Genomic DNA, 112,413 nt, shown 5'->3' with positions numbered 1-112,413 from the left:
ATGATGGCGTATCACGCAGTCAAGGATGACCCATGAAGCTGAAACTCTGCTGCTGGATGCTCTGTTTGCTGGCGCCGCTGGCCTCGGCAAACAGTCTGTGTCCCTCGCCCTTGCGGGTCGGTTTTGACAACTGGCCGCCTTATCACTATTACGCCGGCACGGCGGCCGGGCAGAAAGAGCTGCGCGGCTTTGCCGTCGAAGCGCTCACCGCCATGCTCAAGCGGCTCGATTGCAAGGCCAGCTACGTGGAGATGCCCTGGAAGCGGGTGCTGCATGGTCTGTCGCTGGGCTCGGTCGACATCGCCATGGAGGCCTATTTCAACGAGGATCGCGCCCGCTATGCCTGGTTCTCCGATGCCTACAATCCGGGTCGCAGCGCGCTCTGGATCCGCAAGTCATCCTCCTACCCCGAAACCGATCTGGCCAGCTGGCTGGCCAGCGGCCATACCCTGGGCATCACCAAGGACTACTACTATGGGGCCGAGATCAGCGAGTTGCTGCGCCGTTATGCCGCCCAGGTGAGCGTGGTCAATGACGAGCAAAATTATGGCAAGCTGGTGCTGGGACGCATCGACGGCTTTCTCGGCGATGTGCTGGCCACCCCCTGGGGCCTGAAGGAGGAGGGGCTGAGCGATCTGATCGTCCCCCACACCATGGCCGTATATGAAGCGCCGACCTTCTTCATGTTCAGCAAGAAGCGGCTGTCACCCGAATTTGTCAGCGCGTTCAATCGCGAGCTGGCTGAATTTAAAGCAACAAATGAGTATGACATTATCTGGCGGCGCTACGCGCCCGCCAGCTAGTAAAGTCGCGGGCATTCACGCATCATGAGCGCCTTGACCGCCGGGTCTGACAGGCTGAAGTGAACCGATCTTGAGGTAAGCATGGGGAAGAAGTATTGGCTGGCATTGGCAAACCTGATCTGGCTGGGCTGCTGGCCGGCGGCCATGGTACAGGCCAGCGAGGGCCAGGTGGTGGTGAGCAATGCTGCGATGCAGCACGACTGGTATCAGAACAGCACGGCGGAGCAGGCCAGGCGTGAGCTGGAGCTGCAGCTGCAGGAGGCCGTGCTGGCCCAGTTGCACCCGGATTATTACACGCTCTGGAAGAAGCTGCAGGCCAAGCCGGCGGATCAGCGTGGCGCCCTCTATGACGAGGCGTTCGGCAAGTTGGCCCGGTTCCAGCAGGCGTGGCGGGCCATGGATCTGGTCTCCCGTGAGCAGATGCAGACCCTCAAGCTCAACCTCAGCAAGCCGCTGGCCCACGAGCCGGCCGGCGACAACCTGCTGGAGCAGGTCAGGCAGCTCAGACCCCAGGTCGCGGAATATGACGCGGTGCGCGAGGAAGTGCGCAAGCTGCTGGCGCTGCCCATGGCCAAGAAGTGGCCGACTCTGACCATGCCGACCCTGCGGGCCGGTGAAGTCTCCCCGGAGCTGGGCCAGATCCGCTCCATCCTCAACGAGCTGGGCGACACGGCCCCGCGCCATGATGACGCCACCTACGACGCCGAGACCCTGCAGGCCGTCAAGCAGTTCCAGCGCCGCCACGGCCTGACCGCCGACGGCATAATAGGCCGGCAGACCCGCAGCTGGCTCAATACCGGGCCGGAGGTGCGCGCCAGCCTGCTGCTGCGCAACCTGTGGCGACGTGACCTGGTGGATCAGCTCTCCGGCGCCCGCTACGTGCTGGTCAACATCCCCGACTATCGGCTGAGCGTGGTGGAGTCTGGCAACGAGGTATTCACCAGCCGGGTGATCGTGGGCAAGGAGCAGCGGGCGACCCCGATCCTCGCCAGCGAGATCCGCTCCATCGTGCTGAATCCGGCCTGGCATGTGCCGCGCTCCATTCTGAGCAAGGACATTCTGCCCAAGCTGGGACGAGATCCCGCCTACCTCAATCGCGAGCAGTTCGAGGTGATCGACGGCGAGGGCAATCCGGTGCAGTTCACCGAAGAGGGCTGGCAGCAGGCGCTGGCGTCCGGCTTCCCCTACCGGCTGCGGCAAAAGCCGGGTGATCACAATGCGCTGGGTCGTTACAAGTTCTATCTGCCCAACAACGAGGCCATCTACCTCCACTCCACCCCGCGCAAGGCGCTGTTCGAGCAGGGCGCGCGCGCCTTCAGCTCAGGCTGCATCCGGGTGGAGCACGCCGACGATCTGGCCGAGCTGCTGCTGGCGGACTCCCGCTATCAGCCGGACAAGGTGGCCAGCATCCTGAAAGAGACCCAGACCAAGTGGCTGCCGCTGACTACCCCGATCCCGGTGTTCACCGTCTACTGGAGCAGCTGGATCGACGAGGATGGACGTCAGCAACTGCGCAACGACATCTATGGATTTGATCGAGTCAGCTACCAGAGTCGCTTGCTGTGATCCTCGCCACAGAGTGAAAAGCCCGGCCTGCGCCGGGCTTTTTCATGGCCCCTTGCGGTTTGACAGCGGCCGGCTCGGCGGGTAGTTTCAAGCGCCTGTATCAAATTCATTCAACGGTTTCACCTCAACATAGCGATGGACGGACAAGGGATGCTTGATCAAGAGATAAGCCGACGTCGCCTGCTGCTGGGTGCCGGTTGCCTGCTGGGGGGCTCGCTGCTGTCCTTCCCCGCCATGGCGAGCCGCAGTACGGCAGGACGTGAACTCAGTTTCTTCAATCTCAATACCGGCGAGCGGGTGCGTGCCAGCTATTGGGAAGACGGCCGCTACCTGAAAGACGGGCTGGCCGAGCTCAACCACATCTTTCGCGACTACCGTCGCAACGAAGTGTTCAACATCGACCGCAAGCTGTTCGACCAGCTCTACCTGCTGCAGCACAAGCTGGGTCGCCACGGTGAAATCCAGCTCATCTCGGGCTATCGCTCCCCCGTGACCAATCGCCAGAAGCGCAGCCGCAGCCGCGCCGTGGCCAAGCACAGCTACCATACCCTGGGGCAGGCGGTGGATGTGCGCATGCCCGGAGTACAGCTGGCGCACCTGCGCAAGGCGGCGCTCCATCTCAAGGTAGGTGGCGTCGGTTACTACCCGAGTGACAACTTCGTGCACCTCGACACCGGACCGGTGCGCAGCTGGTAACGGCTGGCTGCCGGCCACCGCTGCCCGGCGGGTGACTGGTCAGCGGGGTGGCCGAGCTGGTAGGCTCTGGACACCATGCAGAGGAGAACCAGATGAAACATATTTTGCTTGGCGGGCTGATTGCCCTGCTGCTGACCGGTTGCGGCAAGCTCAACCGTGAAAACTACGACAAGCTCAAGATGGGGATCAGCTACGCCGAGGCGAGCAGCATCCTCGGCAAGGCCGAGCGTTGTGACGATGCACTGGGAACTACCAGCTGCATCTGGGGTGACGAGGGCAAGAACATCAAGATCCGTTTCATCGCCGACAAGGCGACCTTCTTCAGCTCGGAAGGAATCAACTGAGGCTGCCACAGCCCGGTTGCCCATACAAAAAAGCGCCTGACCGGCGCTTTTTTGTTGGCTGCAATCCGTACCGGCTTGCCAGAAGCTGGCGCGCTCAGTGCGTGGCGTACTGGTAGTGGAAGGTAGGCAGCCCCCACTTGAAGCGCACTGCCAGGAGGCGCAGCACGAAACCGATGCCGATGGCGCCGAAGGCGGCCCAGTCGTTGGGCAGGCCCTGATCGAGCGCCAGGCAGTAGATGGCGGCCGTCACCAGCGAGATGGCGGCATAGAGCTCGCGGCGAAACACCAGCGGAATGCGCTGGCAGAGCAGGTCTCTGAGCACGCCGCCGAAGGCCCCCGTCACCACAGCCATGATGCAGGCGATCCCGGCGCCGTGGCCCATCTCCAGCGCCCTTGCCGCGCCGAAGATGGAGAAGACCACCAGCCCCAGGGCATCGAGCGCCATGAACAGCTTGCCAAGGTAGCGCATCAGCGGCGCCGAGATGACGCCGGCCATGGCCGCGCCGGCGACCAGCAGCACATACTCCGGGTGTTCGACCCAGAGCAGGGGGTAATGGCCCAGCAGCACGTCGCGAATGGTGCCGCCCCCGATGGCGGTCGCCGATGCGATGATCACCACGCCAAACAGATCCATCCGTCGCCGGCCCGCGGCCAGCGCGCCTGTCATCCCTTCGGCCACCAGGCCCAGCAAAAAGAGTGCATGTAACATGAGATATCCCAGGGTGCGAGAAAGCCCCGCATCCTATCAACTCGCGCTATAGGGGACAAGCAATGAAGGATATGCATTATTTTTTATAATGCAAAAATGAAGCGGGGCCCCCAAGGGAGCCCCGTTGTCACCACCAACCGGCTCAGCGTCTGAGCTGCTCGGCGCGGTAGTGATCGACCCACATGGCGGTGGCGCCGCAGATGGCCACCGGCATCACGAACAGGTTCACCACCGGGATGGCGGAAAAGAGGGTGACCAGGGCGCCGAAGCTCAGGCACTTGCCGCGCCGCTGCTTGAGGGCGTCGCGCATGGTAATGAAGTCGATCTTGTGGTTGTCGAACGGATAGTCGACGTACTGGATCGCCATCATCCAGGCGCTGAACAGGAACCAGAGCACCGGCGCCAGGGTCTGGCCCACCACCGGAATGAGGAACAGGATCAGGCAGCCGATGGCCTTGGGCAGGTAGTATTTGAGCTTGGTCCACTCGCGGCCGAAGGTGCGCGGCACGTCCTTGACGATGTCCAGCATGCCGGTATCGCTGACGGTCTCGCCGGTGAGGGCCTGTTCCACCTTCTCCGCCAGCAGGCCGTTGAAGGGGGCTGCTATCCAGTTGGCCACCGAGCTGAACAGGAAGGAGAAGACCACCAGGATGGTGATGAGGGCGATGGGCCAGAGCAGATAGTCCAGCCAGTCGAGCCAGCTCGGGATCTGCTGGTGCAGCCAGCCGAACAGGCCGTCCAGCTGCAGCAGCAGGGCGTAGAAGGCCCCGGCAAACAGCACGAAGTTGACCAGCAGGGGGATCAGCACGAAGGTGCGGATGCCGGGCTGGCGAATGAGCGAGAAGCCGCGCAGGAAGTAGTCTGCGCCGCTGATCGAGTCTTTTACCATACGGGGTGAGTGGCTCATCTGAGCTCCATCTGTTCATGGGAAACTGCCTGCATATTACAAACAAGCTTTTGATTTGGTAAAGTCGCCTGCCCGCCTCCTCTTTATTTCGTTACCCACATAGGCCGCCATGCGTCTGAAATTGATCAAACTCGCCGGTTTCAAGTCGTTTGTCGAGCCGACCCGCATCGAGCTCAACGCCGACATGACCGCCGTGGTGGGCCCCAACGGCTGCGGCAAATCCAACGTCATCGACGCCGTGCGCTGGGTGCTGGGGGAGAGCTCCGCCCGCCATCTGCGCGGCGAAAACATGACCGACGTCATCTTCAACGGCTCCGTCAACCGCAGCGCCCACGGCCGCGCCTCGGTGGAGCTGGTGTTCGACAATCCCCACAACCGGGTGCCCGGTGAGTTCGGCCGCTTTACCGAGATCTCGGTGCGCCGCGAAGTGCTGCGCGACGGCTCCAACCACTACCAGATCAACGGCCAGAAGTGCCGCCGCAAGGACGTGACCGACCTCTTCCTCGGCACCGGCCTCGGGCCCCGCAGCTACGCCATCATCGAACAGGGCACCGTCAGCCGGCTGGTGGAGTCCCGCCCCGCCGATCTCAAGCTGTTCATGGAAGAGGCCGCCGGGGTCTCCCGCTACAAGGAGCGGCGCCGCGAGACCGAGCAGCGCATCCGCCATACCCAGGAGAACCTGGAGCGCCTTGGCGACATCCGCGGCGAACTGGGCTCACGCCTCGAGCATCTCAAGACCCAGGCCGAGACCGCCGAGCGCTACAAGCAGCTCAAGAGCCGTTCGCGCGCCGCCCGCGCCGAGCTGATCGGCTCGGAACTGTGGGCGCTGGAGACGCGCCTCGGCGAGGCCAAGACCGAACTGGCCCAGACCGAGCAGGCGCTGGCGGCGCTCGATGCCAAGCGCACCGCCGATGAGGGGCGTCACGTCACCCTGTCGGTGGCCCGCCAGGAGGCGCAGGCCGAGCAGGCCAGCCGCCAGCAACAGATTTTTCTCGGCGGGCAGGCCATCGCCCGCCTCGAGCAGCAGCAACTGCATCAGAGCGAGCTGGGCCGCGACTGGCAGGCAAGGCGGCAAGCCCTCGGCGAGCGTATCGAGGGGCTCAAGGCCCAGCTGGCCGGCCAGCTGGAACAGCTGAGCGAAAGCACGTTGCAGGGCGAGGTCGCATCGGCGCGTCTCGAGCAGTGTGAGCAGTTGCTTACCGACCAGCAGAGCGTGCGGGCGGCGGCGACCGAGCGGCTCGAGCGGGCGCGCCAGCGCCAGCAGCAGTGGCAGCAGCAGCTGGGGCAGTTGCAGGGGCGGCTCAACCAGACCCGCGCCGAGGTGAACGGTCTGCAGGAGCTGCAGGCCAAGACCCGGCTGGCCCGTCTCAAGCTGGAAGATGAACAGGCCGGGCCCCTTGGCGGGGAAGGGGAGAACCTGCAACCGGCGCTTGATGCGCTGGCGGCGGAACTTGCGCTCTCCCGCGCACGCCATGAGGAGTCCGAAGCGGCGTGGCAGGCCGCCGTGGCCCGCCACGAAGCACTCAAGGCAGAGCAGGGTCACCAGCAGGGTTTGCTGCGCGAGCTGGAGGCTCGTCTCGCCACCCTGGATCAGATCCTGGGGGAACAGATGGCGGGCGCCACCCTGGCGGATCGGCTGCAGGTGCCCCCAAAGTGGGCCCGGGGGCTGGACAAGGTGCTCGGTCGCTGGCTCACCGCCACCCCGGCAGATGAGTGCAATCTGACGCAGTCCGGGCTCTGGATCGGCCCGGCCCAGCCGGCGGTTGCTGGTACCCTGGCGGCGCAGCTGGGCGGCGAGCACATTCCTTCTTTCCTCAATGCCATCTGGCTGGTGGAGAGCCGGGAGGCGGCATTGGCCCGCCAGCCGAGCCTGGCGGCCGGTGAGTCGCTGCTCACTCCTGCGGGCGACTGGTTTGGTCCCAACTGGGCGGATCTGGGGGAGGGCATGGCCCTCGGTACCCTGGCGCTGCTCGGCGAACGTGAGCGGTTGCACACCGAGCAGAGCGCAGGCCGGGAGGCGCTGCGCCGGCGCGATGAGCAGCTTGCCGCCGCCGATGCGACGCGGGCCCAGCTGCACGGCGCCCATGAGCTGGCTCAGCGCACCCTGCGCGAGCAGGAGCAGCAGTGGCAGCAACTGCGCGAAGCCTGGAGTCTGCGCGAGGGGCAACGGCAGGAGCGGTTGCAGCGCCTCGGTCAGCTGGGGGAAGAGCTGGCTCGACTGGCGCAAGAGCAGGCCGAGGAGGCCGAGCGGCTGGCGTCGGCCGGGGAGCGGCTTGAGCAGGGGGAAGCGGCCCTTGGCGAGTTGCAGGAGCAGGGCGAGGCGCTTGCCGAGGCGCTGCTGCTCGCCCAGGAGCAGGCGAGCGGGGCAGAGCGGGCGCTGGAGGAGGCGCGCCTGCGCCGGGAGCAGCAGCAGGCCGCCTGCCAGCGGCTGCAACTGGAGCAGCAGAACCTGCGCCAGCTCATCATCCTGCGCGAACAGGAGCTGGCCCGCCTCGGGCTGGAGCTGGCCGAGCTCAAGGAGCCGGGAGCTGCGCCGGGTCAGGATCTGTCGCCCCTGCTGGCCGAGCAGCGCAATCTTGAGGCGCAGCAGCTTGCCTGTCATCAGCGGCTCGCAGAGCTGGAGCGTCAGCTGACCGAGCTGGAGCAGGCCAGAAGCGCCGATCACAAGCAGCTGGTGCAAATTCAGGAGAAGCTGGCGACCTTGCGGCTGGAGCGTGAACGCAACCTGACGCGCCGGCAGGGGTTGCACGAGCAGTTCGAAGAGCTGGGTGTGCGGCTGGTGGATCTCGATCAGGCAGTGCTGATTGCCGCTGATCGCGGCAAGTTGCGCCAGGAGATCCAGACCCTGGAGGCACAGGTGGAGGCGCTTGGCGCCATCAATCTGGCGGCCCTCGAGGAGTATGAAGAGGCGAAAACCCGCTCAAGCTACCTGGAAAACCAGTGTCAGGATCTGGAACAGGCGCTGGAAACCTTGAGCCAAGCCATTAAAAGAATTGATAAAGAGACACAAATACGGTTCCGGGATACTTTCGATAAGGTCAACGAAGATTTAAAATCCCTCTTTCCGAAAGTGTTCGGGGGGGGCAGTGCCTGGCTTGAGCTCACCTCCGATGATCTTTTGGAGGCCGGAGTGAGCATCATGGCGAGACCTCCGGGTAAGAAGAATGCTACCATTGCCCTGCTTTCCGGGGGGGAGAAGGCGTTAACCGCACTTGCGCTGGTTTTTGCCATCTTCAGACTCAACCCAGCACCATTTTGTCTGCTGGATGAGGTGGATGCACCGCTCGATGAAGTGAACGTCGGTCGCTTCTGTTCTCTTGTCAAAGAGATGTCGAGCACAGTACAGTTCGTTTACATCAGTCATAATAAGGTCTCCATGGAGATGGCTGAGCAGCTGGTTGGCGTCACGATGCAAGAGCCCGGGGTTTCGCGCATAGTGTCGGTCGATATCGGTGAAGCCGTCGCTTTGGCTGAGCAAAACTAGAAAGAGAAGCAGCTAATGCAGGAATTGCGTTACATCTTGGTTGCCCTGGGCGGTATTGCCATCGCGGCATTGCTCATTCACGGGTTGTGGAGCAACAGAAAGAATCGTCAGGCACCGATCAAAGAGAAACCTCTGGGCCGGATGGAATCCAAATCACGGGATCGTGACAACGACGCCTTCGACAGCGATGGCATCGGTCAGGTGCGAGTGGTCAGCGGTGGCCGTCGTGCCGAGCCCAAACTCCACCATGATGAGCCCCGCCAGCCGGAAGTCAGCCGTCGTGCGCCTGCGCCCGCCTTCGATGATGAAGATGACGATGCCGATCTGCCGCCGCCCGTGGTACGCAAGCCTGCCGCCCGCCCCGTGCCGCCGCCCCCCGTCTATGAAGAAGACGAGGAGGAGTTCGAGGAGCCGGTCGCCGCAGCCGTCGAGGAAGTGCCTGCCGCGCCGGTGCGCAAGCCCGCCCAGGTCATTCGCCGTACCCCGGTCCACCGTTCCCGTCCCCAGCGCGAGCCGCTGCTGCAACCGCTGGACGAAGAGCCGCTGGTCGAGCCCGCCTACGCGACCGCACCCACTTTCGGTGCCCGCGAGCCGGCGCCGGTCGCCGCTCCCGAATACCAGGCGCAGCCCCGTCATGCAGCCCCCGAGCCTGCCTACGAGGAGCCCGTCTATGAAGAGCCGGTACGTGCCGCGCCGGTCGAGAAGATCTGGCAGGATGTCTATGTCATCAATCTGATGGGCCGTCCGGGTCACGATCTGCAAGGGGCCACCCTGCTCTCTTCCCTGCTGGCGCTGGGCTTCAAGTTTGGCGAGATGGATATTTTCCATCGTCACGAAGACCCGAACGGCAAGGGTGAAGTGCTCTTCTCCATGATCAACATGGTCAAGCCGGGCACCTTCAACCCGTACCGGATGGAACAGTTCGCCACCCCGGGCGTGTCGCTCTTCATGCAGCTGCCGCTGCGCAGCAATGCTGCGTTTGCCTTCGAGGACATGCTGCAGGCCGCCGATCAGCTGGCCAGCGATCTCGATGCCATGCTGACGGATATGGATCGCAGCCCGCTGAGCGACGAGACCATCGCCCGTTACCGGCATGAGCTGGCCGCCTACGAGGCCAGTCGCGACTAATACGCCATGCGGGTCAAATGAATAAAAAGTGCGGTACCCAGGTGCCGCATTTTTATTGGTCCGCTGGCCGGTTTTTCCATCACACTTCGAGACTTTTTCATGAGCGACACTATCTCCCGCCACCGTCAACTGTGTGAGCTGCTTACCGAATATGGTCATCAGTACTATGTGCTGGATAATCCGACCGTACCCGACGCTGAATACGACCGTCTGATGCGCGAGCTGCTTGATATCGAGAAGCAGCAGCCTTCGCTACGAACCCCGTCTTCACCAAGCCAACGAGTTGGAAGTACCCCTTTGCCTGAGTTTCGGCAAGTGACCCATGAAGTTCCCATGCTCAGTTTGGATAATGTCTTTAATAATGAAGACCTTGATGATTTTGTTCATCGGATTGAAGGACGCTTAAAATCTACTGACTCTTTGAAGTTTTGCTGTGAGCCAAAGTTGGATGGACTTGCAGTTAGCCTGCTTTATGAGAATGGAATATTAGTTCAAGCCGCAACTCGCGGGGATGGACGAGTTGGGGAAAATATTACTGATAACGTTAGAACTATTCGGTCTGTTCCCTTGGCTCTTCAAGGTAAAGGTTGGCCGTTACGTTTAGAGGTTCGTGGCGAAGCCTTCATGAGGAAGAAGGATTTTGTTGATCTGAACGAACGAGCTTCTGCTGCTGGCGAAAAAGTTTTTGTTAACCCACGTAATGCTGCGGCTGGCAGTTTGCGCCAGCTCGATTCGCGTATTACCGCTAACCGCCGTTTGAGTTTCTATGCCTACGGTGTCGGTGTTGGCGGCGAGCAGCTCGGTGGCTCTCACTTCGGTCGCCTCAATCAGCTCAAAGAGTGGGGGCTGCCACTTAGTCCCGAGGTGAAGCTCAAGGAGGGGGCCGCCGGTTGCCAGGCGTTCCACGACGACATCCTGGCGCGCCGTGGCGAGCTCCCCTACGAGATCGACGGTGTGGTCTACAAGGTGGATGCCATCCCCCTGCAGGAGGAGCTCGGCTTTGTGGCCCGCGCCCCGCGCTGGGCCACCGCCCACAAGTTCCCGGCTCAGGAGGAGATGACGGAGCTTGAGAACGTCGAGTTCCAGGTCGGCCGCACCGGCGCCGTGACCCCGGTGGCCAAGCTTAAACCGGTGTTCGTCGGCGGCGTCACCGTCTCCAACGCCACCCTGCACAATGCCGACGAGATTGAGCGCCTTGGCGTGATGATCGGCGACACCGTGATCGTGCGCCGGGCCGGGGACGTGATCCCGCAGATCGTGGCGGTAGTGGAGGCGCAGCGCCCGGCGGATGCCCGCGCGATCCTGTTCCCGACCGAGTGCCCGGTGTGCGGTTCGGCGGTGGAGCGGCTGGAGGGAGAGGCGGTGACCCGCTGCTCCGGCGGCCTGTTCTGCGAGGCGCAGCGCAAGGAGGCGATCAAGCACTTTGCCGCCCGCCGTGCCATGGACGTGGACGGCCTTGGCGACAAGATAGTGGAGCAGCTGGTGGACAAAGGGCTGGTGAAGACTCCGGCCGATCTGTTCAGCCTCAACGCCATTCAGCTGGCCGGGCTCGAGCGGATGGGGCAAAAGTCGGCTCTCAATCTGGTGGCGGCCATCGATGCGGCTCGCAGCACCACGCTGCCCCGCTTCCTGTTTGCGCTGGGGATCCGCGAAGTGGGGGAGGCGACCGCCTTGAACCTCGCCAACCACTTCCTGACTCTGGACGCCCTGCGCGCCGCCTCGGTGGAGCAGTTGCTGGAAGTGGCCGACGTGGGGGACATAGTGGCCAAGCATGTCTACTACTTCCTGCGCCAGCCTCACAACATCGAGGTGCTGGAGGCCCTGCTGGCCGCCGGTATCCACTGGCCGGCCATCGAGAAGAAAGAGGCCGCGGAGCAACCCTTTGCCGGCAAGACCTTCGTGCTGACCGGTACCCTCACCACCTTGTCGCGCAACGACGCCAAGGCGGCGCTGCAGGCGCTGGGGGCCAAGGTGGCGGGCTCGGTGTCGGCCAAGACCGATGTGCTGGTAGCGGGGGAGGCGGCAGGCTCCAAGCTGGTCAAGGCCCAGGAGCTCGGCATCACCGTCTGGAGTGAAGAGGAGCTGCAACAGGCGTTGCAGGGCTGAGTCGCTCACGCAGAAAGAGAAACAAAGAACCCGGCATGGCCGGGCTCTTTGTTATGGGGGCACTGATCAGCGCTCAATCACGCCAGAGGATCTTGTAGCGCCACTTGTCGGGCAGGGTGAGCTGCCAGCGGGCCAGCTCGCTCTTGCTGAACACGTACTCGCCACGCAGGGCGGCGCGCGGTGCCAGGGTTTTGGGCTGGGCACCCGCCAGGATGGCGTTGACCAGCTCGGCCGCCTTGGCACCCTGATCGCGGCCATCCAGCACCAGGCCACCGATGGCCTTGCCCTTGCCCACCGAAAACTCCCAGAAACAGAACAGCGGCACCGGGCTGTGGGCGCTGGTCCACTCCAGCAACCTGTTCTCATCCACATGGCGGCCCTGTTCGTCGCTGAGGGTGTGGTAGAGGCCGATGAAGATGGCTTCATAACCACTCTGCTTGGCATTGAGCACGGCCTCCTGCCACAGGCTGTAGTCGCCGATGAGCTGGCTGTTGACCCGGGTCTGGCCGACCCGCAGCTCGGTCTGGGTCTTGAACTCATCCTCGATGGCGGTGAGCGCCACGTTGCTCGAGTCAAACAGCACCAGTGCCTTCTTGATCCCCCCCATCAGCTGGCTCATCTCGCTGATGTTGCGTTTGAGCAGGGGGCGCTCCAGCACGCCGGTGATCTTGGGGTGGCCGACCAGCCCCTTGTGGCGCGGGTTCTCGTTCATGCCGAGAAACACCACCGGGGTGCCGAGGGAGGCGATGTCGCTGGCCAGGTAGTTGATGGCGTTGTCATCGCCGAGCACCACCAGATCCGGTTTCACCTGGCGATAGTAGGCGAGTGCCTGCTCGGCTATCTGATCAAACTCCTCGGCGGGGCGGCGTTTGGTATCCATGTAGAAGTGGCTGATGTGGTGGTCGCCCTTGAGGTTGGCGGCCAGGCTGGCGTTGTAGCTCTGATCCCACAGGTATTCGGGGTGGTAGCTGCTGATCACCAGAATCTCGGCCGCCCACAACCGCAACGGGAGGGCACACAGCAGCAGTAGCAGCAATAGCGGGTTGGTCATGTCGCTTCCCATCGAACAAGAGGAGTTGTCATTCATTATGTCCATCTTGGTGCAAACCTGTCCCGGTCAATTACTGTCGGAAGGGAAATCTTTTTCCCTCTGGCCGGTATCGGGCGCCAGCCCGCATCAGGCTTGAATTGGGTCTTGTATGGGGCCGTTTGTGACTGGTCGGGAACTGCGCCACTCGCCTCAAAACCTGTTCTGGATCAAGAAATACGGTCACGCTTTGGTGCCTAATAGACACCACATATAGGGCTGCATTCGTTTTTAATCCCTATATGTTGTGTTATTAAGCTGTGTACAAGCTGTTCCCTTCTCATCGTCAGCCCTGGCTTGTCAAGCCTCGGCTGAATTTATTTGCGCCGAGGACGAGGCGTGGAGGAGGGGGCCAAACAAGGGTAAGCCGAGGGCGAGAGCCTGGCCTTTTTAACGGGGAAAATCCATGAAACCGGTTGTGATCAAACGTGATGGATGTCGCGCACCATTCAATGCCCAGCTGATTGCCGAGGCGGTGGGCCGAGCGGCAGAAGCGGTCAATCAGGCCAGTCCGGCGCTGGCCGAGCGCATTGCCGCCGCCGTCACCCAGGAGCTGGAAGGACGAGGGGAAGTGGACATCCACGAGATCCAGAACCGGGTCGAGAACCACCTGATGGCCTCCGACGACAAGGCCATCGCCCGTGCCTACATCGAATACCGTCACGACCGGGATCAAGCCCGCGAGGCCCGCGGCCGGCTGGCCCAGGAGATCCGCGGCCTGGTGGAGCAGACCAACGCGGCCCTGCTCAACGAGAACGCCAACAAGGATTCCAAAGTGATCCCGACCCAGCGTGATCTGCTGGCCGGTATCGTCGCCAAGCACTACGCCACCAGTCACATGCTGCCCCGCGATGTGGTGCAGGCTCACGAGAGCGGCGATCTGCACTTCCACGATCTCGACTACTCCCCCTTCTTCCCCATGTTCAACTGCATGTTGATCGACCTGAAGGGGATGCTGACCCACGGCTTCAAGATGGGCAACGCGGAGATCGACACTCCCAAGTCCATCAGCACCGCCACCGCGGTCACGGCCCAGATCATCGCCCAGGTGGCGAGCCACATCTATGGCGGCACCACCATCAACCGCATCGACGAAGTGCTGGCCCCCTATGTGACCATCAGCTGGGAGAAGCACCGGGAAGTGGCGCTGGAGTGGGGCATCAGCGATGTGGATGCCTACGCCATGGCCCGCACCGAGAAGGAGTGCTACGACGCCTTCCAGTCGCTGGAATACGAGGTCAACACCCTGCACACCGCCAACGGTCAGACCCCGTTTGTCACCTTCGGCTTTGGCCTTGGCGACAGCTGGCAGTCACGCCTGATCCAGCGCGCCATCTTGAGCAACCGCATCGCCGGCCTTGGCAAGAACAAGAAGACCGCCGTGTTCCCGAAACTGGTGTTCGCCATCAAGGATGGCCTCAACCACAAGCAGGGCGATCCCAACTACGACATCAAGCAGCTGGCACTGGAGTGCGCCTCCAAGCGGATGTACCCGGACATCCTCAACTACGACCAGGTGGTCAAGGTGACCGGCTCCTTCAAGACACCCATGGGTTGCCGCTCCTTCCTCGGTGCCTACGAGGAGCACGGCGAGCTGGTCCACGAAGGGCGCAACAACTTAGGTGTGGTCAGCCTCAACCTGCCGCGCATCGCCCTGAAATCCCGCGATGAAGCGGACTTCTGGGACAAGCTGGACGCCGCTCTGCGGGTAGCCAAGACCGCACTGATGTACCGCATCAAGCGCCTCGACGGGGTCAAGGCCCGGGTCGCGCCCATCCTCTACATGGAAGGGGCCTGCGGGGTACGCCTGAAGGCCGACGACAATGTCAGCGAGATCTTCAAGCACGGTCGCGCCTCCATCTCCCTTGGCTACATCGGGGTACACGAGACCATCAACGCCCTGTTTGGCGATCAGGTGCACCTGTTTGACAGCGCCGAACTGCAGCAGAAGGCCATCGCCATCATTGCGCGGCTCAAGGCGGCCACCGACGAGTGGAAGGAGGAGACCGGCTACGGCTTCAGCCTCTACTCCACCCCGAGCGAGAACCTCTGCTCGCGCTTCTGCCGCATCGACGCCAAGGAGTTTGGCGTGGTGGCGGGGGTGACCGACAAGGGCTACTACACCAACAGCTTCCACCTCGACGTGGAGAAGCAGGTCAACCCGTACGACAAGCTGGACTTCGAGGCGCCTTATCCGCCCATCGCCAGCGGCGGCTTCATCTGCTACGGCGAGTACCCCAACATCCAGCACAATCTGGAAGCGCTGGAGAACGTCTGGGACTACAGCTATGACAAGGTGCCCTACTACGGCACCAACACCCCCATCGACGAGTGCTACGACTGCGGCTTTACCGGCGAGTTCGAGTGCACCTCCAAGGGCTTTACCTGCCCGCGCTGCGGCAACCACGACCCGGCCAAGGTGTCGGTGACCCGCCGTGTCTGCGGCTACCTCGGCAGCCCGGATGCGCGCCCCTTCAATGCGGGCAAGCAGGAAGAGGTGAAGCGCCGCGTCAAACATATGTAGGCCGAGCCCTCACCCTAGCCCTCTCCCAAAGGGAGAGGGAACCATCCTAGGTGCTGTTGGCGCCGCTTTGCACCCTTCTCCCCTCGCGGGAGAAGGGCTGGGGATGAGGGGCCCAATAGAGAGAGAAGATGCACTACCACCAATACTACCCGGTCGATGTGATCAACGGCCCCGGTACCCGCGCCACCCTGTTTGTCTCGGGCTGCGAACATCAGTGCCCAGGCTGCTACAACCAGAGCACCTGGCGGCTCGATGGCGGCAAGCCATTCGATGAGGCGATGAGCGATCGCGTCATCGCGGATCTCAACGACACGCGTATCAAGCGGCGCGGACTGTCGCTCTCCGGCGGCGATCCGCTCCACCCCGCCAACGTGCCCCAGGTGCTGGCGCTGGTGAAACGGGTGCGCGCCGAGTGCCCCGGCAAGGACATCTGGTGCTGGACCGGCTATCTGCTTGGCGAGCTCAGCCCGGCCCAGCGCGAGCTGGTGGCCTTGCTGGACGTGCTGGTGGATGGCAAGTTCGAGAAGGGGCTGGCGGATCCCGGCCTGCTCTGGCGCGGCAGCAGCAATCAGGTCATCCACGACCTCAACGCCTGGCGGGAAGGGGGTGAGCGCATTCCCTGTCTGGTTTGCAGTTGAAGCCAGGGATGTTTATGGTTAGCCCATTGTTATCCCTGTGACATCGTTGACGAGGAAATCCGAGATGAACAATCTGCTCAAGATCCTGCTGGCCATCTTTCTGCCCCCGGTCTGCGCCTTTCTTCAGGTGGGCTTCAGCCTGCATTTTCTGATCAACATAGTGCTGACCCTGCTCGGCGGTTTGCCCGGCATGGTGCATGCGCTCTGGCTGGTGGTCAGCGACAAGCGCGGCTGACGCTGAGCCGCTTTGCCAAAAGCCAACCCGATGGGGTTGGCTTTTTTTATGCTGCTCAAACGGGTTCCGATTGTTACAGTAATGGGCCGGTAACCCTGCCGGAGAGGGGTGACCCCTCTGATCTGACTCAACAAGGAGTGTTGAATGGGTTTGAAGGTCTTGCTGCTGGGCACCGTGTTCGGCCTGCTGGGGGGCTGTGCCAGCCCCAGTCCCACCGTGAAGCTGAACCAGCCGCCGCTGGAGGTAACCATGGCGGAGCTTGGCAAATATTGGGTGCAGGATGGCGAGGTGCCCCCGTTTGAACCGGTGGGTGGCGCGCCAGCCAGGCTGCCCGTCAAGGGCTATGTGGAGATCCGTTATCTCATCGACTCCAACGGCAATCTGTTCAGCCCAGAGATTGTGGCCTCGGAGCCGCCCGGCGTGCTGGACCTGATCGCCCTGTCGGGGCTGGCCAAGACCCGTTATCGAGTGTCGGAGCAGAACCCGCAGGCCATTCCGGTACGAGTGGTGGGTCGCTACGAGATTGAAGTGGAGTAATGAACAACCCCGGCCTGGCCGGGGTTGTTGTTTACTGCTGCTTGCAGTCGTTGTAGACGCTCTGCCACTCGCCATCCTTGTCGCGCATCTCGACAAAGCCTTCATCTCCCTTGTTCCACCAGACGGCCTCATGGTCGTCGGTGTAGCGGGCGCCGGAGGCGGAAACGCTCTGCGGCAGGGTGTAATCCTTGCCGTCTGGTAGCGCCAGCTTGATGAAGTTCAGGCTCTGATCGGAGAGGGCGAAGTAGCGTACCTGCACCCGTTGGCCCTGTTCACACAGATAGGTGACGGGGTCGCCACCGGTCACGCTCAGGGTGCCGGCGCCGCGTTCGCAGCCGCTCAGCAGGGTCAGGCTCGTGATGCCCAGCAGCAGAAGGTTGGCGTGCTTCATGTTGATTCTCCATCGGTGTCATCCGGGCGTGATCCTAACAGCTTGCCAAAGGGGCGCAATGCGCCTCGACCCGGCTTGCGTCGATATGCGTCCATAGGCGTCAAAAGAAGCGCTAATGAGCAGCGGCTCAATGCAGGCCGAGTCTGGCCTCGAAGGTGCGCACCAGTGCCTCGTAGGTGCCGTTGTTGCGGATCTTCTGCAGCCCCTCCTCGAAGCGCTTGGCCATTGCCTCGCCCTGGGGATGGGCGCGGGAGAAGGCGAGCCAGAAACCGTCGGTGGAGATTTTGCCCACCTTGACCACCCTCCCGCTCAGCTGTTTTTGCTGGATCTTGAGGTAGCCCGGCATCTCGTTCATCAGGATGTAGTCGACCCGGCCGCGCACCAGCATCTCGATGATCTGGGCGTCGGACTTGGCCTGGAAGCGGGTGATCCTGGGGTTTTCCATGAAGTCGGTGGGGTAGGTGTAGCCAAGGGTGATGCCCACCGTCTTCTGTTCCAGCGAGGTGAGCTTGAGATCCCGGCGCGGTTCGCGGGCCAGGGCGAAGATGGCGAGATCCTCCTCGAACATGGGGGTCTCGTGCCAGAAGTACTGGTAGCGGTTCTCCTCGGTGATGGTGGCATCGAAGCAGCCGAGCACTTTGTCGCTGCGCGCCTCGTACATGCAGCGGGCGAAGGGGATGGTGCGAAACTCGACGTCGACCCCCTCGGCGGCGAAGGCCGCCTTCACCAGCTCGGGGGCCAGCCCCTGCGGCTGGCCGCTCTGCTTGTCGAGGGCGCAGTAGGGGGCCCAGTCATCCTCGGCGGCAATGAGCACCTGCTCTGCCCGGGCACAGGTCATCCCCAGCAGCAGAGTGATTGCCAACCAGTAGATGTATGCTGCTCGTGCCATGGTCTCTCTCCTGTTGCCGACTGCCCTAGCAAGCATAGTTGCTGGGGTTGGTCGCAGGTGCTGCCAAACGGGAGACAAAAAAACGCCCCGGTAGGCATAGCGGGGCGAAAGGCAGCACATCCTTGAGCTAACAACAGGGGGTCAATAACCGAACCGAGTGGCCTCGAAGCGGTTAAGCAGTCGGTGAATGAGGTAACAGGCCAGCAGGGTGGCGACGATGGCAAACAAGATGCTGCTGACCCGGTAGAGGGCGCTGAACACCAGATCGTTGCCCGGCGTCAGGTATTGGCCGAACAGGATGCCAAGGGTGGTGAGGGCGCCGAAGCCGACCCCGGAACCGCTCGCCTCCTTCACGTGGGCATGGCTGAACAGCATGGCGCCGAGCCAGAGCATGGGGGCGACCAGCAACAGCAGTCCCGACCAGTCGTAGAGCACCAGCTGGCTGACTAGGCCGAAGCTCACCCCGAGCAGGGTGCCCATGGCCCGCTTGCGGGCATAGCTGAGGGCGCCGTCCCAATGCATGGGGAAGAGCACCAGCAGGGTGGTGGCCTGGGCCGACATGGAGTCCCGCAGATCGAAGATCTGGAACACCATGAAGGAGAGGGTGGCGATGCTGGCGCCAAGCAGCGCCTCGTGCCGCATCCGGTGTGGTGCCTTGGGGGAGGGGGCCGGTTTGGGGCGCTCCCCCACGTCCGGGATCAGTGCCGTCATCAGGTAGGCGATGAGCACCGACAGCACGCTGGCCCACAGGTTGCTGAAGATAAGGTCGTTGAGATCGGTCTGCGGATAGCTGGCAAAGTGAAGCATGATGCTGAGGCTCAACACCCCGTTGGCACCGAACAGGAACAGGCTGCCCCGCGACATGGCGGCGAAGCGGTAGAGAAACAGCAGGAAGGCGATGGGAACCATCAGGCCGGGATGGCCGCCAAACAGCCCCCCCAGCAGCCCCACTTCCAGCCCGCAGACCACGGCGGCGGCGACCAGCTGGCGGGCGGCATGGCCGTTCATCACCGGCACCATGCCCAGCAGCAGTACCGGCGTGACGGTGTAGAAGACGCCGTAGTTCCAGCCAAACAGCTTGCAGAGCAGAAAGCCGGTGGTGCTGCCAAAGGCGATGCGCAGGCATTGGCGCAGTTCGTTGGCGGTGAGGGGCCTGTGCCATAGCGTCATTGCCGTCACCTCAGTAGATGTAGTGCAGCAGGCTGAGCAGGCGGATCTGGGCGCGGGCCAGCAGTCCGATCAGGGCGTTGTCGGGCAGCAGCTGCACGGTGGCACGGGCACCGGCCGGCAGATGGGCGGGCAGCTGCTCCAGCGCCAGGTGCAGGCGCAGACGCTGGGCGTCGCGCACCCAGCGATCCGACTCGGTGGGGCTGGCCAGGAGGCCGTTGGCATCGAACTGGCCGGCGCTGACCCCGGCATCCAGGCTGGTGACCCGGGCCGGATAGAGGCGACCCGGCTCGCCATCGAAGGCGACCAGTGCCTGGCTGTCCTGATTGACGTGGCGCAGGCTCTTCTCGCGAAAATCGGCGATCACGTCCACCTGCTCGGAGACCAGTGCCAGCAGCGGTGCGCCCGCCGCGGCGAAGCTGCCCGGCTTGAGCTGCAGGTTGGTGATGATGCCGTCCTGGCTGGCGTGAACCCGGCTGTAGGCGAGGTTGAGCTCGGCCTGGGCAAGGCGGTTGCGGGCCTGGCGCAGCAGCAGGTTGTCGTCGCCGGGCAGACCGCGGTTGACTCGGGCCTGGGTCATGCGGGCCTTGCTGGCCAGCAGGTTGGCCTGGGCGGTGCGAAACGCGCTGTCGGCGTCATCCTTCTGCTGCTCGGAGACCATGTGGCGGCGATAGAGGGCGTCGATACGTTCCGCTTCCCGCAGCTTGAGGGCGGCCTGGGTCTGCAGCGAACTGAAGTCGGCGCTGGCGGCATTGAGGGTGGCATCGAGCTGGCGATTCTGCTGCTCGGCCTGGGCCAGGGCGAGGCGGGCCTGCTCCACCGCCAGCTCAAAGGGGGCGGGATCGAGCACGAACAGCAGATCGCCCTGCTTGACGTGCTGGTTGTTGCCGACGGCCACCTCGACCACCTTGCCGCTGACCTGGGGCGCCATCTTGGTCACGACGCGGGTCGCCATGGCTTGCGGGGTGAGCGGCATCTTGAGGTCGGCCAGCAGGAAGTAGGCAAAGACCAGTACGAAGGCGCCCATGGCCCATTTTATCCAGCGCTTGAATTGTTGATCCGGGGTCATTTCACTCTCTCTCTTCACTCTGTGCACCTATCTTGCCGAGGGCATTGGCACAGATGCGGTGCACGATATCTTCAAACTGTTCCAGCTCCCGCTGGCTGATGCCGGCGAGCAGCTCCCGGCGTATCTCCATGATGCGATCTTCAATCTGGTCGAGCAGCGCCTTGCCGGCCGGGGTCAGGGTGACGATGCGGGCCCGCTTGTCCTGACTGCAGCAGTGGCGCTCCACCAGCCCCTGTTCTTCCAGCTGGCCCAGGGTGCGCATCAGGGAGGGCAGTTCGATCTCCAGCGCTTCGGCCAGGGTCTTCTGGCTGAGGTGGCCACCGAGCCGGCTCAGCTTCCACAGCGCCGTCCAGCGGGGATGGGTGAGGCCGAGGGGGGCCAGTTCGAGATCGGCCACGGTGCGCCACAGCCGATGCAGCCGGCCGACCCGCTCGGCGAGGGACAGCTCGCGCAGCATTTCCAGATCCTTCATCATGAGGCTCTCCATTTACTTAGCTTGCTAAGCATTGTAATTGTTTAGCAGGCTAAGTAAATAGTGTGATCGCGATCTTGTTTATGAAAATTGGAGGTAGGTTTCTTGTGGAGCTTGCTTGCTGGGCTTGAGCACCCCGCCGGCAGCCACCCGTGTCTGCCGTGAGCCTATTTGAGTGAAGCATTCCTGCCATGGGCCGGCGAAATAACCAAATCATGTCACCAATCCGTGCTGAAAATAGCCTTGGAATAGCCATGGCCGATAATGTTGGCAGCAGAAAAATATTATCTGCATTCGGCAGGCTGTTTTTTATCCACTAATATTGATGGGTCAGCTAAACAGGGAGACGATAGCTGTGGAACGATATGAATCGGGTGACCCCCATTTCTCCATCGAGAGCCTGTTGGTGGAGGTGGAATATGTTGCCGATGGCCATTATGGGCTCAGCCTGGAAAGTACCGAAACCTGTCATGAATTTGACCCTGCCAATATTCCACTGTTATTAGCCGAATAGTTTTTCGGTTGGTGTCATGAGGCCGTCATCATCATCTGACGGTCTGTTGCAGGGCCCGTTCGTATCGGCTCAAATGCTCCCCTGAGGCAGGCACGGCCTGCCATGGGCAGATCATCCTTGCGGGCATCGGCGTGATCGCCCGCCCACAATCTTCCAGTTGTCTCTTCCGGTCTGTGGCGGTTTACCCGATAGGTATTTGCCGTTCTTGAGATCGCCAGTCAATCCTTGCCGGTGATCAGTCGAAATAGCATGGAGGGGTGCAATCATGGTTTCCCATTATTGAGAAGCATGCCGCCCATTATTTAATCGTTATTTGATGATGGCCCCATCAAGAGCCTGTTGGCATTGAGGGATGAGTGTCCACCAGTTTGATTGGCGCGGCACAATAGTGCGTCTTAATAATGCCAATGACAGGCCTGGCGGCATCCTCTGCCAGCCATAACGTTTAAGAATTTAATGTTTTTATATGCCTTTGCAGACAGGCTAACCGACAGGGGCGAGAGAGATGGCTAGAGTGGCGCCACACCACACGCTGGAGCATAACAATGAAAAACCTCTCTACCCCACAGACCCGGATCGCGCTGTTTGGCGACCGGCAGATTGCCGGCATGCCCATGATGATCTTCCTCGGGCTTGCCACCTGCGTACTCTTCTCGGGCTGGAACGGCTCCTTGCCACTCGGCATGGTCGGCGCGCTGGCCTTGATGTTCGTGCTCGGCACCCTGCTGACCGAGCTGGGGGAGCGCATCACCCCCATCCGCGAATACCTGGGCGGCGGCACCATACTCGCCATCTTCGGCGGCGCCGCCCTGTTTGAATACCGGATCCTGCCCGTCGAGGCGGGCCAGGTGATCATCGGCTTCATGAAGGAGGGAGGCTTTCTGAACTTCTTCATCGCCAGCCTGGTGACCGGCTCGGTGTTCGGCATGAGCGGCGCCCTGCTGAAGAACGCCGCCATGCGCTACCTGCCGGTGATCCTGGGGGGCGTCGCGCTGGCGTTGCTCAGCGTCGGTCTGGTGGGCGCCCTGATGGGGTATGGCTTCAAGAATGCGGTGCTGCTGATCGGTCTGCCCATCATGGGTGGCGGCATGGGAGCCGGCGCCGTGCCGCTGGTGGAGATCCTCTCCGGGCCGCTGCAGATGTCGAGCGCCGATCTGCTGTCGCGCATGGTGCCGGCGGTGGTGATCGCCAACACCCTGGCCATCCTGGTGGGGACCTTGCTGGCCCGCCTTGGTCGCCGCTACCCCTCCCTGACCGGCAACGGCAAGCTGATGATAAAGGAGAGTGCCGCTGGCGTGGCCGAAGAGAAGGTGCAGGCGCCGACGCTGGAGAGCCTGGGTCTCGGGCTCTTCATCAGCTCCAGCATGTTCGTGCTGGGCTCATTGCTCGGCAACTTCATCCCCATGCATCCCTTCGCCCTGATGATCCTGGCGGTGGCCGTCATCAAGGTGAGCGGCCTGCTGCCCCGTCGCTACGAGCAGGCGGCCGCCGACTGGTACCAGTTCGTGGTCGGCAATCTGACGCCCTCCCTGCTGGTGGGGATCGGTGTCGCCTACACCAGCATCCCCGAGCTCATCAGTGCCTTCTCGGTCAGCTACTTCGTGCTGGTGCTGGTGACCGTGGTTGGCGGTGCCCTGGGGGCGGCGCTGGTGGGGCGGCTGATCGGCTTCTACCCCATTGAGGCGGCCATCACCGGCGGTCTGTGCATGGCCAACATGGGGGGCACCGGCGACGTGGCCGTGCTCTCGGCGGCCCAGCGCATGACCCTGATGCCGTTTGCCCAGATCTCTTCTCGTCTCGGGGGCGCCGTCATGCTGATCCTGGCCACCCTGCTCATCTCGCTGCTGGCATAAGGAACAAGATAATGAACGACATCATGATGGGCACCAGCCTGCCCTATGCCGAACGCAAGCGACAGGGACTGATGGGGCGCATGCCCCACAAGGAGGAGTCGCTGGCCCAGCAGCGGCGCCGCATCTACCGGCTGGTTTCGGCCATGCAGAGCCCGTTTGATCAGCACCTGCTGCTGCGCCAGCTGCAGGAGGACAACCCGGTGCTGTTCTACGAGCTGGTGCGCCACCACCTGCCGGAGCTGTTGCCCATCATCTACACCCCGGTGGTGGGGGAGGCGTGCCAGCGCCACAGCGACCTTTATCTGCGCAGCCACGGCCTCTACCTCTCTTGGCACGACCGGGACGAGCTGGACGACATCTTCGCGGCGGTGGAGCAGGAGGTGGACGTCATCGTCATCTCCGATGGCGAGCGGGTGCTGGGGCTCGGCGATCTCGGCATCGGCGGCATGGGGATCTGCATCGGCAAGCTGGCTCTCTACTCCGCTGCTGGCGGCATCAACCCGGCGCGCACCCTGCCGCTGTGCGTGGACGTGGGCACCAACAACCCCGAGCTGCTGGAGGATGACTCCTACCTCGGCTGGCAGGCGCCGCGGGTGGATGGCGAGCCTTACTACCAGTTCATGGACAAGGTGGTGGCCGCCATTCGCAAACGCTGGCCAGAGGTGGTGCTGCAGTTTGAAGACTTTGCCGGCAAGCATGCCGCCAATCTGCTGGCCCGCTACCGCGACGAGCTTTGCATGTTCAACGACGACATCCAGGGCACGGCGGCGGTGGCGTCGGCCTGTGTGCTGGCGGGCCTGCAGCAGGCGGGCAGTGCGCTGGCCGAGACCCCGGTGCTGATCGTCGGGGCCGGCTCGGCCGGCTGCGGCATCGCCGCCATGCTGGCCCAGCTGGCAGGCAGCACGGAGCGGGTGCAGTTGTTTGATCAGGATGGCCTGGTCTGCCAGGACCGCGCCGGGCTCACCCCGGCCCAGCAGCCGTTCGCCCGTCCGGCGGCGGAGGCGTGCCACTCCTTGGCCGCGCTCATCGAGCGGCTGCGCCCCGGGGTGCTGATCGGGGTGAGCGGTCAGGGCGGCCTGTTCGACGAGGCGGTGCTGACGGCCATGGGGGAGGTGTGCGAGCGGCCGGTGATCCTGCCGCTCTCCAACCCCACCCGCAGCGCCGAGGCGACCCCGGCCCAGGTGTGGCAGGCTACCGGCGGGCGCGCCCTGCTCGCCACCGGTAGCCCCTTCCCGCCGGTGACAGTGGACGGGGCGGCGCGGGTAGTCTCCCAGTGCAACAATGTCTATGTGTTCCCGGGCATCGGCCTCGGTGCCTGCGCGGTCAAGGCGCGGCGCATCAGCGACGGCATGCTGCGGGCGGCGGTGCAGGCAGTGGGCGCCTATCCGCTGGCCGAAGGGCGGCTGCTGCCCTCCATCGAGCAGGTGGGGGAGGTGGCTCGCGCCGTGGCGAGGGCGGTGGCACTGTGTGCCCGTGCCGAGGGGCTGGCCGATTTTGCCGGCGATCCCGCACCTTTGATTGACCAGACCTGGTGGCGCCCGCACTATTGGTCCGCGTCCTGATGTTGCAAGGCTAATCGATGAAACTGCGTCACCAACTGGTCACCCTCTCCCTGGGCCTGTCACTGCTCCTGATCGTCATCCTGGGCAGCCTGCTGGCGCTCTTTATCCGTCACCTGCTGGAAATGAACCTGGAGGAGAAGGGGGGGGATCTGGCGCGGGTACTGGCGGCGGACAGCCGAGTGGTACAGGCGCTGGAGTGGGGCAGCGATCCGGGTCTGCGCGACTATGTGCAGGGGATCTGCAGCCGCACCGATGCCGCCTACATGGTGGTGACCGACGAGCACGCCCGCCGGCTGAGCCACCCTTCCCCGGAGCTGGTGGGCGGCCTGTTTCGCGGCGAGGATATCTGGCCCTCCCTCAACGAGCGCAGCAGCTACTGCTCCAAGGATGTGGGCACTCTGGGGCCGGCCATTCGCTGCTTCGCCCCGGTGATCGGGACGGACGGGCGCGCCATCGGCGCCGTGGTTGTGGGCTATCTGATGCAGACGGTGGAGGGCATCTATCTGGATCGGATCGCCCTGCTCATCAGCGCCATCGGCGCCGTGCTGGGCTGCGGCCTGCTGCTGGCGCTCTGGATCCAGCATCGGCTGCGCCGCACCCTGCTGGATCTGGAGCCGGAGACCATCGTCAACCGCTTCGTGCTGCAGGAGCTGGTGCTGGAGCACATCTCGGAGGGGGTGATCGCCCTCGACAGTCACGGCCACATCCGCATGCTCAACAGCGCCGCGTTTTACCAGCTGCGCCTGCCCGGCACCGGCCGCCACTCCCTGCTCGGCCAGCCACTGGCTGAGCTGTCGCCACCGCTCGCCCCCGCTTTGACCCAGCTCGAGACCGAGCTCGGTTTCACCGTGCACGGCGAGTCGTTCATCGGGCGCTGGCAGGCGGTGGAGGGCAAGATCCCCGGTCGGCTGCTGATCTTCAGCCGCCCCGAGGTGACCGGCAGCCTCGGCATGCAGGTGACTCACCTGCGCCAGTATGCCGAGATGCTGCGGATGCAGACCCACGAGTTCGCCAACAAGCTCAGCAGCCTCTCCGGCCTGCTGCAGCTGGGCCACGTGGAGCAGGCGGTGGAGCTCATCCAGCAGGAGAGCGAGGCGTGCCAGACCATGCTGCACGATCTGCTGCGGGCCATCGAGGACAAGCCGGTGGCCGGGCTCATCCTCGGCAAGTTCAGCCGGGCCCGCGAGCTCGGGGTGGAGCTGGTGCTGGATCCCGATTCGGCGTTGGGCGAGTACCCGGCGGCGGTGTCGGCGGATCTCATCACCCTCATCGGCAACCTGCTGGACAACGGCATCCGCGCTGCCTGGGCCCGGCGCAAGCAGTGTCCGCCACGGGTGCTCATCTCCCTCAACGACTTCGGGCGCCGGCTGGTGATCGAGGTGGAGGACAGCGGCGAGGGGGTGGACGAGGCGCTGGCGGACCATCTGTTTGATTACGGCATCAGTCGCCAGACCGGTGATCACGGTGTCGGCCTGTTCCTGGTCAAGGAGACGGTGGCCAGGCGAGGGGGTGTGATAGAATGGCGCCGCACCGCCGAACAGACGACGCTGTTCGGTATCTACTTGAATAAAAACCAATTGGTGTGATCTATGGAGCCCATTTTCACTCTGGTGATCGAGGATGACGAACGGATAGGATCCATTCTGGCCGAGCTGGTCTCCTCCACCCCCGGATTTTCCCTGCTGGGTCGGGCCGAGAGCCTGACCCAGGCCGATCTCATGATGCGCGCGGCCCAGCCACAACTGCTGCTGGTGGACATCTCGCTGCCCGATGGCTCAGGCCTGGAGTGGGTGAACCGGCTGCGCAGCCACAACCGCGAAGCCTACGTCATCATGGTGACCGCATCCTGCGACGTGGAGACCATCCAGCAGGCCCTCAATCAGGGGGTACAGGATTACATCATCAAACCGCTGCGGCTGTTTCGCATCCAGCAGAGCCTGGACGAGATCCTCACTCTGCACCGGCGCATCTGCGAGCGCGGCTCCCTCGAGCAGAGCGACCTGGACCGCTTGATGGGCAAGGTGAGACCCCAGGGGCGCGAGGTGCGCGACACCCCCAAGGGGATCGACGCCATCACCCTGCGCCAGGTGCTGGAGCTGCTGGCGGGTGAGCCGGACAGCGCCTTCTCCACCGACACGGTGGCGCTGCGCTTGTCCCTCAGCCGCACTACGGCGCGCCGCTATCTGGAGTATCTGGAGTCGGAGGACCGGGTGGACGTGGATCTCAACTACGGTCAGCGCGGCCGGCCCGAGCGCCGCTACCACTGGCGGCGGGGCAGTTGAGCCGCTGGCTGCACGCAGATCCATGCCAACAAAAAGGGAGCCTGAGCTCCCTTTTTTGTGTCTGTCGTTGGTGCAAAAACCATGTTGCCGGCCGCTCAGGACTCTTCCAGCAGGGCCGGGCGGGCCTTCGGCTTGAACTGGGAGAGCATGACCCCCGCCAGGATGAGACCGCCGCCGAGCAGGTGATAGCCGTGTATCGGCTCCCCCAGGCTGATGACGGCGATCAGCGCCGTGCACAGCGGCATCAGGTTCATGAACACCGAGGTGCGCTCCGCCCCCATGCAGGCGAGGCCGCGCATCCAGCAGTAGGCGGCGAAGAGCGAGGAGGCGATGCCGGCAAACAGCACCAGGCCCCAGCCTTCGGCGGGCACCGCCAGCGATTCGGCGCAGAGGGCCACCGGGATCAGCAGCAAGACCGCCAGCAGGATCTGCAGGTAGAGGTTGAGCCAGGGGCCGAACGGCAGCTGCCAGCGGCGGATCAAGAGGCCATAGAGGGCGTAGCTGGCGGAGCCGAGCAGCATCAGGCCGTCGCCCTGATTGATGCCGTCGTGCAGCAGTGCCAGCGGCTGGCCCAGGCTCAGCAGCCAGAACACCCCGAACAGGGAGATACTCATGCCGAGCAGCGCCTGTTTGCCCGGCCGCTGGCCGAAGAAGAGGGCGCTCTGCAGCAGGGTCAGCAGCGGGATGAGAGAGCCGATGACCCCCATGTTGGTGGCCGAAGTGGTGTGGGCGGCGTAGTAGGCGAGGCACTGGTAGAGCACCATGCCAAGGGCTGCCAGCACCAGCAGCTTGCCGAGCCAGGGGCGGATCTCGCCACGGCGGCGCCACAGCTGCGACAGGCAGAAGGGGGTCAGTGCCAGCGCGGCGATCACCCAGCGGTAGAAGGAGATGGCCGCGGGATCCAGCACATCGGCGGCGGCCTTGGACACCACGGTATTGGTGGCCCAGATCAGCACGGCGAGCAGCGGAAACATCAGCGGGTAGAAGATACGCATCAAAAACTCCTTATTATCGAGGTGACCAGTCTACCCTTGTCTTTCTGATATCAAGTAACGTAAAACTGACAAATCATCCCGCGCAAAGGACAATCCGCCCGCCATGGCCATACGTCACTACCATCCGACGGACCTGCATCTGCCAGCGCCCAATCCGCTCTATCTGCGCTACCAGCAGATCCAGGCCGAGAGCGCATGTGCGCCCCACAGCCACCCCTGGGGCCAGCTCAGCCTCATCAGTCTGGGGGTGATGGAGATAGTGCTGGACGATCACCGGCTGGTGGCGCCGGCCGACTACCTCATCTGGGTGCCGGCGGATCTGGAACACGCCTCCTACAACCAGCAGGCCCTCGACTACACCTCCATCTACGTCAATGACGCCCTGGCGGCGCGGCTGCCGGCCGAACCTAGGCTGCTGCAGATGACCCCGCTGATCCGCGCCATCCTGGCCGATTTTTGCGATCGCAAGCTGGGCCACATGGAGGATGAGTGGGACGTGCGTCAGGCCGAGCTGCTGGTGGAGAAGCTGACTCGCACCCGCTGCCAGGACAGCTACCTGCCCATGAGTCAGGACAAGCTGCTGGCCCCCATGCTGGCGGCGCTCTACAGCGACCCCGCCGACCCGCGCACCTTGGCCCAGTGGGCCGAGCAGCTGCACACCACTGAGCGTACCCTGGCCAGGCGCTGCGTGCGGGAACTGGGGATGAATTTCGGCCAGTGGCGGGCCCGGCTCAAGCTGCTCAAGGCGTTGGCCTGGCTCAAGGGGGAGCTGCCGGTGCAGGAGATTGGCTGGCGGCTCGGTTACGGCTCCACCTCGGCCTTCATCGCCATGTTCAATCGGGAGCTGGGCTGTTCGCCCCAGCGTTATCGCCAGCAGCTGGGTATCGGAGCCGGGCAGGCGGCGCTCTAGCAAGGAGCGCTCTGGCAATGAAAAGGGCGCCCGCAGGCGCCCTGGTTGATCACGGGAGGAGCTTAGAAGAAGCCGAGGGGATTGATGTCGTGGCTCACCAGCAGGTTCTTGGTGTTCTGGTAGTGGTCCAGCATCATCTTGTGGGTTTCGCGGCCGATCCCTGACTTCTTGTAGCCGCCGAAGGCCGCGTGCGCCGGGTAGGCGTGGTAGCAGTTGACCCAGACCCGGCCGGCCTGGATGCCGCGTCCCATGCGCCAGGCCAGGTTGCTGTCGCGGGTCCACAGGCCCGCTCCCAGCCCGTACTGGGTGTCGTTGGCAATCGCCAGCGCCTCCGCTTCGTCCTTGAAGGTGGTGACCCCGAGTGCCGGCCCGAAGATCTCCTCCTGGAACACCCGCATCTTGTTCTGGCCCGAGAAGATGGTGGGCTGGATGTAGAAGCCCCCCTCCAGCCCGCTCACCCTGGCCGGGCCGCCGCCGATCAGCATCTTGGCCCCTTCGCCGCGACCGATCTCCATGTAGCTCAGGATCTTGTCGAATTGCTCGCGCGACGCCTGGGCACCGACCTGGGTGGCGGTGTCGAGGGGGTTGCCCTGCACTATGGTGCGGGCGCGGGCCAGCACCTTGTCCATGAAGTCGTCATAGATGCTGGCCTGCACCAGGGCGCGGGAGGGACAGGTGCACACCTCGCCCTGGTTGAAGAAGGTCATCAGCATCCCTTCCACCGCCTTGTCGATATAGCTGCTCTCGTGCTGCATCACGTCGGCGAAGTAGATGTTGGGGGACTTGCCGCCCAGCTCCACGGTGGAGGGGATCAGCTTGTCGGCGGCGCAGCGCAGGATATGGGCGCCCACCTCGGTGGAGCCGGTAAACGCCAGCTTCTGGATCCGGTTGCTGGTGGCGAGCGCCTGGCCCGCCTCGGCGCCGAAGCCGTTGACCACGTTGACCACCCCGGCGGGCAGGATGTCCTTGATGAGATCCATCATCAGCATGATGGTGACCGGGGTCTGCTCGGCGGGCTTGAGCACGCTGCAGCAGCCGGCCGCCAGCACCGGGGCCAGCTTCCAGGCCGCCATCAGCAGCGGGAAGTTCCAGGGGATTATCTGGCCGACCACCCCGATGGGCTCCTTGAAGTGGTAGCTGACGGTGTTCTGGTCCAGCTCGGCGGCCGAGCCCTCCTGGGCGCGGATGCAGCCGGCGAAGTAGCGGAAGTGATCCACCACCAGCGGCAGGTCGGCGGCCAGGGTTTCGCGCACCGCCTTGCCGTTCTCCCAGGTCTCGGCGATGGCGAGCACTTCGATGTTCTGTTCGATGCGATCGGCGATGCGCAGCAGCAGGTTGCTGCGCTCGGTGACGCTGGTCTTGCTCCAGCTGGCGAACGCCTTGTGGGCGGCGTCCAGCGCCAGCTCGATGTCGGCGGCGTCGGAGCGGGCCACTTCGCAGAACACCTTGCCGTCCACCGGCGAGATGTTTTCAAAGTAGCGGCCGGCGCGCGGCGCCACCCACTCGCCACCGATGAAGTTGTCGTAACGGGACTTGAAGCTGACCAGGGCACCTGCCTGACCGGGAGCGGTATAAATCATCTCATCATCCTTATGTGTGTGGTCCTGACCGGGCTGGCGGGCAACCCGGTTGCTGCTGTGTATCGCAAGGGGCGTGCCAGAGGGTCTGACCAGCACAGCAAAAGTTACAAAAACGTTATCAAACGGGATGTGGCAGCGTATCTTGGTTAACCAATGACCAGGGCGAAGGTGAGGAAGCTGTGCCGATTCTGGACAGTGACCGTGACAGTCGTGCCGTTTGTGAACAGGAGGCGTGATGAGCGAATTATCTCAATCCAGTGCCAGCCCGATCGAGCGTTCCTGGCAGCGCTGCCTGCATCAGGGGCTGAGCCGCCGGCAGAGCGCCGAGCTGGACTTGCTGCCCCAGGGAGAGCTGTCGGCCCGTCAGGAGCAGCACAGGGTGCTGATCGCCAGCTTCCAGCGTTTCGTGTTGCCGCTGTTTGGCCAGTTGCTGGCAGGGCGCCCCTGTCGGTTGCTGCTGTGCGATGGCGAGGGCGCCATCCTGGCCGCCAGCGGTGACGACGGCTTCGCCCGCCACGCCGAGCGCATTTTTTTGCGCAGCGGCGCCCGCTGGGGGGAGGCGAGCAAGGGGACCAACGCCATCGGCACCGCGCTGGCCGAACAGAGCGAGGTGCAGGTGCTCGGCAATCAGCACTTCTTCGCCCAGCACAGCTTTCTCAGCTGCAGTGCCTGCCCGCTGCTCGGGCCAGACGGGCAACTGCTCGGGGTGCTCGACATCTCCACCGACGCGGCCCATCACGATGGCGATATGCTGGGCACGGTGCGGCTGTTGGCCATGACCCTGGAAAACGCGCTGCTGGCGTGCCAGCCGGGCTGGCTGGTGGATCTCGAGCCCCAGAGTCTCTGGTCTGCCCGTCTGCTGCTGGGGGAGGAGGGCGAGCTGCTCGGGGCCAACCGGGCCGGTCGGCTCTGGCTCGGCCAGCACCCCTTCGACGGCAAGCAACTGCTGCGGGATCGACGCGGGCTGCGGCTGGTGCCGGAGGCCAGCCCCGTGGCGATCCTGCCCGGCCTGCCGGCCGATGCTGGCGGCTCGCACGGCCAGCAGGTGCCGCTCAAGATGCTGGAGCGCGGCATCTCGCTGCTCATCGAGGGGGAGACCGGCAGCGGCAAGGAGCATCTGGTGCGCGAACTGCACGGGCAGTCGAGCCGGCGGGCGCAACCGCTGGTGTGCGTCAACTGCGGCGCCCTGCCGGCGGAGCTGGTGGAGGCCGAGCTGTTTGGCTACGTGGGCGGGGCCTTCAGCGGCGCTCGCAGCCAAGGCAGCCAGGGGTATCTGCGCGCCGCCCACGGCGGCATCCTGATGCTGGATGAAATCGGCGAGTTGCCGCTGCTGGCCCAGACCCGGTTGCTCAGGGTGCTGCAGGAGCGCGCCGTCACCCCGGTCGGCAGCCACAGACCTGAGGCGGTGGATTTCTGGCTGGTCAGCGCCAGCCACCGGGATCTGGCGGCCATGGTGGCGGCCGGCACCTTTCGCGAAGATCTCTACTACCGTATCTGCGGCTGGCGGCAACTGCTGGCGCCGCTGCGCGACTGGCCGACCCGCGAGCGGCAGGCGCTGGTCCAGCGGCTGCTGGCCGAGATGGATCCTGCCCTGCGCCTGACCGATGAGGCCGAGCACCACTTGCTGGCCCACCCGCTGCCCGGCAACGTGCGCCAGCTCAAGCAGGCGCTGGAGGTGGCCTGCGTGCTGGCGGAGGGGCAGGGCTGGATTGAGCCAGCCCACCTGCATCTGCCGACCGTGGCCGTGGCGCCGGCCGCCACCACGGCGGTGGCGGGCAGCACATTGCGCGAGCAGAACCGGCAACGGGTGCAGCAGACCCTGACGGAGTGCGATGGCAACGTGAGCGAGGCGGCGCGCCGCCTCGGTATCAGCCGCACCACCCTCTATCGGGCGCTGCGGGAGGCAGGCTGAGGTGTTTGTTACCCGAGCTTTTTCATGGTTAAGATGGGTCCACAAGAGACCCTTTGATGATTCTTTTGCATGGCATGGAGTGCTTTATGACGCGTACCCGATTTGATTGGCAAGACCCCTTCTTTCTCGACAGCCAGCTCGGCGAAGAGGAGCGGCTCATCCGCGACGCCGCCCGCGACTATTGTCAGGCACGGCTGATGCCCAGGGTGCTGGAGGCCAACCGCCGCGAGCAGTTTGACCGCACCATCATGAACGAGCTGGGGGAGCTGGGGCTGCTCGGCGCCACCCTGCCGGAACAGTACGGCTGCGCCGGGGTCAATCACGTGGCCTACGGCCTCATCGCCCGGGAGGTGGAGCGGGTCGACAGCGGCTACCGCTCGGCCATGAGCGTGCAGTCGTCCCTGGTGATGCACCCGATCCACGCCTATGGCGACGAGGCCCAGCGCCAGCGCTGGCTGCCGGGGCTGGCCCGGGGCGAGCTGGTGGGCTGCTTCGGCCTCACCGAGCCGGATGCGGGTTCCGACCCTGGCTCCATGAAGAGCCGCGCCGAGCGGGTCGACGGCGGCTATCTGCTGACCGGCAACAAGATGTGGATCACCAACTCCCCCATCGCCGATCTGTTCGTGGTATGGGCCAAGCTGGATGGCGAGATCACCGGCTTCGTGCTGGAGAAGGGGATGGCCGGGCTCTCAGCCCCCAAGATCGAGGGCAAGTTCTCCCTGCGCGCCTCCATCACCGGCGAGATAGTGATGGAGCGGGTCTTCGTGCCACAAGCGAACCGGCTGGCGGGGGTGAGCGGCCTCAAGGGGCCGTTCGGCTGCCTCAACAAGGCGCGCTACGGCATCGCCTGGGGGGCGCTCGGCGCCGCCGAGTTCTGCTGGCACGCCGCCCGCCAATACGGGCTGGATCGCCAGCAGTTCGGCCGCCCGCTGGCCGCCACCCAGCTGTTTCAGCTCAAGCTGGCCAACATGCAGACCGAGATTGCCCTCGGCCTGCAGGGCTGCCTGCAGGCCGGGCGCCTGATGGACGAGGGGCGCTGCCCGGTGGAGCTGGTGTCGCTCATCAAGCGCAACAGCTGTGGCAAGGCGCTGGAGATAGCCCGGGTCGCCCGCGACATGCACGGCGGCAACGGCATCAGCGACGAGTTTCACGTCATTCGCCACGTGATGAACCTGGAGGCGGTCAATACCTACGAGGGGACCCACGACATCCACGCCCTGATCCTGGGGCGGGCCCAGACCGACCTGCAGGCGTTTGAGTGATGGGGCCCCTTGCCGGCGTGCGCGTGCTGGATCTCAGCCGCGTGCTGGCCGGCCCCTGGGCCAGCCAGCTGCTTGCCGATCTCGGCGCCGATGTGGTCAAGGTGGAGGCCCCCGGGCGCGGTGACGACACTCGCCACTGGGGCCCACCCGAGCTGGTGGCGGGGGAGGCGGCCTACTTTCATGCCGCCAACCGGGGCAAGCGCTCCATCGCCCTGGATCTAGCGCGCGATCACGAAACCCTGCTGGCCCTGGTGGACCGGGCCGACGTGGTGATCGAGAACTTCAAGGTAGAGGGGCTGGCGCGCTACGGCCTCGATTACCCGAGCCTCAAGGCCCGCCGCCCGGGGCTCATCTACTGCTCCATCACCGGTTTTGGCCAGGACGGTCCCTGGGCTCAGCGACCCGGTTACGATCTGCTGATCCAGGGGCTGGGCGGATTGATGAGCATCACCGGTCAGCCGGACGAGACCCCCGGCGGCGGGCCGGTCAAGGTGGGGGTGGCGCTTGTCGACATCCTCACCGGCCTCTACGCCACCATCGGCATCCAGGCGGCCCTGCGCCACCGGGAGCGAACCGGGGAGGGGCAGCAGATCGATCTGGCCCTGCTCGACGTGTCGGTGGCGGTGCTGGCCAACCAGGCGATGAACTATCTCGCCACCGGTCAGGCGCCCGGGCGCCTTGGCAACGGCCACCCCAATATCGTCCCCTACGACGTCTATCCCACCCGGGATGGTCATCTGATCCTCGCGGTGGGCAACGACGGCCAGTTTGCCGCGCTGGCGGCCCTGCTGGGGGAACCCGGCTGGGCGACGGACCCCGACTTTGCCAGCAACAGCGCCCGGGTGCGCCACCGCCACCGGCTCAATGCCCTGATTGCCGAGCGGCTACTGGTTCGTAGCAGCGCCGAGTGGAGTGCCATGCTGGAGGCAGCCGGGGTGCCGGGCGGCCCCATCCTTACCCTGGATGCCCTGTTCGCCCTCGAGCAGGGGGTGGTGCGCGGCTGGGTGCAGCAGGTACAACGCGGCGATCAGCCCTTGCCCACCCTGGCCAATCCGCTGCATCTGTCGGCAACCCCGGTGCGCTACGGGCGCGCCTCGCCGGCGCTGGACGGGGACCGGGATAGCGTGCTGCGCGACTGGCTCGGGCAGGGCTGACCCGGTTGCTTTAGGCGGGGAGGTTGCGCCTGCCCGGCGCCATGCTCCCCTCCTCTATCCTCTGCCACCTCATCAGTCTAGGTGCTGGAGCCCGGGGCCATCCCCCGTTATGATGCGCCCCGTCCATTCATCTGTTGAGGAACTTCCCATGGCACAACACATTGGCGCCCTGGCCCTGCTGGTGGCCGATTACGACCAGGCCATCACCTTCTTTACCCGGGGACTGGGGTTCGAACTGCTGGAAGATACGCCCCTCGACGAGCCGGGCAAACCGGGCAAGCGCTGGGTGCGGGTTGCCCCCAAGGGGGCCCCCGGCTCCGCCCTGTTGCTGGCGCGGGCCGCCACCCCGGAGCAGCGGGCCGCCATCGGCCAGCAGGGGGGCGGTCGGGTCTTCCTGTTCCTCGAGACCGACGACTTCTGGGGCGATTACCAGCGCATGCAGGCGTACGGTGTCCATTTTTGTGAACAGCCGCGTATCGAGGCTTACGGCACCGTAGTGGTGTTCGAGGACATCAGTGGCAACCGCTGGGATCTGCTGCAACTCGCTGCTGCCAACTGAATCTGAAAACGTTTATCATCCCGCCTGTCATAAAGTCATAAAAGTGTCACAGAAAGTTCTAATAATTGGCGCACCCATCTTCACAGAGGAGAGAGAAGGGATATGGCTAAGCGAATTCTGGTGGTCGAGGACGAAGCACCGATCCGCGAAATGCTCTGCTTCGTGCTCGAGCAGAAGGGATATGAAACAGTAGAAGCTGAAGATTTTGCCGACGGATTGGCGAAGGTGCGCGAACCCTACCCCGAACTCATCGTGCTGGACTGGATGATGCCGGGCGGCAGCGGCATCCAGTTCATCAAGCAGCTCAAGCAGGATGAGGTGACCCGCCAGATCCCGGTGGTGATGCTGACCGCCCGCGGCGAGGAAGAGGACAAGGTGCGCGGGCTGGAGGCGGGGGCCGATGACTACATCACCAAGCCGTTCTCGCCCAAGGAGCTCACCGCCCGTCTGCATGCGGTGATGCGCCGCGTCTCTCCCACCTCGGTGGACGAGGTGATCGAGGTGCAGGGGCTCAAGCTGGACCCTGTCTCCCACCGGGTCAGCGCCGAGGAGAAGGCGCTCGACATGGGGCCGACCGAATTCAAGCTGCTGCACTTCTTCATGACTCACCCGGAGCGGGTCTACAGTCGCGAGCAGCTGCTCAACAATGTCTGGGGTACCAATGTGTACGTCGAGGACAGAACCGTGGATGTGCACATCCGTCGTCTGCGCAAGGCCATTGAAGAGACGGGGCACGATCGCTTGATCCAGACGGTGCGCGGCGCAGGCTATCGCTTCTCAACCCGTCTGTAGAGGAAGTTATGTTGCAACCTTATGCCTGGCGGCGCCAGTTGTGGCGAATGGCGTTCTTCTATGCGCCCTTCGCCTTGGTCGGCTGGTTGACGAATACCCTCGCCCTCTGCCTGCTGGCGGCCACCGTGCTGCACCTGGGCTGGCACTATCGCTTCCAGAAGCGGCTGTCGGACTGGCTGTGGCACGATCGCAGCCTGGTGCCCCCCAACGGCAGCGGCAGCTGGGAGTACATCTTCAACGGCATCTACAAGTTGCAGCAGCGCCACCGGGCCCGCCGCCGCGAGCTGGCGGGGCTGATCCGCCGCTTTCGGGAAGGGGCGGAGGCACTGCCCGATGCGGCCGTGGTGTTTCGCACCGACGGCAGCATCCTCTGGTGCAACCGGCTGGCCGAGCAGCTGCTCGGTTTTCGCTGGCCGGAAGATGCCGGTCAGCACATCGGCAATCTCATTCGCAATCCCGCCTTCGGCGCCTACCTCGGCAAGGGGCAGTATGACGAACCGTTCGAGATGACCTCGCCCATCAACGAGGAGAAGTTTCTCGAGTTTCGGATCATGCCCTACGCCGAGGATCAGGCGATGCTGGTGGTGCGGGACGTGACCCGGCTGCGCAGCCTGGAGAAGACCCGCAAGCACTTCGTCTCCAACGTCTCCCACGAGCTGCGCACACCGCTCACCGTGCTCAAGGGCTATCTGGAGATGACCGAGGAGCCACCGCCGCCCGCCATGTGGGCCAAGGCGCACAAGGTGATGATGGAGCAGACCATCCGCATGGATAACCTGGTCAATCAGCTGCTCACCCTGTCGCGCATAGAGGCGGCGCCGAGCGTGGATCTCTCCCACCTGGTGGACATGCCCGCCATGCTGGGGCTGCTGGAGCAGGAGGCGCGGGCGCTCTCCGGCGAGCGGGCCCACCAGATCGAGTTCATGGTGCAGCCCAATCTGTTGGTGCGCGGCGATCAGGATCAGCTGCGCAGCGCCGTCTCCAACCTGGTCTACAACGCCATCCACTACACCCCGGCGGGGCGCAAGATAACGGTGGAGTGGCGCAAGCAGGGGGCGATGGCACTGTTTGCGGTGCAGGACGAGGGGGAGGGGATCCCGCCCGAGCACCTGGCGCGGCTCACCGAGCGCTTCTATCGGGTCGACAAGGCCCGCTCCCGTCACACCGGCGGCTCGGGGCTCGGGCTTGCCATCGTCAAGCATGCCCTGAGTCACCACGACTGCCAGCTCGACATCGAGAGCCGGGTCGGCCTCGGCAGCCGCTTCAGCTTTCTCATCCCCGGTCGCATGGTGGTGGTGAAATAGTCTTTGCCGGCAAGGGGTTGGCATCAAAAGAGGGCGGCGATGGCGGCCCTTTTTTCATTTGTTAAACAAGCCCGCCATGTCATTAAAGTGTCACATTAAATCCATAAATTTGTCACTGCCAGGTCAGATACTGGCGCCGTCTTGAGAACGGACCTGTCGCCGGTTTGGCGCAGGGAGAGTACGAAACGCGACCGGCCGATCGCAGTGCTCGGGATGTGACCACTTTCGGCCTCAGATTGACGCTTGCCTTCTGCCACCACAGGACTGGGGGAAGAGGGCAGGAAATGACACTCAGCGCATCGTCCGGCGTGGCCGGCGGTGAGCCAAGTTAACCCGTGTTTTGATGGACTGCGTTCTGCAACCTTGGAGAGATTGGATGAAACTCAACAAACTGGCTGGTGTAATCGGATTCACCGCAGCTACCCTGTTTTCCGTCAGCACCCTGGCTGCCGGTGTGGATAAAAACCTGCCGGATTACACTCCGACCAGCGGCATCTCGGGCAACCTGTCCTCTGTCGGCTCGGACACCCTGGCCAACATGATGACCCTGTGGGCCGAAGAATTTAAGCGCATGTACCCCAACGTCAACGTGCAGATCCAGGCCGCCGGTTCTTCCACCGCGCCGACCGCACTGACCGAGGGCGTTGCCCAGTTCGGCCCTATGAGCCGCGCCATGAAATCCGGCGAGGAAGAGGCCTTCGAGAAGCGCTACGGTTACAAGCCGACCGCCATCCGCGTCGCGGTCGATGCCCTGGCGGTGTTCGTCAACAAGGACAACCCCATCAAGGGGCTGACCATGCCGCAACTGGATGCCATCTTCTCCAGCACTCTCAAGTGCGGCGAAGCCAAGGCCGCCACCAAGTGGGCTGATCTGGGTCTGGACGGCAACTGGTCTTCCAAGGATCTGCAACTGTTCGGTCGCAACTCGGTGTCCGGTACCTACGGTTACTTCAAGGAACACGCCCTGTGCAACGGTGACTTCAAGAGCGGCGTGAACGAGCAGCCGGGTTCTGCCTCCGTGGTGCAGTCCGTCTCCTCCTCCCTGAACGGTATCGGCTACTCCGGCATCGGTTACGTCACCTCCGGTGTGCGCGCCGTACCGCTCTCCAAGGATGGCAAGACCTTCATCGAGGCCAGCGCCGACAACGCCATCACCGGCAAGTACCCGCTGTCGCGCTTCCTGTACGTTTACGTGAACAAGCACCCGAACAAGCCGCTCTCTCCGATGGAGCAAGAGTTCCTGAAGATGGTGCTCTCCAAGGCGGGCCAGAACATCGTTGCCAAAGATGGCTACGTACCGGTACCGGCCAAGGTGGTCGAAGCCGACCTGAAGAAACTGGGCATCATGTAAGCCGGTTTCCTTTGCCAGACGGGCCCTGCGGGGCCCGTTTTGTTTTTTGGCCGCCGCATGATGGCGGTATGTGACCGCTTTCGCCAGACCGGGTGATTTGCCGACTTGCACCGGACGCCCGCATTTCCGAAAATAGGGCATCTTTATGGTGAAGGACACCTCCATGACATCTCCCTTGTTCAAGCTTGGCCTGGCGGCACTCTGTTCCACCCTGCTCGCCAGCTGTGCCCAGTCTCCCACCGGCCGCAGCCAGATGCTGCTGTTCTCGCCCCAGCAGATGAGCAAGCTGGGGGCCGACTCCTTCGAAGAGATGAAGAAGCAGGAGAAGGTGAGCACGGATGCGAAGATGAACGCCTATGTCTCCTGCGTCGCCAAGGCGGTGACCGCCCAGGTGCCGAGCCAGTACGGCATCACCAGTTGGGAAGTGGTGGTATTTGACTCCAAGCAGGTCAACGCCTTCGCCCTGCCCGGCGGCAAGATCGGGGTCTACAGCGGCCTGCTCAAGGTGGCCAAAAACCAGGATCAGCTCGCCACCGTCATCGGTCACGAGCTGACCCACGTGCTGGCCCAGCACTCCAACGAACGTCTCTCCCGCAGCCAGCTGACCGGCCTTGGGCTGGCGGCGGCCGACATCGCCATGGGCAGCAGCGAATACCGCGGTGCCACCATGGCGGCGCTGGGGCTAGGGGTGGAGGTCGGCGTCATGCTGCCCTATGGCCGCGAGCAGGAGAGCGAGGCGGACCGGCTGGGTCTGGATCTGATGGCCCGCGCCGGTTTCAATCCGGCCGAAGCCATTCCGCTGTGGCAGAACATGAGCGCGGCCGCGGGTGGCAATGCGCCGCCCCAGCTGCTCTCCACCCACCCCAGCAACGAGAACCGGATCGCCGAGCTGCAGGCCCAGCAGGCTGAAGCCGTGCCGCTCTACGAGCAGGCCCGCGCCTCCGGGCTGGTACCCCAATGCAAGGCATAAGCCTGCGCATGGCGCGGCCCGATGACGCCGCTGCCATGACGGTGATGCAGCGGGCCAGCTGGCTCGCCGCATACGGCGGCGTGCTCGGTGCCGACATGCTGGCCCAGCTGGCGGTGACCGAGCATCTGCAGATCTGGCAGCGCCGGCTGGCGGAGACGGGCCCCAGGCCCATGCTGCTGTGCCAGGACGAGGTGGTCATCGGCCTGCTCTACTGGCAGCCGGAGACGACGGGGGAGTACCCCACCGCCTGGATCCGCGCCTTTTACCTGCATCCCGACCACTGGCGCCAGGGCCACGGCAAGCGGCTGTGGCAGGCGGTGGCGATGCAGATGCGGCGCGCCGGCTGTGAAGGCGTCAGATTGTGGCTGCTCGATGGCAACCACATCGGCGAGGGGTTTTACCTGCGCCGCGGCTTCATGTTTGATGGCCAGGAACGCACCCTGATGAGCCTCGGCCAGCCCTGCCTGCAGCGACAAATGTTTCGTTTGCTTTGATCTCTCTCCCGTTTTTCGTCTCCGGTCACTTTATTTTTTTTGCGAATTAATACAATGTCCCCCTCTGGACAGGCTGAGGTGAGGCGACTCATCGACAAGGGAGTGTGGCATGTATTACGGCTTTGATATTGGTGGCACCAAGATAGCGTTCGCTGTGTATGACGGCGCCTTGAATCTCTGTCATGAGGAGCGCATGAGCACTCCCGGCAATGATTACGAAGGGTTGCAGCAGCTCATTCGCGCGCGGGTCGAACAGGCGGATGCCCGTTTCGGCGCCCGTGGTGCGGTGGGCATCGGCTTTCCCGGCATTCTCAACCGGCACGACCACAGCATAGTGGCGGCCAATCTGCCCTCCATCAATGGTCGCCACCTGGGCGCCGATCTGGCCGAACTGCTGGAGCGTCCGGTCAAGGTGGACAACGATGCCAACTGCTTCCTCTGGTCCGAGGTACATCAGGGGGCGGCGGCGGGAGCCGACAGCGCCCTCGGCGTCACCATCGGCACCGGCATCGGTGGCGCCGTCTATCTGGCGGGCAAGCTGATCCAGGGCCGCAACTGGCTGGCGGGGGAGATCGGCCACTACCCGCTGCCGGCCACCATGCTGATGAAGTACCCCGACCTGCCTCGTCCCCGTTGCGGCTGCGGCCGTCTGGTCTGTTTTGAAACTTATGCCTCCGGCACCGGGCTGGAGCGGCTCTACCATCACTTTCACGGCCAGCGTGCCAGCGGCCACCAGATAGTGGGGCGCTTCGAGGCGCACGAACCCCATGCGGTGGCCACGGTCGACTGCTGGCTCGAAATCATGGCTGCCGGGCTGGCGACCGCCATCTCGGTGGTCGACCCCGACGTGGTGGTGCTGGGGGGCGGTCTGAGCGGTCTGCCCGCGCTCTACGAACAGCTGCCGCTGCGCCTGCCTGGCCATCTGCTGCCCGGGGTCGCCCTGCCCGAGATCCGCGAGGCCCGCTTCGGCGGCGCCGGCGGGGTGCGCGGGGCCGCCTTGCTCAATTTATGAGATCAGATCCGGGGTCTGATCTCCCCAATAAAGGAGTCCATCATGACCTCTCTTGAAATCTGTATCGACAATCTGGAATCCCTGTTTACCGCCCAGGAGGCTGGCGCGAATCGCATCGAGCTCTGCTCTGCGCTGGGGCTGGGCGGCCTGACCCCCTCCTATGGCTTCATGCAGCTGGCGGCGCGCCATGCCACCGTTCCCGTCTACGCCATGATCCGGCCCCGGGCCGGCGATTTCTGCTTTGGCGACGGGGAGTTCGAGATGATGCTGCAGGACATCGCGGCGGCCCGCGCCGCTGGCCTGCAGGGGGTGGTAGTCGGTCTGCTGGACGAGCAGGGACGGGTGCCTGCCGCCAAACTCACCCAGCTGGTGGAGGCGGCAGGGCCCCTTGGCGTTACCTTCCACCGCGCCATCGACCTCTCCTCCGACTGGCGCCTCGACTTGGAGACCATAGTCGCCGCCGGCTGCGAGCGCATTCTGAGCTCGGGCCACGCGCCGACCGCGCTGGCGGGGCTGGAAACCCTGCAGGCGATGCAGCAGGCGCTGGCGGGGCGAGCCAGCCTGATGCCGGGGGCCGGGGTCAATGCCGACAACGTGCGCACCATAGTGGAGTTCACCGGGGTGAACGAGGTGCACATGTCCGGCATGGGCTGGCGCGGCGGCATGGTGCCCCATGGTGTCAACATGGGTACTTCGGACGATGGCCGGGTCAATATCACCGACGGCGCCAAGGTGGCGGTGGTACGGGCTCTGTTGGACCGGGCCTGATACCGGCTCGGCGAAGGAGATAATCCTACGAAACAGAGGGGCGCCGCATGTCGGCGTCCCTCTGCCAGCTTGTGTGAACTCTCTCCCACGGTGGGGGAAATCAGGCGCCAGGCCGGCAGCACCCGGCGCAAAAGTCTGATATTATCCCGTCTCTTTTACCCTCAGGACCCGGAGCAACTTCTCAATGTCCCAATACGACTCTATCGAACAGAAGGCCAGCTATGGCATCGGCCGCAACATGGGTGATCAACTGGCGCAGCAAGCCTTCGCCGGTCTGGATATCCCGGCCCTGCAGCAAGGTCTGGCAGATGCCCTGAATGGTCTGGAGTTCGCGGTCAGCCGTGACGATATCAACGATGCCTTCCAGGTCATCACCGCCCGCATGCAGGAAGAGCAGGAAGCCGTCGCCAAGGCTGCCGCCGCCGAAGGCGAAGCCTTCCTGGCCGACAACGCCAAGCGCGCCGAAGTAAAGACCACCGAGTCCGGTCTGCAGTACGAAGTGCTGGTGGAAGGCAACGGTGCCGTACCGGTCGCCGGTCAGTCCGTGCGTGTGCACTACCACGGTACCTTCACCCACGGTGGCGTGTTCGACAGCTCCGTCGCCCGCGGTCAGCCGGCCGAATTCCCGGTCACTGGCGTGATCGCCGGTTGGGTAGAAGCGCTGCAACTGATGCCGGTTGGCTCCAAGTGGAAGCTCTACATTCCGCAGGATCTGGCCTACGGTGCACGCGGTGCCGGTTCCATCCCGCCGTACTCCGCCCTGGTATTCGAAGTGGAGCTGCTGGACATCCTGTGATCCGGCTGGCTTGATTGATACGGACGGCGACCCTCGGGTCGCCGTCTGTTTTTTTGCGCCGCGCGCGGCGGGGCATGGGCAGCGCCTGCGCTTTTGGATATAGTCATGGCTCCTGCTGGGAGAGCGCCCATGGCTGCCATCATTGAAGTCGTCGATCTCGTCAAGCACTTCCCCGGCGTCAAGGCGGTGGACGGGCTCAGCTTTGCCATTCCTGCCGGCAGCTGTTTCGGCCTGCTCGGCCCGAACGGGGCGGGCAAGACCACCACCATCGAGCTGCTGGAGGGGATCCTCACCCCGGACAGCGGCCAGATCCTGTTCCACGGTGCCCCCCGCGGCCCCGACTACCGCTCCCGCATCGGCATCCAGTTCCAGCACACGGCGCTGCAGGATTTCCTGACGGTGCGCGATACCCTGCGATTGTTTGCCAGCCTCTATCCGGCCCCCTTGCCCCAGGCCCAGCTCATCGAACTGTGTGCGCTGGGAGAATTCATCGATCGGGACAGCCGCAAGCTCTCCGGCGGTCAGCGGCAACGGTTGCTGCTGGCACTGGCGCTGCTTGGCGACCCCGAGCTGCTGTTTCTGGACGAGCCCACCACGGGTCTCGATCCCCAGGCTCGTCACCACTTCTGGCAGCGCATCGAGGCGATCAAGGCGCAGGGCAAGACGGTGGTGCTCACCACCCACTACATGGACGAGGCCCAGCAGCTGTGCGATCAGATTGCCATCGTCGATCACGGCCATCTGCTCAGCCTGGACACCCCGGTCGCCCTGCTGGCCCAGCATTTTGACGGCGTGCTGGTGCGCCTTGCGGCTCACCCGGCCCTCGCCAGTCTCGGCTATCCCCTGCGCCCGTTGGGCGAGCAGGTGGAGCTGAGCTGTCCTGACGTGGCGGACTTGCTGCCACGGCTGCTGAGCCTGGGCGTGCCGCTGACCGGCATGCAGGTGCGCTCCCCCAATCTGGAGGATCTCTTCCTCCACCTGACCGGCCACAGCCTGCGGAGCGGCGCATGACGGCGGCCCCGTGGTACCCCGCAGCGGTATCTGCCTGCATGTCGCCCCAGCCTGCCAGCCCAAGGAGCACCAGATGACGGGATCCCTCAAGCGCATCGGGGCGCTCTTCTATGCCCGCAACCTGGAGTTCGTGCGGGATCGGGCCGCGCTTGTCTGGAACCTGGCCTTTCCGCTGCTGCTGGTGCTGGGGTTTACCCTCATCTTCTCCGGTCCGCCCAAGCCGCTGGTGCAGATGGGGGTGGTGGGGGAGCTACCCGCAGCCTATACCCCGCTGCGCGCCGTGCCGCTGCTCAAGATCATCCCCTATGACGAGGAGGAGAGGGGCCGGCTCAAGGTGCGCCACCATCAGCTGGATCTGCTGCTCTCGCCCGGCACGGGCCGTTACTGGATCAACCCGGACGCCCCTCAGGGAGCCATGGCCGAGTATCTGCTGCGCCAGGCCGTGTCGGTGCAGCTGGTGCGAGAGACCCTGAGCGGGCGTGCCATTCGCTACGGTGACTGGCTGCTGCCCGGGGTGATCGGCATGAACCTGATGTTCTCCGGCCTGTTCGGAGTGGGCTTCGTCATCGTTCGTTACCGCAAGAACGGGGTGCTCAAGCGGCTGCGGGCCACCCCGCTCTCGGCTGCCGAGTTTCTCTGCGCCCAGCTGCTGTCGCGCATCCTGATCACCCTGGTGGTGAGCCTGCTGGTATTTTTGGTGGCCTACGGCCTGCTTGGAGTGCCGCTGCTGGGCTCGGGCTGGCTGCTGCTGTTGATCGCCCTGCTGGGCGGGGCGTCCATGGCGTCCCTCGGTCTGCTGGTGGCGGCCCGCATCCAGAACGAGGAGCTGGCGAGCGGGCTGCTCAACGTCATCAGCATGCCGATGATGTTTCTCTCCGGCGTCTGGTTCTCGCTGGAAGGGGCCCCCGCCTGGCTGCAGCAGCTGGCGGCCTGGCTGCCGCTCAGCCAGATCATCGCGGCGGCCCGCGCCGTCATGCTGGAAGGGGCAGGCTGGGCCGAGGTGGCGGCGCCACTGGGCTGGGTCCTGCTGTTTACGCTCTGCTGCATCACCCTGGGCAGTGCCCTGTTCAAATGGAGTCACCGATGAAGTCACTACCGCTGGTTGGCGGGGCCCTGCTGGCCCTGCTGTTGAGTCTGCCGGCCAGTGCCGGCGCCATGCGCTGCAAGAATGCGCTGATCACCGAAGGGGACAGCACCGCCGAGATGCTGCTCAAGTGCGGCGAACCCATGCTGCGCGAGGAGCTGACCCGCAACGAGGAGAATCAATTCGGCAACCTGATGCAGGTGAAGTATGGGGAGCGCTGGACCTACAACTTCGGCAAGAACGAGTTCATGCGCTTCGTCATCGTGCGCAACGGGGTGATCACCGACATCGAAAACGGCCCGCACGGCGAGTAGCCGGCGGGCAAAGACGTGCATGGACGCAGACTACAAAACAGAAAGGACTATGGAAGTTACCCCAACAGCAGGGTGGTGTGACGCAGGCCGCGAGCCTCCAGATTGATCTGCCGGGCCAGACTCAGGGTCTGACGGCAGGTCAGGCTCTCCAGATTGATCTCGCCGCCGCTGAACTCGAACCGCCCGTGGGTCTCCACCATGAAGCTGCCGTGATGGAAGCTCTTGATGTAGCGGGCAATCTGGCGGGGAGACAAGTTCTTGAACACCTTCATCACAAAACACCTGTTGCGTGGACAGGGCACACTATGGCGTTGCCAGGTGACACGGATGTGACAGTTTGTGGAGGTTTGTATGAATCCGGTTTGTCCTCTGTCCGCATTGGCCGTCCATGTGGAGTGAGAGTGAAAAAAGGCTGCCATGACAAGCCGTTACCCCGATATACTGCGGGCAGTTTAACGCCATGAACAAGAAGGGTCTGCGTGTGGAATGGGTGGATGTGGTGGATGGAAACAATCAGGTCGTCGGGGTTGCCGAGCGTGCCAAGGTGCGGCGGGAGAACCTCTGCCACCGCGCCAGCTATATCCTGGTGCTCGACGAGGCTGACCGCATCCTGGTGCAGCGCCGCACCCTCAGCAAGGACTTCTGCCCCGGCATGCTGGATGCCTGCGCCGGCGGCGTGGTCACCACGGGCGAGCAGATGGAGCCCTCCGCCCGCCGCGAACTGGCCGAGGAGCTGGGGATCCGCGATGTGCCGCTGCAGGCTTTCGGTGACTTCTATGCCGAAGGGGAGGGGTACCGGGTCTGGGGCGGTCTCTTCAGTTGCCGCTATCAGGGGCCGCTGCAACTGCAGGCCGAAGAGGTGAGCGAGGTGTGCTGGATGAGCCAGGCGGAGATCGCCGCGCGGGCCGCCGAATTTACCCCCGACTCCCTGCTTGCCATCGCCACCTGGCAGGCGCGGCGCTGACGCGTACCCTGCATGCAAAACGGGCAGCCACTGGCTGCCCGTTTTGTTTCGGGCGGGGGATGTTAGACCAGCCTGAGCCGGCGGTTGGTGCGCCCGCACGGACTGGCGCCGGCGAGCCAGTGGCCTTGCCACTCGGTGACCAGACGCAGCAGCGGGTATTCCAGATCGAGCCGGGTCACCACCAGCTGACCGACGCCATCGCCGATGACCGGCTCGCCGCTGGCCAGATCGATGATCTCGATGAGGCAGCTTTCGTTGACGATGAAGCCTTGGCCGGGCTGGCTCTCATAGGCGATCACCCCCGCATCCTGCAGCAGCAGGCAGTTGAGCGCCCGGATGCCGTGCACCGCCTGCAGTGGCCGGGTATCGGGGTGGGAGGATTCGCACAGCAGGGCGCAGCGCAGGCTGTCGCTCGGCACGTCGGCCCGCTCTGCCGCCTCCAGCAGATCCAGCAGCACCGCCAGCGGCCCGACGAACCCGGTCGGCTCATAGCGCTGCAGCGCCTCCAGCTGGCGCCCGGTATCGTGGGGGCCGCAGGGCACCACGGGCGCACCCAGCTGGCGGGCGCCGTTGTCGAAGATGAAGGCGGTGGGGCTGATGTGGTAGTCGTGGCCGTTGAGCAATACCTCCCCGGCCTTGAAACCGGCGGCGAACAGGGCGCGCGCCGCCCCCCACCAGTCGGCGCCGGCGTACTCGGGAATGGCCAGCTGGCCCGGACAGGCGAAGACCCGCAGCGCCTGGCTGGCGGGGCGGCCGGTGAGGCCGGCAAAGGGTGGGTGAGCCTGCTGGGCGGCGAACAGTTCGCTGGCGTTGAGCAGGGGCAGGCTGGTCAGCTCGCCCAGATCCTGCAGGCGGCGCTGGCGGTAGGCACTGGAATAACCGGCGCAATACTGGCCGACATGGGTAAGCAGGTGATTGACTTGATCCAGTTGTTGCTGCTCTCGCAAGGCGGAGGGGCGAATTTCCAGTCCATCGTAATAGTGCTGCATGAGGCCTCCTTGGTCGGCTGATCCTGCTCAAGGTTAGTCCAAAAGGCGTGCGGGATCGGGGTCTGTGTCACATGACGGGAGTGGGGTAGACTGGAGCCCCTGCCATCCAGTTGAGGACGAGAGATCATGATAGCGATTGGCCAAGCCCTGCCCGCGGGCGAATTCACCTTCATCACCGCCGAGGGCAAGCAGCAGCGGGATAGCCAAAGCCTGTTTGGCGGCAAGCGGGTGGTGCTGTTTGCGGTGCCCGGCGCCTTTACCCCCACCTGTTCCAACGCCCACCTGCCGGGTTACGTGGTGCTGGCGGACAAGTTCAAGGATAAGGGGGTCGATGCCATCTGCTGTCTGTCGGTCAACGACGCCTTCGTGATGAAGGCGTGGCAGGATGCCCAGAACGCCGAGGCCATCACCATGCTGGCCGACGGCGACGGCAGCTGGACCCGGGCACTGGGTCTGGCCAAGGAGACCGGGGCCTTTGGTGGCGTGCGCGCCCAGCGCTTTGCCCTCATCGCCAACGATGGCGTGGTCGAGCAGCTGTTCGTGGAGGCGCCCGGCAAGTTCGAGGTGTCGGATGCCCAGAGCTTGCTGGCGGCGCTGTAAAATATCAATCGTCGTTTGATTTCTTCTTGAAATGGAAAGTCGGCCCGCTACACTGGGCCCACTTCTGCAAAGAGCCGGGCCATCGCCTGGCTCTTGCGTTTGCTGGCGATGGAATGGAGATGTTATGACCCTGGCTGTTGTTGCCCTGATCGCCGGACTGGCGCTGCTGGTCTGGAGTGCGGACAAGTTTGTCGATGGCGCCGCCGCCACCGCCCGTTATGCCGGCATGCCGCCGCTGCTGATCGGCATGGTGATCATCGGCTTTGGTACTTCGGCCCCCGAAATGGTGGTCTCCGCACTGGCGGCCTCCCAGGGCAACCCCGGCCTCGCGCTCGGCAACGCCTATGGCTCCAACATCACCAATATTGCGCTGATCCTGGGGCTGACCGCTCTGATCAGCCCCATCGCCGTAGCCTCCCAGGTGGTACGCAAGGAGATCCCCATCCTGCTCGGCATCACCCTGCTCTCCGGCGCCCTGCTGCTGGACGGTCATCTGGACCGTACGGACGCCGTCATCCTCGGCGTGGTGTTCGTCGGCCTGATGGGCTGGTCAATCCGGGCCGGCATGCGCGGCAAGGGGGATGCGCTGGATGCGGAAACCGAGGAGAGCATCGACAGCGAGGGGATGTCCCTCAAGGCGGCCATCGGCTGGCTCATCGTCGGGCTGGTGCTGCTGATTGCAGCCTCCCGCCTGCTGGTATGGGGGGCGGTGACCATCGCCCAGGCGCTCGGCATCAGCGATCTGGTGATTGGCCTCACCATCGTCGCCGTCGGCACCTCGCTGCCGGAGCTCGCCTCGTCCCTCATTGCCATTCGCAAGAACGAGCACGATCTGGCCCTTGGCAACGTGCTCGGCTCCAACCTGTTCAACACCCTGGCGGTGGTGGGGATCGCGGCGGGGATCCACCCGCTCGACGTGGCACCGGAAGTGCTCTCCCGCGACTGGAGCGTGATGATGGGGCTGACCCTGTTGCTGCTGGTGATGTGCCTGGGCCGCAAGGGGCAGGGGCGGATCAACCGGCTGGAGGGGGGCCTGCTGCTCGCCTGCTTCGTCGGCTACACCGGCTGGTTGCTGGCCAGCCAGTTCATCTAGCCGTTTGAGCTGGATGAAACGAAAGAGGGGAAGCCGCGGCTTCCCCTCTTTGCATTCTGTCGATGGCGCTTAAGCGACCGCCACCAGCTTCTGTCCCTTCTGGCTGCTGTCCAGAATCAGGATGCTCGCCTTGGGGAAGAAGTTGAAGGTGGAGGCCGAGGCCCAGGTGTAGGCCCCCATCACCCGGCCCACCACCAGCTCGCCGATGGCCAGATCCGGCAGCATGATGCCGTCACGAATGACGTCCACGCTGTCGCAGGTGGGGCCGGAGAGCACCGAGTTGTGCAGCTCGCCGCGCGCCAGCGGGGTGCTCACCGGGTAGGTGACGTGGTCATAGAGCTGGCCGTTGTAGCTGCCGTAGAGACCGTCATCCAGGTAGTACCAGATCTTGTCGCCGCGATGGGCCTTGCCCATCACGCTGGAGACCGAGGTCATGGCCGGCGCGCTGATGAAGCGGCCCGGTTCGGCAATCTTCTGCACCGTGGCCGGCAGCTTGGCCAGCGCCTCGCGGATCGGCGCGCAGAAGCTGTCGATGTCGAATTCGCCGCCCTCATAATCCACCGGGAAGCCGCCGCCGATATCCAGCACCCAGGGCTTGAGACCGAGTTCCCAGGCCTGCTCCATGATCTCGCGGCAGGCGTCGATGGCCTGCACGTGGCGACGGGCGTGGGGCACCTGGGAGCCGACGTGGAACGACAGCCCCATCACCTTGATGCCCTTGGCGTGGGCCAGTTGCAGCAGCGGCAGCGCCTGCTCCGGGGTGCAGCCGAACTTCTTGGAGAGATCGACCTTGGTCTCGGGGTTGGGGAAGCTGACCCGCAGCAGCAGTTTCACTTCGTCCTTGTAGGGGATGAACTTCTCCAGCTCCAGCGGGTTGTCGTAGACAAACACGGTGCAGCCGTACTCCAGCGCATAGCGGATGTCGCTGTCGCGCTTGATGGGATGGGTATGAATGCAGCGTCCTGGGCGGACACCCTGACTGCGCACCAGATCCACTTCGCCATTGGTGGCCAGATCGAAACAGGCCCCCTCTTCCTTCAAGACAGAGACCACTGCCTCGTGGGGCAGGGGCTTGAGTGCATAGTGCAATCGTACATCGGGCAGGGCGGCCGCCAGGGCCCGATACTGTTTGCGGACGGCTGCCTTGTCGAGCAGCAGCAGGGGGGAGCCGAACTGTTCAACCAGCTGACGGTAATCTTGTGCTACCAGGGTCTCGTTCATTCTCTTTTGGTCATCCTTAGGGGGCGTGATATGCCCAAGCCATATGGGGTTGAACCGGCGACGGCCGGCTCAGGCGAGCGGTCCGGAGGGACCAACCAGGCACATTGCATAACTCCATTGCAAAGTGCTTAGTTATGCGCGGGATTATCGGCTTATTGCGTTTGTGTGCAACCCTTTTGATTGGATATGTCGGCAAGTTTTTCTGGTCGAGACGAAATATCATCTTGATATGGCGGCTGTATCGGCTAGTGAAGCTGGGGCATCTGCGGTAAGTGGGAATAACTTATTGATAGTTAACGAACAAATAACAGATGGTTCGGTGCGAAAAAAAACGGCGGCCGGGGTGGCCGAGTGGGAGACAGCTCACACTTTTTGGATTACCATGCCCGCTTCCTAATCCAAACTAGTTCGGATGAAGGTAGCAGGAGAGCGATGGGCAACCATCCACCGAAGAAGTGAATCTTTCAGGTACCGGGCAACCGGTGTGGACTGCTACTGGACGATACTCTGGAGAGACCCGTTGAATCGGGCGCCGAAGGAGCAAGGCACCGTGATTGCATCGCAATCTGGCGCCGGAAACTCTCAGGCAAAAGGACAGAGGGGATGGGATGGTTGTACCTGGGCTTGGCCCGCATCCGATCGCCTCTGGCCGATCGCGACACCTATGGGAAGATCATCCTTCTCCTCCTTAATTTCTGTTTCTTAAGGAGGATGCATGTCATCAATTCAATCGGCGCTCGCCGCCATCGATAGCTTTATCTGGGGTCCACCCCTGCTGATCCTGCTGGTCGGGACCGGTATCTACCTTACCCTGCGTCTGGGTCTGCTTCAGGTGGTGCGCTTGCCGCTCGCCCTGCGGCTGGTCTTTGGCCGCGATCAGGGGCAGGGCAAGCAGGGGGATGTCTCCAGCTTCGGCGCGCTCTGTACCGCCCTCTCCGCGACCATCGGCACCGGCAACATCGTCGGTGTGGCCACCGCCATCAAGCTCGGTGGCCCCGGTGCCCTGTTCTGGATGTGGATGGCCGCCCTGTTCGGCATGGCCACCAAGTACGCCGAGTGCCTGCTGGCGGTGAAATATCGCCAGCAGGACGCCAACGGCCAGATGGCCGGTGGCCCCATGTACTATCTGGAGAAGGGGCTCGGCTCCAGGCCGCTGGCCAAGCTGTTTGCCCTGTTTGGCATCGGCGTCGCCTTCTTCGGTATCGGCACCTTCCCGCAGGTTAACGCCATCAGTGACGCCATGAGCCTCTCCTTCTCGGTACCCCGTGAAGCGACCGCCGTGGTGCTGACCCTGATCGTGGCGCTGGTGACCCTGGGGGGCATCCAGTCCATCTCCAGCGTGTCGAGCAAGGTGGTGCCCTTCATGGCCATCTTCTACATCGTCGCCTGTCTGGGCGTGCTGGTGAACAATGCCGCCGCCCTGCCGGAGGCGATCGCCCTGGTGATCGGGAGTGCCTTCACCGGCCATGCAGCCACCGGCGGCTTCGTCGGTGCCGGCATCATGCTGGCGATCCAGTCTGGGGTGGCGCGCGGGGTCTTCTCCAACGAGTCGGGGCTGGGTTCTGCCCCCATCGCGGCGGCGGCGGCCAAGACCGATTCGTGTGTAGAGCAGGGGCTGGTCTCCATGACTGGCACCTTCATCGATACCATCATCATCTGCACCATGACCGGCCTGACCCTGGTGGTGACCGGGGTGTGGAGCGGCGATGTGAGCGGCGCGGCCATGACCAGTCTGGCCTTTGCCCAAGGGCTTGATGCCCATGTCGGCCAGTATCTGGTGAGCATCGGCCTGTTGTTCTTCGCCTTTACCACCATCCTTGGCTGGAACTACTACGGCGAGCGCTGCACCGAGTACCTGTTCGGGGTGAAGGCGATCAAACCCTACCGCCTCATCTATCTGGTGCTGGTGGCGAGCGGTGCCTTCCTGCATCTGGACCTGATCTGGCTGCTGGCCGACATCGTCAACGGCCTGATGGCGGTGCCCAACCTCATCGGTCTCATCGGCCTGCGCCACGTGGTGATCGCCGAGACCCGCGCCTACTTCAGCCGGGACCGGGATACGGAGTCCGAGCCCGAGCCGCACCCGGCCTGACGCCGCCACCAACCACCCAAACCAAACCCCACGACCCGGGTCGTGGCTTTTTTTATGGGCATTTTTGATGAGGGGGCCGGTTGTGGTGCCCGGCAGCAGGGCGCGGAGCTCACTCCAGGGTAAGCAGCGCGGTGAGCCGGGTTCGCACCCTCTCCACCAGTTCGCCCTCGCTCCCTTGCCAGTTTATGGCTTGCGCCAGGGTGGTGGAGGTGGCGGGGAGAAAGCGCAGCTCGCCGCCCGCCAGCTCGTAGAAGCGGCTCGCCATCCGGGTACCTTCGTCCACGTTGCCGGCCACCAGCAGCATGGCCTGGGCCAGCACGGCGCCGTGGTGATCCTGACCCGGCGCCAGCCAGCGCTGGGCGGTGCCGGTCACCTTGCGACCCCCGATCACCAGATTGTACTGGCCATCGCAAAACGAGCCGGGCACGAAGTCATAGCTGCCCTCAAGACCGTACTCCCCCAGCAGGGCGAGCAGCGGTGCCCCCAGCAGCCGGTAGTAATGAGCCAGATCCGTGGTGGTGCGAGGCAGCATGAGCGACAGATTGAGTATGCCGGCGCCGTGGGGCACGGCGGTGCCGCCGCTGTCGCGCACATGCACGGGCCAGCCCTCGGCGGCAAGCTGCTCGCAGGCGGCCTGGTAGCGGGGCAAACGGGTGTCCTTGCGGGTGACGATGAGGCATTGGGGCGCCTGCCAGAGGTGGGCGCGGGGCTGGCGGTCATGGGCGCACTCTCGCAGCCAGCGCTGCTCCTCGGCCAGGATCTGATCCGGGGTGTGGCTACTGGGCAGGGGGGGAAGCAGGGTATAGGGCATGAAAGGCATCCTGAACAGAGGCTGCCCAGCACACTACCCGTGGCAGCGAAGGAGGTAAAGCCCCGCATGGCGGGGCTTTGGTGCAAGGATGGCGGAATGTCAGGCCTGTGCGGCGGTGCGCTTGGGCAGCAGCAGGTTCATGATGATGGCTGTGAGGCCGCCGGTGGCGACGCCGTAGGAGAGCACGCTCTTGGCCAGATCCGGCAGGTGCTGCAGCACTTCTGGCACCTGCGCCACCCCGAGCCCCATGGCCAGCGACACCGCCAGGATCATCAGGGCGCGGCGGTCGAGCTCCTCGCGGGAGATGATGCGCACGCCGGCGGCGGCGATGGTGCCGAACATGACGATGGTGGCGCCGCCCAGCACGGGTTCGGGGATCTGTTGCACCAGGCTGGCCACCGCCGGGAACAGGCCGAGCAGCGCCAGCATGGCGGCGATGAACAGGCCGACGTGGCGGCTGGCCACCCCGGTCAGCTGGATGACGCCGTTGTTCTGGGCGAAGGTGGACATGGGGAAGGTGGAGAAGACCGCCGCCAGCATGGAGTTGGCACCATCGGCCAGCACGCCGCCCTTGATCCGCGCCATGTAGACCGGCCCTTCCAGCGGCTCGCCGGAGATGTCGGAGGTGGCGGTCATGTCGCCGATGGCCTCGAGCGCCGTCACCACGAAGATGATGGCGAGCGGCACGAACAGCTGCCAGTCAAAGCCGAGCCCGTAGTGGAGCGGGATCGGCACCATCAGCAGGGGGCCATCGAAGGTGGGGGCGTTGACCTTGCCCAGCAGCAGTGCCACCGCATAGCCCACCAGCATGGCGATCATGATGGCGGAGAGGCGCAGCCAGGGGTTGCGGCTGCGCTGCAGCAGTACGATGAGGCCGAGCACCAGCAGGGAGAGGAAGAGGTTGGTGTGGCTGGCGAAGCTGCCGTCGGCCAGGGCGCCGTAGCCACCCCCCATGCTGATGAGGCCCACCTTGATGAGGGTCAGGCCGATGAGCAGCACCACGATGCCGGTCACCAGCGGGGTGATGATCCGTTTGACCAGGTGCAGGAAGCGGCTCATCACCACTATGGTCAGGGCGGCCGCCAGCATGGTGCCGAACAGGGTGCCCAGCAGATCCTCGGTGGGCATGGCCGCCTGCTTGAGGGCGAGGCCGGAGGCGATGATGGGGCCGAGGAAGTTGAAGCTGGTGCCCTGTACCGAGAGTAGGCCGGAACCGAGGGGGCCGAAGCGGCGGGTCTGGATGAAGGAGGCGATGCCGGACATGACCAGCGACATGGAGACGATATAGCGGGTGTCGGCGGCAGGGAGGCCGAGGGCGTTGGCGATGATGAGGGGCGGGGTAATGATGGCGACAAACATGGCGAGCATATGCTGCAGGGCGGCGAACAGGGTCTGGGGCAGGGGCGGGACATCCTCTATGCCATAGACCAGTTCGCTATGGGCTCGCCTGGGGGGATGGGCCTCTCGGGTTGCGCGTACGGCGGCAGCCTGTTCCATAAATACCTCGAATGTGTGGGGGAGGGGGCAGAAAATTGGGCGCTATTTTAGTGATTGAGAGCGGGCTGACCAGCGCTAATTCGGGTTGCAACGGGTTTATTTTTTGATGGGTTGAAACGTTTGCGCGTGGCGATTATGATCCGCCGGTTTGTGTGACGGCGCTCGCCCGGAAATGGCGCCGGTTGCATAGGATTTTGCCGCCGCACGGCGTAGAATGAGCCCTCTGTTGCGATTTGGAGGCTCTGGATGCTGAAGCTGTCGGAGTTCTGGAGTGCCCGTGCCCACTCCGAAGATTTTACCCTGACCCGCATGGGCTTTATGACGGTGCGTCTTCGGCTGCTCACCTGTCTGTTGATGGTGGGCCTGCCCGCCTGGGCGGTGGTGGACTGGCTGACCTTGCCCTCCGCCCAGTTCGATGAACTGTTTCAGGCCCGGATCTTCTGCCTGCTCGCCCTCTCCCCGCTCATCCCCTTCTCCTACCTCATCCACTTCAGACGCGAACGCATGAAGCTGGCGCTCGGCTACCTGATGGCGGTGATGATGCTCTTCTCCCTCATCTGCCTGCACAGCTTCGGCGCGGATCAGGAGCTGCAAGCGGGCTACATGGCGTTCCCCTACCTGCTCATCAGCCTGTTCGCCATCTTCCCCATTCCGCTCTCCCTCGGTCTGCAGCTGGCGGGGGGCATTCTGGTCACCATGCTGGCCGGCAACTGGCTGCTGGTGGGGCAGCCGCTCTGGAGCGTGCAGACCCTCAACCAGATCTGGCTGCTGGGGCTGTTTGCCCTGGCCAGCAGCTGGGTGCAGTGCGGCCAGCTCAACATGCTGCTGCAGCTCTACCGGGAGTCCACCACCGACGAGCTGACCGGCATGATGAACCGCCGCCTGCTGATGAAACAGCTGGAGAAGGCGAGGATGAGCATGATCCGCAAGCAGGCGCCGTTTGCGGTGCTGCTGCTGGATCTGGACCGCTTCAAGCGCATCAACGACACCTTCGGCCATCTGGCGGGGGATGCGGTGCTCAAGGAGGTGGCAGCGACCCTGGCGGAGCAGCTGGAGCCCGGCATGGTGCTGGGCCGCTACGGCGGCGAGGAGTTTGCCATCCTGCTGCCCAACTGCGCCGAGCTGGCCCAGGCCAAGCGGGTGGCCGAGCGGCTGCGGGTGGCGGTGGAGGCGCGGTTGGTGAAGAGCCCCACCTCCGACGAACTGCTGGAGGTGACGGTGAGTATCGGCCTGACCCTGGCCCTGCGTGGCGAGGGGGTGGAGGATCTGCTCAACCGGGCCGACGAGTGCCTCTACATGGCCAAGATGGCCGGGCGCAACTGCGTGGTGGGGGAGCTGGGTGGCAAGCCGGCACAGCCTGCCGCCATACAGACAGATGCCGCCTGAGGGCGGCATCTTGCTTGAGCGGGCTCAGCCCAGCTGGTACTTGCCGGAGAGCTGCTGGGCCAGCAGCTTGAACATGTTGAACACCGCCATGGTCTTGCCGGTCGGGGTGCCATCTTCGGCCAGGAAGAACTCCCCCTTGAACACCAGGATCTCCCCCTTCTGCTCCACCGAATCGGCACGCATGCCGTGGATGAAGTCTTCGTGTTCCTTGATGATCTTGTTGGCCATCTCCAGCAGGGCAGTCTCGGTGATCAGCTCTTTTTGTGGTTGCATGCTCGTCTCCTTAAACGACTACTGGGCAGGGGCATAATGTCGCTGCACGCGGTGCGCCCTGCCTCTGATTGAAGAGGGGGCCAGCATACTGCAAACGGGGATTTTCTGTCATTGATATGACCCCGCATTTTCCCGCTTTACTCTCTTCCCTTATCCCAGCACCAGATTTCTGAGCCAGCGGCGCTGGCGAATGCGGCGCTGCACCAGCAACACCTTGCTGAGCTCTTCCAGCAACACCACCGCCACCACCCAGGAGAGGGGCCAGCCGAGCAGGTTGACTGCCCCCCAGGCGAGCGGCAGGCCGATGCACCACATGCCGACGATGTCGATGAAGATGCTGTAGTTCACATCCCCGCCCGAGCGCAGCACCCCTATGATGCCCACCATGTTGAACACCTTGAGCAGCATACCCAGACACATGATGGCGAGCACCTGGCCGGCCTCCGTCATCAGCTCGCCCGGCAGGTTGCCGACCCACTGCAGCAGGTGGGTCTGCAGCAGCCAGACCGCGATCCCCACCAGCAGGGCACCGATGGGAGCGAGCAGCAGAAAGAGCTGGGAGTGCTGCCAGGCAACCTCGTACTCTTCCGCCCCGAGCCGGTGGCCGAGCAGGGTGGAGCAGGCCACCGCCAACCCGAAGAAGAGGGAGATGAGGATGCTCTCCAGCGTGCCGAGGGTGGTCATGATGGCCAGCGAGTCGGTGCCAAGGTGTGCGTAAAGAAAGCCGTAGAGCAGCATGCCGAAGGCCCAGAGCCCGTCGTGGAACAAGAGCGGCAGGGCGATCAGGGTGAAGCGCACCACCTCCTTGCGCTTGAAGGCGGCCAGCCAGTCATCTTTTCGCGGGATCAGGCGCGCCTCGTAGCGTCTCACGTAGAGCAGCAGCAGGGTCGTTTGCAGCAGCCGTGAAAGGGTGGTGCCCCAGGCCGAGCCGGCCACCCCCATCGCCTCGAAGCCGAAATGGCCGAAGATGAGGGCGTAGTTGAGGATGACGTTGGTGATGATGGCGATGATGCCGATGCGGGTGGGGGCGGCGGCATTGCCGACCGAGCGCAGCGCCGACTCCAGCGGCACCACCACGGCGGTGCAGAGGATGGTGGCGCCGGTGATCATCAGAAACTGATCGGCCAGCTCGCGCAGCGCAGGCGCCTGGCTGGCAAAGCCGAGCACGCTGCCCGGTGAGATCACGTAGATGAGGGCAAACGGCAGGCTCACCAGCAGGGCTCCCACCAGCGCCAGCGCCAGCGAGCGGCGCACCCCGGCCATCTCGCCGCGACCGTAATATTGTGCCGCCAACACCGAGACCCCACCCGAGAGTCCCGCTATCACCAGCAGATTGAAGAAGAAGACCCGGTTACCCAAGCCGACCGCCGCCACAGCCGTGGTGCCAAGCTGGCTCACCATCATGATGTCGATGAGGCCGAGCAGGGAGAACATCATGGATTGCAGCGAGACCGGCAGGGCCAGCCGCCACAATCGGGTCATGAACTCACGATCGGTGGTTTGTTTTAAAATCGCTTGCCAATAATTCATTTATGTTAACCGGGTAGATAAAAAGCAAGGTTCGTCATGGGTATGATAGGGGGAGTGGCGGGCGGCTTCACTGTGAGCCTCTCTCGGCTTTCTTGTGTAAAACTATCCTGTTGAGGTGTTATGCCGTTTGTCAGCGAGTGTCTGGAAATCGCCCCGGCCTGCGAGGAGCGAATGCTGGGACGTGAAGGGCTGCCGCTGCTCGGCGAGGCGGGCATCTTCCTGACCGGGCTCTCGAGCATCCGCGATCACTACCTGATTCGTCGCAACCGGCCGGAGTTTCACATCCTGATGGTGAGCCACGACGAAGGGGGCGCCCTGCTCACCGATTGCGGCGAGCAGCCCATCCCGGCCGGTTCGCTCATCTTCCTGCCGGCGGCAGTGCCCGGTGGTCTCAAGCTGGTGGGGGCGCAGTGGTGCACCAGCTGGATCCTGCTGGATGACGTGCCGCGCTGGCAGCACCTGCACCGGCTCGGCCACCGCATCTGGCAGGGGGAGGAGGGGGAGCAGCTCTATCACCTGCTCAGCCTGATGCAGGGGGAGGGCACGCGGTCACCGCTGCAGCCCCAGTTGCTGAGCCTGCTGCTGGCGCTCCTGGAGCGAACCCTGCAGGGGGAGGTGCGCGGCACCCCGGAGCTCAGGCTGCAGGCGCTGTTTCGGCGGGTGGAGGCGCGCCTCGACGAGCCCTGGAGCGTGGCATTGCTGGCCGACCAGATGGCCTGCTCGGTGCCCCATCTGCATCGGCTCTGCCAGCAGGCGTTCGGCATGGGGCCCATGGCGAAGGTGACCGAGCTCAGGATGAACAAGGCGCGCCAGCTGCTGCTCTACACCAACTGGCCCCTCAGCGAGCTGGCCGGCCGGGTCGGTTACAGCGACGGCGCCAACTTTGCCAACCGCTTTCGCCGGCTCACTGGTCTGACCCCCGGCGCCTTTCGTCGCCTGGGTCGCAAACCTTTTGCAACGGATGTGCAAACTCTTTGAAATTAATGGCGCAAGCCCATAGGATCGGCGGACTCCTTCGTCCAGGTCATCGTTTAGGTACCCGATCCATGTTTGAAGATAATAACCAGAAACGTCCCCTCTACATCCCCTATGCCGGTCCGGCCCTGCTGGAGACCCCGCTGCTCAACAAGGGCAGCGCCTTCACCAGCGAAGAGCGCAGCAACTTCAACCTCGAAGGCCTGCTGCCCCAGAATATCGAGACCATCGAAGAGCAGGCCGAGCGGGCCTACCGTCAGTTCATGGCGTTCGGCAACGACATGGACAAGCACATCTACCTGCGCAACATCCAGGACACCAACGAGACGCTGTTCTACCGGTTGCTGACCAACCACCTGACCGAGATGCTGCCGGTCATCTACACCCCGACCGTCGGCAAGGCGTGCGAGGAGTTCTCCAACATCTACCGTCGCGCCCGCGGCCTGTTCATCTCCTATCCGGACAAGGACAGGATCGATGACATGCTGCAAAACGCCACCAAGCAGAACGTCAAGGTGATCGTGGTCACCGACGGTGAGCGCATCCTGGGCCTTGGCGATCAGGGCATCGGCGGCATGGGCATTCCCATCGGCAAGCTGTCGCTCTACACCGCCTGTGGTGGCATCTCGCCGGCCTACTGCCTGCCGGTGGTGCTGGACGTGGGTACCAACAACCAGCAGCTGCTGAATGACCCCTTCTACATGGGCTGGCGCAATCCGCGCATCTCGGGTGAAGAGTATGCCGAGTTCGTCGACGCCTTCATCCAGGCGGTCAAGCGCCGCTGGCCCGACATCCTGCTGCAGTTCGAGGACTTCGCCCAGAACAACGCCATGCCGCTGCTCAATCGCTACAAGAACGAGCTCTGCTGCTTCAACGACGACATTCAGGGTACCGCCGCCGTGACCCTGGGCAGCCTCATCGCCGCCTGCAAGGCCTCCGGCGCCAAGCTCTCCGAGAAGCGGGTCGCCTTCCTCGGTGCCGGCAGCGCCGGTTGCGGTATCGCCGAGCAGATCGTGGCGCAGATGAAAGCCGAGGGGCTGACCGATGCCCAGGCCCGCAGCCGGGTCTTCATGGTGGACAGATTCGGCCTCATCACCGACAAGATCCCCAACCAGCTCGACTTCCAGCGCCGCCTCTCCCAGCCGGTGGAGCGCATCGCCGATTGGCCGGTGGGGGACAACATCTCCCTGCTGGAGGTGATGGAGCACGGTCGCCCGGACATCCTGATCGGGGTCTCCGGCCAGCCGGGGCTGTTCACCGAAGAGGTGGTCAAGACCATGCACAAGCACTGTGCCCGCCCCATCATCTTCCCGCTCTCCAACCCTACTTCCCGGGTCGAGGCGACGCCGGCAGATCTGATCCGCTGGACCGACGGTCAGGCGCTGGTGGCCACCGGCAGTCCGTTTGCACCGGTGGAGTACAAGGGCAAGCGCTACGTCATCGCCCAGTGCAACAACTCCTTCATCTTCCCGGGGATCGGCCTTGGCGTCATCGCCGCCGGTGCCACCCGGGTGACAGATGCGATGCTGATGTCGGCCAGCCGCGCACTGGCAGAGTGCTCGCCGCTGGTGAAGGGGGAGGAGGGCTCCTTGCTGCCGGATCTGGCGGACATTCACCAGGTCTCCCGCTACATCGCCAAGATGGTGGCCAAGACCGCCATGCTGCAGGGCAAGGCGGTACAGACCCCGGACGAGGTGATCGATCAATCCATCGAGGCCAACTTCTGGCGCCCCGAGTATCGCCGTTATCGCCGTACCTCCTTCTGATTTCTGCGGGAAGGCGCAAAGCAAAAGGGATGCCTCGGCATCCCTTTTTTGTGCATCGCGTTGTGGGTGGGCTTGCTCACCACCTGTTGTTATCTGCACCTCTTCACACGTCTGGCACTGTGCTCTCTTCGTGGCTGGAATTACTGCTCGGCCGGGGCGGCGGCTGCCTCGGGGGCACCCTGAGTGCCGGTGACCCTGACTTCTACCCGGCGATCCGGTGCCAGGCAGTCGATGAGGGCGGCCCTGGCCTTGATGGCATCACACTGGCTGCCGGTGACCGGGTTGCTCTCGCCATTGCCCTGGATGCTCACCTTGTCGGCGGGCAGCCCCTTGCCGATCAGGAAGTTGGCGACCGTGCTGGCACGGGCTTCCGACAGCGCCTGGTTGTTGGCATCCGACCCGATGCGGTCGGTATAGCCCATCACCACGGCATTGCCATCCTTGGGCTTGACGTCGGCTATCTGCTGATAGAGCGACTCCAGCGCCTGCATCCCCTCCGGTTTCAGCTCCGCCTTGCCGAACGCAAACAGCACGTCCGAACTCAGGTTGAAGGTCTGATCCACCGGCTCGGGAGCGGGCGGTGGCGGGGGAACGACCATGGGGGCAGGGGCCGGTTCGACCGGTTTGCTGCGGTTGGGGTGGATCACCAGCTCCAGAGTGGCGGTGCTGATGTCGCTGACCCAGCGCTGGGTGCCGCTGCCCACCTTGTCATTGTCGGGATCGTCGCCGACCCGGACCATGTAGCGGTAGCGGGCCTGGATATCGACCCAGTCGTGCAGCTTGGCGGTGAGGCCGAGGCCGGCCAGCGGAGCCAGGTTGTTGTCGCCGCCGTTGATGGACTTGACGTGGTAGATATAACCGCCGCCCTCGGCGAACACCGAGAAGATATCCCCCAGCGGCAGCCGACCAATCACCGACAGGGTGGCGCCCTGGCTGCTGAAGTCGTTGCCCTGCACGTCCCAGTCACCGGTCGACAGGTAGCCGAGCTCAGTCCCCAGATTCTCGGTAAAGTTGTAGCCGCCGAACAGGGAGAGCGCGGTGGCGTCCTTGCTCGCATCCTTGCCAAAGTCACCCAGATCGTGAGCGATGGCCCAGCCACCTCCCACCCCGGCGTACCAGTCGTTGTCCGGCGCCGCCTGTGCGCCCGTGGCTGCCAGTGCCAATGCAATCCAAACAGGTTTTACTCTTATGTTCATCGCGTATCCTCGTCGATGTCTGGTGTAGTAGGGCACAAGCCCTGTTGTGTACAACCACCACTATTTATAGGCGATGCAGGGTTTTTAACCACTTAGGTGGTATCGAGGATGGCAATGAGCGGGATCTGCGGGTCAGTCGAGGTGCTCAGGGTGAGCGCCAGGCAATAAAAAAGGAGGCCGGATGGCCTCCTTTTCGGTCACCAAGGTGACTTACTGGGTGACTTGCTGTACGCCGGTGACGCGCACTTCTACGCGGCGATCCGGGGCCAGGCAGGCGATCAGCTGGGCCTTGGCCTTGATGCCGTTGCACTGGGTGCCAGTGACCGGGTTGGCTTCGCCACGACCTTCGATGGCTACCTTGCCGGCAGGCAGACCCTTGCCGACCAGGAAGTCGGCCACGGTGCGGGCACGGGCTTCAGACAGCTTCAGGTTGTAGGCGTCGGAGCCGATGCGGTCGGTGTAACCAACGACCACGGCGCTGCCATCTTTCGGCTGTACGTCGACGATCTGCTGGTACAGGGTGTTCAGGGCGGCAACGCCTTCCGGTTTCAGGGTGGATTTGCCGAAGGCAAACAGCACGTCTGAACTCAGGGCGAAGTTCTTGTCGACCACGACCGGCTCAGGAACCGGCTCGGGCGCCGGTGCCGCTACCGGTGCCACGTAAGTGGAGCGGTTCGGGTGCATCACCAGTTCCAGGGTGGCCACGCTCATGTTGGTTTCCCAGGTCTTCTGCTCGTCACCCAGGTTCCACATGTAGCGGTAACGGGCTTGCAGATCGATCAGGTCAGAGAGCTTGGCGGTCACACCTAGACCGGCCAGCGGCGCGGTGCCGTTGTCGCTGCTGCCGTTGCCGTTGACGTGGTTGAAGTAGGCGCCGCCTTCTGCAAACACGGAGAAGATGTCGCCGAGCGGCAGACGAGCCAGACCGGACAGGGTTGCGCCCTGGGTCTTGAAGTCAACGCCATCGACGCCACCCTTGCCGGCGTAGAGATAACCCAGCTCGGCGCCGAAGTTATCGTTGAAGTTGTAGCCGCCAAACAGGGAGAGCGCGGTGGCATCCTTGTCGGCATCTTTGCCAAAGTCGTTCAGGTCGTGGCCATAAGCCCAACCAGCACCGATACCTGTGTACCAGTCGTTGGCAGCCTGAGCGGTGGAAGTCCCCATGGCCGCGATAGCCAGAGCAATCAGGGCGGGTGCCATTTTCATTTTCATCGTTTTATCCTCGTTGAGTTTGCCGTGCTAGGGCGTACTGCGCACTCTTCAGTTATACCGGTCACAAGTGACAATTCAGCTGCGACCGCCATGGTGAACCACGGTTGGCCTGAATGAAAAAAGAGATGGTATCCTGGATACTCACGAAGCCTTGGCTCCATGGACAACTAACCGGGCCGGAAGCACTTTTAATAGTTCATCCAATGCCTTACAAGCGGGGTTACTGTATTCTTTTGGCTCGCGTTGATCAAGTTTCTGTACAGATATCCAGCGCTGGCGCGGCTCTGCACGGGGTGCTAGAAAACTGGCGGAGGGAAACGATTTGACAGAAAGTGACGCGCCGTGCTGTGTTTTTGGTCAGTTGGCGGCGGGGAGACAAACAAAAGGGGATGCCGTGGCATCCCCTTTTCGCATCATCTGAACGGAGTCAGATTACTTCTGAACTTCTTGTACGCCGGATACGCGAACTTCAACGCGACGGTCCGGAGCCAGGCAGGAGATCAGCTGAGCTTTGGCTTTCACGCCGTTGCACTTGGTGCCGGTAACCGGGTTGGCTTCGCCACGACCTTCAACAGCAACCTTGCTGGCGGCCATGCCTTTGCTGACCAGGAAGTTGGCAACAGTGCGAGCGCGGGCTTCGGACAGCTTCTGGTTGTAAGCGTCGGAACCGATGCGGTCGGTGTAACCAACGACAACAGCGTTGCCATCTTTCGGCTGGAATTCAACGATTTGCTGGTACAGACCGTTCAGGGCAGCAACGCCTTCCGGCTTCAGGCTGTCTTTGCCGAAGGCAAACAGCACGTCGGAGTTCAGGGCGAAGTTCTTCTCGACAACTTGCGGAGCCGGAGCCGGCGCTTCTTCAACAACCGGGGCCGGAGCCGGGGCTACGTAGGAAGTGCGGAACGGGTGGTAAACGGCTTCCAGGGTCGCAACGCTCTGGTTGGACTTGTAACGGTCACCATTGTCTGCGTGCAGGTCAGCCACGTCCCACATGTAGCGGTAACGAGCTTGCAGATCCAGCGCGTCGTTAACCTTGTAGGTCACGCCCAGGCCGGCCAGCGGGGACACTTTGGTGTCACTTACGCCCAGACCATCGGTGTGAGCCCAGTAGGCGCCGCCTTCAGCGAAAGCGGAGAAGTCGCCGCCCAGCGGCAGACGAGCGATACCGGACAGGGTGGCACCCTGGTTTTCGTAACGGTTGCCGTCGGTGTTGCCACGACCAGCGTACTGGTAGCCGAACTCGGTACCGAAGTTTTCGGTGAAGTTGTAACCGACGAAGGCGTTGGCTGCAGCTGCGTCTTCTTCACCAACGTTGGTGCTTTCGATCTTGTTCAGACCGTTGAAGTGAGCAGCACCGACACCGGCACCGAAGTAGATGTCGTCAGCGGCGTGAGCTGCAGTTGCACCCATGGCAGCCATGGCGATGGCGATCAGGGAAGGAGCCATTTTCATCATAAAAAAATCCTCGTTGAGATGGCACGTTGTTCACGTGCTTCGCACTTTTTAATTTATGTAAGCTGCAGGCTCTGCCGAACAACAGCGTTGAGTCTGGCAGGGATCCCGGATCCATCCGGGAGGCACACATTCCTGGTGCACAAGCGAGCGGGTGGCAGCGTAAGCAATGCCTTCAACCCTTCACGAACAGCCGATGTCATTCCGATGACGTGGCGCACTCTATGCCGATTTCAAAACATGATCAAGCTCACACATAATCCATATGGCAAATTGTGTCGTGTGGATAACTGGCTGTTTATCCAAATTAATTAGTGATCCAAATAGGCTCGGTGCAGTCTCTTCTCGAGTTTCATATAGGCCTGAACCCAGTCAGATTGCGCCATGGCGGGAAATTCCCTCGCCTGGAACACGGCCAGGTAATCGGCCTCGGTTGCTTCGCACAGTAAGGGTGTAAAACTGCACAAAAAATGACGGGCCAGGTAGGGATCGAGCGGCCAGATGTTGAGGATGGCCCGTGCCACAGGCTGTACTGCAGCTGAACAGCAAAAATGCAGGTGGCCTGCTTCGAGCCAGTTTGCCATCTCGGCCAGCCCGTTGACGGGGACCAGGGCGCCATCGCCCGGCTCTTTGGCCAGCGCCAGATGCTGGCCATTACCAAGCAGCAGGGTTCCATCTTCCTGCATGACGCTGTCGTGACTGCGCAGTGGCAGCCCGGTTGCGGGCCGCTCAAGAAACAGGCTGCTCTTGTCATCGAGCGCAGCCAAAACTGCTGCCGCCTGATCGTGCAGCGCGGCGGGCAACCAGAAGGCCTCGGCACGAGTCTGCTGGCCTTGCTGCAGTTGACGAGCGAGTTCTGCGGGGGGGGTGACTGGGTGTAAACAGGAGATTATGCCGGGAAGCGCCATGAGTTCTTACTCTTAAGGGATAGCCGGCGAATTATACGAGTTATTCCTGTGGCAACAATAAAGGTTTCTTTTCGAGACTGTTTACCTGAGGCGGTTGAGCGATTACCATCCCCGATGTTTGCAAGGGTTGTCGTCGAAAGACGCTGATTAAAGATAGAGGCTCGACCATAACGAGTCCGTTCAAAACTGATACACTTGACTACGAGTCGTCGCGAAAAATAAAGGTGGAGTCAATCCGCCGTACGGAGTATGGAACACATGAATTCAAATATCGTAACTGTTGGCAAGAAGATCCGTCAGATCCGTGAAGCGGTCGGCCTGAGCCGTCCCAAGTTTGCAGATCTGCTGGGCGTTCCCCCGACCACCCTGAAGAACTACGAACTGGGTTATCGTGAAGTTGGTGGCGCCTTCCTGGTGGCACTGGCTCATCACCCGGAACTGCACAAGTTCACCCTCTGGCTGCTGGCTGACAAAAAAGTCGCCGAAATCGGTCAGATCGGCCCGGACGATATTGCCAAGGCTTGATTTGATTGAGCTTTGACAAAAATGCCGCCATCGAGGCGGCATTTTTTTATCCATCAAATAACCCACGCAATTAATTAAATTTGACTAATTGTGCTCTCACCAAGGCTTTTCACGAAAATACCTTGGCAAGCCGGATTAATCCTCAGAAAATTCTGACCGCTAAAATTAGCGGTATCCCTCGCATGATGCGCACAGTGAGACAAGCATGAGTCAAATCACCCCCAAGGCCAGAGATGGCTTTACCAGCAAATTCGGCGTCCTTGCCGCCACCCTGGGCTCAGCCGTCGGGCTGGGAAATATCTGGAAGTTTCCCTACCTGACGGGCGAAAACGGCGGCGCCGGTTTCCTGCTGGTCTATGTCATCGCGACGCTGCTGGTCGGCCTGCCGGTGATGATCTCCGAGATCATGCTGGGGCGCAAAGGCAAGTCAGATGCCGTCACCACCCTCAGCAAGCTGGCCCCCAAGGGGCAGCCCTGGTGGTTGATCGCGGCCATGGGGGTGCTGGCCGCCTTCCTTATCATGTCCTTTTATTCCGAAGTGGCGGCCTGGGTCTTTGCCTACATCTTCAAGGCCGTTGACGGCTCCATCCTGTCGACCGATCCCAAGGTGACCGGGGCGGCCTTCGGGGCGCTGATAAGCGACCCATTGCAGAGCCTGCTCTGGCAGTGGCTGGTGCTGGCCCTGATGGGCGGCATCCTGCTGATGGGGGTCTCCAAGGGGATCGAGGCGGTCACCAAGAAGCTGATGCCGGTGCTCTTCATCCTGTTGCTCGTTATCGGCATCCGCAGCCTGACCCTGCCGGGGGCGAGCCAGGGGCTGCATTTTCTCTTCTCACCGGATTTTTCCAAGATAACGGCTGGGGTGGTGCTGACTGCCATGGGGCTGGCCTTCTTCAAGCTCTCCATCGGCATGGGTTGCATGATGACCTATGGCAGCTACTTTCGGGATGATCAGAACATCCCGCTGACCACTTTCCGGGTGATGTGCGCCGACCTGTTCGTCTCCATGCTGGCCGGCATCGCCATCTTCCCGGCGGTATTTGCCTTCGGTTTTGAGCCCACAGCCGGTCCCTCTTTGCTATTCATCACCATTCCGGCGGTCTTCGCCAGCATTCCGTTCGGCCACCTGTTCATGGTGCTGTTCTTCGTGCTCTCCGCCATCGCCGCCACCGGCGCCATGCTCTCCATTCTGGAAGTGCCGGTCTCGGTGGTGTCAGAGCGATTTCGCATGAGCCGCCCCAAGGCGACCCTGCTCAACCTGTTGGTGCTGGGAGCGGTGGGGTCGACCTGCGCGCTTTCCAACAGCTCGCTGGCGGACGTTCATATCGCCGGCAAGACCTTCTTCGACCTGTTCGATTTCGTCTCTTCCAACGTATTGATGCCCCTTGGCGGCATCTTCCTCTGCCTGTTCGTGGGCTGGGTGTGGGGCTTCGAACGGATGAAGGAGGCGCTGACCAACGGCGGCGAGCTGGAGCTGGCGATCCTCAAGCCGCTGTTCTTCATCATCCGTTACGTGTCGCCGCTGCTGATCCTGATCGTGATGCTCAAAGGGTTGGGGTTGTTCTAGCCAGCCGTGCTGGGCCCACGGTTCCCACAGCAAAAGAGCGCCGCAAGGCGCTCTTTTTATTGGGGATGTCCCGTCTTGCAGATGGTGAAGCGCTAGAGCACACCGAGGCGGCCGAGTTCATCCTTGAGCTGGTCGAGGTTGCGCTCGACGCAGGCTTCGCCCTCGTTGATGGCGTCGCTGGCGCGGTGGAAATCCATGATGGAGAAGCTGCCAAGGCGCGGGCAGAGCTGGATCTCGGGCGGGTCGCCTGCCATCCGGGCGCGGGTGATGCGCTCCTGCATGATGTTGATGGAGCCGGTCATCACGCTCCACATGCCCGGCGTGTTGGGGCCGTCGCCCCGGTTGAACCACTGGCTGAAGCGGTTGCCGCCGCTCGGTTCATCCGGCTCGTCGGTCCAGGGCTGGTGCATGTCGGCGTTGAGGTTGACGGCGATCACCACCTCGGCCCCCATGGCGCGGGCCAGCGAGATGGGCACCGGGTTGACCACGGCGCCGTCCACCAGCCAGCGCTCCTCGACCCGGGTCGGGGTCAGGATGCCGGGCATGCCGCAGGAGGCGCGCACGCACTGGCGCAGCGGCCCCTGCTGCAGCCAGATCTCGCGGCCGGTGTCGAGCTCGGTGGCGACGCAGGCAAAGGGGAGCGGCAGCGTCTCGATGGCGGGATCGCCGAGGTGGTTGGCGGCGATGCCGAACACCTTCTCGCCGCGAAACAGGCCGCCGGAGAGGGCTGGATCGAGCAAGCTGACCACCTGCAAGCGGCTGAAGCCGCGTACCCAGCTCTCCAGCTTGTCCAGTTCACCGGCGGCATAGGCGGCGCCGACAAAGCTGCCGATGGAGCATCCCGCCACCAGATCCGGTTTGACGCCGAGCCGCTCCAGCGCCCGTATGATGCCGATATGTGCCCATCCACGGGCCGCGCCGCTGCCAAGAGCCAGTCCCACACGGGGTTTTCGTGCCACTTTGTCTCTCCAGGAGTGAGTGAGAAAGCCAGCTTACCCGCAGTTGCCGGCGCCGTCATCCTGCCAGCGTTCGCTGCGATTGCGGCCGTTGGCCTTGGCCTGATAGAGCGCCACATCGGCCCGCCGAATGGCCTCCTGCAACTGGGTATCGGTGGTGCTGTGGTGGTAACCCAGGCTGACGGTCACCGCCAGGGCCGGTGCCAGCTCCTGCCAGGGGTGGCGGGCGATGCGCAGACGCAGCTGCTCGGCCAGCTGGTCGAGTGGTTCGCCCCCTTTGGCCGCCAGCAGCAGAAACTCCTCGCCGCCCCAGCGGATCAGGGCGTCTTCCCGGCGAAGCTGCTGCTGGCACAGGCGCACCAGCTGGATCAGCACCTGATCGCCCACCTCGTGGCCAAAGCGGTCGTTGACCTGCTTGAAGTGATCGCAGTCGAACATGATCACCCCGACGCTGCCCCCGCGCTGCTGATGGCGGCGCTCGAACTCGTCGAAGTAGTGGCGGTTGAAGGCGCCGGTCAGGGCATCGTGGCGAGAGAGATAGTCCAGCTGCCGGTTCAGGCGGCGGGACTTGAGATTGGCGAGCACGGCCCAGGCCATGAAGAACAGGGCGATCAGGGTCGGGGCGGACTGGCAGAGCAGGGCCCACAGCAGGGAGGGCAGGGGGATGCGGTGGAGCAGGGTGAGCTCGGTGTCAGGAATGGCGTACTGGAACTGAAACGCCCCCTGCTGCCAGTGGTAGCCATCCCGAGCCGTTGACGGCTTTGGGACGAAGTCGACCTCCTGATTGCTGCTGGCGAGGATCTGCTGATGCTGGTTGACCAGAAACAGGGTGCCGATACCTGGGGTGGATTCGCGCAGCAGCTGCTCCAGCCGGGAGAGCAGCACGTCGATGCTGATGACGCCCACCAGCACCTGATCCTTCACGATGGGCTGTGACAGGGTGATCATCTGGCCCGCGCCGGCAAAGTCCTCGTAGGGGCGCGAGACGGTGGCATGCAGGCTCTTTTCCTTCTGCTTGAGGGCATCCTGCCAGTAGGACTTGAGGTAGATGTTGCGCCGAAAGCGAAACTGGCTGGCGGGAACCCAGGGATAGAGGTAGATGAAGTCATCGACCCCGGTGAAGTAGATCCAGCCGACCTTGTCCCCCAGCAGCTTGCTGGCGGTAGAGAGCAGGGGGGAGAGGCTCAGCGCCAGGTGCAGCCTGGCGGCCCGCTGGCTGCCGGGGGCTGGCAGCGGCCCCAGCCCGGTCAGGTTGCCGCTCAGCCCCTTGGGCAGGTTGGCGGGCACCCGATCCAGCGCAAAGCCCTGGTCGCCATTCTCCCGCAGGGCGCCGTAGAGCTGCTGGGTGAGGGCGGATTGCGGGTTGCTGCGCAGCCGCTCCTCTGCCTGACCGCGCATGGCCTCGAGAAAGGTTTCCATCTGCTGAAACTGGGATTTCAGGCGGGAGGCGGTGCTGAGGGTGTCGCTCTGATAATGGTCGGTGACCTGGGTCAGGGTCAGCTTGAGAGTGACGGCCAGCAGCAGGGCGACGAAGGCGCAGAGCAGCCATTGCAGGCGATAGGTAACAAAATGAGATCTGGGTGCAGGCATAGGTGCTGGGCGGGATCCGGACAGGTTCGGTGCATCAGTGTAGGGCAGAATCCTTGTGAACGTCTCCGCCTGCAACGATTTTGGTGATATTCCGCCGCTCCTGTTACGTTTTGTCACATTTATACATAGTCACGGCATAGTCAGGGGGTAACATGGTAACCATCATTGATGAAGTGCCCTCTTTTCTCTTAATTTCATGGATTGCTTGATGAAAATGCGTATATGGCTGGTGCTTGCCTGCCTCTCTCTGCTGATTTCCGCCGGCTGGTATTACCGCCACTCCGCCCCTGCCGGCAAACCCCAGCCACGTCAGGTCAACATCAGGGCGCAGACGGTCAGCCAGAGCCTGGCCGAACCCTCCATCAAGCTGGTGAGCAAGCTGGCCGCCAATCGCTCCGTGGTGATAAGCCCGGAAGTGACCGGCCGCATCGTCAAGATCGCGGTGCGCTCCGGCCAGCAGGTCAAGCAGGGGGATGTGCTGATCGCCCTCGACGCCGGCAAGCAGCAGGCGGAGCTGGCCGAGCAGAGCGCCAGCGTGCGCGACGAGAGCCGCAAGCTGCGGGACATGCGCCGGCTGGTGGCGCGCGGCGCCATCACTACCTCGGAGCTGGAGGGGCAGGAGGCCACGGTCGCCCAGGTTCAGGCCCGCGCCGATGCCGCCAAGTACGAGCTCTCCCTGCGCACCCTGCTGGCGCCGTTCGACGGTTCGGTCAGCCTCATCGATCTGAGCGAAGGGGCCCTGGTCAACAGCGGCGATACCCTGCTCCACCTGGACGAACTGGCCAAGCTGCGGCTCGATCTGGCGGTGCCTGAGCGCTACCTCTCGCTACTGCGCCCCGGCATGGCGGTGACGGCGACCAGTTCGGCCTGGCCGGATCAATCTTTCCGCGGCGTGCTGGAGACGCTGGACAGCCGCGTCTCCAACGATACCCAGAACATCAAGGCGCGGGTGATCATCCCCAATCCTGACGGCCAGCTGCGCCCCGGCATGCTGCTCAACGTCGAGCTTTCCCTGCCGCCACAGAAGATGACCCTGATCCCCGCCCAGTCGGTGGAGTATGCCGGCGAGCAGCGCTTCGTCTATCGTCTCGAACCCAATGGCAAGGTCAAGCGGGTGTCGGTGGTGCTGGGGGATACCCATGGCGAAGAGGTGTGGGTGACCGAAGGGCTCAAGGTGGGCGATCGCATCGTGGTCGAGGGGCTGGTCAACCTGCGTGACGGCGTCAGCGTGCACGATATGACGGAGGTCAAAGGCTGATGTGGCTCTCCGATATCTCTGTCCGCCGCCCGCTGGTGGCGGTGGTGCTGAGCGCGCTGCTCACCGTGTTCGGTCTGGTGGCGTTTTCCAAGCTGACGGTGCGGGAGATGCCGGACGTGCAGACGCCGTCCGTCTCCATCACCACCATGTACGAGGGGGCCGCCCCCGCCGTCATGGAGAGCCAGGTCACCAAGCCCATCGAGGATCAGCTCTCCGGCATCAGCGGCATCAAGAACATCAACTCGGTGACCCGCAAGGGGCGCTCTGTCATCACGGTGGAGTTCAAGCTCGGCTGGAACATGGTGGAGGGGATCTCCGATGTGCGCGACGCCATCTCCCGTGCCCGCCCCAAGCTGCCGGACGAGGTGGACGAACCCCTGGTCACCAAGGACAACGGCAACGGCGACGTGGCGGTCTGGCTCAACTTCAGCAGCACCCAGATGGACCGCACCGCCATGACCGACTACGCCAACCGGGTACTGGTGGATCCCTTGAGCCTGGTGGACGGGGTGAGCGAGGTGTCGCTCTCCGGCGATCTGACCCAGGTGATGTACGTGCGGCTGCGCCCAGCCGACATGGCGGCGCGCGGCGTCACGGTGGCGGACGTGCAGGACGCCCTCAAGCGCGAGAACATCGAGCTGCCGGGCGGCGAGATCCGCAACAACAGCATGACCATGGCGGTGCAGATTGCCCGGCTCTACCACACCGCCGCCGATTTCCAGGCGCTGCAGGTGCGCACCGCCACCAACGGCCAGAGCATCTATCTGGCCGACATCGCCGATGTGGAGGTGGGGGCCAAGAACGAAGACAGCGCCTACCAGCGCAACGGCCGCGAGAGCTTAGGGATCGGCATCGTCGCCCAGTCCACCGCCAACCCGCTGGCGGTGGCGCAGGGAGTCGAGCAGAAGATGGCCGAGATGCAGCGCTTCCTGCCGGAGGGGGCGACCCTGGAGGTCGACTACGACTCCACCATCTTCATCAAGCAGGCCATCGACGAGGTGTACGAGACCCTGGCCATCTGCGCCGTGCTGGTGGTGGCCGTGCTCTACCTGTTCCTGGGGCAGGGGCGTACCACCCTCATCCCGGCCATCACGGTGCCGGTCTCCCTCATCTCCGCCTTTATCGGCGCCTGGTATCTGGGCTTTTCCATCAACCTCATCACCTTGCTGGCGCTCATTCTCGCCATCGGTCTGGTGGTGGATGACGCCATCGTGGTGGTGGAGAACATTCACCACCATCTGCAGCGTGGCGAGCCGCCGCTGCTGGCGGCCTGGCACGGCACCCGCGAGGTGGGCTTTGCGGTGATCGCCACCACCGCCGTGCTGGTGATGGTGTTCGTGCCCATCGCCTTCATGGATGGCATGGTGGGCCGGCTCTTTACCGAGTTCGCCATCCTGCTGTCGCTGGCGGTGCTCTTCTCGTCGCTGATCGCGCTCACCCTGACCCCGGCCATGGGCTCCTGGCTGATGCGCTCGGTGGATCGGCCCAACCGGCTGACGGCAGCGCTCGATCGCGGCCTCGGCTGGGTGGAGGCCCACTACCGCCGGCTGCTCGGCTGGATGCTGCACCACTCGCGCTGGACCCCGCTGGTGCTGGTGCTCTGCCTTGGCGGTATCGGCGCCCTGTTTGCCCAACTGCCCACCAGCCTGACCCCGACCGAGGACCGGGGCGTGCTCTACGTGTTCGTCAAGGGGGCCGAGGGCACCAGCATCGAACGGATGAAACGCAACATGCAGCAGGTGGAGGCGGCCATCATGCCGCTGCTTGGCAAGGGGGTAGTGCAGGCCATGAGCTTCAGCACCCCGGCCTTCGGCCGCGGCGGCGATCAGACCGGCATGGCCATCATCCAGCTCACCGACTGGGCCGAGCGGGATGAGACCGCCACCGAGTTCGCCAAGTCCCTGAGCGGGCGGCTGGCTGGCATTCCGGACGTGATGATCCGCACCTTCCAGCCAGGCTTTCGCGGCGGCTCCACCGCGGCGGTGCAGTTCGTGCTGCAGGGCTCCGACTACGCCGAGCTCTATCAGCAGGGGCTGGCCCTGAAGGAGGCGGCAGCCCAGAGCGGTTTGATGGAGACGCCGGATCTCGACTATGCCGAGAAGACCCCGGAGCTGCAGGTGACCATAGAGCGGGATCGGGCCAACCAGCTCGGTATCCCGGTCTCCACAGTCGCGAGTTCCCTGCAGGCCCTGCTCGGCGGCATCAGCCAGACCACTTATGTGGACAGAGGGGAGGAGTACGACGTCTACCTGCGCGCCAACCAGCGCGACTTCAACGGCGTTTCCGACTTGAGCCGCATCTACCTCAAGGCGGCCAATGGCGAGATGGTGACCCTCTCGACCCTGGCCACCGTCAAGCAGGTGGCGAGTCCGCAGCGCCTCAACCACTACCAGCGCCAGAAGGCGGTGACCCTGACCGCGGATCTGGCGCCGGGCCACACCCTGGGCGAGGCGCTGGATTACCTGGACGGCTGGGCCAGCGCCAACCTGCCAAGCGGCATGACGGTGGATTATGCCGGCGAGTCCAAGGACTATCGCGACAACCAGGGCGAGATGGCGATGGTGTTCGGTCTGGCCCTGCTGGTGGTCTATCTGGTGCTGGTGGCCCAGTTCGAGAGCATGCTGACCCCGGCAGTGGTGATGGTGACGGTGCCGCTCGGCATTTTCGGCGGTCTGCTCGGCCTCTGGCTGACGGGCCAGGAGATGAGCATCTACAGCCAGATCGGCATGATCATGCTGATCGGCATGGTGACCAAGAACGGGATTCTGATCGTCGAGTTCATCAACCAGCTGCGCCAGCGTGGCGAAGGGTTCGACGAGGCGATCATCGCAGGTTCGGTGCGCCGCTTGCGTCCCATTCTGATGACCTCGCTCACCGCCATCATAGGGGCCGTGCCGCTGATGCTCTCCATGGGGGCGGGCTACGAGAGCCGGATGTCGGTGGGGACCGTGGTCTTCTTCGGCCTCTCTCTGGCAACCCTGGTGACCCTGCTGCTGGTGCCCGCCATCTACCATCTGCTGGCCAAACGGGCTGGCATGACCGGGGCGCGGGATCAACTGGTGGACGAGGCGCTGGCGGCCAGCGAGGCCGCCTCGCAGCAGGACAAACCGGCGGCCTGATGCCTACACCCATATAGGTGAAAAGCACTGCAAGCTGATGGCATCCTCGGGTAAGCGGGTTAATATATAGCCAGTTTGATGTTGAGGTGAGCTATGTTGCCATCAGCCATTTATGAACCGCTGCCCTTTGCCTACATGGGCAGCGGTTTGCTGTTGTTGGGGATTGCCGATCAGCCGGGGTTGTTGCTGGCCGGGTTGGCATTCTATCTGGCCGGTTCGCTGGCCTGGTTTCGACGCGGCGCCTATCGCCGGCCCGACAAGCAGCAACTGCGAAAGCAGGGCTGGCCGCTGTGGCTCTACGAGAGCCGGCCGTTCGCGCTGATCCTGCTGGGCCTGCTGATGCTGCGCCTGGCCACCCACCCGGTGTTTCTGGCGCCCGCCCTGGTCTGGTGCCTGCTGGGCGGCTATCAGTTGCTGCAGCGTCACTACAACCGCATCGTGCTGGCCCGCGTCCTGGCCTGAGCCGACCATTGACCCGCACTTTTCAGGCGAGCCCCGCTGGCTCGCCTTTTCCGCATCTATCGTAGGGGCAAAAAGCCGTCGCCCCCGCCTTGCTCTGCCGGTATAATGCGCGACCCGAATTGTTCCAGGTGGTCAAAATGCAGCCGGTTACCAACCTCTTCTCCTATCCCCGTTACTGGGCCGAGTGCTACGGCACGGCGCCCTTCCTGCCCATGTCCCGCGCGGAGATGGACAAGCTCGGCTGGGACAGCTGCGACATCGTGCTGGTGACAGGTGACGCCTACGTGGATCACCCGAGCTTCGGCATGGCGGTGATCGGCCGCATGCTCGAATCTCAGGGCTTTCGGGTCGGCATCATCGCCCAGCCAGACTGGTCATCGAAGGATGACTTCATGCGCCTGGGCAAGCCGAACCTCTTCTACGGGGTGACCGCGGGCAACATGGACTCCATGATCAACCGCTACACCGCCGACAAGAAGCTGCGCCACGACGACGCCTACACCCCGGGGGACGTGGGCGGCAAGCGGCCGGACCGCGCCACCCTGGTCTATACCCAGCGCTGCAAAGAGGCCTATAAAGAGGTGCCGGTGGTCATCGGCGGCATCGAGGCATCCCTGCGCCGCATCGCCCACTACGACTACTGGTCCGAGACCATACGCCGCTCCATCCTGATCGACGCCAAGGCCGACATCCTCATCTACGGCAACGCCGAGCGGCCGTTGATCGAGGTGGCTCACCGCATCGCAGGCGGCGAGACCATCGACACCATGCAGGACATTCGCGGCACCGCGGTGATCCGCAAGGAGCCGCTGCCGGGCTGGCGCGGGGTGGATTCGAGCAAGCTCGACCAGATTGGCCGTATCGATCCCATCCCCAACCCCTATATGGAAGGGGCCCCCTGCAGCGATGACGAGGGCACCGCGCCGGCTGAGCAGGAGGCCAAGCCCATCCTGGTGCAGCCGCCCAAGCAAAAGCCGTGGGAGCAAACCTACGTCAAGCTGCCGGCGTTCGAGCGGGTGAAGGAGGACAAGGTGCTCTACGCCCACGCCTCGCGCATCCTGCACCATGAGACCAACCCCGGCTGCGCCCGCGCCCTGGCGCAGGCCCACGGCGATCGCATCATCTGGGTCAACCCGCCCGCCTTCCCGCTCGAAACCGACGAGATGGACGGGGTGTTCGGCCTGCCTTACCAGCGGGTGCCGCACCCGGCCTATGGCAACGAGAAGATCCCGGCCTACGACATGATCAAGACCTCGGTCAACATCATGCGCGGCTGCTTCGGCGGCTGCTCCTTCTGCTCCATCACCGAGCACGAGGGGCGCATCATCCAGAGCCGCTCGGAAGAGTCGATTCTGAAAGAAATCGAAGAGATCCGCGACAAGGTGCCTGGCTTTACCGGCGTCATCTCGGATCTGGGCGGCCCCACCGCCAACATGTACCGCTTACGCTGCAAGAGCCCCAAGGCCGAGCAGACCTGTCGCCGCGCCTCCTGCGTCTGGCCGACCATCTGCCCGCACATGGACACCGACCACAGCCCGACCATCAACCTCTATCGCAAGGCGCGCGACCTCAAGGGCATCAAGAAGATCCTGATCGCCTCCGGCGTGCGCTACGACATCGCGGTGGAAGATCCGCGCTACATCAAGGAGCTGGCCAAGTACCACGTCGGCGGCTACCTCAAGATCGCGCCGGAACACACCGAGGAGGGCCCGCTCTCCAAGATGATGAAGCCGGGCATGGGCAGCTACTACAGCTTCAAGGAGCTGTTTGACAAGTACTCCAAAGAGGCGGGCAAGCAGCAGTACCTGATCCCCTACTTCATCTCGGCCCACCCGGGTACCACGGATGAGGACATGGTGAACATGGCGCTCTGGATCAAGTCCAACCGCTTCAAGCTCGATCAGGTGCAGAACTTCTACCCGTCGCCGCTCGCCAACGCCACCACCATGTATTACACCGAGAAAAACCCGCTCAACAAGGTGAGCCGCCAGGGCGGGGACGTGTTCGTGGTGAAAGGGGAGCGTCGCCGTCGCCTGCACAAGGCGCTGCTGCGCTACCACGATCCGGCCGGCTGGCCGATGATCCGCGAAGCCCTGCTGGAGATGGGCAAGGGTCACCTGATTGGCAACGGCCCCGATTGCCTGGTGCCGCCGGAAGGCCGTGGCGAAGCCAAGGCCGAGCGCAGCCGCAGTAAGGGCCTCAAGCCAGCCCTGACCCGCCACAGTGCCATCACCCATCAGCGCAGCAATGGTGCCGGCAACAAGGGCGCCCGCAGCGAGGCTGGTGCAGCCAATGCCCCGGCAGCCAGCCGAAACGGCGGCAAGGCAGGCAATGGCAAGCCGGTGGGGTCTCAGCTCCAGAAAGGGGCTGGCAACGGCAAGCCTGCCGCACAGGGCGCAAGTCAGGGTAAACCGGCAGGGCAGGGGAAACCCGCTTACAAAGGTAAGGCGCCGACCCGCGCAGGCTCTGCCAAGCCTGGTGCCAAACCTGCCACTCAAGGCGGCAAGCCCGCGGCAAAAGGGAATGGTGCCAAGCGACCGGCTCGGTGAGTTTTCCTGATTGGAAAACGATAGAAATAAAAAGGCGGCCATCTGGTCGCCTTTTTAATTTTTATGTTTAATTAGTTTGCTTTAAATAAACAAAGTTTATTGCAGAATATAGGGAGCAGACCTTCTCGATTTATATTGTATTGCCAAAGAGACTGACTGAAATGTTTAATGTTATCATGCTCGCTAATCATCTTGTATTCTTCATCGGTGAGTATTGAAAATCTAATCCAATCCATAATCCAAGTTAGATTTCTTTCATGTTCATTGTTTTCTCCCAGATGAGTCAATTCAAGTTCACGGCTAAGCTCTGCAAACGAAATTTTTCCAGAAAATACTTTTTTGAATATATTTGGTTTGGCAACTTTTAGTGTGCTAATGAAAGTGATAATTGGAACAAGCCTTAAGTGATTTTTTCCTGATGTACTATAGATTATTGCTATGTTTGTAAATACTTTTTCAAGTTGCCTGAGTGATAGATTTAAATGACGACCTAGAGAGCAAACACAATCTCGGATCAGATTATCATCCCCCCAAGTTTCTAACTCATGAACACGGAGTAGGTGTGTTATATATGAATTAAAGTCATTGTTGTGGCTCTCAATTATTCTTTTCGGTATTGTGGTTTCAATACTGATGAATTTCTGAAGGTAAGTATGTGCATCAATATCACGGCCATATACTGATTTAATTGCCTCTTCCAATTGAGATTTATGCATAACGAGTACAAAAGTGATATTTTTTACAGAAAATAGATGCTTTATTTTCTCCAAGACCTCCACTGCGAATGATGGCCTGCATCTGTCTAGTTCATCAATGATAATAACCAGTCGGCCACTGTTATTTCCTTTTAAAGAAGATGGTATTTCTGATAATGAATTTTTAAATGATTGAATAATGTTATGCTCTTTTTCATATGAACTCAGTCTTTCTTCAATCAATTTTGAAACTGCATCCGATGCATTCGTAGCAATATCATTTCCTATTTCAGATAATTCACTTATATCTGCTTCTTTAACAACACCAAGAGTTGCTGCCTTTATTCCAATCTTTGCACTCCATGAAAAAAGGCGAACACCCACTTTTTTTGCTTTATCTGAAAAGCTTACTCTAGTCTTCTCTTCAGAAGAGTTTTTTTCTACATAAGCGGTAATTGCACCAGTAATCGATATAAAAGCATCATCGGTATAATCATTCTGAAAGGCATCAATATATATACTAGGAACCCCATTATCTTTTAAGTGTCCCTGCCACATTTTTACGAAAGTTGTTTTACCTTCGCCCCATTTTCCATCAATTGATATTACAAGCTCATCTGTAGCTCTTATTACTAAATTTGATAATGCTTCACCAAAAAACTTTCTCTGAAGTACATCGTTTTCAAAACCATCACCATCTTCAACGATAAGGCTAGGAGTTATAAGTCTCATGTTTTATTTCCCTTGTCTTATTTGCAGTGTTCTAATGTTTTCGTAAAGTTAGATTTAAAATAAAAAGGTAGGCTTATCAGCTAAAATCTCAGGATGCTACTGACATAGCGAATCAAATTTTCTAATGAATGCCATCTTTAGCTCATTATTTTTAATAAGTTCATCTCTATAAATACTTATATATTTTTTGACAGCATCTTCAAAGTCATCTCTGAATACCTTTTTCTGGTCATAGCAAATTATCTCCTCCCCTGATTCAGACTGCCCCCAAATTTTCCACCCATCCTTTGTTGAAGCTTCATGTAGTAAGCCACAACGAATGGCACTATAAAATTCACTTGCAATATCTCTATTAAATCGTTCACTAAATGGTGGTCTAGACACCAAGAAATCAATAAAGCAATCTTTGCTCCTATTGTATTCATATAATTTCAAATCCTTATCTTTGCAGTGCCTATAGTTTTTGCCCAAACATGATGATTCAAGAAATTCAATTAAGGAGCAAAGGATTGTCATTATTGTAAACCCATACCCAAGATAAGAGTCATTTTCTCTTAGTTTTTTAATAGGCTCGAAGTAACGACTGTTTATTCTAGACCAGAAGAAGTCATTATAAGCTATCATCCACATTAATTCATTATCATTGCTTTCAAGTTCTATTTTTAATTTTAACCAATCTTGTGAAGTCTTGTTTTCAGTAATGAGCATATCAGTTCCTAAAAATAATATTTTATTCAAAACTTTCTTGATTTTTATGCTAATACAATGATTGCGTTATATATGGTCAACGCTAAAACCACTGGATTACAGCATTCCAAAATGCTCCCTTGAAACGCGCTGGCAGCAACCCATTGCAGTTCAACAGGTTCTGGATGGCTATGGTAAGCCAAACGAAACTATCTGGGTGAGCCTTAAAATGATGTAACCATCAGAATCTCATCGTTTTTTGAACTGGATCAGCAAATGGATTTGAAAGGGTATATGTGGCTATTTTCATTTCCCCAAAAGATGGCTGTCCCCATCGGGGATGGCTTTGTTATCTTGCCGGGGATATCGGCGGGGGCGATCCGTGCCCCCTTATCTCACTCCAACAGGAGCAATTGATGACAATAAAAGCGCGATCCCGTAGGGAGAAGGTGGGCAGCGGCCTTGGGCTGCTGCTCGGGATCCTTATTTTCAATCTGATTGCCTACCAGTTTGTTGAGACAAAAGCGCTTTCCGAGACCAACCGGATGATAGGGGCCATTGTCAGCGCCCTGCTCTGCTCCGAGCTGGGGGCCAGAGTGGGTAAGTGGCTGGATCGCAGAGAGCAATCTTGACGGGATTTCGCTAGTCACCAGGCAAAAGGCTGTCACCTGGCCATGGGGCAGCAAAGCGTTCCGCTTTATAGTCCCTTATTGCCACACTTCCTGCCCCTTGCCATTGAGCAGGGTGTGAAAGAGATAGTGATCGTCCCGGTCGTAATAGACGGTGAGGGTGTGCTGCTCGGTGTAATCCGCCGCCACGCCGGCCACCGTCATGGGTATCAGGATCAGCTCCCCCAGCCCCATGGTCACGGCGCTTGCCGTGGCCTGGCCATTGCCATCACCGCGCTTGTGGATCTTGCCGAGCACGGTAAAGCGATCGCAGCCCTGCACCTTATCCTCGGTCAGAAAGGCGGCCTGCTGACAACCCTGGGGTTCGCCCAGTTCGGCGCGAATGGTCGCGCGGGCCTCCCCCGCTGTCAGGGTGTTGCGAAAGCGCCCCGAGTAGTGGTCGATGGCGGCGGCGCAGCCGCTTAGCAACCCAATCAGCAGCAGCGGTGTGAGCCGCAGACAGGCGCGTTTCATGGGCGGGCCCCGCCATCAGCAAGGGCAGTATGGCCCCGCCGCCCGGGTTCACTGCGATGCAAAAAGGTGGTCAGGGTATCGCGCGGCGGCGTGATGCCGCACTGCACCAGAATGCGCCCGATCGCCCCCCTGTGATAGCCGCCGTGGGTCACCAGGTGCAGCAGCATCTCGGCGCGGCTCATCTGCCCCTGGTCGCCATCCACGAAGTTGAACGAGAGCACGGCCTCGCCATCTGCCTGGCTCAGGCCGGCAAGGTAATCCAGATACCATGCATCCAGCTTGTCGATGGCGCTGCGCAGCATCGCCAGAGCCGGCGTTTCCGGGGTATTGGTGGCGGTAAAGCCGTGCCGTTCCCCCAGCAGATTGGCCTTGAAGATGGCATCGACCACATGGATATGGTTGAAGATGCGCAGGGCGGTGTGGTGAGCCTCGCCGTCTTGTGCGGCATCCAGGGTGGCGAGGGCATCCAGCAGTTCGCCATCGGCCCAGGCCTTGTAGCGAAACAGCGAGAGCAGGGTTGAGCTTGGCATGGCACTCCTTGGCGTTTCTTATGTCCAAAAGCGGGCATCTTAGCTAGATGGAGCCAAAAAGGACACTCCCCGGGCAGAGGGAGGGGCTGGGCCAGCCATCGGCTGTGTCCGGGTCGGCGGGGATGCTACCCTGTCAGCCGTTGCCGGATAAAACGGCGTCCATAACCCGCCGCCACAAGGAGTCTCCATGCGCATTGCCCTCGTAGGTCTTGGTGATATCGCCCAGAAAGCCTATCTGCCGCTGATCGCCAGTGACGAGCGAGTCACCCCGCTGCTCTGTACCCGCAATCCAGCGGTATTGGATAAGCTGGCCCGCCAGTACCGGATCGCCGAGTGCTTCACCGAGCTGGGCGACTTGCTGGCAAGCCGCCCCGATGCGGTGATGATCCACGCCGCCACCGCGGTGCACCTTGAGCTGGCCGCCCAGTGCCTGCGCGCCGGCATCCCCACCTTTGTCGACAAGCCGCTCTGCGACACTCTTGCCGGGGTAGAGAGCCTCGCCAATCTCGCCCTGGCGCAGAACCGCCCGCTGTTTGTCGGCTTCAACCGCCGCTATCTGCCCGCCATGAGCGCGGCCCGCGGTCAGCTGCTTACCGAGCTCAACTGGCAAAAGCACCGCCACGCCCTGCCGGGGGCGCCGCGCTCGTTTCTGTTCGACGACTTTATCCATGTGCTCGACAGCCTCTGCTACTACGGCGGCGCGCCTGATGGGGATCTGCATGCGGTGCTGCGGCGTTGTACCCGCCAGCCGGCGCTGCTGGCCGGGGTGAGCGTGGCCTGGCAGAGCGGGCAGGTGGCGGTGAGCGGCAGCATGAACCGCAGCGCCGGCCTCACCGAGGAGCGTATCGATGCCTATGGCGACAACCTCTCCCTGCATATCGAGAACTGCACCCGGGGCACCCTAGCCCGCGATAAAACCGTGCAGACCCTGGCGCCGGACGACTGGCAGCCGGTGCTTACCCAACGGGGCTTTGCCGCCATGCTGGCCCACTGGTATCAGCAGATTGAGACGGGGCGGGCCGACGGGGCGCTGATTGAGAGTTACCTGCACGGCCACCGGCTGGCAGAGCAACTGGTGGCCTTGGCGGGGGAGTGAGGGTGAGCGCCGCGCCGGTTTGCCCGGGGCATGGGCGGAGCGGTGGGCGAAAAAATCGCCGGACCACTGTATGAGATGGCGCATCCCTGCGCAGTTGATTGACGGGGGCGCTGCCGCGCAAGCCAAGCGGGCGCTTGTTTGCTATCTTGGCGGCCATGAACTGCCAGCAGAGCGACAGAGTGTGATGAACCAGCTATTGAAACGGGGTGGCCGGCTGGCTGCCCTTGCCAAACGGGAGCGGATCCCCGCCATGATGGCCAGGGTGGCCCGTCCATGAGCATCATTTTGGGGATAGACCCGGGTTCGCGTATCACAGGTTACGGGGTCATTCGCATCGTGGCGGGCAAGGCGGAGTACCTGGGTTCGGGTTGCATCCGCACCGACTTGGGTGAACTACCGTCGCGCCTCAAGCAGGTCTATGACGGAGTGAGCGAGATCATCACCCAGTTCAAGCCGGACGAGTTCGCCATCGAGCGGGTCTTTATGGCGCGCAATGCCGATTCGGCTTTGAAGCTGGGTCAGGCTCGCGGCAGCGCCATCGTGGCGGCGGTCAATGCCCTGCTGCCGGTGAGCGAATACTCGGCCACCCAGATCAAGCAGGCGGTGGTGGGCACCGGCGGCGCTGCCAAGGAGCAGGTGCAGCACATGGTGACTCATCTGCTCAAGCTCTCGGCCACCCCCCAGGCGGATGCGGCGGATGCCCTCGGGGTGGCGCTCTGCCATTTCCATACCCGTCAGATCCTGATCAAGATGGCCGGGCGCAGCACGGGATCGGTGCGCGGTCGTTACCGCTGAGCCGATATTGCCGGTCTGATACCGGCAATCTCAGGGAAGCGGCCCTGTGCCGGTTGGTTGCCCCTCTGGTTGCGGCGGCTGTCGGCAAAAGCCCCAACAGAGTCACAAGCTGTCGCACTGCCTGCCTGCCGCAAGGCGCAGCCCGCCCGGGCGCTAACGATAATCTTCTCAGTTAATCAACGGCTTGTGACGAAAGTCACATTTTTCGGCCTTCATCGCTTCCCTTCGCTTACCCGATCGGGACTCCCATAATGTGCGCCGGCCGCGTGGTGCGGCCCGGTGAGCCGCAGGCTCCCGTTTCATCCATCATTGGGAGAGTTGAGAAGTGAAACCTTTTGCAGCTGAATTCATGGGCACCTTCTGGCTGGTGCTGGGGGGCTGCGGCAGCGCCGTGCTGGCCGCCGCCTTTCCGAACGTCGGCATCGGCCTGCTCGGCGTGGCGCTGGCGTTCGGCCTGACCGTGCTGACCATGGCTTACGCCATCGGCCATATCTCTGGCTGTCATCTGAACCCGGCCGTGACCATTGGTCTCTGGGCCGGCGGTCGTTTCCCGGCCTCCGGCGTGCTGCCCTACATGGTCGCTCAGGTACTGGGCGGGATTGCGGCAGCGGCGGTGCTCTATGTGATTGCCAGCGGTCAGGCCGGTTTCGATCTGGCGGCGGGCTTTGCCTCCAACGGCTATGGCGAGCACTCCCCGGGCGGCTACAGCATGCTGGCGGCGCTGGTGTGTGAAGTGGTGATGACCGGTTTCTTCCTGTTCGTAATCATGGGCGCCACCGACAGCCGGGCCCCGGCCGGTTTTGCTCCCATCGCCATCGGCCTGTGCCTGACCCTCATTCATCTCATCAGCATTCCGGTGACTAACACCTCGCTCAACCCGGCGCGCAGCACGGGCGTGGCCTTCTTCGTAGGGGACTGGGCACTGGGCCAGCTGTGGCTGTTCTGGGTTGCGCCCATCGTCGGTGCCATTCTGGGTGCATTGGCCTATCGCGCGATCGCGACCAAAGCCTGATCCGTCAGGGCAACAAAGTGTGGTATCGACACGCCCCCGGGCGTGTTTTTTCGTTTCTGGCGGGCACGAAAACGGGCCGCAAGGGCCCGCAGGGTAACTTGGTCGTCGGCAAGAGGGGAGGGGCTACAACCCCTTGGCGCTCAGCATGTCTTTGTAGCGCTGGCGCAGCAGTTGCACCCGCTCTACGTAGGCGCGAGTTTCGGCATAAGGGGGGATGCCCCCATGTTTTTGCACCGCGCCGGCACCGGCGTTGTAGGCGGCAGTGGCCAGTGCCACGTTGCCGCCATACTGCTTGAGCAGCCCCGCCAGGTATTTCACTCCGCCAAAGATGTTCTGCTCCGCCAGCAGGGCGTTGCCCACCCCCAGCTCCCGCGCCGTGGCCGGCATCAACTGGGTCAGCCCCATGGCCCCCTTGCGAGACACTGCCAGCGGGTTGAAGGCGGACTCGGCGTGGATCAGCGCCCGAATGAGGGCCGGCTCCACCTGATAGGCTTTCGCCGCCGCCTGGATGGTGCTGGCGTAGTCATAGAGAAACAGCCCCGTGGTGTGCCAGTTGACCTTGGAGTCGGGGTCGCAGGCGTAGCAGTCGTTGAACAGCAGCAGCTCGTAGTGACCCTGCTCCGGCATCATGTCGGAGTAGCGCACCACGCCGTTTTTCTGCACCGACTTGTAGACCTGGATCTGGCGGGTGCCGGGCGGCAGCGGGGGGCTGGCCGGCTCGGGGGGCGGCAGCACGCCCGGGGTGTGCATGGTGACGGGGGGCGCCGCGGGGGACGGTGCCGGCGGCTCGGCGGTGAGGATCACCACCTCGGCCGGGGCGGGTGTCTGGCTCCAGCCGGGGGAGGAAAACAGCGGGATCAATCCCATCAACATCCATGCTTTCAACGGCTTGCTCCTTCAGCCTCGTTAGCCTTGTTGAGTAAAGCATCACAGCGCGGGCAGAACAAGCCCGCCCTGACCGACCCGTGCACTCGGCCGAGAAAATAGCGGTGACAGACCAAATAAAGAGGCCGCCCTGTGGCGGCCTCGCGCGGCAGTGGCCGGTTTACTCCTGCAGCCAGAGGCGGGCACTGCGGGCGGGAATGGCGACCCGCACCCACTGGCTCTGCACGTTGACCACGGCGTTTTGGTCGAGCACGTCCCGGTAGTTGCGATACCAGTTCATCTCGAACTTGGCGGTATCGAGCCAGTACTCCTGCTCGTAGTCGCACTTGTTGATGCCGACCAGCCCCTGCTTGCCGCGCTTGAACAGCACGAAGCAGTCGCCGCTGCCGACCAGCTGCATGGGTTGGCCCTGCACCGCGTTGTGGAAGCGGATCATCCCCTTGAGGTCGCTGCGCAGGTAGTAGTCCTGCCAGCGCAGCCCGTCCTTGGCCTGGGTCTCGCCGTGGTCCGAATAGACCAGCGGCGAGCCGCCGTCACGGCCGAGCAGGTAGGCATAGGCCAGCTTCTCGTCGGTCGGGTTCAGGATCTGGTAGCGAAAGCCGTCGTTGGTGGGGATGTCGTGGGTGATGGCGAAGGTGACCGCCCGGCTGCCCGGCAGCGCCTGACCGTAGGCTCCCGGATCCGCCAGCTGGTTCATGCTGCCGCCATAGCCGAGCGCCCCGCGCAGGGAGGCAAACAGCGGGAAGTCATAGGCACCCTGACCGCTGCTGTCGAGATAGGGCTTGAGGAAGCGCTCGTAATCGTTGCTGCCGGCGCCGCCGGTGGTGATCACCTCGCCGAACACGTGCATCCCCTGCTTTATCTCGGGGGTGAACACGGCGTTGATCTGGTAATCGCTCATGTGTTTGACCGCATCGACCCGAAAGCCCTTGATCCCCATCCCCTTGAGCGCCTTGAGGTAGGCTTGCTGCTGGCTCACCACCCAGTTGTTGGGGTCAAGATCCGGCAGCCCCTTGTCGCCCGCGCCGCCGCACAGCCGCCAGTACTGCACGTTGCCCGGATCGTTCCAGTCGCTGATGCACCCTTCCGGGTGGAAGTCCTGGCCGGCGAGCAAGTTCTGGCCCAGATCGCCAAACAGCTTCTGCCGCTCGAAGTAGCCGGGGTTGGCGGCATAGCTTTGCAGCAGCTCGCTGCCGGGGTAGTTGAGATCGCTGCGCTTCCAGCTCTCGTTGGCCATGTGGTTGAGCACCACGTCCGCATAGACGGCGATGCCCCGCGCCTGCATGGCGGCGATCAGCTGTTCGAGATCCTGCTTGTTGCCAAGGGGGGTGTCGATGAGGCGCAGATCCTGGGGTTGGTAGCGTGCCCACCACTCGTTGCCCGATGACTTGAGGGGCGGCGAAATGAGCACCTGTTTGTAGCCGGCGGCCTTGATGAGATCGGCCTTGGCGGTGACTTCACTGTATTTCCAGTTGAAGGCGTGCAGTATGACGTCGGCATGTGCCAAAGGAGCGATCAGCATGCCTGCGATCGCCCAGATTCCCGCTGTGTGTTTCATTATTGTCAGTCCTTGTTTTGGGTGCCCAGATGGGCACCCAGAGCCTCACACCGGCCTGTCTTGCCAGCAATCGCCGGGCGGCGATTTTGTGAGCACTTTCAAAGCGGACTGTGCGGATCTGTGACGGCTTGCAAAAAACCGTGTAGGCCGCGTTATTACTGACTTTTCAATCACTTCACCGGGCTGTTTTCAGCTCAGTCAATCCCGTTGTTGTAGAGCGGCTGCCAGGCGCAGTAGCGCTGGCCATTGCGCTGGTTGTAGAGCCAGAAGCGGTTGCAGTTGTCGTCGTAGTTGCTGGCGCCGACGTTGACGGCATAGCTGCTCAGGCGCTGCCCCTGCAGAGACTGGAACACCCCGTTGTAGAGCAGGGAGAAGTGCAGGTGCGGGCCGGTGGAGGAGCCGCCCTCGCACAGTGCCTCGTTGCGGTTGCTGGCATAGGTGCCGATGGGGGTGTCGGCGGCCACGTAGTCGCCGCTGCGCACCGAGATCCCGCTCATGTGGTAGTAGTTGGTGGCCCAGCCGTTGGGGGCGGTGACGCGCACCTGGCAGCGGGAGAAGATGGTGACGGTGCCGCTGTTGGCGGCGGTGACGGTGTAGGTGGCGCCGCCCCAGCCCGGCCAGTCGTAGGAGACATCGATGGAGGAGTAGGGGTAGCCGGAGCCGGTATGGGAGTGGGCGCCATTGGCCTTCCAGCTGTAGCCTTGGCGCCAGGGCAGCTGGAACTGGCCGCCGGCCAGCGGTGCGGCGAGGGCGGTTGCGCCGCCCCTGGGGGAGGTCATGGTATCCTGGCCGAACAGGGTCCGCCACTGCTCACCGAGCTGGCGCTGCATTGACGTGCTCAGCAGACTGGCAATGGCGGCCTGGTGTGCGGCCTGCGGCGCCAGGGCGGGGGCGCTGCGCTGCATAAGCCGTTGCTGGGCACGGGCCTGATAGAAGCGCTCGGAGAGCTGGCGCGCCATCAGCTCCAGCTGGTTGTCAAAGCCTTTGGCCTTGACCAGCTTGGCGAACGGCGCCGCCATGGCCTGCTCGGAGGGGGCCGAGATGAGCTGGCTGCTCGCCTCCATCAGGGCCAGCAGCAGCTGGGGGTTGAGGCTGGTGATGCCGCTCCAGTGCAGGATCACCTCCTCCTTGGGCAACAGGTGGGGCGCCTGTTGCAGCAAAAAGTCGTGCAGATCGAAGGCCATGGCCGCCTCGCCGAACACGAAGTGGGCCTCATCCAGGGGGAGGGCCGGGGGCTGACTGGCGGCAAGCTGCTGCGCCGTGAAGTGATAAGGGGCAAGCGGGGCATGGATGTCGCCGGCCCAGCCGGCGGCGGGAAGCAGGGCCAGCATCAGCAGGGAGGGGATCGGTCTGGACATGATAACTCCTTGGCAAAGTGGTGAGGTGTCGGTGTGGGGATGGACCCACGCGGGCAACAACAGCGCAAGGCTATGCCAAGGCTTCACCATAGGGGCAAATGCCAAAGTTGCTATTCGAATGGGGCTTTTTATGCAGAGGGATAGCGGTACTTGTTTGTTAACAAATGTTTACGAAAAGGGTTTGTAGAGCCAAATCAGTGAGTTGCGGGCCATGAAATGGCGTGCTGCCGTAAAGGGCGGGGAAGAGGCGCAAACAGTGTCTGCCACTGGCTTGCCGTGATAGGATCGCCACTGGCCAGACCGGCTGACGGCATGTTAAAAATTATGCAACTCGGTGTGGTTATTGGCTTTTTTGTTATTAAAAGCCGTGATATCGTCAATCTGGTCGGATCTCTGCGACCGACATCAATGTATGAGGACCGGGCCGAATGGCCATGGATGGAACGGGTGTGATAGGCAAGCGGGCGATGGAACTCACGTTCGAAGAGTACTGTGATGCAGACCTTTCCCTGATCAGGGATTACTACGAAACCACTTTCTCCCACTATGTGCCGGATCTGGCCGAGCGGATCTTCGTGGTACGCGACGCCCACTGGCTGGTGGGGGCCGTGCGCCTGCGCGACGAACAGGATTACTACCACCTGTGCGGTTTTCGTCTGCTGCCCCACTACCAGTCGCTGGGACTGGGCTCGCGCCTGTTGCAGCACGCCTGCAACGATCTGCAGGACAAACCTGTGGTGTGTCAGGCCTTGCCGTTTGAAAAGCCGTTCTACCTCAAGGCCGGCTTCGCCGACCTGCCCCTGCATGAACTGGAGGGGCCGCTCTTCTCGCTGTATGACCAGCAGCGCGAACAGGGTTACCAGATCGAGCTGCTGGTGCGCCAGGCCAAGGCCCCGGTCTACAACTGACGACTCACTGGGGCTTGGTCAACAGATGGATCTTGCCCGGTGACAGCTCCAGCCCCAACAGATTCTCCTTCAGCCAGGCCTGGTTCGGATCCTTGTCGTTGAGCCGATAGACCGGCTGGGTCTCCAGCCGCTTCTCCATGCTCTGCAGCAGCATGCCGAGCATGAAGCCGAACTTCTGCTGCGCCGCCTCCGGCTCCAGCTTGTATTCAATCAATTTCATGTTGTCGAGGAACAGCGCGCTCTGCGCCTTGTCGTAGCGCGGTCTCGCCTCATAGGTCATGTTCAGCCGCGCGTCGTACTCGGTCTGATCCGGCAGGGCGATCTTGAGCTTGCCCTTGCCATAGACCCGAGCGGTGTCCGGGCTCTGGCGCCCGATCTGGACATCGCTCTGCTCGAGCTGCACATGAGCCTTGATGATGCCGGGCAGCTCCAGCTGTTTGTTCACTTGCACCTGGGATTGCAGGTACTGGTTTATCTGTTGCTCATTGATGTCATATGAGCCTTGACCTAGCATGGCCAGACTGAGCAGCATAGATTGCAGGATCATGCTAACGACCTGATAGAATGGGTGTGTTTTACAGCATACCATCCTGGCTTCGCGGGATCTGCCCACCGCATTTCACTCGTCTGTAAAAGGAGTTCTCGTGATCAACGGTCTGGAGCACGACATCCAACTGCTGTTTTCCCAGTTCCTCGGCTGGTTGCTGCTGCTGTTTCACACCGTGATCGTGGCGGGGGTCTCCTTTCGGGTGGTGATGAAGCGGCGCCCCATCGGGGTCTCGCTGGCCTGGCTCGCCCTCATCTATGCCATCCCGTTTGCCGGGGTCGGCTTCTACGTGCTGTTCGGCGAGATCCGCCTCGGCCGGCGCCGCGCCGAGCGGGCGCAGGCCATGTACCGCCCTTACGCCATCTGGATCCGCCAGCTGGCCCGGCTCTTCCCCCAGCACTGCTGCGAGGTGGGGGAGAAGGCCCAGCCGCTGCACGATCTGATCCAGGGCCGGCTGGCCATGCCCATGCTCTCCGGCAACCGGATGACGCTGCTGAGCAAGCCGGAAGCCATCCTGCGCGAGATAGTGCGCGACATCCGCCAATCCTCCCAGTCCTGCTACCTGGAGTTCTACATCTGGCACCCGGGCGGCGACACCGACGAGGTGTGCGAAGCCTTGATGGAAGTGGCGGCGCGCGGCGTGGATTGTCGCTTGCTGCTCGATTCCATGGGCAGCAAGACCTTCTTCCGCTCGCCCTGGCCGAAAAAGCTGCGCAAGGCCGGGGTCAAGCTGGTAGAGGTGCTGCCGGTCGGGGCCTGGCGCATCCCGTTCCAGCGTCAGGACCTGCGCATGCACCGCAAGCTGGTGGTGATCGACGACCGGGTCGGTTACACCGGCTCCATGAACATGGTGGATCCCCGCTTCTTCAAGCAGAACGCCGGAGTTGGCCAGTGGGTCGACATCATGATCCGGGTACAGGGGCCCATGGTGCCGCTGATGTGGTCCATCTTCGTCTGGGACTGGGAGATGGAAACCGGCGAGCGGCTGCTCGACAGCCTGCAGCACGAGCCGGAGGCCTGGCCACAGAGCAACTACCGGGCTCAGCTCATTCCATCCGGCCCCTTCGTCGGTGGCGACTGCATCCAGCAGAGCCTGCTGCTGGCCATCTACCAGGCCCGCCACCATCTGGTGCTGACCACGCCCTACTTCGTGCCGGACGATCCGCTGGCGGCGGCGCTCTCCTCGGCGGCGGCCCGCGGCGTGCAGGTGCAACTGGTACTGCCGGCGCGCAACGACTCCCTGATGGCCAATTACGCCTGCAACGCCTTCATGGAGGAGCTGCTGGAGGCGGGGGTGGAAGTCTATCGCTACGACGCCGGACTGCTGCACACCAAGAGCGTGCTGGTGGATGACGACTTCGCCCTGGTGGGCACGGTCAACCTGGACCGGCGCAGCCTCTGGCTCAACTTCGAGGTGACCCTGCTCATCGACAACCCGGTGTTCGTCGCCGAGATGACCCAGCTGGTGCAGGGCTACATGATAGAGGCGACCCCCATGTCGCTGGCCAAGTGGCGGGCACGTCCCTGGTACAAGAAGGTGATGGAGAACATGTTCTACCTGTTCAGCCCCTTGTTGTGACATCACTTAATTGTGGCAGGCGCCGAATTGCGCTTGCCTAGCCCCAAGCTGGCCCCGTAGAGTGCGGCAATCACTCCCTGGAGAAACAGAAGAAGATGAAGAAGCGAGTAGCGCTGGCCGTCACGGCGGCCTTGGTGGTGGGTGGGCTGGGTGCCTGCTGGTACACGGGCAACACGTTCGATCGCATCATGGCCGAGCAGATCGCCAAGGTGAAGCAGGAGAGCGGCGTCGAACTGAGCTGGCAGCCGAGCTCGAGCAACCTGTTTGCCCGCGACGGCGTGCTGAAGGTGGTGGTCACCCCGCAGACCCTGGCCAGCCTGGATGGTCAGCTGGAGGGGAGCGAGCCGGTCGAGGCACAGTTCATCGTCACAAGCCGCATCCTGCCGCTCTACATCAAGAGCCACATGTTGCTCGACACCAAGCAGGGTTCGCTGGCGCCGGTGTTCAACGCCTTCAAGATGGAGCAGTGGCAGTTCGGCATCGAGTCGGTCAGCAGCCTGTGGACCGCCAGCAACAGCAGCCGCTTCTGGGCCAACGAGTTCAAGATCAAGCAGGGGCTCGACGAGTTCAACTTCCTGCCGATGAAGGGCGACTATCACGGTGATCTGGAAGGCAATGGTCACGTCACCTTCCACTGGCAGGGCATGACGGTGCACGAAGAGCAGAACAAGATGGACATGGTGCTGGCCGAGCTCAAGGGCAGTGCCGACATGGCCGAGATCAGCGGCATCTGGCTCTCTCCGCGCAGCGACATGACCCTCTCCGCGCTGTCGGTACAGCTGCCGGACAGCGTCAAGGTCTCCCTGCAGGGGCTGACCACCGAAACCCAGCTGGCGGGGGATGATGCCCAGACCCTCTCCAGCAGCTACCAGATGAAGGTGGACACCCTCAATCTGGAGAACGAGACCGACAACCTAGCGCTGACCCAGAGCAAGCTGGCCCTCAATCTGAAGGGGCTGGATCTGGAAGGCTATCAGGCGCTGCAGGCCTCCAGTGGCCAGGGCGTGGAAGAGGAGGCGATCCAGCAGGCGCTGGACAAGATGCTCAAGCGTGGCGCCACGCTGGAGCTGGTGGACTTGAGCTCCCACCTCAATGGCGAGCCGGTGGCCATGAAGGGTGACATCAAGCTGGCGGCCACCTCGCTCGAGCAGCTGTTCAACAGCGAAGAGGGGATGCACGCTCTCTCCGGCCTGCTGCACGCCAACCTGAGCGGCAAGCTGGGCAAGGCGGTGCCGCAGCTGGCGCCCATGCTGGATCAGTTCGCGGCCATGGGTTACCTCAAGGCGGACAAGGAGCAGCTGACGGCCGAGCTCAAGCTCGACAAGGGTGCCATGACCGTCAACGGTCTGCCGCTCTGATTGACGTTGCTTTCGTGCACATAAAACAAAGGCTCCCGCGGGAGCCTTTGTTGTTTTCAGTGGCCGGGATTACTTGAATACCACCGTCTTGTTGCCGTAGACGAACACCCGCTCGTTCAGCACCAGCTCCAGTGCCCGGCTCAGCACCGATTTCTCCACATCGCGGCCGGCCTTGGCCATGTCGTCGGCGCTGAAGGTGTGATCAACGTGGATCACGTCCTGCTCGACGATGGGGCCCTCATCCAGATCGTCGGTGACGAAGTGGGCGGTGGCGCCGATCAGCTTGACCCCGCGATCGAAGGCCTGACGATAGGGGCGGGCACCGATGAAGGCGGGCAGGAAGGAGTGGTGGATGTTGATGATCTTGCGCGGATAGGCCTCGACGAAACTCGGGGTCAGCACTCGCATGTACTTGGCCAGCACCACGTAGTCGGGCTGGTAGCCATCGATGATGGCGCGCACCTGCTCTTCGTGCTCGGTGCGGCTCAGATCCTCGTGGCTGACGGTGTGGAACGGAATGTCGAACTTGCCGGTCAACTCGGCGAGGGTGTCGTAGTTGCCGATCACCGCGACTATGTCCATGTCCAGCGCACCGGCGTAGTTCTTCATCAGGATGTCGCCGAGGCAGTGGGTCTCCTTGGTCACCAGGATGACGATGCGCTTCTTGCCGGCCTTGACCAGGCGGCGCTGGGCACCGGCGGGCAGGGCATCATCGAGGTCGGCCAGCAGGGTCTCGTCGTTGAAGCGTCCCTCCAGCTCGGTGCGCATGAAGAAGCGGCCGTTTTCGTGATCCACGAACTCGTCGTTCTTGTTGATGTTGAGCTGGTGCTTGTAGCAGATGTTGGTGATCTTGGCGATGAGGCCCTTGGCGTCCGGGCAGTCCGTCAGCAGTATTTTCTTTTCCATCTCTGTCATGATTCCGTTTGTGTTGTTGGCGCCTGAGTCTGCGCAGGCAGCGCGTTTTTTCAGGCACTATGCCACAAACAAAATCAGAAAGGACAGTGCGCCGTGCGCCCTGATGCAATGCGGCCACAAGCGGTGCGCTATTCATCTTTGATGGGTTTTGGGCTGGTATCCGGCGTTTTTTTTCTTTACGCTGTCTGCGCTTATTCTCAGGGCGGGGTGAAATTCCCCACCGGCGGTATCCCGATGTGACTCGGGGAGCCCGCGAGCGCCCGACCCGGTATTGCACCGGGACGGGGTCAGCAGATCCGGTGAGATGCCGGAGCCGACGGTCATAGTCCGGATGAAAGAGGATAAGACAGATATTGCAGGCAAGCCCCATGGGCCGGCCGCTGCATACCTATCTCTGTCTGCCTTTCCATGCCCTGATTCTGGTCCTTGTCTTGTTTAGGAGTCTTACCATGAATCAGTCTCTTCTCAGTGAATTTGGTGATCCCATTGCCCGTGTCGAAGCGGCGCTGGCAGCTCTGCGTGCCGGCCGCGGCGTGCTGGTGGCCGACGATGAAGATCGGGAGAACGAAGGGGATCTCATCTTCGCCGCCGAATCCATGACCAACGAACAGATGGCGATGATGATCCGCGAGTGTTCCGGCATCGTCTGCCTCTGCCTGAACGACGAGCGGGTACGCCAGCTCGAACTGCCGATGATGGTGGAGGCCAACTCCAGCCATTATCAGACCGCCTTCACCGTGACCATCGAAGCGGCGCAAGGGGTGACCACCGGCGTGTCGGCAGCCGATCGCATCACCACCATCCGGGCCGCCATCGCCGACGGTGCCAGACCGTCCGACCTGCACCGCCCGGGTCACGTTTTCCCGCTGCGGGCCCGCACCGGCGGGGTGTTGACCCGTCGCGGCCACACCGAAGCCACTGTGGATCTGATGCAGCTGGCAGGACTCAAACCGTTCGGTGTGTTGTGCGAACTGACCAAGGAAGATGGCTCCATGGCACGGCTGCCGGATCTGGTGGCATTCGGTCGTCAGCATCAGATGCCGGTGCTGACCATCGAGGATCTGGTGCAATATCGTCAATTGCTGTCAGAACGTTCAGCCTGAGCCTCATACGAAATTGTAATAAGCCCAAAATTTGGTTACGCTTTGTGCGAACCTCATCCAGAGACCCTCATTTTTGGCTTAACTTTGCACAAAAAGTGTACGTTTAAAAAAAAATGAGGGTTTTAATGCATTTATCTGTGATGGGGCCTATCCAAACTATGATTTTTTTGTGCCATAATCACGCCGCTTGCTAAACGTCTGGCGAGTTAAAGGGAGCTTTTAAAATGAAAAAAATGTTGTTGGTAGGTGTTGTTGGTCTGTCCGCTCTGCTGGGCGGTTGTGCAAACACCAGCGAACTGGAAACTTCCGTTCAGAATCTGTCTAACAAAGTTGACCAACTGGCTCAAGATGTTAGCGCTGTTCGTGCTGATCAATCCAAGATCGCTGCTGATGTTGCAGAAGCCAAGCAAGAAGCTATGCGTGCTAACCAGCGCATCGACAACATGGCTACTTCCTACAAGAAGTAATCCATGCGAAAAAAATGGCGCAGTTATGCGCCATTTTTTTTTTGCCTGAAATTCGTCAAATTCCCGCGTTTTCCCCGCTGATACCTGCCTGACAAGGCAATGCCGATCACTCGGCATCACCCCGTTTTTCATTCCCGCATCGATCAGTAGAGCAGGCTGTAGAGCTTGCGACGGTAGCTCTGCGCCGCCGGGTTGTTGCCCATGGTGGTCAGGATGTCGAGATAGGTCTTCTTGGCATCACCGAAGGCGAGATCCCGCTTGAGGATGGTAAACAGCAGCGTGAGCGCCTCTTCCTGCCGGCCTGCCTGGCTGTATTGCACCGCCAGCTCCTGGGCCAGGGCAAAGTTGTCCGGCTCCTGCTGGTGACGGGCTTCCAGCGCCCGCAGTTCCGGGCTGTCGGCGGCCTGTTGGGCCAGTGCCAGTCGGGATGTCAGGGTCTGGTAGTGATCGTCCTGGGCGATCATCGGGGTCTTGCCCAGCCGATCCTGCGCTTCATCCAGCAGATTGAGATCGAGCGCCGCCTGAATGAGCCACAGGCTGATGTCGTGGCGCTCCGGTGCCAGCTGATGGGCCTTGCCGAGATGGGCATAGGCAAGGTCCGCCTGACCATTTGCCAGCGCCTGCTGTCCCTGTTCGAACAGCAGCTCCTCCTCCTTGGGGGCGAAGGCGGCAAAGTAGTGGCGCAGGGTGGCTTCGTCCTGCGGGCCTTCCAGAATGGCCTGCTCGTCAGGGCGGCCCTGATGGAACAGCACCAGCGCCGGCAGGGCGCGCAGGCCGAGCTGGCCTGCCAGCGGCTGCAGCTGCGGATCGTTCATGTCCACCCTGGCCAGGGTCACCTGAGGATTGGCCGGGCCGACTAGCGCTTCCACCTGCGGGGTCATGGCCTGACACTCCGGCATCTGGGGGGCGTGGAAATAGATGACGATCGGCTTTTTCATGGAAGCATCGATCAGGGCGCTTTGGAAATTCTGGGGATTGATGTCGACGATCATGAGGCTGACTCTTGGAAAATGGTGTGAGTTAACATGGGGTTGATGGGCACAGAATTCAAGCTGCCGTCGAGCAGCCAGCCGTTGACGGCGAGGGTCGGTGCCGCCAGGCTGAGCCAGCCCCGGCCGATGGGCCAATCCTGTACTTGGTAATCCTGTTCATCGAGTTGGTTGTCGAGCTGCCACGCTTCCTCTGGCACGAAGCGCACCTTGTCGAGGCCGGCGGCGATGCCAGCGCCTTGGGCCTTCAATACCGCCTCCTTGCGCGACCAGAACCGATAGAAAGCCGGCTCTTGCTCCGCCTCGGGCAGGGCGAGCAGCCACTCATATTCACTCTGCGCATAAAAACGGCGGGCCAGTGGCAGAATCTGGCGGCGCCGCTGGCCCATTTCTATGTCCACTCCGAGCGGGCCGGCGGCACAGAGGGCGATCGCCAGCCAGTCACCGCTGTGGCTGAGGTTGAACTGCCAGCGCCCGTCGCTCAGTACCGGCTTGCCGTGCGGGTTGCTGCAAAACTGCAGCGCATCGGGGCGGCACTGCAGGCGCTCGGCCAGCAGCCGTCGCAGCAAGCCACGGCTGAGCAGGTACTCCTGGCGGCGTGCCGGCTGACCGATGGACTGCCATGTCTGCCGTTCTTCGGGGGAGAGCAGGGTTTGCAGCAGGCTCAGCTGGTCGGCGTCCGTGTTGGCCGGTTTTAACAAATAGAGATCCACAGAGATCATAATTTTTCACTTAAAAAGCATGCTGAAACAGCGATAAAAGTCAGTTTGATCCGGCCTGGGTGGCCCCTTTCGAGATTGTATATTGTTTGGCCACGATCACATTAATCAGGAAAAATAATGCATTTCCTTGCAGAAATGTGAGGTCGATAGGGATTTTCGCTTGCCTCGATAGAATTCTTGGATATAGTCGGGTGCTGTTGCCTTATAAATTGCCCGTTCGGGCCGTATTTTAACAAGTTTTACTATTTTGCGGGGATAAAGGATTGCGCCACCTGATGCTACTGCTGGTCGCGCTCGGAATGGTGGGTTGTGCCTCGGCACCCCAGCCCGAGGTCGCGAGCAAGATCGAAGTTTCCATGATGGAACCCGTTATTGAACCGGAAGCTTCGCAAACCCCAGATGTAAACGAAATCCTGACAGTATACAAAGAGTGGCGCGGTGTTCCTTACCGCATGGGCGGCAGCAGCCAGCGTGGCATCGATTGTTCCGCCTTCGCCCGTGAAGTGTTCCGCAACGCCGTCGGCATCGAACTTCCCCGTGATACCCGCTCCCAAGTCCATGAAGGCACCCGCGTTTCCAAGCAGGATCTGGTCGAAGGTGACCTGGTCTTCTTCAAGATCAATCGCCGTCTCAATCATGTCGGCATCTATGTGGGCAATGGTGAATTCATTCACGCCTCCACCCGCGCCGGGGTAACGCGCTCCAAGCTCGACAGCTCCTACTGGCGCAGCAAATTCTGGCAGGCACGCCGGATCGACATCTGAGTCAGGCTGGACAAACGGCTCGCAGTACGGACTGTTTTTCCAACCTCACTTGAACCGGGCTCGACAGCCCGGTTTTTTATGGCCGTCATTTAGACTTTCCGGGGCCAAGTCACTATAGTGTGGGCCCGTTTTCCTCGGCAGGCCCAGCATGAAGACTCATTCCGACCGCAAATCCGGATTGCATCCACGCAATCGCCATCAGGCTCCCTATGATTTCGATGCGCTCTGCCAGCGCACCCCCGAGCTGCAACCCTTCGTGTTCGTCAACGAGCACGGCACCCAGACCCTGGACTTTGCCGATCCGGCCGCCGTCAAGGCGCTGAACAAGGCGTTGCTGGCGCTGCACTATGGCATTGCGCATTGGGATCTACCGGCCGGTTATCTCTGCCCGCCCATTCCGGGGCGGGTGGATTATCTGCATCGGATGGCCGACCTGCTGGCCGAGAGTGCCGGCAAGGTGCCGACCGGCAAGGGCGTCCGGGTGCTGGATATCGGGGTCGGTGCTAACTGCATTTATCCACTGCTGGGGGCCCGCGAATATGGCTGGCGCTTCGTCGGCTCCGACATCGATCCGGTGTCGGTCAAGGCCGCTACCTTGCTGGCCAAGAGCAACGGGCTGGGCAGCCAGATCGAATGCCGCCTGCAGGGCAAGGCCGGCGACATCTTTCAGGGGATTGTGGCGCCACTCGAGCGTTTTGCGCTGACCCTCTGCAATCCTCCCTTTCATGCTTCACTGGCAGAGGCGAGCAAGGGTACGGAGCGCAAGCTGCGCAACCTGGGCAAGGCGGCGACGGCCAAGCCGGTGCTCAATTTCGGCGGCCAGAAGGCCGAGCTCTGGTGCGAAGGGGGGGAGGCGGCCTTTCTGGCGAGCATGATCACTCAGAGCAAGGCATTCGCCAGCCAGTGCCTCTGGTTCAGCTCGCTGGTGTCAAAAAAAGAGAACCTGCCGGCGGCCAAGCAGGGGCTGAGCCGGGTCGGGGCCCGTCAGGTGCGGGTGCTCGAGATGGCCCAGGGCAACAAGATCAGCCGGGTCCTGGCTTGGTCTTTCCAAGACGAGGCGGCCAGCAAACAGTGGTGGTTGCCAATGGCGCACGATAACGCCTGAACCGGCTGAAGCGGGACGACGACAAGGGGCATGCCGATGGAATGCCCCTGTTTTTTGGGGAGCGTCAGTGGCCAGTTTGGGTCGATGCCCGGCACCCATGACAATCGTTTTTCCCCTTGTGGTACCTGGGTTGGCGCCTGCATGTTAGTGAACACTTTCATTCTCGGTACAGTTGTACGCTGAGATTTTTTTGCACTTGCAGTTGAAACTTTCATAAAATAGGACTGGTTAGACCTCTTTACAGGCTTTGAATCGAATAGGGATCGGTACATGAAAGTTGTCGATTTTCTGAAGCGCAAGCGCGAAATACTGGCGCAACACCCCTTTGAGCTCAAGGATTGGCTCTCTCCGGCGATCCGCGACTACTGGCGTGAGTTTCAGCAAAAGGCACACCTCCACCCTCTGCTGGGCCGGGTGCTGGATTTGCAGAGCGACAGCCAGTCCACGCAGCAACAGCAGGGCGCGGCGCAAGTCGTCAACGGCCAGCCCGTGCCGCTGGATACCCCTGCCGTCGAACTCAGCGGCGAGGCAGCAGCCTTGTTTTCCACCTTGCAGGAGCGCATCGGCGAAGAGACTCATGTCGGCGAGTGGTTGCTGGTCAGCCAGCAGATGATCAACGAGTTTGCCACCGTGACTGGCGACAACCAGTGGATCCACACCGATCCGGAGCGCGCAGCGGCCGAGTCACCGTTCAAGACCACCATTGCCCATGGCTTCCTGACCCTGGCGTTGTTGCCGCGGTTGACGGGCAGCATCAACGAGGCCGCCCCCGAGTTTCCGACCGCCCGCATGGTGGTGAACTTCGGCCTGGATCAGGTACGTTTCCCGTACCCCATCAAGGTGGACAGCAACATCCGCGCCCGCACCAAGCTGGCTCGGGTTACCCCGATCAAGGGCGGGCTGGAGCTGCTCAAGGAGATCAAGGTCGAGATCGAAGGCATTCGTCGCCCAGGCTGCGTCATTGAATCGGTCACCCGGATCTACTTCTGACGGGGTGACGGTGTCACCCGCTGGCACGAACCGTATTGAAAAAAACAGGCTCACCTCGGTGAGCCTGTTTTGTTTATGGCGGTTTGTTGCACTTGCCTATGTTGCCTCTATGTAGGCGCCACTCACACATCCATGGCTTGCCCCGAGGGCTAGAAGCTGGCCCCCAGGCTTATCAGGTGGCGCCACTCTTTGTCTGATAAGGGGGTCTGAACACCTTGATAGTCCAATCTGGCATCTTCCCAATCGAGCTCGCTCGACCAGGAGAGGCGCAGGTGGTCGTTGAAGTAGTAGCGCATCCCCAGGCTGCCTTTTACGGCCTGCGCCCGGGTGATGTAGGGCGAGGGCTGGTCCAGATAGCGCTTGTAGGTGCCCTTGCTGAACAGCTCCAGTTGCTCCGACCAAAGTGCAATGGGTTGCCGGTAGTCCCAACCAAGGCCCATCAGGGGATAGCTGATGATCCTGTCATTGAAAATATCGGGGATGATGAAGTTGTCCCAATAACCCGGCCTGACGTAGGAACGCTCCAATCCTGCCTGGCTGATCAGCTCAAGCCGTCGCCGCTTGTCGTTCCAGAACCGGTAACCAGGTCCGGCCACATAACCTACATCCATGTATTCGGGGCTCAGCATCTGATATTCAAAGTCGACGGCGGAGCGCAGAAACCAGCGCTGATCGAAGAAGAAGTCCAGCATGGGCTTGAGCCGGTACTCATGGCTGTTGGTGACGTTGTTGGCAGTCTCGTAGATGTACTCCCCATCCAGCGTATAGCGCCAGTCGAGGTTGGCCACCTCGGTGGAGGCCTTCAGGTTGACATTGTTGGTCTGCTTGTCGCTGTGCTTGAGCTTGACGTTCAGATCGCTGCTGCCGCTCCACAACCAGGCTTTCTGGTCATCCGGCGTCAGGGCCAGCAGGGTAATGCCGGTCTTGACGGTCGGTTTGGGTTTGTCCTGCTTCTCGATGCGCCAGCGCTTGACCGCTTCGCGCTTGACGGTGACGGGGGCGCTATAAGGGAGTGCGATGCGCACCTGCTGGTCACCTATCTCCTCTATGGTGCCGGTCAGCCGGTCACCGTTGTCCATCCAGAGGATGTCGGCGGATACCGCCGGGCTCAGCAGCAGGGCCAGCAGACAGAAAATGCGGTAGCTCATGAAGATCCTCGTGAACATGGTTGGCCATCAGCCGCTGACGGGACGGGGGATACCGTTCTTGCTGTTTAGCACGCTGGCGGCCTTGTCACCATCGACTTCCGGTTTGGCGATGAAGGCTTCCACCTCAGGGGAGAGGATCAGCGGGGCGCCCTGCTCCAGCTCCAGTTCGGTACGAGATAGAGGTGAGTGCACCTCCAGCCAGTGACGGCCATCGGGCTCGATGGCGGTTTTGACCGGCTGGTTGATGACCCGCACCTGAGTGCCGATGGGAACAATCTTGAACAGGGCCTCGATATCGTCGGGGCGCAGCCGAATGCAGCCGGCGCTGACCCGCAGACCGACGCCAAAATCCTTGTTGGTGCCGTGGATAAGGTAGTCCTGCTTGCCATAACCGAGGCGCATGGCGAATTTGCCGAGGGGATTGTCGGGACCGGGCGGCACCACCGCCGGCAGGGTGATCCCCTTTTGCTCGAGCCAGGACTTGCGCACCATGGGGCCGGGCACCCAGGTCGGATTGGGATTCTTGGCGATCACCGTGGTGGTCATCTCCGGCGTCTCCCGCCCTATGTCACCGATCCCGATGGGCAGCACCATCACCTCGTTTTTGCCTTTCGGGAAGTAGTAGAGGCGCAGCTCCGGCAGATTGATGACGATGCCCTCGCGAGGCACGTCCGGCAGCAGCATCTGGGTCGGCAGGGTCAGCCGGGTGCCCGGCTTGGGCAAATAGGGATCGACCCCAGGATTGGCTTCGAGCAGCGCCAGAAAACCAATCTGGGTGTGCTTGCCGATGAGCTCAAGATGTTCATCTGGCTGGACTATGTAGTCCTCCAGTTCGCCGATCAGGCGGCTGCCTGCCGGGGGCAGCGGGTAGGTGGTGGCGAGGACCGGAGCCGTCAGCAGGCTGGCGGTCAGCGCCAGCAATGAGAGGGTTCGTGCTATGAACATGTACTTCCTGTCTGATTGAGATGAGGGGGCCGCGAGGCGACCGCCTTGGGTAAAAGGGGGAAATTGTCAGTCAAACGGGTGACGATTGCCAGCTTGGCCGGCCAGGGCTACAGCCGGGTCCCGACGTGGCAATCCATCATGTTGACCGTTTCTTGCCCGTTTTTAATGCAAGGCAGCATAACCTGCAATGAACAGCATGCTTCTAAGGCGATGGGAGAGGGGATGAGTGGTGAGCAGCGCTGGCGGCACCCATACAGGGGGAGTGTCTCGGCGTCGGTACTGCATCGACAGCAGGCACGACGGCGGAGAACATCTCGCCACCGGGCATGCGCTCATCTGCTGGTTTTATGTGCAGTCGTTTGATCTTTAAAGAGATTCAAGTTGATTTCCAAAGGCGGCTCCGGTAACAATGATGCCCCGTGGAGAGATGCCGGAGTGGCCGAACGGGATTGACTCGAAATCAATTGTGGCAGCAATGCCACCCAGGGTTCGAATCCCTGTCTCTCCGCCATCTTCAAGGCCCAAGCTGCCTGGCAGCTTGGGCCTTTCTCTATTTGCACGCTTGCCGGCATGTTACCCGGCAGGGCCCGTCAGGGCTGGCATGCCGGCGCGCCGGTGGCAGGGGCAGAGCGCCACTGCCAGGGTCTTGTCACGGCGTTACATGCTGGAGAAGACATTCATGATCACCCCGCCCGAGATGATCAGCGCCATCGCCAGGATGGCGGGCAGATCCGGCTTTTGCTTGTAGAGGAGCATCGAGCAGATGGTGACCCCGACAATACCGAAGCCGCACCAGAGCGAATAGGCCACGCCGACCGGAATGGTGCTCATGGCGCGGGTGAGAGCGAAGTAGCACAGGCTGTAGGCGCAGACGACCAGTATGGATGGCCCCAATCTGCTGAAACCGTTGGTCTTCTTGATCATCGAGGTGCCGGTGATTTCAGAGCCGATAGAGAGCGCCAGCCATAAAAATCCGAAATTAAACATGGGTCATTCCTTTTGCGTCAGTTGGCGATGTTGTTGTTCATGGGGGGAGTGAGTGGCTCGGCGGAGGCGTCGCTGCCCTCTTCGCAGCCCATCTTGGAGAACAGGTTCATGATGACGATGCCGCTGGCGATGACGGCCATGCCGATCATGGCTGCGGTGTCCGGGTGCTGGCCGTAAAACGCCATTCCCAGCGTGGAGACCACCAGGATGCCGGTGCCGGACCAGGTGGCGTAGGCAAGCCCAACGGGAATGTCTTTTACCGCGCGGGAGAGGGAGTAGTAGCAGGTGCAATAGAGCAGCACGAGCAGACCGAGCAGCAGCATCTTGGTGGTTCCTTCACTGCTGCCAAACATCTTGAGGGTGGAGGTGGCCGATGTTTCGGACACGATCACCAGTAGCATCCATAGCCAACATTTTGTTTTTGAAGACATAAGTTAAACTCCGGGTTTGTTATTTAAGGTAAGGTTGTTTTTCTTTTCTTCTGCTTTTCAAAAAATCGATGGCGGCATCGGTCAGCTGGGCCTCGGCCGTCTGTGCCAGCGCCGGATCCTTCTCAACATCGCTGACCGTGAGATAACGGCGCGCCGTGCCCGCCGGCACAGTAGCCGTGTCGTTCGCCGGAGCCAGCCTCTCCAGCAGTTCATTCATGGTGCACAGCACCACACCGATCTCGCCCAGACGGCTGAGCGCCGCCTGCATGTGCCCGGCGTATGGCGTGCCCGCTTGCGCCCCCAGCAGCTGGTTCAGCTCGCTGGCGGGATCGCAGTGATAGCGCAGCGCCAGCACCGGCAAGCCGCTCAGCAGGGCGTCGTGCAGCCGCCGGGCGACGGGGCTTTGCAGCGAGCCGCTCAGCAGGTCCATCGCCAGCGGGTAGTCGAGAAAGGGCAGCACCAGCGCGCGATAGGGGGCGGGCGGCAGGGCCCGTTGCCAGACGCTGGCCGGCACTGTCTCCCCCAGCGGTTGCCACAGCGCGCCATCCTCGATGTCTACTGCCAGCGCAAGCTGCAGGGGCTGCCCACAGCCGGCCAGACGGTTTCGAATGGCCTGCCGATAGCCCTGGGCCGCGGTCACCATCACCAGCAGCGGTGGCTGCAGGCGCCTGAGCATCTGTTCGACCAGGCGTTCAATCTGTTGGTCGGTCATGGGGATCTCCGTTAGCCGAGCAGCCTGACCTGCGCGCCGTTTTTCAAGCCGGCGGCGTTGGCCTCTTCGGTATCGATGTGAAATTCCAGGGCGAAATCGTCGCGTACCCGCACCACCACCTCATCGAAGGTCAACTGGCGCTCGCCGTCGCTGCGCACGCTCACCTTCTGGCCGTGGGTCACGTTCAGCTGGCGGGCGTCTTGTGGCGAGAGGTGGATATGGCGCCAGGCGCAGATTACCTGGGAGCGCAACTCCACGTGGCCGGCGGGGCCGATGAGCAGGGCGCTGCCCGTATTTTCCAGCTGGCCTGACTCACGGACCGGCGCCTTTATGCCGAGGGTGAAGCAGTCGGCGCGGGAGATCTCCAGCTGTGAAACCGGCCGGGTCGGGCCGAGCACCCGCACCCGGGTCAGCGAGCCCTTGGGGCCGACCACGGTGACGCACTCTTCGGCGGCAAACTGACCCGGCTGGCGCAGCGGTTTGAGCGGTGTCAGGGTGTAGCCCTTGCCGAACAAGGCCTCCACATCCTGTTGTGCCAGGTGAACGTGGCGATTCGAGATGCCGACCGGGATCGCCGGGCTGACCAGGCTCAGACGGACGGCAATCTTTTGATGCAGCTGGGGATCGATCATGCTTTCTTCCCTTTTCTTGCCGCGGCCTGTCGGTCTTCCGCCTGATCGGCGGCAGGCAGGCTGGCCGGTTCGGTATCGGCACCGCTTTCCGGTGACAGGGCCGGCACAGCGCTTGTTGCGGTAGTCATCTCCTTCTTGGTGCTGGTCGGTGCGCGTGGCGGGTAGCCCTTGAGGTTGCCGAGCGCCGCTACCGCGCTTGGCTCCGGACGGGCAATCACCAGAGAATGGACCTGCTGGTCGATGGTGGCGGCCACCGCGACGCCACGCTCGATGGCGGTGTGGATGGCGCTGATCTCCCCTTCGAAGCAGACACTTACCAGCCCAGAACCCACCTTGCGATAGCCGATGCAGTTGACGCCTGCCGCTTTGCAGGCGGCGTCCACCGCCTGAATGGCGGCGACCAATCCTCGTGTTTCAATTACGCCCAAACTTTTCATCGTCGACTCCTGTTAATGGCGGACCAAGCGAATATCGAAATCAAATTGTGCAAAGAAGGCCTCCAGCCGATCCAATTCGTCCGGTGTGTAAGAGGGGTCCTGCGCAATGGGGTAGGGCATATCCAGCCGCTCATATTTCTTGCGGCCCAATTGGTGGTACGGCAGCATGTCGATCCGCAGGATATTTCCCCGCTTTGCCAATTTCTGTACATATTCGATGGCGCCGGTAATGGCATCCCATGAATCGTTATATCCACGGATGAGCGGCATGCGCACAATCACCTTGGCGCCGTAATCAACCAGCCATTCCAGATTGCGGCGAATACCTTCATTGCCGATACCCAGCATCGCCTTATGCTGTTCGCTGTTGATTTGCTTGATGTCGAACAAAAAGGTATCGGTGACGGGCGCCAGCTGCTGGTAATTGGCCAGCGAGGTGGTGCCCTGGGTCTCGATGGCGGTATTGATCATCATCTTCTTGCATTCGCTAAACAGCGCGACGGCAAAGTCGGTCTGCAGGCTCATCTCGCCGCCGCCGATGGTGACGCCACCGCCGGAGGAGATGTAAAAGTCATAGTCCTGCATGATGATCTCCATCAGCTCGCTGACGGTGACATCCTTGCCCATGATGTCCAGCGCGTGCTGGGTGCAGACCTCTTCGCATTTGCGGCAGCCGATGCAATCTTTATTGCGATCGACGAAGTGTTTCATGCTGCCGTTCTCTTCGGCCCGGTAATGGACTCCGGCCGGACAGACATTCACGCAGTCACCGCAGTTGATGCATTTGTCGTGCGAAAACATCACCTGAAATTGGCTGCTGAGCCCTTCAGGGTTGGCGCACCAGGGGCAGCTAAGATTGCAGCCCTTGAAAAAAACCAGCGTGCGAATGCCATCGCCGTCATATATCGAATATTTCTGGATATTGAATATGCGGCCGGTTAATTCATTATTTGCGATCACGCTTGCCTCCTCTCCGAATGTGGCAGGCCGCAGTCGCATTATTTGCGACCTGCCATTGCGGAGTACTTCCGGTTATTTTGGCGATTAAGAAAGACGGGTTATCAACGCATCGATCAGAACTTCTCAATCACGGTGCGGCTGATGATCTCGTCCTGCACCTCTTTGCACAGCTCGACGAAATAGGCGCTGTAGCCGGCGACACGCACTATGAGGTCGCGGTACTTCTCCGGCTCCTGCTGCGCCTTTTTCAGCACTTCGTTGTCGACATAGCTGAACTGCATCTGGCCATTGCCGAGGATGGAGGCGGTACGCAGCAGGGTGATGAGGCCATGGCGTCCCTCCTGGGTATCCAGCAGCCCCTTGAGGAACTTGAAGTTATGCACCATGCCGATGTTCATGGTCTCCACGTTCATCTTGCTGACGGACTTGATGATGGCCGTCGGCCCCTGCTTGTCCGCCCCCTGGGTCGGGCTGATGCCGTCGGAGAGCGGCATCCAGGCCAGGCGCCCGTTCGGCGTGGCGTTGGTCAGCTCGCCGATGGGCGTGTTGTTGGAGATGGAGAGGGTGCCGTGGCTCAGGGTGGAGTAGAGCATCTTGTACTTGCGGCACTCTCGCTCGGTCCACTCGGTGATATCCAGCGCGTACTGGTCGACGTAGTTGTCGTCGTTGCCGTACTTGGGCGCATTGAGGCAGTCGCGGCGCAGCGCTTCGAATCCTTCGAAGTTGGCCAGCAGCGCATCGCGAATTTGTTCGAGTGTGTATCTCTGCTCCTCGAACACCAGCTTGCGGATAGCCGCCATGGAGTCGACATAGGTCGCCAGCCCCGAGAAGATGAGGCCCGGACCGTGGTTGACCACGGCGCCACCGGCGGCGACGTCCTTGCCCTTCTCCATGCAGCCTTCCACCAGCAGTGACATCAGCGGTTTCGGCGCCACGTCGCGGTGCACGCGCTGGCTGATCACGGTGCCGATGGCCGACAGGCGAACGATGTGGGCAATCTGCTGTTTGACCGCCGCATCGAACTGCTCGAAGGTGCGCAGCTCGCGCAGGTCGCCGGTATCCAGCCCCTGATGGCTGTCGAACAGCACCATCCGTCCCCGGTTGAGCACGAACTCGATGGCGATGGGCCACTGGGTGTAACCGGTGGAGGTCCACTGATAGATGCGCCCCGACTTTTGCGGTTCGACGCAGCCCATCAGGCAGTAGTCGCGGGCGTCTTCAAAGTCGAAGCCCTTGCGCAGCATCATCTTGATGTGGGAGTCGTCGAAGTGGCAGGCCGGGAAGCCCATCCCCGCTTTCACGACGTCGACGATCTTCTCCATGTATTTCTGCGGTGACTGGTTGTGAATGCGGCAGGCCAGCGACGGCTGGTAGACCTTCACGAACCGCACGGCATCCATGATGAGGTAGGTCAGGTCGTTGCAGGCATCGCCGCCGCTGCGCTTCTGGCCGCCCACGGTCAGGTTGATGAAGGGCTGATAGCCGGCGAAGTATTTCGCCCCCAGCTCGCTCGACATCCACATCAGCTCGGCACACTTGATGATGAAGGCCTGCATCAGCTCGAGCGCGCTTTCGTGGGTCAGACGACCCTCGCGGATGTCCGCTTCGAACATGGGGTAGCAGTACTGGTCGACCCGACCGAGTGACAGGCCAGTCTGGTTCTCTTCAATCTCGAACAGCGACTCCACCGTCCAGATGCTCTGCAGCGCTTCTTGCAGGGTCTTGGGCGGGTTGGCCGGCACGTTCTCGTTCACCTCGGCGATGGTCAGCAGCTCGGCGCGGCGCTGGGCATCCTGCTCTTTCACGGCCAGTTCACGGGCATGGGCCGCGATGCGGCGGGCGTAGTTGACCACCCCTTCGCAGGTTTCGATCGCTGCCTTGTAGTAGTAGATGCGATCGATGTCGTCCGGGTTCTCCATGCTCAGCTGGTCGAGATGGGCCTGGGCGTCGGCCTTGATGCCGTTCATCCCCTTGGTGAACAGCAGCACGTCGTAGCCCGGGCAGGTGTCGCCACCCCCGTTGATCTGGTGGTAGGAGAGGTCGCTGACGAAGGTCTCGCCGCTGAAGGCCCAGACGCCGGCTTCCCGGTACTGCGCTTCGCAAATCTCGTCCAGCGAGCGGCCTTCCCAGAACGGCACTATCTCTTCGCGGATGGTTTTCTTGTCCGCTTCGCTGATTTCAAAGGGATCTTGCGGACGGGTGCTCATGGTATCGAGCTCGTCGCGAACCCAGCGCCAGGCTATGTCCGGCGAGAAGGCGCCGGCGCGCGGCTTGCCGCACGGGTGGCCGACGATCAGCTCGTCGTTCTGGATAAGGATGGGGGCGGTTTCGCAGGCGTGGCGGAACGCTTTGGCCCGCAGCAAGATGGTCGGCATGCCAGGGTTGGCCTTGACGACCTCGGTAAAGGCCAGTGCCCGGTAGATGGAGACGCTGGGGCGCACGGTCAGATAGTGGTTGCGCAGGCGCTGCAGGCGCGGCGTCAGCCCCTCCATCACCGGCGTATCGGCACAGGCGGCGAACGGGGCGACAGAGACGTGCTGCACTCCGCGAAAGAGGCGAACCGGCAGCTTGAGGGCGCTCAGGTTTTGCTGGGCGCAGAGGAACATCTCGGAGAGCGGGTTGATGCTCGCCTGCTCCAGGCTGGCGCCGTGCAGCAGGGCATCAAACATGGGGTAGCCATCGATGGCGCAGGTGGCGCGCACTTCGCTCAGCTCTGCCAGCTTGAACCACAGGCACTCGACGATTTCATACGCCTGTTGCTCGGTCAGCGCGCCGTTGGCGATATCGCGCTGGAAGTAGGGCAGCAGCGCCTTGTCGGCCCCTTCCGGGTTGACCGCATAGCTGCCGTTGTCGAGTTGAAGCGCCAGCTGGAACAGGTAGAACGACTGGCAGGCCTCTTTGAAGTTGCGTGCCGGGTGGGCCGGTACATGGTGCAAAATGGCGGCGCTGTCGCGCAGCTCGGCCTGGCGGAACGGGTTGGTTTCGGCGGCGGCCAGGGTTTCGGCGCTGTTGGCCAGGTTCTGTGCCAGCGCCATCAGGGCGTCGCAGGCGTGGATGGCGGCGCGGCAGCCGTTCACTTCGTCCATGCCGCTGCGGCTGACGGCGCTGCCCAGCGCGCGGGTTTTCTCTTCCAGCTGCTGCTTGATGGCCAACACGCCCTTCTCCACCACCAGCTTGTAGTCGGGGGAGTCGATGGTGCTGTTCAGATTCAGGAACTGGAAGGTGGACGGTCGCTGCCCGGCACTTTCGTCGTGGAAAATGGCGCCGTGCGGGGTGCGGGTCTGGTTGCCGACAATCAACTCGTCGGCACTGATGGTCAGCGGCAGCTGACGCATCAGCTCGTAAAAACGGCGGGCCGGTTTGACGGCGGCGGGAATGCCCGCGATGTCGCCATCCAGCCCGCTCAGAATCGTGGCGTGTTCGCTGCACAGGGTGCTGGTGTGCGCCAGTAAACGTTCAGCCAGCACGTTGACGCGCGGCGTTAAGCTGTAGTGTGCCATGAGGTAGGTTCTCCAGTTCTTGTTCTTAGTGGCCGGCGGCGAGAGTGCCGCACCATGCCTTGCGATAGAGTTCGGTCAATGCCCGGGCATCCGGTGCGCGCGGGTTGGTCGGGGTGCAGTTGTCGCGCAGCGCCTGGCTGACCATCTCCGCCAGCCGCTGGTCGAAATCGGCAGCGAGGAGGCCGGTATCGCCAATGCCGGCCGGCATCTTCATCTCGTCTTTGAGCGCCTGGATGGCCACCAGCAGGCTGTTGACCCCCTCGCGCGGCGTCTGGGCGGGCAGGTCCAGCAGGTGGGCCAGGCGGGCATATTTGTGGGCGGCCTCGGTATCACACTGCCCGTCGTGGTCGGCGTTCCATGCCACGACCTGCGCCATCAGGAGCGCGTTGGCACGGCCGTGCGGGACGCGGAACACGCCGCCGAGGGCATGGGCCAGGCTGTGGGTGATGCCGAGCGAGGCGTTGGTGAAGGCCATGCCCGCCATGCAGGAGGCGTTGTGCATCTTCTCCCGCGCCAGCAGATCGTGGCCGTCGCGCCAGCAGGCGGGCAGGTAGCGAAAGACCTGCTGCACCACCTTCTCCGCCAATGCGTCGGAAAAGTCGCTGGCCGCCCGGGAGACATAGGCCTCCAGCGCGTGGCACAGCACGTCCATCCCGGTGTCGGCGGTGATGGCGGGCGGTACCGATGCCACCAGCGACGGATCGAGAATGGCGATATCCGGCAGCAATGACGGGTCGACCAGCACCAGCTTCTCGCTGCGGGCCTTGACCACCGAGAAGCTGGTCACTTCCGAACCGGTGCCGCTGGTGGTCGGGATGGCCACGAAACAGGGGCGCTCGCGCCCCAGGTTCGGGCGGGTTTGCGCCAGGGCGAACATGACCGCTTTGGCTGCATCAATCACCGAACCGCCGCCGAGCGCGATCACCAGATCCGGATAGCAGCTGTCCATGAGCTTCATGCCGCGCACGACCGTGGTGATGTCCGGATCGGCCACTACATCGTCCCAGCACTGGAAAGGGATGCCGCGCTGGCGCAGGATCTGCGTCACCCGGTCGGCCAGGCCAACTTTCACCATCATCTGATCGGTGACCAGCAGCGCCTGGCGGGCGGGCACTTCAGCCAGGGCGGACAGGGCGTCCTGACCGAAGCGGATCCGGGGTTTCAGCAAAAATTCACTCATTGGGTCATTCACTCCTCAAGCGTCCCGAAACACCTTCTCGACAATGGCGACCACCGACATGGCCTTGTAGCGGTCTCTGTTGAGCGCGAGGTACTCCTCGGCCAGTACGACGTCGTGCATGCCTGCGCCGACACTGTCGACGGCGACCCAGGAGCGGTCCTTCATCGGTTGCTGCTGATCGTCCAGCTGGGTGATGAGCAGCAGATTGCTGCCACGCAGCTCATCGCACTTCTGCGTGGCGACGACATGTCCGGTTACCTTTGCGAGAATCATGGTTCTTATCGCCTTATCTCAATGGGTTACTTGCCAAGGCGCTCAAGCACCTGACGGATGACCCGCTCCACGTTCTGCTCGCTGATCTCGCCGCCGACCTCGGCGCTGGCGCCGGCAAAACGGTCGTCGGCGCTGTGGCAGGCTGGCGCCGGGGCAGTGAAGCGGGCATCGTCGAGGATGCTGCAGGGCTGGGGCGCGGCCGGGGCGGCGCAGGTGGGCTGCACTGCAACCGGCTGGATGGGGGCACGCAGCTCTTCGATGGTGCGCACGCCGTAACCCACCTTGCGGATGTTGAGCAGGTTCATCGGGCCGACGTTGTCGGAGCTGGAGCCGCCGCCGACGGCGCCGCAGCCGAGGGTCAGTGCCGGCGTGAGGTTGGTGGTGGCACCGATGCCGCCGAGGGCGGCGGGGGTGTTGATCAGGATCCGGTTGACCGGTTTTTCGAGGCTGAACTGGCGGATCACGTCCTGATTGCGGGTATGGATCACCAGGGTGTGGCCCAGCCCTTCGTTGGTCAGCAGCTCGACCACCCGATGACAGGCGGCGCGCCACTCCTCTTCCACGTAGAGGCCGAGCACCGGGCAGAGCTTTTCACGGGAGTAGGGATTGCTGTGGGAGACGGTGGTCTGTTCGGCCACCAGCACGCGGGTGCTGGGGGGGATGCTGAAACCGGCCAGCTGGCTGAGATGGAGCGCCGTCTTGCCCACCACTTTCGGGTTGATGGTGCCGTTCGGGCGCAGCAGCAGGGCGGCCATCTTGGCGGCTTCGTCTTCGTTCATGAAGTAGGCGCCCTGGGCCGCCAGCTCGCGATGAACCTCGTCGTAGATGCAGCGTTCGACGATGATCGACTGTTCGGAGGCACAGATCACGCCGTTGTCGAAGGTCTTGCTGGTGATGATGTCCTTCACCGCCTGGTGAATGTCGGCGCTGCGCTCGATAAAGGCCGGGCCGTTGCCCGGGCCGCCACTGATGGTCGGGGTGCCGGAGGCATAGGCCGCGCGCACCATGCCCTCGCCACCGGTTGCCAGGATCAGCGACACGTCCTTGCTGTGCATCAGCTCGGAGGTCGCCTCCAGGGTCAGCTGGGTGATGCCGTCCACGATGCCCGCCGGAGCACCGGCGGCTTCGGCGGCGCGTTTGACGATCTCAATGGCTTTCCAGCTGCACTGGCGTGCGCCCGGGTGCGGCGAGAAGATGATGGCATTGCCCGCCTTGAGGGCGATCAGGGTTTTGTAGAAGATGGTGGAGGTCGGGTTGGTGGAGGGCACCAGCGCGCAGATCACGCCCAGCGGCACGCCCACGTCCATCACTTTTTTCACCTGATCGTCATGAATGATCCCGACGGTCTTCATCTCTTTGATGGCATCGTAAACGTGCAGCGAAGCGAACCGGTTTTTCAGCACCTTGTCTTGCCAGTTGCCAAAACCGGTCTCTTCTGCGGCCATTTTCGCCAGCGTTTCGGCATGGCACGCGGCTTCTTCGGCCACGTTCTTCACGATGGCGTCGATTTTCTGCTGCGAAAAGGTGGCCATAATCACCTGCGCCTGTTTGGCGTTGCGCACCAGTTCTCTCGCGTTCTGGCGGGAGAGCAAATCGGTATCGAGTTCAATCATGAATCTATCCTTCATCAGACTAAAAAAGTGCGGGCGGGGCGTGCCCTCTCAGGTCATGCCTTGTGCTGCGCCGCGATTTTTTCGATGTCGTTGTGCGGGCGTGCGATGACGCGAGAGGTAACCACTTCGCCAATGCGTTTCGCCGCTTCCACACCGGAATCCACCGCCGCATTGACCGCGCCGACGTCGCCTTTCACCATGGCGGTGACCAGGCCAGAACCGACGTTCTCATAGCCGATCAGCTCGACGTTGGCGGCCTTGCACATGGCATCCGCCGCTTCGATGCAGGCCACCAGGCCTTTGGTCTCAATCAGACCAAGCGCTTCTTTCATCATGTTCTCTCCCGTTATTCGGCAATTTTGTAGTGGGCGACAATCTTGCTGATGTCGTTGTGCGGACGGGCGATGACCAGCGAGGTCACCACTTCACCGATGCG

Annotated in this window: 103 protein-coding genes, 1 tRNA gene, 2 pseudogenes and 2 riboswitches; of the genes and pseudogenes, 58 read left to right on the top strand and 48 right to left on the bottom strand. The window is 62.4% G+C overall.

Annotated features, from left to right (window positions below; all coding sequences use genetic code 11):
- Positions 1-32: 32 nt before the first annotated feature.
- The 4 genes from QLG02_RS12790 to QLG02_RS12775 all read left to right on the top strand — a co-directional run bounded on the left by QLG02_RS12790 (position 33) and on the right by QLG02_RS12775 (position 3,409).
- Entirely contained in the window at positions 33-803 is a 771-nt protein-coding gene (locus QLG02_RS12790) for a transporter substrate-binding domain-containing protein (protein ID WP_016349903.1), read from the top strand.
- An 81-nt stretch (positions 804-884) separates the two neighbouring features.
- Positions 885-2,369, top strand: coding sequence for a L,D-transpeptidase family protein (locus QLG02_RS12785; protein ID WP_282465333.1), 1,485 nt, complete (start codon positions 885-887; stop codon positions 2,367-2,369).
- A 150-nt stretch (positions 2,370-2,519) separates the two neighbouring features.
- On the top strand, positions 2,520-3,065 hold the full coding sequence (locus QLG02_RS12780) for a DUF882 domain-containing protein (RefSeq protein WP_282465332.1): 546 nt from the start codon (positions 2,520-2,522) through the stop codon (positions 3,063-3,065).
- A 92-nt stretch (positions 3,066-3,157) separates the two neighbouring features.
- Positions 3,158-3,409, top strand: coding sequence for a hypothetical protein (locus QLG02_RS12775; RefSeq protein ID WP_005303367.1), 252 nt, complete (start codon positions 3,158-3,160; stop codon positions 3,407-3,409).
- Between the two features lie 94 nt (positions 3,410-3,503).
- Here the strand turns inward: QLG02_RS12775 and QLG02_RS12770 are convergent, their stop codons facing one another.
- Positions 3,504-4,118, bottom strand: a complete 615-nt coding sequence (locus QLG02_RS12770; protein ID WP_011705141.1) for a trimeric intracellular cation channel family protein — start codon at positions 4,116-4,118, stop codon at positions 3,504-3,506.
- A gap of 142 nt (positions 4,119-4,260) precedes the next feature.
- A complete protein-coding gene (gene cysZ, locus QLG02_RS12765) occupies positions 4,261-5,025 on the bottom strand; it encodes a sulfate transporter CysZ (RefSeq protein ID WP_011705142.1) in 765 nt (254 codons plus the stop codon).
- 109 nt (positions 5,026-5,134) lie between these two features.
- On the opposite strand from cysZ, the gene QLG02_RS12760 reads away from it, so the two are divergent.
- The 3 genes from QLG02_RS12760 to ligA all read left to right on the top strand — a co-directional run bounded on the left by QLG02_RS12760 (position 5,135) and on the right by ligA (position 11,743).
- Complete coding sequence (locus QLG02_RS12760; RefSeq protein ID WP_282465331.1) at positions 5,135-8,509, top strand: AAA family ATPase; 3,375 nt, start codon at positions 5,135-5,137, stop codon at positions 8,507-8,509.
- Positions 8,510-8,524: 15 nt separating this feature from the next.
- Complete coding sequence (gene zipA, locus QLG02_RS12755) at positions 8,525-9,637, top strand: cell division protein ZipA (protein ID WP_011705144.1); 1,113 nt, start codon at positions 8,525-8,527, stop codon at positions 9,635-9,637.
- Between the two features lie 99 nt (positions 9,638-9,736).
- Positions 9,737-11,743 carry an NAD-dependent DNA ligase LigA gene (gene ligA, locus QLG02_RS12750; RefSeq protein ID WP_282465330.1) on the top strand — a complete coding sequence of 669 codons (2,007 nt, stop codon included), beginning with the start codon at positions 9,737-9,739 and terminating at the stop codon, positions 11,741-11,743.
- Positions 11,744-11,816: 73 nt separating this feature from the next.
- Here the strand turns inward: ligA and QLG02_RS12745 are convergent, their stop codons facing one another.
- Entirely contained in the window at positions 11,817-12,794 is a 978-nt protein-coding gene (locus QLG02_RS12745) for an ABC transporter substrate binding protein (RefSeq protein ID WP_011705146.1), read from the bottom strand.
- 442 nt (positions 12,795-13,236) lie between these two features.
- On the opposite strand from QLG02_RS12745, the gene nrdD reads away from it, so the two are divergent.
- The 4 genes from nrdD (at position 13,237) to QLG02_RS12725 (ending at position 16,764) form a co-directional block, all read left to right on the top strand.
- The gene (gene nrdD, locus QLG02_RS12740; RefSeq protein WP_016349909.1) at positions 13,237-15,354 is read left to right on the top strand and encodes an anaerobic ribonucleoside-triphosphate reductase; all 2,118 of its coding nucleotides are present in this window, start codon (positions 13,237-13,239) and stop codon (positions 15,352-15,354) included.
- A 128-nt stretch (positions 15,355-15,482) separates the two neighbouring features.
- Positions 15,483-15,992, top strand: coding sequence for an anaerobic ribonucleoside-triphosphate reductase-activating protein (gene nrdG, locus QLG02_RS12735; RefSeq protein WP_139391841.1), 510 nt, complete (start codon positions 15,483-15,485; stop codon positions 15,990-15,992).
- Between the two features lie 64 nt (positions 15,993-16,056).
- A complete protein-coding gene (locus QLG02_RS12730; protein WP_005303354.1) occupies positions 16,057-16,227 on the top strand; it encodes a YqaE/Pmp3 family membrane protein in 171 nt (56 codons plus the stop codon).
- Between the two features lie 144 nt (positions 16,228-16,371).
- A complete protein-coding gene (locus QLG02_RS12725; RefSeq protein WP_282465329.1) occupies positions 16,372-16,764 on the top strand; it encodes an energy transducer TonB in 393 nt (130 codons plus the stop codon).
- A gap of 31 nt (positions 16,765-16,795) precedes the next feature.
- On the opposite strand, the gene QLG02_RS12720 is transcribed toward QLG02_RS12725, so the two are convergent.
- The 5 genes from QLG02_RS12720 to slyA form a co-directional block, all read right to left on the bottom strand.
- Complete coding sequence (locus QLG02_RS12720) at positions 16,796-17,155, bottom strand: MliC family protein (protein ID WP_045528432.1); 360 nt, start codon at positions 17,153-17,155, stop codon at positions 16,796-16,798.
- 127 nt (positions 17,156-17,282) lie between these two features.
- Positions 17,283-18,044 (bottom strand): transporter substrate-binding domain-containing protein, encoded by a 762-nt coding sequence (locus QLG02_RS12715; protein WP_282465328.1) that lies wholly within the window; start codon positions 18,042-18,044, stop codon positions 17,283-17,285.
- Between the two features lie 141 nt (positions 18,045-18,185).
- On the bottom strand, positions 18,186-19,214 hold the full coding sequence (locus QLG02_RS12710) for a DUF2955 domain-containing protein (RefSeq protein ID WP_282465327.1): 1,029 nt from the start codon (positions 19,212-19,214) through the stop codon (positions 18,186-18,188).
- A gap of 10 nt (positions 19,215-19,224) precedes the next feature.
- Positions 19,225-20,280: an HlyD family secretion protein gene (locus QLG02_RS12705; RefSeq protein WP_282465326.1), complete on the bottom strand. Its 1,056-nt coding sequence runs from the start codon at positions 20,278-20,280 to the stop codon at positions 19,225-19,227.
- A gap of 1 nt (position 20,281) precedes the next feature.
- The gene (gene slyA, locus QLG02_RS12700) at positions 20,282-20,755 is read right to left on the bottom strand and encodes a transcriptional regulator SlyA (protein ID WP_010634735.1); all 474 of its coding nucleotides are present in this window, start codon (positions 20,753-20,755) and stop codon (positions 20,282-20,284) included.
- Positions 20,756-21,074: 319 nt separating this feature from the next.
- On the opposite strand from slyA, the gene QLG02_RS12695 reads away from it, so the two are divergent.
- The 5 genes from QLG02_RS12695 (at position 21,075) to QLG02_RS12675 (ending at position 26,963) form a co-directional block, all read left to right on the top strand.
- Positions 21,075-21,266 (top strand): hypothetical protein, encoded by a 192-nt coding sequence (locus tag QLG02_RS12695; RefSeq protein ID WP_073349272.1) that lies wholly within the window; start codon positions 21,075-21,077, stop codon positions 21,264-21,266.
- Positions 21,267-21,811: 545 nt separating this feature from the next.
- On the top strand, positions 21,812-23,119 hold the full coding sequence (locus QLG02_RS12690; protein WP_282465325.1) for a 2-hydroxycarboxylate transporter family protein: 1,308 nt from the start codon (positions 21,812-21,814) through the stop codon (positions 23,117-23,119).
- An 11-nt stretch (positions 23,120-23,130) separates the two neighbouring features.
- The gene (locus QLG02_RS12685) at positions 23,131-24,681 is read left to right on the top strand and encodes an NAD-dependent malic enzyme (protein WP_282465324.1); all 1,551 of its coding nucleotides are present in this window, start codon (positions 23,131-23,133) and stop codon (positions 24,679-24,681) included.
- Between the two features lie 17 nt (positions 24,682-24,698).
- Positions 24,699-26,267, top strand: a complete 1,569-nt coding sequence (locus QLG02_RS12680) for a sensor histidine kinase (RefSeq protein ID WP_282465323.1) — start codon at positions 24,699-24,701, stop codon at positions 26,265-26,267.
- A 3-nt stretch (positions 26,268-26,270) separates the two neighbouring features.
- A complete protein-coding gene (locus QLG02_RS12675) occupies positions 26,271-26,963 on the top strand; it encodes a response regulator (RefSeq protein WP_011705161.1) in 693 nt (230 codons plus the stop codon).
- A 95-nt stretch (positions 26,964-27,058) separates the two neighbouring features.
- On the opposite strand, the gene QLG02_RS12670 is transcribed toward QLG02_RS12675, so the two are convergent.
- Positions 27,059-27,958, bottom strand: coding sequence for a DMT family transporter (locus tag QLG02_RS12670; RefSeq protein WP_282465322.1), 900 nt, complete (start codon positions 27,956-27,958; stop codon positions 27,059-27,061).
- A 103-nt stretch (positions 27,959-28,061) separates the two neighbouring features.
- Between QLG02_RS12670 and QLG02_RS12665 the strand changes: the two genes are divergently transcribed.
- A complete protein-coding gene (locus QLG02_RS12665) occupies positions 28,062-28,868 on the top strand; it encodes a helix-turn-helix transcriptional regulator (RefSeq protein ID WP_029301544.1) in 807 nt (268 codons plus the stop codon).
- Positions 28,869-28,930: 62 nt separating this feature from the next.
- Here the strand turns inward: QLG02_RS12665 and QLG02_RS12660 are convergent, their stop codons facing one another.
- Positions 28,931-30,448, bottom strand: a complete 1,518-nt coding sequence (locus tag QLG02_RS12660; RefSeq protein ID WP_005343899.1) for an aldehyde dehydrogenase family protein — start codon at positions 30,446-30,448, stop codon at positions 28,931-28,933.
- 235 nt (positions 30,449-30,683) lie between these two features.
- Between QLG02_RS12660 and QLG02_RS12655 the strand changes: the two genes are divergently transcribed.
- The 15 genes from QLG02_RS12655 (at position 30,684) to QLG02_RS12585 (ending at position 45,231) form a co-directional block, all read left to right on the top strand.
- The gene (locus QLG02_RS12655; RefSeq protein WP_282465321.1) at positions 30,684-32,360 is read left to right on the top strand and encodes a sigma-54-dependent Fis family transcriptional regulator; all 1,677 of its coding nucleotides are present in this window, start codon (positions 30,684-30,686) and stop codon (positions 32,358-32,360) included.
- Between the two features lie 86 nt (positions 32,361-32,446).
- Positions 32,447-33,622: an acyl-CoA dehydrogenase gene (locus QLG02_RS12650; RefSeq protein ID WP_201974911.1), complete on the top strand. Its 1,176-nt coding sequence runs from the start codon at positions 32,447-32,449 to the stop codon at positions 33,620-33,622.
- The gene (locus QLG02_RS12645) at positions 33,622-34,776 is read left to right on the top strand and encodes a CoA transferase (protein ID WP_207137148.1); all 1,155 of its coding nucleotides are present in this window, start codon (positions 33,622-33,624) and stop codon (positions 34,774-34,776) included. Before QLG02_RS12650 ends, QLG02_RS12645 begins: the two co-directional genes overlap by 1 nt.
- A gap of 148 nt (positions 34,777-34,924) precedes the next feature.
- Entirely contained in the window at positions 34,925-35,335 is a 411-nt protein-coding gene (locus QLG02_RS12640; RefSeq protein ID WP_282465320.1) for a VOC family protein, read from the top strand.
- A gap of 102 nt (positions 35,336-35,437) precedes the next feature.
- Positions 35,438-36,127, top strand: a complete 690-nt coding sequence (phoB, locus tag QLG02_RS12635; RefSeq protein ID WP_005298527.1) for a phosphate regulon transcriptional regulator PhoB — start codon at positions 35,438-35,440, stop codon at positions 36,125-36,127.
- Positions 36,128-36,135: 8 nt separating this feature from the next.
- Entirely contained in the window at positions 36,136-37,431 is a 1,296-nt protein-coding gene (gene phoR, locus QLG02_RS12630) for a phosphate regulon sensor histidine kinase PhoR (protein ID WP_024944739.1), read from the top strand.
- A 376-nt stretch (positions 37,432-37,807) separates the two neighbouring features.
- Complete coding sequence (locus QLG02_RS12625) at positions 37,808-38,782, top strand: phosphate ABC transporter substrate-binding protein PstS family protein (protein ID WP_017408555.1); 975 nt, start codon at positions 37,808-37,810, stop codon at positions 38,780-38,782.
- A gap of 163 nt (positions 38,783-38,945) precedes the next feature.
- Entirely contained in the window at positions 38,946-39,752 is an 807-nt protein-coding gene (locus tag QLG02_RS12620; protein ID WP_011705171.1) for a M48 family metallopeptidase, read from the top strand.
- Positions 39,740-40,246, top strand: a complete 507-nt coding sequence (locus QLG02_RS12615; protein WP_011705172.1) for a GNAT family N-acetyltransferase — start codon at positions 39,740-39,742, stop codon at positions 40,244-40,246. Before QLG02_RS12620 ends, QLG02_RS12615 begins: the two co-directional genes overlap by 13 nt.
- Before the next feature lie 109 nt (positions 40,247-40,355).
- The gene (locus QLG02_RS12610; RefSeq protein WP_017408554.1) at positions 40,356-41,258 is read left to right on the top strand and encodes an ROK family protein; all 903 of its coding nucleotides are present in this window, start codon (positions 40,356-40,358) and stop codon (positions 41,256-41,258) included.
- Positions 41,259-41,300: 42 nt separating this feature from the next.
- Positions 41,301-42,026, top strand: a complete 726-nt coding sequence (locus QLG02_RS12605) for a copper homeostasis protein CutC (protein WP_282465319.1) — start codon at positions 41,301-41,303, stop codon at positions 42,024-42,026.
- Positions 42,027-42,210: 184 nt separating this feature from the next.
- Entirely contained in the window at positions 42,211-42,822 is a 612-nt protein-coding gene (locus QLG02_RS12600) for an FKBP-type peptidyl-prolyl cis-trans isomerase (protein WP_005298548.1), read from the top strand.
- A 129-nt stretch (positions 42,823-42,951) separates the two neighbouring features.
- Positions 42,952-43,833: an ABC transporter ATP-binding protein gene (locus QLG02_RS12595; RefSeq protein ID WP_039216056.1), complete on the top strand. Its 882-nt coding sequence runs from the start codon at positions 42,952-42,954 to the stop codon at positions 43,831-43,833.
- 73 nt (positions 43,834-43,906) lie between these two features.
- On the top strand, positions 43,907-44,920 hold the full coding sequence (locus tag QLG02_RS12590) for an ABC transporter permease (protein ID WP_282465318.1): 1,014 nt from the start codon (positions 43,907-43,909) through the stop codon (positions 44,918-44,920).
- Complete coding sequence (locus tag QLG02_RS12585; RefSeq protein WP_282465317.1) at positions 44,905-45,231, top strand: DUF2845 domain-containing protein; 327 nt, start codon at positions 44,905-44,907, stop codon at positions 45,229-45,231. Before QLG02_RS12590 ends, QLG02_RS12585 begins: the two co-directional genes overlap by 16 nt.
- A 56-nt stretch (positions 45,232-45,287) precedes the next feature.
- On the opposite strand, the gene QLG02_RS12580 is transcribed toward QLG02_RS12585, so the two are convergent.
- Positions 45,288-45,503, bottom strand: coding sequence for a DUF1107 domain-containing protein (locus tag QLG02_RS12580; RefSeq protein ID WP_282465316.1), 216 nt, complete (start codon positions 45,501-45,503; stop codon positions 45,288-45,290).
- A gap of 188 nt (positions 45,504-45,691) precedes the next feature.
- Between QLG02_RS12580 and yfcD the strand changes: the two genes are divergently transcribed.
- Positions 45,692-46,195: an NUDIX hydrolase YfcD gene (yfcD, locus tag QLG02_RS12575; protein ID WP_029301531.1), complete on the top strand. Its 504-nt coding sequence runs from the start codon at positions 45,692-45,694 to the stop codon at positions 46,193-46,195.
- Between the two features lie 62 nt (positions 46,196-46,257).
- Here the strand turns inward: yfcD and QLG02_RS12570 are convergent, their stop codons facing one another.
- Positions 46,258-47,184 carry a phenylacetate--CoA ligase gene (locus tag QLG02_RS12570; RefSeq protein WP_244089914.1) on the bottom strand — a complete coding sequence of 309 codons (927 nt, stop codon included), beginning with the start codon at positions 47,182-47,184 and terminating at the stop codon, positions 46,258-46,260.
- A gap of 126 nt (positions 47,185-47,310) precedes the next feature.
- On the opposite strand from QLG02_RS12570, the gene QLG02_RS12565 reads away from it, so the two are divergent.
- On the top strand, positions 47,311-47,784 hold the full coding sequence (locus QLG02_RS12565; protein WP_282465315.1) for a redoxin family protein: 474 nt from the start codon (positions 47,311-47,313) through the stop codon (positions 47,782-47,784).
- A 124-nt stretch (positions 47,785-47,908) separates the two neighbouring features.
- Entirely contained in the window at positions 47,909-48,877 is a 969-nt protein-coding gene (locus QLG02_RS12560) for a calcium/sodium antiporter (protein WP_282465314.1), read from the top strand.
- Between the two features lie 69 nt (positions 48,878-48,946).
- Here the strand turns inward: QLG02_RS12560 and QLG02_RS12555 are convergent, their stop codons facing one another.
- The gene (locus QLG02_RS12555; RefSeq protein ID WP_282465313.1) at positions 48,947-50,098 is read right to left on the bottom strand and encodes a type III PLP-dependent enzyme; all 1,152 of its coding nucleotides are present in this window, start codon (positions 50,096-50,098) and stop codon (positions 48,947-48,949) included.
- Positions 50,099-50,595: 497 nt separating this feature from the next.
- Positions 50,596-50,706: riboswitch (glycine riboswitch) on the top strand.
- A gap of 107 nt (positions 50,707-50,813) precedes the next feature.
- Between QLG02_RS12555 and QLG02_RS12550 the strand changes: the two genes are divergently transcribed.
- Positions 50,814-52,190 carry a sodium:alanine symporter family protein gene (locus QLG02_RS12550; RefSeq protein ID WP_282465312.1) on the top strand — a complete coding sequence of 459 codons (1,377 nt, stop codon included), beginning with the start codon at positions 50,814-50,816 and terminating at the stop codon, positions 52,188-52,190.
- 109 nt (positions 52,191-52,299) lie between these two features.
- Here the strand turns inward: QLG02_RS12550 and QLG02_RS12545 are convergent, their stop codons facing one another.
- Both QLG02_RS12545 and QLG02_RS12540 read right to left on the bottom strand, forming a co-directional pair.
- Positions 52,300-53,001 (bottom strand): protein ligase, encoded by a 702-nt coding sequence (locus QLG02_RS12545; RefSeq protein ID WP_282465311.1) that lies wholly within the window; start codon positions 52,999-53,001, stop codon positions 52,300-52,302.
- Positions 53,002-53,100: 99 nt separating this feature from the next.
- Positions 53,101-54,498: a nucleobase:cation symporter-2 family protein gene (locus tag QLG02_RS12540; RefSeq protein WP_282465310.1), complete on the bottom strand. Its 1,398-nt coding sequence runs from the start codon at positions 54,496-54,498 to the stop codon at positions 53,101-53,103.
- A 246-nt stretch (positions 54,499-54,744) separates the two neighbouring features.
- Between QLG02_RS12540 and QLG02_RS12535 the strand changes: the two genes are divergently transcribed.
- Positions 54,745-55,884, top strand: coding sequence for a GGDEF domain-containing protein (locus QLG02_RS12535; protein ID WP_011705188.1), 1,140 nt, complete (start codon positions 54,745-54,747; stop codon positions 55,882-55,884).
- A 24-nt stretch (positions 55,885-55,908) separates the two neighbouring features.
- Here QLG02_RS12535 and QLG02_RS12530 read toward each other — a convergent pair whose 3' ends face one another.
- Together QLG02_RS12530 and QLG02_RS12525 are read right to left on the bottom strand one after the other, a co-directional pair.
- The gene (locus QLG02_RS12530; protein ID WP_005298586.1) at positions 55,909-56,157 is read right to left on the bottom strand and encodes a YciN family protein; all 249 of its coding nucleotides are present in this window, start codon (positions 56,155-56,157) and stop codon (positions 55,909-55,911) included.
- A gap of 150 nt (positions 56,158-56,307) precedes the next feature.
- Entirely contained in the window at positions 56,308-57,687 is a 1,380-nt protein-coding gene (locus QLG02_RS12525; RefSeq protein ID WP_282465309.1) for an MATE family efflux transporter, read from the bottom strand.
- Positions 57,688-57,807: 120 nt separating this feature from the next.
- Here QLG02_RS12525 and QLG02_RS12520 point away from each other — a divergent pair, with 120 nt between their 5' ends.
- Positions 57,808-58,665 (top strand): AraC family transcriptional regulator, encoded by an 858-nt coding sequence (locus QLG02_RS12520; protein ID WP_282465308.1) that lies wholly within the window; start codon positions 57,808-57,810, stop codon positions 58,663-58,665.
- A gap of 68 nt (positions 58,666-58,733) precedes the next feature.
- Positions 58,734-60,428 (top strand): NAD-dependent malic enzyme, encoded by a 1,695-nt coding sequence (locus tag QLG02_RS12515; protein WP_011705191.1) that lies wholly within the window; start codon positions 58,734-58,736, stop codon positions 60,426-60,428.
- Positions 60,429-60,568: 140 nt separating this feature from the next.
- On the opposite strand, the gene QLG02_RS12510 is transcribed toward QLG02_RS12515, so the two are convergent.
- The 4 genes from QLG02_RS12510 to QLG02_RS12495 all read right to left on the bottom strand — a co-directional run bounded on the left by QLG02_RS12510 (position 60,569) and on the right by QLG02_RS12495 (position 65,196).
- A complete protein-coding gene (locus tag QLG02_RS12510) occupies positions 60,569-61,624 on the bottom strand; it encodes an OmpA family protein (protein WP_269383931.1) in 1,056 nt (351 codons plus the stop codon).
- A gap of 210 nt (positions 61,625-61,834) precedes the next feature.
- A complete protein-coding gene (gene ompA / locus QLG02_RS12505) occupies positions 61,835-62,836 on the bottom strand; it encodes a porin OmpA (protein ID WP_016349943.1) in 1,002 nt (333 codons plus the stop codon).
- A gap of 432 nt (positions 62,837-63,268) precedes the next feature.
- A complete protein-coding gene (locus QLG02_RS12500) occupies positions 63,269-64,291 on the bottom strand; it encodes an OmpA family protein (RefSeq protein ID WP_016349944.1) in 1,023 nt (340 codons plus the stop codon).
- Between the two features lie 308 nt (positions 64,292-64,599).
- Positions 64,600-65,196, bottom strand: a complete 597-nt coding sequence (locus tag QLG02_RS12495; protein WP_282465307.1) for a hypothetical protein — start codon at positions 65,194-65,196, stop codon at positions 64,600-64,602.
- A gap of 258 nt (positions 65,197-65,454) precedes the next feature.
- Here QLG02_RS12495 and QLG02_RS12490 point away from each other — a divergent pair, with 258 nt between their 5' ends.
- Together QLG02_RS12490 and QLG02_RS12485 are read left to right on the top strand one after the other, a co-directional pair.
- The gene (locus QLG02_RS12490; RefSeq protein WP_005298604.1) at positions 65,455-65,721 is read left to right on the top strand and encodes a helix-turn-helix transcriptional regulator; all 267 of its coding nucleotides are present in this window, start codon (positions 65,455-65,457) and stop codon (positions 65,719-65,721) included.
- 205 nt (positions 65,722-65,926) lie between these two features.
- On the top strand, positions 65,927-67,288 hold the full coding sequence (locus tag QLG02_RS12485) for a sodium-dependent transporter (protein ID WP_102989142.1): 1,362 nt from the start codon (positions 65,927-65,929) through the stop codon (positions 67,286-67,288).
- Between the two features lie 92 nt (positions 67,289-67,380).
- On the opposite strand, the gene QLG02_RS12480 is transcribed toward QLG02_RS12485, so the two are convergent.
- Both QLG02_RS12480 and QLG02_RS12475 read right to left on the bottom strand, forming a co-directional pair.
- Positions 67,381-68,247: a patatin-like phospholipase family protein gene (locus QLG02_RS12480; RefSeq protein ID WP_282465306.1), complete on the bottom strand. Its 867-nt coding sequence runs from the start codon at positions 68,245-68,247 to the stop codon at positions 67,381-67,383.
- Positions 68,248-68,280: 33 nt separating this feature from the next.
- A complete protein-coding gene (locus QLG02_RS12475; RefSeq protein ID WP_282465305.1) occupies positions 68,281-69,834 on the bottom strand; it encodes a diguanylate cyclase in 1,554 nt (517 codons plus the stop codon).
- Between the two features lie 208 nt (positions 69,835-70,042).
- Between QLG02_RS12475 and QLG02_RS12470 the strand changes: the two genes are divergently transcribed.
- The 4 genes from QLG02_RS12470 (at position 70,043) to QLG02_RS12455 (ending at position 77,222) form a co-directional block, all read left to right on the top strand.
- Positions 70,043-71,092, top strand: coding sequence for an efflux RND transporter periplasmic adaptor subunit (locus tag QLG02_RS12470; protein WP_282465304.1), 1,050 nt, complete (start codon positions 70,043-70,045; stop codon positions 71,090-71,092).
- Positions 71,092-74,211, top strand: a complete 3,120-nt coding sequence (locus QLG02_RS12465) for an efflux RND transporter permease subunit (protein WP_282465303.1) — start codon at positions 71,092-71,094, stop codon at positions 74,209-74,211. The genes QLG02_RS12470 and QLG02_RS12465 overlap by 1 nt, the downstream gene beginning before the upstream one ends.
- 93 nt (positions 74,212-74,304) lie before the next feature.
- On the top strand, positions 74,305-74,673 hold the full coding sequence (locus tag QLG02_RS12460) for a hypothetical protein (protein WP_011705202.1): 369 nt from the start codon (positions 74,305-74,307) through the stop codon (positions 74,671-74,673).
- Positions 74,674-74,810: 137 nt separating this feature from the next.
- The gene (locus QLG02_RS12455) at positions 74,811-77,222 is read left to right on the top strand and encodes a YgiQ family radical SAM protein (protein WP_282465302.1); all 2,412 of its coding nucleotides are present in this window, start codon (positions 74,811-74,813) and stop codon (positions 77,220-77,222) included.
- Between the two features lie 71 nt (positions 77,223-77,293).
- Here QLG02_RS12455 and QLG02_RS12450 read toward each other — a convergent pair whose 3' ends face one another.
- Together QLG02_RS12450 and QLG02_RS12445 are read right to left on the bottom strand one after the other, a co-directional pair.
- Positions 77,294-78,649: a P-loop NTPase fold protein gene (locus QLG02_RS12450; RefSeq protein WP_282465301.1), complete on the bottom strand. Its 1,356-nt coding sequence runs from the start codon at positions 78,647-78,649 to the stop codon at positions 77,294-77,296.
- Between the two features lie 96 nt (positions 78,650-78,745).
- Positions 78,746-79,357, bottom strand: a complete 612-nt coding sequence (locus QLG02_RS12445; RefSeq protein WP_282465300.1) for a hypothetical protein — start codon at positions 79,355-79,357, stop codon at positions 78,746-78,748.
- 395 nt (positions 79,358-79,752) lie between these two features.
- On the opposite strand from QLG02_RS12445, the gene QLG02_RS12440 reads away from it, so the two are divergent.
- Positions 79,753-79,968, top strand: a complete 216-nt coding sequence (locus tag QLG02_RS12440; protein ID WP_282465299.1) for a hypothetical protein — start codon at positions 79,753-79,755, stop codon at positions 79,966-79,968.
- 75 nt (positions 79,969-80,043) lie between these two features.
- On the opposite strand, the gene QLG02_RS12435 is transcribed toward QLG02_RS12440, so the two are convergent.
- Positions 80,044-80,478, bottom strand: a complete 435-nt coding sequence (locus QLG02_RS12435; RefSeq protein ID WP_282465298.1) for a hypothetical protein — start codon at positions 80,476-80,478, stop codon at positions 80,044-80,046.
- Positions 80,475-81,008 carry a DinB family protein gene (locus QLG02_RS12430; RefSeq protein WP_282465297.1) on the bottom strand — a complete coding sequence of 178 codons (534 nt, stop codon included), beginning with the start codon at positions 81,006-81,008 and terminating at the stop codon, positions 80,475-80,477. The genes QLG02_RS12435 and QLG02_RS12430 overlap by 4 nt, the downstream gene beginning before the upstream one ends.
- Before the next feature lie 187 nt (positions 81,009-81,195).
- Between QLG02_RS12430 and QLG02_RS12425 the strand changes: the two genes are divergently transcribed.
- The 3 genes from QLG02_RS12425 (at position 81,196) to aqpZ (ending at position 83,911) form a co-directional block, all read left to right on the top strand.
- Positions 81,196-82,104: a Gfo/Idh/MocA family oxidoreductase gene (locus tag QLG02_RS12425; protein ID WP_282465296.1), complete on the top strand. Its 909-nt coding sequence runs from the start codon at positions 81,196-81,198 to the stop codon at positions 82,102-82,104.
- Positions 82,105-82,377: 273 nt separating this feature from the next.
- Positions 82,378-82,899, top strand: a complete 522-nt coding sequence (gene ruvC / locus QLG02_RS12420; RefSeq protein WP_005298649.1) for a crossover junction endodeoxyribonuclease RuvC — start codon at positions 82,378-82,380, stop codon at positions 82,897-82,899.
- A 325-nt stretch (positions 82,900-83,224) separates the two neighbouring features.
- Complete coding sequence (aqpZ, locus tag QLG02_RS12415) at positions 83,225-83,911, top strand: aquaporin Z (RefSeq protein WP_282465295.1); 687 nt, start codon at positions 83,225-83,227, stop codon at positions 83,909-83,911.
- Between the two features lie 123 nt (positions 83,912-84,034).
- Here aqpZ and QLG02_RS12410 read toward each other — a convergent pair whose 3' ends face one another.
- From QLG02_RS12410 to QLG02_RS12400, 3 genes are all read right to left on the bottom strand, one after another.
- Positions 84,035-84,784, bottom strand: a complete 750-nt coding sequence (locus QLG02_RS12410; RefSeq protein WP_282465409.1) for a lytic transglycosylase domain-containing protein — start codon at positions 84,782-84,784, stop codon at positions 84,035-84,037.
- A gap of 172 nt (positions 84,785-84,956) precedes the next feature.
- Positions 84,957-86,354, bottom strand: coding sequence for an alpha-amylase family protein (locus QLG02_RS12405; protein WP_039215527.1), 1,398 nt, complete (start codon positions 86,352-86,354; stop codon positions 84,957-84,959).
- 194 nt (positions 86,355-86,548) lie between these two features.
- Positions 86,549-87,712: a M23 family metallopeptidase gene (locus tag QLG02_RS12400; RefSeq protein ID WP_282465294.1), complete on the bottom strand. Its 1,164-nt coding sequence runs from the start codon at positions 87,710-87,712 to the stop codon at positions 86,549-86,551.
- 428 nt (positions 87,713-88,140) lie between these two features.
- On the opposite strand from QLG02_RS12400, the gene QLG02_RS12395 reads away from it, so the two are divergent.
- Entirely contained in the window at positions 88,141-88,620 is a 480-nt protein-coding gene (locus QLG02_RS12395; RefSeq protein WP_011705218.1) for a GNAT family N-acetyltransferase, read from the top strand.
- A 4-nt stretch (positions 88,621-88,624) separates the two neighbouring features.
- On the opposite strand, the gene QLG02_RS12390 is transcribed toward QLG02_RS12395, so the two are convergent.
- The gene (locus QLG02_RS12390; protein ID WP_026080151.1) at positions 88,625-89,167 is read right to left on the bottom strand and encodes a DUF1439 domain-containing protein; all 543 of its coding nucleotides are present in this window, start codon (positions 89,165-89,167) and stop codon (positions 88,625-88,627) included.
- A 97-nt stretch (positions 89,168-89,264) separates the two neighbouring features.
- Between QLG02_RS12390 and cls the strand changes: the two genes are divergently transcribed.
- Both cls and QLG02_RS12380 read left to right on the top strand, forming a co-directional pair.
- The gene (cls, locus tag QLG02_RS12385; protein WP_029301503.1) at positions 89,265-90,746 is read left to right on the top strand and encodes a cardiolipin synthase; all 1,482 of its coding nucleotides are present in this window, start codon (positions 89,265-89,267) and stop codon (positions 90,744-90,746) included.
- 95 nt (positions 90,747-90,841) lie between these two features.
- A complete protein-coding gene (locus QLG02_RS12380; protein WP_016349961.1) occupies positions 90,842-92,104 on the top strand; it encodes a DUF945 family protein in 1,263 nt (420 codons plus the stop codon).
- A gap of 69 nt (positions 92,105-92,173) precedes the next feature.
- Here the strand turns inward: QLG02_RS12380 and purU are convergent, their stop codons facing one another.
- On the bottom strand, positions 92,174-93,010 hold the full coding sequence (gene purU / locus QLG02_RS12375) for a formyltetrahydrofolate deformylase (protein ID WP_011705222.1): 837 nt from the start codon (positions 93,008-93,010) through the stop codon (positions 92,174-92,176).
- Positions 93,011-93,208: 198 nt separating this feature from the next.
- Positions 93,209-93,366: riboswitch (FMN riboswitch) on the top strand.
- Positions 93,367-93,468: 102 nt separating this feature from the next.
- Here purU and ribB point away from each other — a divergent pair.
- The gene (ribB, locus tag QLG02_RS12370) at positions 93,469-94,122 is read left to right on the top strand and encodes a 3,4-dihydroxy-2-butanone-4-phosphate synthase (protein ID WP_039215521.1); all 654 of its coding nucleotides are present in this window, start codon (positions 93,469-93,471) and stop codon (positions 94,120-94,122) included.
- A 224-nt stretch (positions 94,123-94,346) separates the two neighbouring features.
- Positions 94,347-94,589 carry an Lpp/OprI family alanine-zipper lipoprotein gene (locus tag QLG02_RS12365; protein WP_010634682.1) on the top strand — a complete coding sequence of 81 codons (243 nt, stop codon included), beginning with the start codon at positions 94,347-94,349 and terminating at the stop codon, positions 94,587-94,589.
- Positions 94,590-94,732: 143 nt separating this feature from the next.
- Here the strand turns inward: QLG02_RS12365 and QLG02_RS12360 are convergent, their stop codons facing one another.
- Both QLG02_RS12360 and QLG02_RS12355 read right to left on the bottom strand, forming a co-directional pair.
- Positions 94,733-95,581 carry a tetratricopeptide repeat protein gene (locus QLG02_RS12360; RefSeq protein ID WP_282465293.1) on the bottom strand — a complete coding sequence of 283 codons (849 nt, stop codon included), beginning with the start codon at positions 95,579-95,581 and terminating at the stop codon, positions 94,733-94,735.
- Positions 95,578-96,300: a 4'-phosphopantetheinyl transferase superfamily protein gene (locus tag QLG02_RS12355; RefSeq protein ID WP_039215516.1), complete on the bottom strand. Its 723-nt coding sequence runs from the start codon at positions 96,298-96,300 to the stop codon at positions 95,578-95,580. Before QLG02_RS12355 ends, QLG02_RS12360 begins: the two co-directional genes overlap by 4 nt.
- A 275-nt stretch (positions 96,301-96,575) precedes the next feature.
- Here QLG02_RS12355 and QLG02_RS12350 point away from each other — a divergent pair, with 275 nt between their 5' ends.
- From QLG02_RS12350 to QLG02_RS12340, 3 genes are all read left to right on the top strand, one after another.
- Positions 96,576-97,064: an NlpC/P60 family protein gene (locus QLG02_RS12350; RefSeq protein WP_005298673.1), complete on the top strand. Its 489-nt coding sequence runs from the start codon at positions 96,576-96,578 to the stop codon at positions 97,062-97,064.
- A 148-nt stretch (positions 97,065-97,212) separates the two neighbouring features.
- Positions 97,213-98,169: a 23S rRNA (adenine(1618)-N(6))-methyltransferase RlmF gene (gene rlmF, locus QLG02_RS12345; RefSeq protein ID WP_270831207.1), complete on the top strand. Its 957-nt coding sequence runs from the start codon at positions 97,213-97,215 to the stop codon at positions 98,167-98,169.
- 270 nt (positions 98,170-98,439) lie between these two features.
- The gene (locus tag QLG02_RS12340; RefSeq protein ID WP_270799326.1) at positions 98,440-99,159 is read left to right on the top strand and encodes a MaoC family dehydratase; all 720 of its coding nucleotides are present in this window, start codon (positions 98,440-98,442) and stop codon (positions 99,157-99,159) included.
- A gap of 149 nt (positions 99,160-99,308) precedes the next feature.
- Here the strand turns inward: QLG02_RS12340 and QLG02_RS12335 are convergent, their stop codons facing one another.
- On the bottom strand, positions 99,309-100,307 hold the full coding sequence (locus tag QLG02_RS12335; protein WP_044799496.1) for a DUF481 domain-containing protein: 999 nt from the start codon (positions 100,305-100,307) through the stop codon (positions 99,309-99,311).
- A gap of 27 nt (positions 100,308-100,334) precedes the next feature.
- Positions 100,335-101,252, bottom strand: coding sequence for a L,D-transpeptidase family protein (locus tag QLG02_RS12330; RefSeq protein ID WP_270827356.1), 918 nt, complete (start codon positions 101,250-101,252; stop codon positions 100,335-100,337).
- 421 nt (positions 101,253-101,673) lie between these two features.
- On the opposite strand from QLG02_RS12330, the gene QLG02_RS12325 reads away from it, so the two are divergent.
- Positions 101,674-101,763 (top strand) — tRNA-Ser (locus QLG02_RS12325).
- A 146-nt stretch (positions 101,764-101,909) separates the two neighbouring features.
- Here the strand turns inward: QLG02_RS12325 and QLG02_RS12320 are convergent.
- From QLG02_RS12320 to QLG02_RS12265, 12 genes and pseudogenes are all read right to left on the bottom strand, one after another.
- Positions 101,910-102,239, bottom strand: coding sequence for a multidrug efflux SMR transporter (locus tag QLG02_RS12320; RefSeq protein WP_010634671.1), 330 nt, complete (start codon positions 102,237-102,239; stop codon positions 101,910-101,912).
- A gap of 17 nt (positions 102,240-102,256) precedes the next feature.
- Positions 102,257-102,670: a multidrug efflux SMR transporter gene (locus QLG02_RS12315; RefSeq protein ID WP_282465292.1), complete on the bottom strand. Its 414-nt coding sequence runs from the start codon at positions 102,668-102,670 to the stop codon at positions 102,257-102,259.
- A 19-nt stretch (positions 102,671-102,689) separates the two neighbouring features.
- Positions 102,690-103,382, bottom strand: a complete 693-nt coding sequence (locus tag QLG02_RS12310; protein ID WP_282465291.1) for a hypothetical protein — start codon at positions 103,380-103,382, stop codon at positions 102,690-102,692.
- Between the two features lie 11 nt (positions 103,383-103,393).
- The gene (locus QLG02_RS12305) at positions 103,394-104,014 is read right to left on the bottom strand and encodes a phosphate propanoyltransferase (RefSeq protein WP_282465290.1); all 621 of its coding nucleotides are present in this window, start codon (positions 104,012-104,014) and stop codon (positions 103,394-103,396) included.
- Between the two features lie 203 nt (positions 104,015-104,217).
- Positions 104,218-104,451 (bottom strand): annotated as a pseudogene (locus QLG02_RS21810) (BMC domain-containing protein); the annotation flags it as partial.
- A gap of 12 nt (positions 104,452-104,463) precedes the next feature.
- On the bottom strand, positions 104,464-105,411 hold the full coding sequence (gene cutD, locus QLG02_RS12295; RefSeq protein ID WP_282465288.1) for a choline TMA-lyase-activating enzyme: 948 nt from the start codon (positions 105,409-105,411) through the stop codon (positions 104,464-104,466).
- 113 nt (positions 105,412-105,524) lie between these two features.
- The gene (cutC, locus tag QLG02_RS12290) at positions 105,525-108,911 is read right to left on the bottom strand and encodes a choline trimethylamine-lyase (RefSeq protein ID WP_282465287.1); all 3,387 of its coding nucleotides are present in this window, start codon (positions 108,909-108,911) and stop codon (positions 105,525-105,527) included.
- Positions 108,912-108,936: 25 nt separating this feature from the next.
- Positions 108,937-110,091 (bottom strand): 1-propanol dehydrogenase PduQ, encoded by a 1,155-nt coding sequence (locus QLG02_RS12285; protein WP_282465286.1) that lies wholly within the window; start codon positions 110,089-110,091, stop codon positions 108,937-108,939.
- 15 nt (positions 110,092-110,106) lie between these two features.
- The gene (locus tag QLG02_RS12280; protein ID WP_010634663.1) at positions 110,107-110,364 is read right to left on the bottom strand and encodes a EutN/CcmL family microcompartment protein; all 258 of its coding nucleotides are present in this window, start codon (positions 110,362-110,364) and stop codon (positions 110,107-110,109) included.
- Between the two features lie 26 nt (positions 110,365-110,390).
- Positions 110,391-111,977, bottom strand: a complete 1,587-nt coding sequence (locus tag QLG02_RS12275) for an acetaldehyde dehydrogenase (acetylating) (RefSeq protein WP_282465285.1) — start codon at positions 111,975-111,977, stop codon at positions 110,391-110,393.
- A gap of 53 nt (positions 111,978-112,030) precedes the next feature.
- Positions 112,031-112,309 (bottom strand): BMC domain-containing protein, encoded by a 279-nt coding sequence (locus QLG02_RS12270; RefSeq protein WP_002442217.1) that lies wholly within the window; start codon positions 112,307-112,309, stop codon positions 112,031-112,033.
- A 14-nt stretch (positions 112,310-112,323) separates the two neighbouring features.
- Positions 112,324-112,413 (bottom strand): annotated as a pseudogene (locus QLG02_RS12265) (BMC domain-containing protein); the annotation flags it as partial.

The organism is Aeromonas sp. V90_14 (assembly GCF_029967615.1).
Taxonomy (GTDB): domain Bacteria; phylum Pseudomonadota; class Gammaproteobacteria; order Enterobacterales; family Aeromonadaceae; genus Aeromonas; species Aeromonas hydrophila.
Note: the sequence above shows the minus strand (reverse complement) of the source record. Positions and strands in the feature narration are given on the sequence as shown.

Excerpts from the sequence above, each read along its gene's own strand:
- QLG02_RS12550 (WP_282465312.1), top strand. The coding sequence starts at position 50,814 with ATGTCATCAATTCAATCGGCGCTCGCCGCCATCGATAGCTTTATCTGG.
- QLG02_RS12595 (WP_039216056.1), top strand. The coding sequence starts at position 42,952 with ATGGCTGCCATCATTGAAGTCGTCGATCTCGTCAAGCACTTCCCCGGC.
- QLG02_RS12315 (WP_282465292.1), bottom strand. The coding sequence starts at position 102,670 with ATGTCTTCAAAAACAAAATGTTGGCTATGGATGCTACTGGTGATCGTG.
- ruvC (WP_005298649.1), top strand. The coding sequence starts at position 82,378 with ATGAGCATCATTTTGGGGATAGACCCGGGTTCGCGTATCACAGGTTAC.
- QLG02_RS12405 (WP_039215527.1), bottom strand. The coding sequence starts at position 86,354 with ATGAAACACACAGCGGGAATCTGGGCGATCGCAGGCATGCTGATCGCT.
- QLG02_RS12360 (WP_282465293.1), bottom strand. The coding sequence starts at position 95,581 with ATGATCGTCGACATCAATCCCCAGAATTTCCAAAGCGCCCTGATCGAT.
- QLG02_RS12310 (WP_282465291.1), bottom strand. The coding sequence starts at position 103,382 with ATGACCGACCAACAGATTGAACGCCTGGTCGAACAGATGCTCAGGCGC.
- QLG02_RS12605 (WP_282465319.1), top strand. The coding sequence starts at position 41,301 with ATGACCTCTCTTGAAATCTGTATCGACAATCTGGAATCCCTGTTTACC.
- QLG02_RS12645 (WP_207137148.1), top strand. The coding sequence starts at position 33,622 with ATGGGGCCCCTTGCCGGCGTGCGCGTGCTGGATCTCAGCCGCGTGCTG.
- QLG02_RS12785 (WP_282465333.1), top strand. The coding sequence starts at position 885 with ATGGGGAAGAAGTATTGGCTGGCATTGGCAAACCTGATCTGGCTGGGC.
- QLG02_RS12525 (WP_282465309.1), bottom strand. The coding sequence starts at position 57,687 with ATGAATTATTGGCAAGCGATTTTAAAACAAACCACCGATCGTGAGTTC.
- QLG02_RS12470 (WP_282465304.1), top strand. The coding sequence starts at position 70,043 with ATGAAAATGCGTATATGGCTGGTGCTTGCCTGCCTCTCTCTGCTGATT.
- QLG02_RS12330 (WP_270827356.1), bottom strand. The coding sequence starts at position 101,252 with ATGTTCATAGCACGAACCCTCTCATTGCTGGCGCTGACCGCCAGCCTG.
- QLG02_RS12665 (WP_029301544.1), top strand. The coding sequence starts at position 28,062 with ATGGCCATACGTCACTACCATCCGACGGACCTGCATCTGCCAGCGCCC.
- QLG02_RS12580 (WP_282465316.1), bottom strand. The coding sequence starts at position 45,503 with ATGAAGGTGTTCAAGAACTTGTCTCCCCGCCAGATTGCCCGCTACATC.
- QLG02_RS12380 (WP_016349961.1), top strand. The coding sequence starts at position 90,842 with ATGAAGAAGCGAGTAGCGCTGGCCGTCACGGCGGCCTTGGTGGTGGGT.
- QLG02_RS12760 (WP_282465331.1), top strand. The coding sequence starts at position 5,135 with ATGCGTCTGAAATTGATCAAACTCGCCGGTTTCAAGTCGTTTGTCGAG.
- QLG02_RS12705 (WP_282465326.1), bottom strand. The coding sequence starts at position 20,280 with ATGACCCCGGATCAACAATTCAAGCGCTGGATAAAATGGGCCATGGGC.
- zipA (WP_011705144.1), top strand. The coding sequence starts at position 8,525 with ATGCAGGAATTGCGTTACATCTTGGTTGCCCTGGGCGGTATTGCCATC.
- QLG02_RS12285 (WP_282465286.1), bottom strand. The coding sequence starts at position 110,091 with ATGAGTGAATTTTTGCTGAAACCCCGGATCCGCTTCGGTCAGGACGCC.
- QLG02_RS12395 (WP_011705218.1), top strand. The coding sequence starts at position 88,141 with ATGGCCATGGATGGAACGGGTGTGATAGGCAAGCGGGCGATGGAACTC.
- purU (WP_011705222.1), bottom strand. The coding sequence starts at position 93,010 with ATGGAAAAGAAAATACTGCTGACGGACTGCCCGGACGCCAAGGGCCTC.
- QLG02_RS12555 (WP_282465313.1), bottom strand. The coding sequence starts at position 50,098 with ATGAACGAGACCCTGGTAGCACAAGATTACCGTCAGCTGGTTGAACAG.
- QLG02_RS12780 (WP_282465332.1), top strand. The coding sequence starts at position 2,520 with ATGCTTGATCAAGAGATAAGCCGACGTCGCCTGCTGCTGGGTGCCGGT.
- QLG02_RS12410 (WP_282465409.1), bottom strand. The coding sequence starts at position 84,784 with ATGTTGATGGGATTGATCCCGCTGTTTTCCTCCCCCGGCTGGAGCCAG.
- QLG02_RS12600 (WP_005298548.1), top strand. The coding sequence starts at position 42,211 with ATGTCCCAATACGACTCTATCGAACAGAAGGCCAGCTATGGCATCGGC.
- nrdG (WP_139391841.1), top strand. The coding sequence starts at position 15,483 with ATGCACTACCACCAATACTACCCGGTCGATGTGATCAACGGCCCCGGT.
- QLG02_RS12520 (WP_282465308.1), top strand. The coding sequence starts at position 57,808 with ATGCCGTTTGTCAGCGAGTGTCTGGAAATCGCCCCGGCCTGCGAGGAG.
- QLG02_RS12475 (WP_282465305.1), bottom strand. The coding sequence starts at position 69,834 with ATGCCTGCACCCAGATCTCATTTTGTTACCTATCGCCTGCAATGGCTG.
- nrdD (WP_016349909.1), top strand. The coding sequence starts at position 13,237 with ATGAAACCGGTTGTGATCAAACGTGATGGATGTCGCGCACCATTCAAT.
- QLG02_RS12500 (WP_016349944.1), bottom strand. The coding sequence starts at position 64,291 with ATGATGAAAATGGCTCCTTCCCTGATCGCCATCGCCATGGCTGCCATG.
- QLG02_RS12435 (WP_282465298.1), bottom strand. The coding sequence starts at position 80,478 with ATGAAACGCGCCTGTCTGCGGCTCACACCGCTGCTGCTGATTGGGTTG.
- QLG02_RS12390 (WP_026080151.1), bottom strand. The coding sequence starts at position 89,167 with ATGATCCTGCAATCTATGCTGCTCAGTCTGGCCATGCTAGGTCAAGGC.
- QLG02_RS12270 (WP_002442217.1), bottom strand. The coding sequence starts at position 112,309 with ATGAAAGAAGCGCTTGGTCTGATTGAGACCAAAGGCCTGGTGGCCTGC.
- QLG02_RS12730 (WP_005303354.1), top strand. The coding sequence starts at position 16,057 with ATGAACAATCTGCTCAAGATCCTGCTGGCCATCTTTCTGCCCCCGGTC.
- cutC (WP_282465287.1), bottom strand. The coding sequence starts at position 108,911 with ATGGCACACTACAGCTTAACGCCGCGCGTCAACGTGCTGGCTGAACGT.
- QLG02_RS12655 (WP_282465321.1), top strand. The coding sequence starts at position 30,684 with ATGAGCGAATTATCTCAATCCAGTGCCAGCCCGATCGAGCGTTCCTGG.
- ligA (WP_282465330.1), top strand. The coding sequence starts at position 9,737 with ATGAGCGACACTATCTCCCGCCACCGTCAACTGTGTGAGCTGCTTACC.
- QLG02_RS12625 (WP_017408555.1), top strand. The coding sequence starts at position 37,808 with ATGAAACTCAACAAACTGGCTGGTGTAATCGGATTCACCGCAGCTACC.
- cysZ (WP_011705142.1), bottom strand. The coding sequence starts at position 5,025 with ATGAGCCACTCACCCCGTATGGTAAAAGACTCGATCAGCGGCGCAGAC.
- QLG02_RS12320 (WP_010634671.1), bottom strand. The coding sequence starts at position 102,239 with ATGTTTAATTTCGGATTTTTATGGCTGGCGCTCTCTATCGGCTCTGAA.
- QLG02_RS12445 (WP_282465300.1), bottom strand. The coding sequence starts at position 79,357 with ATGCTCATTACTGAAAACAAGACTTCACAAGATTGGTTAAAATTAAAA.
- ompA (WP_016349943.1), bottom strand. The coding sequence starts at position 62,836 with ATGAAAATGAAAATGGCACCCGCCCTGATTGCTCTGGCTATCGCGGCC.
- QLG02_RS12615 (WP_011705172.1), top strand. The coding sequence starts at position 39,740 with ATGCAAGGCATAAGCCTGCGCATGGCGCGGCCCGATGACGCCGCTGCC.
- QLG02_RS12365 (WP_010634682.1), top strand. The coding sequence starts at position 94,347 with ATGAAAAAAATGTTGTTGGTAGGTGTTGTTGGTCTGTCCGCTCTGCTG.
- QLG02_RS12660 (WP_005343899.1), bottom strand. The coding sequence starts at position 30,448 with ATGATTTATACCGCTCCCGGTCAGGCAGGTGCCCTGGTCAGCTTCAAG.
- QLG02_RS12640 (WP_282465320.1), top strand. The coding sequence starts at position 34,925 with ATGGCACAACACATTGGCGCCCTGGCCCTGCTGGTGGCCGATTACGAC.
- QLG02_RS12545 (WP_282465311.1), bottom strand. The coding sequence starts at position 53,001 with ATGCCCTATACCCTGCTTCCCCCCCTGCCCAGTAGCCACACCCCGGAT.
- QLG02_RS12460 (WP_011705202.1), top strand. The coding sequence starts at position 74,305 with ATGTTGCCATCAGCCATTTATGAACCGCTGCCCTTTGCCTACATGGGC.
- QLG02_RS12680 (WP_282465323.1), top strand. The coding sequence starts at position 24,699 with ATGAAACTGCGTCACCAACTGGTCACCCTCTCCCTGGGCCTGTCACTG.
- QLG02_RS12790 (WP_016349903.1), top strand. The coding sequence starts at position 33 with ATGAAGCTGAAACTCTGCTGCTGGATGCTCTGTTTGCTGGCGCCGCTG.
- rlmF (WP_270831207.1), top strand. The coding sequence starts at position 97,213 with ATGAAGACTCATTCCGACCGCAAATCCGGATTGCATCCACGCAATCGC.
- QLG02_RS12510 (WP_269383931.1), bottom strand. The coding sequence starts at position 61,624 with ATGAACATAAGAGTAAAACCTGTTTGGATTGCATTGGCACTGGCAGCC.
- QLG02_RS12530 (WP_005298586.1), bottom strand. The coding sequence starts at position 56,157 with ATGCAACCACAAAAAGAGCTGATCACCGAGACTGCCCTGCTGGAGATG.
- QLG02_RS12490 (WP_005298604.1), top strand. The coding sequence starts at position 65,455 with ATGAATTCAAATATCGTAACTGTTGGCAAGAAGATCCGTCAGATCCGT.
- QLG02_RS12425 (WP_282465296.1), top strand. The coding sequence starts at position 81,196 with ATGCGCATTGCCCTCGTAGGTCTTGGTGATATCGCCCAGAAAGCCTAT.
- QLG02_RS12775 (WP_005303367.1), top strand. The coding sequence starts at position 3,158 with ATGAAACATATTTTGCTTGGCGGGCTGATTGCCCTGCTGCTGACCGGT.
- QLG02_RS12745 (WP_011705146.1), bottom strand. The coding sequence starts at position 12,794 with ATGACCAACCCGCTATTGCTGCTACTGCTGCTGTGTGCCCTCCCGTTG.
- QLG02_RS12620 (WP_011705171.1), top strand. The coding sequence starts at position 38,946 with ATGACATCTCCCTTGTTCAAGCTTGGCCTGGCGGCACTCTGTTCCACC.
- QLG02_RS12535 (WP_011705188.1), top strand. The coding sequence starts at position 54,745 with ATGCTGAAGCTGTCGGAGTTCTGGAGTGCCCGTGCCCACTCCGAAGAT.
- QLG02_RS12515 (WP_011705191.1), top strand. The coding sequence starts at position 58,734 with ATGTTTGAAGATAATAACCAGAAACGTCCCCTCTACATCCCCTATGCC.
- QLG02_RS12450 (WP_282465301.1), bottom strand. The coding sequence starts at position 78,649 with ATGAGACTTATAACTCCTAGCCTTATCGTTGAAGATGGTGATGGTTTT.
- QLG02_RS12565 (WP_282465315.1), top strand. The coding sequence starts at position 47,311 with ATGATAGCGATTGGCCAAGCCCTGCCCGCGGGCGAATTCACCTTCATC.
- QLG02_RS12495 (WP_282465307.1), bottom strand. The coding sequence starts at position 65,196 with ATGGCGCTTCCCGGCATAATCTCCTGTTTACACCCAGTCACCCCCCCC.
- QLG02_RS12455 (WP_282465302.1), top strand. The coding sequence starts at position 74,811 with ATGCAGCCGGTTACCAACCTCTTCTCCTATCCCCGTTACTGGGCCGAG.
- QLG02_RS12585 (WP_282465317.1), top strand. The coding sequence starts at position 44,905 with ATGGAGTCACCGATGAAGTCACTACCGCTGGTTGGCGGGGCCCTGCTG.
- QLG02_RS12350 (WP_005298673.1), top strand. The coding sequence starts at position 96,576 with ATGCTACTGCTGGTCGCGCTCGGAATGGTGGGTTGTGCCTCGGCACCC.
- phoR (WP_024944739.1), top strand. The coding sequence starts at position 36,136 with ATGTTGCAACCTTATGCCTGGCGGCGCCAGTTGTGGCGAATGGCGTTC.
- QLG02_RS12725 (WP_282465329.1), top strand. The coding sequence starts at position 16,372 with ATGGGTTTGAAGGTCTTGCTGCTGGGCACCGTGTTCGGCCTGCTGGGG.
- yfcD (WP_029301531.1), top strand. The coding sequence starts at position 45,692 with ATGAACAAGAAGGGTCTGCGTGTGGAATGGGTGGATGTGGTGGATGGA.
- QLG02_RS12355 (WP_039215516.1), bottom strand. The coding sequence starts at position 96,300 with ATGATCTCTGTGGATCTCTATTTGTTAAAACCGGCCAACACGGACGCC.
- QLG02_RS12685 (WP_282465324.1), top strand. The coding sequence starts at position 23,131 with ATGAACGACATCATGATGGGCACCAGCCTGCCCTATGCCGAACGCAAG.
- QLG02_RS12440 (WP_282465299.1), top strand. The coding sequence starts at position 79,753 with ATGACAATAAAAGCGCGATCCCGTAGGGAGAAGGTGGGCAGCGGCCTT.
- QLG02_RS12430 (WP_282465297.1), bottom strand. The coding sequence starts at position 81,008 with ATGCCAAGCTCAACCCTGCTCTCGCTGTTTCGCTACAAGGCCTGGGCC.
- slyA (WP_010634735.1), bottom strand. The coding sequence starts at position 20,755 with ATGATGAAGGATCTGGAAATGCTGCGCGAGCTGTCCCTCGCCGAGCGG.
- QLG02_RS12400 (WP_282465294.1), bottom strand. The coding sequence starts at position 87,712 with ATGTCCAGACCGATCCCCTCCCTGCTGATGCTGGCCCTGCTTCCCGCC.
- QLG02_RS12710 (WP_282465327.1), bottom strand. The coding sequence starts at position 19,214 with ATGACGCTATGGCACAGGCCCCTCACCGCCAACGAACTGCGCCAATGC.
- QLG02_RS12280 (WP_010634663.1), bottom strand. The coding sequence starts at position 110,364 with ATGATTCTCGCAAAGGTAACCGGACATGTCGTCGCCACGCAGAAGTGC.
- ribB (WP_039215521.1), top strand. The coding sequence starts at position 93,469 with ATGAATCAGTCTCTTCTCAGTGAATTTGGTGATCCCATTGCCCGTGTC.
- QLG02_RS12770 (WP_011705141.1), bottom strand. The coding sequence starts at position 4,118 with ATGTTACATGCACTCTTTTTGCTGGGCCTGGTGGCCGAAGGGATGACA.
- QLG02_RS12275 (WP_282465285.1), bottom strand. The coding sequence starts at position 111,977 with ATGATTGAACTCGATACCGATTTGCTCTCCCGCCAGAACGCGAGAGAA.
- QLG02_RS12340 (WP_270799326.1), top strand. The coding sequence starts at position 98,440 with ATGAAAGTTGTCGATTTTCTGAAGCGCAAGCGCGAAATACTGGCGCAA.
- QLG02_RS12465 (WP_282465303.1), top strand. The coding sequence starts at position 71,092 with ATGTGGCTCTCCGATATCTCTGTCCGCCGCCCGCTGGTGGCGGTGGTG.
- QLG02_RS12560 (WP_282465314.1), top strand. The coding sequence starts at position 47,909 with ATGACCCTGGCTGTTGTTGCCCTGATCGCCGGACTGGCGCTGCTGGTC.
- QLG02_RS12540 (WP_282465310.1), bottom strand. The coding sequence starts at position 54,498 with ATGGAACAGGCTGCCGCCGTACGCGCAACCCGAGAGGCCCATCCCCCC.
- QLG02_RS12570 (WP_244089914.1), bottom strand. The coding sequence starts at position 47,184 with ATGCAGCACTATTACGATGGACTGGAAATTCGCCCCTCCGCCTTGCGA.
- QLG02_RS12610 (WP_017408554.1), top strand. The coding sequence starts at position 40,356 with ATGTATTACGGCTTTGATATTGGTGGCACCAAGATAGCGTTCGCTGTG.
- QLG02_RS12305 (WP_282465290.1), bottom strand. The coding sequence starts at position 104,014 with ATGATCGATCCCCAGCTGCATCAAAAGATTGCCGTCCGTCTGAGCCTG.
- QLG02_RS12675 (WP_011705161.1), top strand. The coding sequence starts at position 26,271 with ATGGAGCCCATTTTCACTCTGGTGATCGAGGATGACGAACGGATAGGA.
- QLG02_RS12670 (WP_282465322.1), bottom strand. The coding sequence starts at position 27,958 with ATGCGTATCTTCTACCCGCTGATGTTTCCGCTGCTCGCCGTGCTGATC.
- QLG02_RS12720 (WP_045528432.1), bottom strand. The coding sequence starts at position 17,155 with ATGAAGCACGCCAACCTTCTGCTGCTGGGCATCACGAGCCTGACCCTG.
- QLG02_RS12715 (WP_282465328.1), bottom strand. The coding sequence starts at position 18,044 with ATGGCACGAGCAGCATACATCTACTGGTTGGCAATCACTCTGCTGCTG.
- phoB (WP_005298527.1), top strand. The coding sequence starts at position 35,438 with ATGGCTAAGCGAATTCTGGTGGTCGAGGACGAAGCACCGATCCGCGAA.
- QLG02_RS12650 (WP_201974911.1), top strand. The coding sequence starts at position 32,447 with ATGACGCGTACCCGATTTGATTGGCAAGACCCCTTCTTTCTCGACAGC.
- QLG02_RS12690 (WP_282465325.1), top strand. The coding sequence starts at position 21,812 with ATGAAAAACCTCTCTACCCCACAGACCCGGATCGCGCTGTTTGGCGAC.
- QLG02_RS12590 (WP_282465318.1), top strand. The coding sequence starts at position 43,907 with ATGACGGGATCCCTCAAGCGCATCGGGGCGCTCTTCTATGCCCGCAAC.
- QLG02_RS12485 (WP_102989142.1), top strand. The coding sequence starts at position 65,927 with ATGAGTCAAATCACCCCCAAGGCCAGAGATGGCTTTACCAGCAAATTC.
- QLG02_RS12335 (WP_044799496.1), bottom strand. The coding sequence starts at position 100,307 with ATGAGCTACCGCATTTTCTGTCTGCTGGCCCTGCTGCTGAGCCCGGCG.